Genomic DNA, 113,616 nt, shown 5'->3' on the forward strand with positions numbered 1-113,616 from the left:
GCCTGGTGGGCACGAGGTAGAACGTGGTGTGCCGAGGTAGTACGCACCGCGTCCTACCTCGCGCAGCACGTTCTACCCCGGCGGTGTCCGGCGGTGTCCGGTGGTGCCCGGTGGTGCCCGGTGTGGCCTCAGTGCCCCGACGCGTCCGGCGGGCCCAGGACCTCCAGCCGTCGGCTCTGGGGCCGCGACCTGCGCCCCTCGGGGACAGGGATGAGGGCCCGCACGACGAACCAGTCGGACTCGGTGCGCACCGTGAGCGACCCGCCGTACCCCTCGACGACCTGGCGCATGTTGCGCAGGCCGTACCCGTGGTTGAGCGTGTCGCGCTTGGTGGTCCGGGGGATGCCGTCGTCGAAGTCGAGGTCGCCCACGTGGTAGTTCTCGAAGCGGACCATGACGAGCGAGCTCTGCGTGTAGACCGCGACGCGCACGAGCCGGTTCTCTGGGTCCGGCAGGGCCGCGGTGCTCTCGATCGCGTTGTCGAGCGCGTTGCCGAAGAGCGCGCTCAGCCCCATGGCGTCCATGAACGACAGGGCTGCGCCGTCGACCACGCACGTCAGCGTGATCCCGAGCTCGGCGCACTGGGACGTCTTCGACGTCAGGATGGTGTCGAGCACGGGGTTGCCCGTCTCGACCTGGGCGCCGTAGCCCTGGATGCTCTCCTCGAGCTGATCGAGGTAGGACGCCTTGGCGGCGGGGTCGTTCTCCGTCCTGATCGCGGTGACGAAGTGCTTGAGGTCGTGATACTTGCGGTGGACGATGTCGATGTTCCGCTTGGACTGCAGGTACTGCTCGTGCTGCGAGCGCAGCATCCGGTTCATGGCCTCGACCTCGACCGCGCGCTGGAGCTCGAGGCGCTGTCCCTGCTGGGCGTAGAGAGCGACGTACCCGGCGAGGTCCACGAGCGTGCGGATGTAGAAGATCTCGGGACCGAACTGCGCGCTGAACGGCGTGTTGGAGCTCACGAAGCTCACGTTGCTCATGAGGAATGTGACGGCGGCGATCGAGGCCGCGCTGAGCAGGCCGCGCCGGTCGACCTCGAGCTGCTGGTCCGGCGGGAAGTGTCGTCTCTCGATGAAGTAGGCCGCGGTGAAGGCCGCGCCGTACACCAGGACCAGCAGCCCCGCCCGGACCGCCACGCCCGTGAACCCCTGGTCGACGGCATAGCTGTAGAGCTGCCAGTGGAGCGATGCGACGAGCTCGGCGAGCACGAAGGCGCGCGCCGTGAAGTACCCGGCCTCCCTCGTCGACACGTCGGCGCAGAGCATGACCACGCTGTACATCGCGGCGACAGCCATGGCCATGCCGAACGTCCACAGCGGGATCGGCAGCTCGCCAGCGAAGGACTGGACGGCCCACAGGAGGCCGAGCCCCAGCCCGAGCAGGAGGGCGAGGACGGGCGGCGTGAACCTCTTGCGCAGCAGCAGGATGTACACGAGGCACGCGGACCATTCCGCGAAGGCCGTGAATCCGCGGGGGATGTCGGTGGGGACCTCCGCGATGGCCGGCAGGACGTCCTGGATCACGCGACGCGTCCACCGACGTGGTCGGCGAGCGCGTCGAGGAAGGCGCGCTTGCGCGGTCGGCTGATCTGGAGCTCGTCGCCGCCGAGCATGACGCACGTGCTCTGGTCGACCGCCAGGACGTGGCGCATGTTCACCAGGTAGCAGCTGTTGCTGCGGAAGAAGCCCTTGTCGGCGAGGTCGGTCTCGAAGGCCTTGAGGGTGCCCGTGAACGCGTAGGTCCGGTCGACCGCGTGGACGACGACCCGGTGCTTGATGCTCTCGATGTAGACGACGTCGAGGAGGTCCACCCGGGCGAGGGCGCCGTTCACGGTCAGCATGAGCGAGTCCGTCCCGCTGCGTCGCACTCGGTCGATGCTCCGGCGCAGCTCCTGGGAGAACGCGAACCAGGGGACGGGCTTGAGGAGGTAGCTCAGCGCGTCGACCTCGTACCCGTGGATCGCGTACTGCGCCATGTTGGTCACGAACACGATGACGACCCGGGAGTCGAGCGTGCGGATCTGCCGGGCCGTGTCCAGGCCGTCGAGGTCGTCCATCTGGACGTCGAGGAAGAGGATGTCGAAGTCGGGTCGGTAGCCCGTGACGAGCTCGCGCCCGTCCGTGAAGGTGCGGACGTCGAACGTCACCCGGTTCTCGACCTGGAAGCGGTCGAGGTGACCGAGCACGACGTCTCTGCTGGCGGACTCGTCGTCGACTACGCCGATGCGGATCATGCTGGCGGACCTCTTTCACCTCGACCCCGGACGCCGCCCGGGTGCTCCCCCAAGATACCAAGCAAAGCCGGGCCGAGATCGGCGCGAAACGGGGGTTTCGGGCACCTCGTCGACGCGGGCTCCGGACCGGAGGACCAAGGTCACACCCGGTCGGCCACCAACGTCCTGCTCGGCTGCGGCAGCGGCTTGACCCAGCCCGCGAGCACGATGCTCAGGACGGTGGCGACCGTGATGGTGAGCAGCGCGTGCCGCCCGCCGATCGAGTCCGCGAGCAGGCCCAGGAGCGGCGGTGCCGTGAGCTGGCCGAACGAGATGAACGACGTCACGACCGAGACGCGCCCCGGGGCCCGCAGCGGGTCGTCCGACGCGGCAGCGATCGCGATCGGGTTGGCGAGCGCGGCCCCGCAGCCCCACAGCACGATGCCGAACCAGGCGAGGGGCAGCCCGGGCGCGAGGCCGAACAGGAGCAGCCCGACGAGGGCGGAGATCCCGGAGGCCCGCAGGATCGTGACGCGGCCGAACCGGTCGATGAGCCCCGTCCCGGCGAAGCGGAAGACCGTCATGGCGGCGACGAACGTGCCGTAGGCCATGGCCCCGACGGCCTCGCGCACCGCGAAGCCGTCGACCATCGAGATCGAGAGCCAGTTGCCGGCCGACCCCTCGGACAGGGACGCGGCGAGCAGGACGAGCCCGATGAGCAGGGTGCGCGGCTCGCGCCACGCGGACAGGGCGTTGCGCAGCCCGGCACCACGACGCCTGGTCGGGCGCGGGGTCGCCTCGTCCGTGACGCCGTGCGCCGCGGCGGGTTCCGCCGCGGATCCGGCCGGAGCGTCGGCCACCTCGGCGGCCACCTCGGCGGCCACCTCGTCCGTCGCGTCGCTCGTCCCGCGGGTCGACGGCGCTGCGACGGCCGAGCGCTCGTCCGCGCGCGTCGCGGCCTGGCGCTCGGGGGCGAACACGGTCGCCGGTCCGATGAGGAAGGCGCGGGCGATCGCGACGAGGGTCGTGATGATCACGAGCTGGACCGCGATGTGGATCTGCGCCGCGGAGAACGCGGCCCCGACGAGCGCGCCCGCGCCCGCGCCGATCGAGAAGGCCGCGTGGAAGTGGGGGAGGATCGCGCGGCCGACGCGCTGCTCGACCATGGCCCCGTTGAGGTTGATCGGCACGTTCATCAGGGCGCCGCTGATGCCGTTGGTGAACGCGCCGACCGCGAAGACGCCGACGCTCCCGGTCGCCGTGCCCCACGCGACGAGCAGCAGCGCGACGAGGTTGACGACGGTGGCCGCGACGAGGGTCCGGCGGCTCCCGAACCGGGCGACGACCGCACCCGTGGACATGACGGCGAACAGCGCACCGACCGCGCCGACGATGAGGATCAGGCCGAGCTGTGCCGAGGAGACCCCGAGCGCCTCGCGGATCGAGGGCAGCCGCGTCATCCAGCTCGTGCCGACGATGCCGAAGAGCGCGAAGAGCGCCATCAACGACCAGCGGGCGCGATCGACTGCAAGGTTTCCTGACATTCAGCGAACTCTATGCCGCGTGCGGCCGCGTTCTCACGGTGTTTCTGTGGGCGGGACGGGCCGGTCCGGCAGCGGTGCCTCGCCCGGCCCGTCCTGCGCGCGGGTCAGAGCAGCACCGTGCCGTCGATGCAGGTCACGGCGTCGCCGCCGACCCACACGGTGTCGACGTCTTGGCCGTCGTCACCGGAGCCCGCCTCGCGGCTCACGTGGACGCGCCCGGCCCGCCCGAGCGCAGTGCCCTGGCTCGCGACGTACTCGGCGGGCAGCAGGCCGTCGGGCTGGAGCCACTGCGCGACGACCGCGTTGAGGCTGCCCGTCACGGGGTCCTCGGGGATGCCCATGTCGAGCGCGTAGCCGCGCACCTCGACCGCGGCGCCGTCGGGGCCGTCGTAGCGCCCGTCCCCGAGGGCGGTGTACGGCCCGACGACGCCGATCGCCAGGTCACCCAGCCCCGTGAAGTCGGGGTCGAGGGCCAGGACCTTCTCGGCCGAGCCGAGCAGGAGCACGCGCCAGCCCGGCCCGTTGTCGAGGAACCGGTGGTCGACGACGTCGCGAGCCTCGAGCCCAAGCGCGCGCGTGATCGCGGTGAGGGTCGAGAGGTCGACGGGCTCGTCCGTGAGGAGGTCGGGAGCGGCGAAGGCGAGCCGACCGCCCGGGGAGGCTCCGCCGTCGGGCAGGTCGGTCAGGTCCGTCGAGGGGGAGCGGCGCAGGGGGACCAGGCCGATCCCGCACTCCTGGACCACGACGCCCGGCTCGCGCGGCGTGCCGCCCGCGGCGAGCCACGCGTGGCACGAGCCGAGCGTGGGGTGCCCGGCGAACGGCAGCTCGCCCGCGGGCGTGAAGATGCGCAGGCGGTAGTCGGCCCCCGCGGCCGCGCCCTCGGGGGAGGGCGGGAGGAGGAAAGTGGTCTCGGACAGGTTGGTCCAGCGGGCGAAGGCGGCCATCTGAGCGTCCTCCAGCCCGACGGCGTCGCGCACCACCGCGACCGGGTTGCCCCGGTAGGGGGTCGTCGTGAAGACGTCGACCTGTGAGAACGGGCGGAGGCGCGGCGGGGTGGTCACGCGTCCGACGCTACTGCCGTGCGCGCCCCTGCGCAGCGCACCGTGGGTCCGCCGCGGGTCGGTGCGCCCGGGGTCAGGCGCGCGGTGGCTGGATCAGGTCCCACGGCGTGCCGTACAGGTCCTCGAAGACCGCGACCGTCCCGTACGGCTCGTGGCGCGGCTCCTCCCGGAACGTCACCCCGTGCGCGAGCATGCGGGCGTGCTGGGCCGCGAAGTCGTCGGTCCGCAGGAAGAAGGCGACCTCGTCGCCCGTCGGCCGGCCCACGCGGGCGCGCGCGTCGTCGGACGTCGCGAGGGCCAGGACGAGCCCCGGGGCCTCGCCCGCGCCGGGGCTCACGACCACGCGCCGCCACCCACCCTCGAACGTCTCGTCCTGACGCAGCGTGAAGCCGAGCGCATCGGTGAAGAACTCGATGGCGTCGTCCAGGTCGTGCACGAGGTAGGTCGCGTTCTCGAGGCTCAGCATGACCTGGAGCGTAGCGGTGCCGGACGGCCCGGCACCGCTACGCAAGCGCGCCCGATCCGTGGGAGAGGTGGATCAGACCTCGCGCAGGACCTCGCGCGCGAACTTCGCGGACCGCTCGCGCAGACCCTCGATGCGGCGCTCGACCAGGCCCGCGGGGTCCTGGCCGGCCTCGACGACGGTCGGCTTGCGGCGGACGTTCTTCGAGCACTCGAACGTGGTGCAGATCAGGGTGCCGATCGTGTCGCCGTTGCGCCCGGCCGCACCGGCCCGGCGCACGACGTACAGGGACACGTCGTCGGTCGCGATGACGTCCTCGCACCACGCGCACACCGCGCGGCGACGCGACGCCGTGCCCTCGGGGGCGCGCAGCGCGAGGCCCACCAGGGTGTCGTCGACGGGCAGGACCACGTAGGCGCGCAGCGGCGCCTTGCGGTCGACCCAGCCCAGGTAGTCGAGACGGTCCCAGCGGAGGTCCGCGAGGTCGGACGGGAGGGTGAGCTGGGACGACTCGCGGCGTGAGGCGTTCACGAAGGACGCGCGGATCTGCTTCTCGGTCAGGGGGTTCATGGTTCTACGGCTCTCGTGCAGGAGGGGCCGTCTCGCCCGCGGTGCCCGGGCCGACAGGTCGGGCGGGAGCGGTGGACGGCAGGGTCGGGGTCCGCCGGCGGTCTCGAGGACTCACCGGCGAGGGCCCGCCGAGGTACGCCGATCGTCCCGGGGAACCGCGAAGGTTCGCCGGCGGGTGGCGCCGTAGGGCGTCAGGCGTGCTGGGCGGGCGTCCGGCCCGCGCCCGAGCAGGCCAGGACGGCCGCCCCGCTTCCTCGCTGCATGAGAGATGCGCTCCAAGATCGGTGGCCGGGGCTCGTCCCGCGGCTCAGCTCTCCGTCGATGGTACGCCCGGGCACCTGTTCCGCTCACGAGAATTCTGGGGAGGTGCTGCGGAGGCGGGTCGCCGCCCATGCACGTGACGACGACCCGCCCGCTGCGCACGGTCTATCGCTTGCGGACCTTCGCGGTGGTCTCGGCTGCCTTCTCGCGCTTCTGTGCGCGCTTGTCCTTCAGGGAAAGCGACGGCTGCTTCTTGTCGTTCTTGGCCATGTGGCTCACCTCCTTCCAGCCTGCAGGTGAACCGGCCACCATAGCCAAGACCCACAGGAAGTCCAGTCCGGCGTCGGGACGCGCCGAGGAACCGCGACCGGAGGTGACGAGAAGGGGTGGTGGACGCAGAGCTAGGCGTCCGCGAGGGCCACGCGTGCGCGGTCGAGCATGGTCAGCTGCTCCGCGTCCAGCCGGAGCGCCGCTGCAGCCAGGCACTCGTCGAGCTGCTCGATCCTGCTGACGCCCAGCACGGGGACCACCGGCTGTTCCCGCTCGAGCATCCACGCCAGCACCACCTGCACCGCCGACACCCCGTGCTCGGACGCCACCTGGTCCACCGCGCGCAGCCGTGCCTCGGAGTCGGCGCTCCGATAGGCGGCCGGCATCCGGTCCCGGCGGGCGTAGGCCCCGGACAGCAGGGGCGAGTAGCCCAGCGCGGTGCAGCCCGGCCGGTCTCCGAGATAGCCCAACAGCTCGGGGTCGGCGACCTGCTGCACCCCGAAGTCGGTGCCGGGAGCCGGCCGCAGGTAGGTGAAGCGCTGCTGCACCGCCGAGTAGCCCGGCACCCCGAGGTCGCCGGCGATCCGGTGCGCCGCGCTCAGGGTCTGCAGGTCGTGGTTGCTGCAGCCCAGTGCACCGACCCGACCCTCGTCCACCAGCTCGGCCAGGGCGGCGACCGTCTCGTCGAGAGGGGTCACGGGATCCATCACGTGCGCGTACAGGAGGTCAACCCGCTCCGCGCCGAGCCTGCGCAGGCTGCCCTCGATCGCGGTCCGGATCGCCGGGCGCGACAGCCCCTCCATGTCCGCGGGGAACCCGCCGTGGCGTGCAGGATCGCTGCGCGCACCGATCTTGGTCGCCACCACCATCTCGTCGCGAGCCCCGGGCCGGTCCCGGAACCACTCGGCCAGGAACGACTCGCTCTCGTCGCCCGTGGCCCCCTCCTCCCACTGGACGTAGTTGTTCGCCGTGTCCAGGTGCCGACCGCCGGCCTCCCTGAACCGGTCCAGCAGCGCGTACGAGGTCGCACGGTCCACCAGGGAGCCGAAAGGCAGTGCTCCGAGCACGAACGGGGCAGGGCTGTGCGGGTCGAACATCGCGTCACTTCCTCAGGAAAGGAGACATCGTCGGTGGGGGCCGCGCCGCACACCCTACTGGTCGGGCGGCGGCCAGGATCCTCCCACGGACGGGGCGCGCTTCCGGGCGCTCGCGGGCGAGTCCCGGCGTAGCGTGACGGCATGACGGACGGCCCCGCGGGCGGCGCGACCCCCGCTCACCTCCTGCGTCACGCGTGGACCGACCTGTGGCGCACGGTCCGGCGGGCGGACCTCGCGGTCGTCTACTGCTCCGTGGTGCTGCTCGTCGCCGTCGTCCTGTGGTTCCTGCCCGAGGGCACGCGGGACCAGGTCTACGAGGACACGAGCACCAACCTCGCGAACCTGCGCGACCGCCCGATCTCGGTGCTGCTCGCGAGCGCCTTCGTCATCTCCTCGCCGAGCGAGGTGCTCCTGGTGCTCCAGCTCCTCGTGGTCCTGGCCTACGCGCAGCGCTTTGTCGGGCGCCTCGCGTCGCTCGCGGTCGGGTTCATGGGTCACGTCGGCGCGACCGTGTTCACGGCCATGGTCCTGACGACCGGGATCTTCCACGGCTTCGTGAACCCGAGCGTGGCGACCGTCGACGACGTCGGGGTCAGCTACGTCATGGCGACCGTCATGGGGTTCCTGACCGTCGTCGTGCCCAGACGCTGGCGCTGGTGGTGGGTCGCGTTCGTCGTCGTCTACTGGGTGGGGCCGGGCTTCGTCGCACGGAACTTCACCGCGGTCGGGCACACGACCGCGCTCGTCGTCGGGCTCACGGTCGCGTTCGTCGCGGGCCGGACCCGGCAGGCGGCGGGCTGGTCCGGGGACGTCCCGGGACGGCGGTGACCGGGCTGCTCGACCGGTCGTGAGACCGGGGCGCGCACCCTGCACGGGTGTGGCCCGGGACGTCCCCGAGAGGGATCAGGCCCTGTGCCTGGCGGACGGTGCTCCGGGCGTGAGCCCGGCGACGAGGTTGAACGCCCCGGTGAGGACGTTGAGCGCGACGACGCCGACGACGTCGGCGATCTCGCGGTCGCTGAAGCCGTGGCGCCGGAGGCCGTCGACCTGCTCGTCGGTGATCGACGTCGGCTCGCGGTACACCTGGACACCGAAGGCGACGATCGAGGCCAGTGCGGGGTCGGCGGACCACCCGTCGTGGGCCAGCGCGATCTCGTCCTCGCCGGCCCCGAGGGCACGAGCAGCCCCGACGTGCGACGCGAGGCACAGGGCGCAGCCCTGCTGCGCCTGCACGGCGATCGAGACGAGCTCGCTGGTCCTGCGGTCGAGCTTGGCACGCCTCATGGCGCGGCTGAGCTGCAGGTATCCCCCGAGCACGGCGGGGGAGTGCGCCATCGTCGAGACCATGTCGCCCACGCTGCCGTGGCGGTCCACGAGCTCGGCGAGCAGGTCCTTCGAGGCGCCCACGGCGGTCTCCGGGGTCAGGCGGGAAAGTCGGGGCACAGCGTTCTCCTTGACGTAGGAACGGGGGCGGAGCCGGGCCGGGTCCGTCGGGCACTCCTGCCCGGCGGACCCGGCCCCGTCGCCGAGGAGCGCTCAGCCGGCGTCCGACGCGGCCCGGCCGTCCGACGGGACCCGGCTGCTGCGGCGAGCCAGCGCTACCGCGTCCGAGGGGATGACCAGCGTCGGGCGGGTGGCGTGGTGCAGGACGCTGGCCGAGGTGCTGCCGAGCAGGGTCGCCCTGAGGCCGCGCCGGCCGCGGGAGCCGAGCACGATCAGGTCGACGTCGAGCTCCTCGGCGGCCTCGACGATGGCCTCGGCAGCCGTGGCCATCGTCGAGGACACGTGGGGCTCGGCGACCAGCCCGAGGTCTCGGGCGACCTGTGCGCCGTCGGAGGCGATCCGCTCCGACACGTCGAGGGCTGCGGCGTCGAGACCTTGGAGCTGCTCGAGCGCCGGGTGGCCCTCGAGATGGGCCGCGAAGCCCTCCATGGGCTGGCGGGCGTAGAGCAGCACCGCGGTGGCGCCGGGGAAGAGCCCGGCGACGGTCTGCATCGCGCTGTGCGCGTTGGGCGACCCGTCGTAGGCGATGAGCAGGCGGGGGGTGGGCATGGTGTTCCCTTCGGGTGGTGGTGAGGGGGCTGGTCGGACCGGGTTGCGTGCGGCTAGCGGCCGATCGACGCGTCCGTCGCGGCGGCGGGGACCCGGGGCCTCGACATCGCGACGGCGGTCACGATCGCTCCGACCAGGGCGAGGATCCCCGCCCCGACGAACGCGGCCGAGTAGCCCTGCGTGAGCTCGACCCGCGAGGGGCCGGTGCCGGACACGACGTAGACGATGGCCGTGAGCGCCGCGAGCCCGAGCGCGGACCCGATCTGGTAGCTCGTGCTCACGAGCCCCGACGCGACGCCCGTCTCGGCCGCCGGTGCGGCGTTGATGGCCGTGCCGAGCGAGGGGACGAACGCGAGGGACATGCCGAGCGCGGCCAGGAGCGAGGCGGGCAGGACGTCGACGGCGTAGCTGCCGTCAGGGCGGACGAACGAGAGCCAGACGAGCCCGGCCGCGAGCAGCAGGAGGCCCGACACGATGAGGGACTTCGCACCGAACCTCTCCTGGAGCCGGGGAGCCAGGGCGAGCATGACGAGGACGACGAGCCCGGTCATCGGCAGGAGCGCGGCGCCGGCGGCGAAGGCGCTCGCCCCGAGGACCTGCTGCAGGTACAGGTTCAGGAAGAACCACATCGAGACCCACGCGGCACCGAGCAGGAGCTGGGCACCGTTCGCGGCGCCGAGCAGCGGCGCGCGCAGCAGACCGAAGCGGAGCAGAGGGTTGCGGCTGCGTGCCTGGATGACGAAGAAGATCACGAGCAGGACGACGCCGGCGGCCAGGGCGCCGAGGGTGGGCAGCGTGAGCCAACCGACCTCCGGGGCGTTGACGACCGCGTAGACGACGGCCGCGAGCCCGGCCGTCACGGTGAGTGCACCCGCGACGTCGATCGACCCCGACGCCTTCTTCTCGGTGCGCGGGAGCGTCGACGAGGTGAATGCGAGCACGAGGAGCGCGATCGGGACGGTGACGTAGAAGACCCAGGGCCAGCTCGCGTACTCGGTGAGGACTCCGCCGAGGAAGACTCCCGCGCTGCCTCCGACGGGTGCGGCCGCGCCGTAGACCGCGAAGGCCTTCGGCAGGTCGCGCGTGCCGCCGAAGAGCATCATCAGCAGGGTCAGTGCGGCGGGCGCGATCATCGCCGATCCGGCCCCTTGGATCGCACGGCCGGCGATCTCGAGCCCGATGGTGCTCGCGGCTCCCGCGAGGACCGACCCGACGATCAGCACGAGCCAGCCGAGCACGAAGATCTTGCGTGCGCCGAAGACGTCGGCGAGGCGTCCTCCCAGCAGGAGCAGGCCGCCGAAGGCGACCACGTAGGCGTTGAACACCCAGGACAGGGACTCGGGCGTGAAGCCGAGGTCGCGCTGGATGTCGGGCAGGGCGACGCCGATGATCGACGTGTCCATGATGACGACGAACTGCGCCGTGGCGATGAGCGCGAGGCCGAGCCACCGCTTCGCCGGCGACCGTGGTGGATGGGTAGACATGAGATCTCCTCCTGAGGGACGGCCGGCAGGCCCGGCGTCGGCAAAAGGTATACCCATGGGGGGTATGGGTGTCAACACTCCCCGAAGTCGTTGGCGCGCCGTGGGGCGCGCTGCGGACTAGTACCCCGTAGGGGTATTTGCCGTCACGCCCGGCCGACGCTCCGCGCGCTTCGCCCGACCCCTCGTCCCGACCGGGGACCCTTGCTTGCGTGATACCCCCTCGGGGTATATGTTCGAGAGAGAGATACCCGGTAGGGGTATCGGATCTCACGAGAGGAAGGCTCCGCCATGGCCACGAACGAGTACCAGGTGACGGGCATGACGTGCGGGCACTGCGAGCTGTCGATCCGCGAGGAGGTCGGACAGGTCGCCGGGGTCGAGGACATCCAGGTCAGCGCGCAGACGGGACGGCTCGTGGTGACGGGCCCCGTCGACGACGCGCAGGTCCTGGCCGCCGTCGAGGAGGCCGGCTACTCGGCGGTGCGGTCCGCATGAGGACGGGCGCACGACTGACCCTCTACGGCCTCGGGCTCGTGGTGGCCTTCGGGGGCGCGTACGGCGTCGCCGGGGCCGTCGTGCCCGAGAGCGCCGTCGTCGGCTGGACCGAAGGGAGCGAGATGAACGAGCACGGGGAAGAGCACGGTGCGGCGAGCACCGGAGCGGCGGGCGGTGCCGCGAGCGGGGTGAAGGGTCTCGCGCTCGACGTCGACGGATACGCGCTGTCGACCGTCGACGCGCCCGCCGGGGTCGGTGATCCCGGGGAGCTGAGCTTCCAGGTCCAGGACCACGCAGGCACCCCGGTGACGGAGTACACGACCGCGCACGAGAAGGACCTGCACCTGATCGTCGTCCGGACGGACGGCAGCCAGTTCCGGCACGTCCACCCCGTTCTGGACGAGGCATCGGGCACCTGGTCGACGCCGTGGGAGTGGGCGGCGGCTGGCAGCTATCGCGTCTTCGCCGACTTCACGCCGACGGGCGCGGACGAGTCCGCCCGCACGGTGACCCGCACGGTCCAGGTGGCCGGGGACCTCGTGCCCGTCGAGCAGCAGCCGACCCGGACCGCCCAGGTCGACGGCTACACCGTGACCGTCGACGGCGAGCTGGTGGCAGGCACCTCGAGCGACCTCACCTTCACGGTCACCCGCGACGGCGAGCCCGTCACGGTCCTGGAGCCGTACCTGGGAGCGTTCGGCCACCTCGTCGCCCTGCGAGACGGCGACCTCGCCTACCTGCACGTCCACGCCGAGGGCGCGGACCCGGAGGCCGGGCAGACGACCGGGCCGGACATCGCCTTCGCCGCCGAGGCCCCGACCGCGGGCCGCTACCTGCTGTACCTGGACTTCCAGGTCGACGGCCAGGTCCACACCGCCGAGCTCGTGCTCGACGCCGCTCCTGGCGCCGACCCCACGGACCCCGAGGGCGGATCGCACCCGGAGGGGCGCTGACCGAGAGGTCGGGCCCTTTCCCACCAGCCGAGAGAAGGAACTGCACATGAGCACATCAGCGCCCCCGGGCGTGATCACAGGCGTCGAGCTGGAGATCGGCGGCATGACCTGCGCCTCCTGCGCCATGCGGATCGAGAAGAAGCTGAACAAGCTCGACGGCGTGGTCGCGACCGTGAACTACGCGACCGAGAAGGCCAAGGTGACGGTCCCGGACGGGTACGACCCGGCGCTGCTGATCGCCGAGGTCGAGAAGACCGGGTACACCGCCGCGCTGCCCGTGCCCCGGGGCGCGAAGAAGGACGGTGCGTCCTCCGGCGGGGGAGAGGGCGAGGACCCCGAGCTGACCTCGCTGCGCAACCGGCTGGTCGGCGCGATCGTGCTGACCGTGCCGGTCATCGCGATGGCCATGGTCCCGGCGTGGCAGTTCACCTACTGGCAGTGGGCCTCGCTCGCGCTGGCCGCTCCCGTGATCGTGTGGGCGGCGTGGCCGTTCCACAAGGCGGCGTGGGCGAACCTCAAGCACGGCACCGCGACGATGGACACGCTCATCTCGATGGGCACGTCCGCGGCGTTCCTGTGGTCGTTGTACGCGCTGTTCCTCGGTACGGCGGGCACCCCGGGCATGACGCACCCGTTCGAGCTCGCGCTGGCGCCCTCCGACGGCGCGGCGAACATCTACCTCGAGGTGGGTGCCGGGGTCACGATGTTCATCCTTGCCGGCCGGTACTTCGAGAAGCGCTCCAAGAAGCAGGCCGGTGCGGCGCTGCGCGCGCTGCTCGAGCTCGGCGCGAAGGAGGTCTCTGTCCTGCGCGGAGCCGTCGAGACGAAGATCCCCGTCGAGGACCTGCAGGTCGGTGACGAGTTCGTCGTCCGCCCGGGCGAGAAGATCGCCACCGACGGCGTGGTGGTCACGGGCACGTCCGCCGTCGACGAGTCCATGCTCACGGGGGAGTCCGTGCCGGTCGAGGTCTCCGCGGGAGACACCGTCACCGGCGCCACGACGAACGCGGGCGGGCGGCTCGTGGTCCGTGCGACCCGGATCGGGTCGGACACGCAGCTCGCGCAGATGGCGAAGCTCGTCGAGGACGCCCAGACCGGCAAGGCCGAGGTCCAGCGCCTGGCCGACAGGATCTCGGGCGTGTTCGTGCCGATCGTGATCGTGATCGCGGCCGCCGCCCTCGGGGGCTGGCTGGGTGCAGGGTTCCCCGTGAGCGCGGCCTTCACCGCGGCGGTCGCGGTCCTCGTGATCGCCTGCCCCTGCGCGCTCGGGCTGGCTACCCCGACGGCGCTCCTGGTCGGCACCGGCCGCGGCGCGCAGATGGGCGTGCTCATCAAGGGCCCGGAGGTGCTCGAGTCCACCCGCAAGATCGACACCGTCGTGCTGGACAAGACCGGCACGGTCACGACCGGCAAGATGACGCTGGTCGACGTGGTCGTCGAGCCCGGCACGGACCGCACCGAGCTGCTCCGCCTGGCAGGCGCGCTCGAGGACGCCTCCGAGCACCCGATCGCGCAGGCGATCGCCAAGGGTGCGACGCAGGAGGTCGGCACGCTGCTCACGCCCGAGGACTTCGCGAACATCGAGGGCAAGGGCGTGCAGGGCGTCGTCGACGGCCACGCCGTCCTGGTGGGCCGCGAGTCGTTGCTCGCCGAGTGGTCCCAGGAGCTGAGCCCGGCGCTCGCGGCCACCAAGGCGCGCGCCGAGCGCGAGGGCAAGACGGTCGTCGCCGTGGGCTGGGACGGTCGGGCGCGAGGCGTCCTCGTCGTGGCCGACACGGTCAAGCCGACGAGCGCCGAGGCGATCGCCCAGCTCAAGGCGATCGGCCTGACCCCTGTGCTCCTCACCGGTGACAACGAGGCCGTGGCCCGGCAGATTGCCGCGGAGGTGGGCATCGACGAGGTCATCGCCGAGGTCCTCCCCCAGGACAAGGTCGACGTCGTCACCCGTCTGCAGGGCGAGGGAAAGGTCGTCGCGATGATCGGCGACGGCGTCAACGACGCCCCGGCCCTCGCCCAGGCGGACCTCGGTCTCGCCATGGGCACCGGTGCCGACGTCGCGATCGAGGCGTCCGACATCACCCTGGTGCGCGGTGACCTGCGCAGCGCGGTGGACGCCATCCGTCTGTCCCGCAAGACGCTCGGAACGATCAAGACCAACCTGTTCTGGGCCTTCGCCTACAACGTCGCGGCCATCCCCGTCGCGGCGCTCGGCATGCTCAACCCCATGCTCGCAGGGGCCGCGATGGCGCTGTCGAGCGTCTTCGTCGTGGGCAACAGCCTGCGCCTGCGCGGGTTCCGGAGCGTCGCCAGGTCGTGACCTCCCCGAACCCACACCACCACCCACAGGAAGCACGAAGGGAACCACTCACGATGGCGAACGAATCTCAGGCCGGCTGTTGCAGCACCGGTGCGTCCACCCCCGCGGGAGCGGGCGACGGCACCGAGAACCTGCTCGGGGCCGCGAGCGACGACATGACCACCTGCCCTGTCATGGTCGGCAGCCCCGTCAGCAAGAAGGCGGCCGAGGCGACCGGCCTGTACCGGGACCACGAGGGCGAGCGGTACTACTTCTGCTGCGCCGGATGCGGTCCGGCCTTCGACTCGGACCCCGCGAAGTACGCCGCGAACATGGCGTAGCGACGTGGACACGGGGTCCGCGGCCCGCCCTCAGGCGCCGCGGACCCCGCTCGTCGCGCTCGCCACCGGACCCTCGCACCTCGCCGCTCGTCCGACGACGCACGCCCCCGCAGGCGTGGAGCCCTCACCCGAACCTGGAGAACGCACCCCATGACCGCACCCCACGCCGTGATCCTCGGGGCAGGCTCGGCCGGTACGGCCGCTGCCCGAACCCTCGCCGGTCAGGGCGACGTCCGGACGACCGTCGTCGGACGGACCGACGAGATCCCGTACTCGCGGATGCTCGTCAAGAACGTCGCCTACGGCCAGGCCGCCCCCGAGCTGATCCGGTTGCCCACACCGCACGGCGAGCTCGTCACCGACACCGCCGAGCGTGTCGACCCCGCGACCCACGAGGTCCACCTGGCCTCGGGGACCACGATCACCTACGACGTGCTCCTCGTCGCGACCGGGAGCCGGCCGCGAGGCCTCGACCCCGACGTCGCGGGCGTGGAGCGCGCCGTCCGGGAGCGGCGCCTGCTCACCCTGCACTCGCTCGACGACGCCGTTCGTGTCCGGGAGGCGATCGCGGCGCACGGGGAGCCCGCGCGCGTCGCGATCTACGGCGGCGGGCTGAGCGCGTCCGAGACCGCCTCGACGCTCTGGTCGCAGGGGCACCGGGTCAGCCTCGTCGCCCGCAGCCGGGTCCCTGGGGTGGCCGCCTTCGGGCGGCAGGTCGCCGAGCGCGTCGCCGCCGACCACGCGTCCCGGGTGACCACGTACTTCGGTCGCACCGTTCGTCGCGTCCTCACGACGGCGAGGTCGACGGTCGTGACCCTCGACGACGGGACCGACCTCGAGGTCGACCTCCTCGTGGTCGCGCTCGGCACGACCCCCGTCGCACCCTCCCCGTGGCGTGACGGGGTCGCGGTCGACGACCGGCTTCGTGCGTCCGGTCCCGGGGCCGTGTACGCGGCCGGCGGTGTCGCCGTGCATCACGACGACCACCTCGGGACGTGGCGCATCGACCACTGGGAGGACAGCGCCGCGCAGGGGGTGCACGCCGTGCGGACCGCGCTGCACGACCTCGACCGTGGCGAGGACCCGGGACCGTACCGGCCCCGCAGCACGTACCTGGCCATGATCCACGGGCGGATGATCTCGGGGGTCGGCTACACGGGGCGTCCGGGGACGCCCGTCGCGCAGAGCGACGAGCTCGTGGTCCTGCACGACCAGGACGGCACGGTCGTCGGGGTCAGCGGAATCGAAGCCGTGGGCGAGATCTACGGGTGGGGCAGCCGCCTCCACGAGGCGCGCGCCTAGATGCAGTCCTTCACCACCGGGGCACGGCGCCGGGGCTCTCGTCTGGCGATCGTCGCGACGTTCCTGCTCATGGTCGCGGCGAGCGCGCCCTCTCCCTTCTACCCGGAGCTGACCGACCGGCTCGGGCTCGTCCCGGTCGCGACGACGTCGGTCTTCGCCGTCTACGCGTTCACGATGCTCGGTGCGCTGCTCGTCGCAGGTGGTGTCTCCGACGTGGTGGGACGCCGTCCCGTCGTCACCGCGGGCTCCCTGGTGCTCGTCGCCAGCCTCGTGCTGTTCCGGGAGGCGGACAGCCTGGCCGCGCTCCTCCTGGCCAGGTCGCTCCAGGGTGCCGCGGCCGGTCTGCTGCTCCCGGCGTTGTCCGCCATGGTGGTCGACCTCGTCTCTCCGCGGCGTCCGGGGGCAGCGGCGCTGTGGAACACGGTCGCGCCCATGACCGGGCTGGGGACGGGGGCGCTCGCGGGGGCGCTCGCGCTCGACCACGCGAGCGAGCCCGCCGACGTCGTGTTCGGCGCGCTCGCCGTGAGCTTCCTCGGTGTCGCCGTCCTCGTCTGGTCGACCCCGGACGTCGTGCGAGTCCCCGCCGGGCGAGCGCGGCGGGCCGTCCCACGGCTCGCCGTGCCCCCGCACGTGCGTCGGCGGCTGGCGGTGGCGACCCCCGCGATCATCGCGAGCTGGGCGACGAACGGGCTCTTCCTCGCGCTCGGGTCGTCGGTCGTCGCGAGCGAGCTCGGTGCGACGACGCACGTCCGGCAGAGCATCAGCATCTGCGTGTTCGCGCTCTCGGGGATCGTGGCGTCCGTCGTGCTCCGGCGACGGTCGGCCCGGGTCGTCAGCGTCTTCGGCACGTCGGCCCTCGGTGCGGGCACCGCGCTCAGCGCGTCGGCGCTCGCCGTGCATTCCTTTCCGGTCTACGTCGTCGGCGCCGTCATTCTCGGTGCGGGATTCGGCACGGCATTCATGGGAGTTCTGCGGACATTGATGCCCCGGGTCGCGCCGAGCGAGAGGGCGGCGGTCATGGCCGTCATGTACACCATCTCCTATCTTGCCTTCGGGGTGCCGTCGATCATTGCCGGGCTTCTTGTCCCGCTCGTCTCGCTCGCGGGGGCGATGACCGTGCTCGGCACCGCGATCGTCGGGTTGTGCCTGGTCGCGACAGTGGCGCGCCTGCGCGTCCGGGACGACCGGGACGACCGGGACGACGGCCGGATTCGGCTTCTCGGTCGGAGGCGCAGAAATGCGCCGGTCGTGCGCCCTGAGGAAAAGAGGTGATTGATGCCGGCTGATATTCTGTCAATGGCCCGAGCGTTGGTCGCCACCGATCTCGACATCCTCGCACCGCCGGAACGTAAGGAATGCACGATGGAAAACTCTCACGAGCCCTCGACGCAGCATCACGGGTACATGAGCGACAAGGAGAACTACCTCAAGCGCATGGGCCGTATCGAGGGCCAGGCCCGCGGAATCTCCAAGATGATCGACGACGAGAAGTACTGCATCGACATCCTGACGCAGATCAGCGCCCTCACGAGCGCCCTGGAGGTCGTCGCGCTGGCGCTGCTCGACGACCACCTCAAGCACTGCGTCGTCGACGCGGCCAAGATGGGCGAGGACGCCGGGGCGCTCAAGATCAAGGAAGCGAGCGACGCGATCGCCCGGCTGGTCCGCTCCTGACCGGTTCCCGACCTCCTGGCCACGCTCCGGCGTCGGGCGGGCCTGCGCTGCGGGGCGGCGCAACGAGGCGTCCGGAACGACGAAAGGCCCGCCTCCTCGTGACGAGGAGGCGGGCCTCCGCCCTGGTCACCGCGGCCGGACGGGGCGCGACGGGCGCGCGGTGACGGCCTGGGTGAGCTGTGCGATCAGGCGGTGCGACCGTTGCGGCCGCGGACCGCGCCGTAGATGCCCAGCACGATGACGGAGCCCACGATCGCGAGCAGCCACGTCTGGATCGAGAAGAACTCCTCGAGGGGAGCCGAGAACAGGACGCTCCCGAGCCAGCCACCGAGCAGCGCGCCGAGGATCCCGAGGAGGATCGTCATGAGGATCGACCCGGTCTGCTTGCCCGGGAGGATGGCGCGAGCGATGAGTCCGGCGAGCAGTCCCAGAACGATGAATGCGAGGAAACCCATGTCATTCTCCTTTTGTCCCGTATGTGCCTTATTGGCCGGTGAGCCCCTACCTTGACACCGGCTCCGGCCGCTCGCACGCCGAAAGGCCCCGAACGTCGGACACGTCACTTTTCGCGGCCCTCCGCTTGCGAGAGCCACCGCGCGGTGGCATCGCGCGCTCACGCGCCCGGCCGTACCGTGGAGGAATGGCTGAGGACCGAGGGATCCGGCAGTACATCGGCGACCTGGTGGCGGAGGAGCGCAGGCTGCGTGCCGAGCTCGCCGACGGGGAGATCACGGCGTCGGAGGAGCACACGCGCCTGCGCGCGATCGAGACCGAGCTCGACCAGTGCTGGGACCTGCTGCGCCAGCGCGATGCGGCCCGCGAGTTCGGCAGCGATCCGGATGCCGCGTCGATCCGGGATGCCGGTACGGTGGAGCACTACCTGGACTGACGGCCTGACGCCTCGCGTGTGTGCCGTCGTCGGGCAGACCTCTCCCGCGGCCCGCGGGAACCACGCGTGACCCCACGACACGACCAGTACGGAGCGAAGAGCATGAGCAGCCAGACGACGCAGCGCAACGAGGCCACCGAGCGAGCCGGGGCCGTCGCCCGCTTCCTCGTGGCGATGGTCCTGTTCGTGGGCGGGATGGTCGCCTTCGGGTGGGCCTTCACGGTCGAGTCGAACCACGCGCTGATCTTCTCCGCCGGTCTCCTCATGGTCACCCTCGGCTGCTTCATCCCGATGGCGGGCCGCGACCGCTGACGCCGCCCGGCCGCACGGCCGGCGCACGACGAGAGGGGCCCCGCACCGCACGGTGCGGGGCCCCTCTCGTCGTCGGTGGCTTGCGGTCGTCAGGCGATGCGGGGGAGCTGTGCGAGCGCCGCCACGACCTCGATCGCGTCGGCCTTGCCGAGCAGGACCTTCTGCGCCATGAACGCCTTCGTGGCCACGCTCTCCTCGGGCAGGCTCGAGCCCGCGAAGACCTCCATGAGGGCGCGCGCGTCGGCCTCGGGCAGGCGGAAGCTCACGACCTGCGTGAGGTTGCGCAGGATCGCGGTGCGGTCGCTCTCCGAGAACCCGAAGCGCAGCGTGAGGGAGCCCTGCTCGATCCGCGTGTACGCGTACGTGACGTCCGCGAAGGGGCGCGCCGGACCGTCGCCGATGCGCAGCGTCCGGGCCGCGAGGTCGACCGCGACGGGCTTGGCCTCGCGCACCCAGTAGACGAGGAACGGCAGGATGATCGCGAGCACCGCGACGAGCGCGATGACGAGGAACAGCACGAAGCTCTCCTCGTCGCCGAACCGCAGGAACGCGATGACCGTGAGCAGCACCGCGGCCAGGAACGGGGAGACGGCGGCGGTCAGGCGCATCTTCTTGCGCCCGTCCACCCAGAGCGACAGGTCGGTCGTGGTCGGAGCGGGTGCTGCGGCGTGCATGGTTCCCCCATCGGGACGGTTGTCTCGCCCCATGGTGGAGCGACGACGTGCGCGCCGATGCTACTGGTAGATCTTCGTCGGGGGAACGGGGAGAACTACCCCGGGGGGCGGCGGACCTGAGCCCACCGCCCCCGGGGTGTCTCGCGCATCAGCCGAGCTGGGCGCGCACCGCGTTCGTCGCGGCGACGAGGTTCTCGAGCGAGGCCACGGTCTCCTCGTAGCGACGCGTCTTGAGGCCGCAGTCAGGGTTGACCCACACCAGGCGCGAGTCGATCGACTTCACCGCGAGCTCGAGCAGGTCGGTGACCTCCTCGGTCGACGGGACGCGCGGCGAGTGGATGTCGTACACGCCCGGGCCGATCCCGCGCCCGTAGCCGGCCTCGGCGAGCTCGGGCACGATCTCCATGCGCGAGCGCGCGGCCTCGACCGAGGTCACATCGGCGTCGAGGCCGTCGATCGCGCCGATCACCTCGCCGAACTCCGAGTAGCACAGGTGCGTGTGGATCTGCGTCTCGGCCTCGACGCCCGCGGTCGCGAGGCGGAACGAGCTCACCGACCAGTCGAGGTACGCGGCCTGGTCGGCCTTGCGCAGCGGCAGGAGCTCGCGCAGCGCGGGCTCGTCGACCTGGATGATCCCGATCCCGGCCGCCTCGAGGTCCGCGATCTCGTCGCGCAGGGCCAGGCCCACCTGGTTCGCGGTGTCGCCGAGCGGCTGGTCGTCGCGCACGAACGACCACGCGAGGATCGTGACCGGACCGGTCAGCATGCCCTTGACCGGCTTCTCGGTGAGCGAGGCCGTGAACGTCGACCAGTCGACCGTGATCGGCGCCGGACGCGTGACGTCGCCCCACAGGACCGGCGGGCGCACGCAGCGCGACCCGTAGGACTGGACCCAGCCGTTCGCCGTGACCGCGAACCCGTCGAGGTTCTCGGCGAAGTACTGGACCATGTCGTTGCGCTCGGGCTCGCCGTGCACCAGGACGTCCAGGCCGATCTGCTCCTGGAGCTCGACGACGCGGCGGATCTCGTCCTGCATCGCGGTCGTGTAGTCCGCGTCGGACAGCTCGCCCTTGACGTTGAGCGCGCGCGCCCGGCGGATCTCCGGGGTCTGCGGGAACGACCCGATGGTCGTCGTCGGCAGCAGGGGGAGGTTCAGCTTGGCCTGCTGGGCGGCCGCGCGCTCGGCGTAGTCGCCGCGCGAGAAGTCGCCCTCGGTCAGGGCTGCGGCGCGCTCGCGCACCGCAGGCACGACGACGCCGCTCGCCACCGCGCGCGAGGCCACCGCGGCGCGGGCCGTCTCGATCTGCTCGGCGACCGCGTCACGACCCTCGGTCAGCGCTCGGGCGAGGATCGCGACCTCGCCGACCTTCTGGTCCGCGAACGCGAGCCAGTCACGCAGGCGGGCGTCGATCGAGCCGTTCGTCCAGTTCTCGTCCTCGACGTCGTGCGGGACGTGCAGGAGCGAGGTCGACGTGCCGACCGTGACGGCGCCGGCGCCCAGGCCGGACAGGTCGTCGACGAGCGCGAGCTTCGCCGCGAGGTCGGCGCGCCAGATGTTGTGGCCGTCGATCACGCCCGCGACGACGGTCTTGTCCGCGAGGCCCGCGACGGGGCCCGCCGGGACCGCTCCCTTGACGAGGTCGAGCGAGATCGCCTCGACGTCGGTCGCGGCCAGGAGCGCGAGGCCGTCGTGCTCACCCTGGAGCCCGCCGAACGGCGCGCCCACGAGGATCGCGGGGCGCTCGGTGCCCACCGCGAGCTCGGTCGCGAGCACGCGGTACGCCTCGGAGACCGCGGCGTGGACCTCGGCGGCCGGAACGTCGATCGAGTCGGACACGAGCGCCGGCTCGTCGAGCTGCACCCACGGTGCACCGGCCGCGGCCAGGGCGCGCAGCAGCTCGACGTACACGGGCAGGACGTCCGCGAGGCGCGAGAGCGGGCTGAAGCCGGGCGCGCTGTCGTCGGCGGCCTTGGACAGCGCGAGGAACGTCACGGGCCCGACGACGACGGGCCGGGTCACGACGCCCGCGTCCTTGGCCTCGACGAACTGGCGCACGACGCGGTCGTCCGCGAAGCGGAATGGCGTGGACTCGCTGACCTCGGGGACCAGGTAGTGGTAGTTCGTGTCGAACCACTTGGTCATCTCGAGCGGGGCGTCCTCGCCGGCGCCGCGCGCGACCGTGAAGTAGCCCGCGAGGTCCAGCGCGCCCTTCTCGTCGGTGAGCGACGCGAAGCGCGACGGGACCGCCCCGAGGAGAGCGACGACGTCGAGCACCTGGTCGTAGTAGGAGAACGAGCCGGGCACGGCGCCCGACGAGGCGTCGAGGCCCAGGTCGACGAGACGCTGGGCGGCCGCGACGCGCAGCGCCGAGGCCGTGGCCTCGAGCTCGTCGGCCGTTGTCCTGCCGGCCCAGAAGGACTCGACGGCCTTCTTGAGCTCGCGGCGCGGGCCGATGCGGGGGTAGCCGAGGACGGAACCGGAGGGGAACGTGGGTGCACTCATGGTGAATACCTCTGAACTGGTCAGACCGAGGAGCTGCCCAGGGCAGGCTCGGCGGAGGGAAGGGGAGTGCCGGAGACCCACGGCCCGCTGGCCAGGTCGGGGGTGCGGGACGAGACGCCGCTGGCGTCCCCCGCTGCCCCACCGCCGAGGTCGACTCCCTCGAGCAGGTCTAGAGCGGCTTGGTGCTTGTTGAAGGTGTAGATGTGGAGGCCGGGCGCGCCGGCCGCGAGGACCTGGCGCGCGAGCTCGACCGAGTGCCGGATGCCCAGCGCGTGGCGCGCGTCCGGGTCCGGCTCCGCCTCGAGGGCCTCGACGACGCGGCGCGGCGCGGGGACGCCCGTGAGCTCCTCGACACGCGCGAGGCGGGCCGGGTCCGTCATGGGCAGGAGGCCCGCGAGGATGGGGATGGTCACGCCCGCGGCGCGCGCCTCGGCCACGAAGTCGATGTAGGACGACGCCTCGTAGAAGAGCTGCGTGATCGCGAAGTCCGCTCCGGCCTGCTGCTTCTGCCAGAGGCGGCGCACCTCCTGGGTGCGGCTCGTGCCCGCGGCGAGGTTGCCGTCGGGGAACGTCGCGACCGCGATGGTCAGGGGGCGGGCCGCGCCGCGCAGCGCGACGCTCGGGCTCGCGGCGCAGCGTGCGGCCTCGACCTCGCGCAGCAGGGCCACGAGCTCGGTGCTCGACCGCACGCCGTCCTCGGCGGGGCGCCAGTCGGGCTGGTCGCGCGGAGGGTCCCCGCGCAGGGCGAGGAAGCTGCGCACGCCCGCGTCGAGGAAGTCCGTGATGACGTCCTCGACGTCCTCGCGCGAGGCGCCCACGCAGGTCAGGTGCGCGATGGGCAGCACGGGCGTGCCGTGCAGGAGCTGGCTGATGACGCGGCGCGAGGTCTCGCGGTCCGTGCCGGCCGCGCCGTAGGTGACCGACACGAAGTCGGGTGAGGTCGCGACGAGGCGGCGGGCCGTCTCCCAGAACTTGGGCGCGGCGTCGGGGCGGCGCGGGGGCATGAGCTCGAACGACACCGTGGGCCGCGGTGCCTCGTGCCCGAAGTGCCCCAGGTCGACGATGCTCATCGGGCGGCCGTCAGGAGGGTCGTGCTGGTGGTGGCCAGGGCGGCCGGACGGCTGGCGCGGGGGACCCCGGTGCGGTGCAGGGGTGCGCGGAAAGATGCCTCGGTCATGAATCGCTCCATCGAACCTGGCTGTAGCACCCGTACCCGCGAGAGGCTTCCGTTGGGGGGTTGCTGCGGTGTCAACGAGCCAGGACTCTCGACCGCTCTGGATGGTGTTGACGATCGTAGGGGGAATCCATGATCTGAGCCAATATCTGCTCGAAGCGTGAGACGGAGGGGTCCGGAGTGGTTCCTCGGCCCCGCTCCGGCGTCCGTCCACGCGGTCGCAGATCCCTTCGTCGGTCCCTGCGGTCGCCCTTCCAACGTACGCCTGTCGGCGCCCTCCCGGACCGCCGGGCGATCCTCCCCGACGTCGCCGCTATGCTCCGGGCGTGCCTCGCCGACGCAGCCAGCAGCAGGTCTCGTTCGTGCTCGACGACTCGTCCGAGGGTGTCGACCCGGGCTCGGGCGTCCCGGAGCCTGCTCGTCGGGAGCGGACGCGACGCCCCCTCACCCGTACGGCACGACGGCGTCGCGCCGCCCGTCTGGTCGGCCTCGCCGTCGGTCTCGGAACGCTCGGGGTGGCGGCCGCGGTCGTCGTGACGCGCGACGGGGCGGCCCAGGACGACGCGCTCGAGACGCTCCGCTCGTCCGAGGACAGGATCTTCGACCTCACCTACGCGCCGCGTGCCGAGTGGAGCGTCGACCGCGACGGGGGCCAGCCGCTCACCGTGGGGGACCTGCTGGTGGTCCCGGGGCGCTCCGGGACCGTCGGGTACGACCTCGGGTCGGGCGACGAGCGCTGGCGGCTGGACGACCTGACCCGGCAGGTCTGCGCCGCCGACCAGGTGCGCGCCGAGGGAACGGCGGAGGTGTCGGCCTTCGTGTGCCTGGGCCAGGGGGAGGAGGCCACCGCGGCCCGACTCGTGAGCGTCGACGGTGCGGTGGTGGCCGAGGTAGAGATGGACCCACGCTGGGGCGAGGCGGTCGCCGGTCCCGGCGGGACGGTGCTCCAGGCCGCCAGAGACGAGACGGGGGTCGTGGTCCGGTCCGTCGACGTCCGGACGGGCACGGTGGCGTGGGAGCGACGGCTGACCGTGAGGGAGGACGCGCAGGACCCCCTGTGCGCGACGGAAGGTGATGCCGTCCGTGCGGTCTACCGGTCGGGGACGGTGGCGGTCCACGGATGTGGCGTCCTGTCCTACCTGACGCCTGGGGGGCAGGTCGTCGACGAAACGTCGGCGATGGTGCAGGTCATCGCCCTGGGCAACGGGTCCTACCTCCGCTCGTCGGGGACGGCCGTCGCGGGACCTGTCGAAGCCGTCTCGGCCGACAGCACGGTGCTCTGGACGAACGAGGGGCTCGTGCTCGGGGAAGGTGCCCGCGACCTCCTGGCGCCTCACCTCGTCCTGCTCGACCAGGGGGAGGCGCTCCTCGCCGTCCACAGGGACGGCACGACCGCCTGGACCGCACCGGTCGCCGCGCGTCAGGTGCTCGTCCGCGGCGCGGACGTCGTGATGGTGCAGACGGTCGACCGGGAGACGGTCGCCCTGGACGCCACGACGGGTGAGGAACGGTGGCGGCGGGCGGCCGACCCCGCGTCCGGTGCGGTGTCGTACCGCGTGACCGGCACGTTCACCGACGGTTTCTCCGCGCTCCTCGTCGTCCCCACCGCGCCCGGCACGAGCTCGGTCACCGCCCTCGACCTGGCGACGGGCGACGTGCGATGGACCCAGGAGCACACCGGGGACCCGTACGAGCTGGCCGCTGGGGGAGGTCGGCTGCTGAGGATCGACGAAGCCCAGGTCACGGCTTTCGGCTGACGGCGTCAACAAGGCTCCGGTGCTCAGGTGCCGACGACGGACACGGGCCGTCACCTGTCGTCGTAGGAGCAGCACGTGCCTCGGGAGCAGTCACGCGGACGAGACAGGGCCCTACCCGTGACCACGGGTGGGGCCCTGCCTCTGGCGCGGCGTCGTCAGTCGCCCGGCCGGAGGGGCTACCTCGCGAACACCGGAGCCATGTCGTCCCAGGCCGCGGCGCGCACGTACACCGGGATGACGTCGCGCGGGACGTCCCGCGTCACGAGGACCCCGGAACCGTGGGCCTCGCCGGTGGCGGGCCGCCCCGTCCAGGCGTCGATCCACTCCCCGGCGGGGAGGTACGTGGTCCAGGTGGGCGCGCCCTCCTCGGTCACGGGGTGGACGAGCAGGTCGTCACCGAGCTGGAACTCGTCGGCGTGCTCCCACACGTTCTCGTCGTGCGGGTGGTCGACGAACAGCCCGCGCATGAGCGGGGCACCTGTCTCGATCGAGTGCCGCGCCTGCTCGGCGAGGTAGGGCACGAGGCGCTCGCGGAGCTGGGCGTAGGCGCGGAACACGTCGACGACCTCGGGGTCGTCGTTGGTCTCGGCCACGTACCAGGGGGTGCGGTCCCGCAGGGGGCGCTGGTGGTGGTTGAACTCCGAGTGGTACTGCATGACCGGGCTGAACGTCGCGGCCGCGACCCCGCGCAGGTAGAGCTCCGAGCCGGGCACGGGCCCGGAGAAGCCGGCGAGGTCCCAACCCCAGTAGACGATGCCGCACGCAGAGGCCGTGATGCCCGCGTTCATGGACCAGCGGAACGCCTCCCACGTGGAGTTCTCGTCCCCGGCCCAGTGCAGGCCGTGGGCCTGCGACCCGGTGAACCCGGCGCGGGAGAACGTCACGGGAGCCTTGCCGTTCGCGCGCAGCAGGTCGCCGAACGCGCGGGCGTAGTGCACGGGGTAGAGGTTGTTGCCCTCGTCGCCCTTGCGGCCGTCGCCGTACTGGAGGTCGTCGCCCCAGGCGTGCTCGCCGCCGTCGGTCTTGAAGCCGTCGACGTCGAGCTCGGCGACGAGGTACTGGCGGCGCGCGGTCCACCACTCGCGGCCCTCGGGGGTCGACAGGTCGGCCATGAGGGACTGCGGGAACCACCAGCCGCGGTTGTGATAGGCGCTGCCGTCGGCCTCGCGGACCGCGTGCCCGGCCGCGACCATGGCCCTGCCCTCGGCGAGGACCTGCGCCTCGTGGGGCACGTCGGGGCCGAGGTCGTGCTCGGTCTTGAGCAGGGGGATCTGCCACAGGACGACCTTGATGCCCCGGGAGTGCAGCTCGTCGATCATGCCCTTCGGGTCCGGCCAGGCGCCGTCGGCCGGGTACGTGAAGTCCGAGGCGGCGTGCGGGGCACCGTCGGCGTTGGTCTCGTAGCGGGCGTCGCGGAAGATCGTGATGCCCTCCTCGTCGCTCCACGCCTCGATCACGACGACGCTCACGGGGACGTCGAGGTCGCGGTGCGCGTCCATCTGGTCCATGACGAGCTGCTGGGTGTTCCACTCGTTGCCCGACGCCCACAGTCCGAGGACCCACGACGGGAGCTCCTCGGCGCGGCCGACCTCGTCGCCGAACGCCTTGAGGACCTCGGTGGGGCTGCCCTCGTAGACGCCGACGTCGAGCGCGGCGTCGTCGCCCAGCGCGGCCTCGACGACGAGCAGGTCGGGCGAGGACGCGGCGACGTCGTACCAGGTGCGCCGCGACGTGCGGACGTGGAAGCCCCAGCCGGAGCCGCCCACGACGTGCGCGAACGGCATCGGCATGTACGTGCGTCCCGTCGCGCCCTGCGACTTGTACTGCTCGAACACGACGGCGTCGAGGCTCCTGCCGCGCTGGTCGACGGTGTCGAACCGCTCGCCGAACCCGACCACGTGCTCGGACGCGTCGAGGCGGAACGCGAACCGCACGCGCCGGGCGCCGTCCTCGTCGGTCCACCACTCGACCGAGCCGGGGACGACGAGCGGGTGCTCGTCGGCGGGCACGCCGCCCACCGTCACCCCGCGGGCCCCGGCCGGGGCGGTCGAGGTCCACGTCCCCGCGCTGACGTCGAACCACTCGGTGGCGGCGTCGGCCGTCGTGAAGCGGTAGCGGTAGCGGCGGCCCGCCTCGAGGGTCGGGCTCGTGGCGTGCCAGGCGCCGTCGGCCGTGAGCTGGCCCGCCTGGGCCGCGGCGAGGTGCCCGTCGCCGCCCGCGAGCGCGGCCGCGTCCGCGGGGGACACGGACCCGGGCGCGGCGGCGAACGTCGTGACCTGCGAGCCGTCGTCCCACTCGCACGCGACGGCGACGTCGGCGGGGGCGTCCTCGACGACGACGCCGAGGCTCACGGAGGACCCGGCCCCGGGGTGCACGGGCAGGCGCTGGTCGGCCGACGCGGCGTAGGGGTGGCCGATGCCGGCCGGGCGGTGGATCAGGGTGGTCATGGGTGCGGCTCCGTGTTCGGGTCGGTCGTCAGGAGGCCGAGCTCGTCGGCCAGGATCAGGTACATGCCGTGGGACCACAGCAGGGGCCGGGCCACGGGACCCCAGCGCTCGATCCACTCGTCGCGGGAGCCGGGGTGCATCAGGTGGTCGGGGACCTGCTCGGGCATCTGCCCGTCGGGTCCGGCGTGCGAGGCGATCCACCGCAGGTGGCGCCACGCCTCGTCGGTCCGGCCCGCGCGGGCGTGGTTCCAGCCGAGGAGCGCGGACAGCAGCAGCCACTGGCCGCCGCCGTAGAAGACGTCCGCGCGGAAGCGGTGCACGCCGCCGTCGACGTCGAGGTCGCGCGCGACCGCGTCGAGCGTGGCCTCGGCCACCGGCGAACCGGGCTCCACGAGGCCGAACGGCACGACGCACGCGGCGAGCGACGCGTCGACCGCGCCCGAGCCGAACCACTTCGCGAGGTGCGGGGCGTCGGGGTCGCTCGCGCGGCCCGACGTTATGCCGTCCGCCCGGACGAGCGCGCTGATCGCGTCGGCGACCTCGCGGGTCCGGGCCGAGCGGGCGTCGTCGAGCAGCGGGGAGCCGTCGGCGCACCGGGCGCCCGCGACGGCCAGGAGGCCCGCGCGGACCGGGGCAAGCGTCGAGGGGTGGCGTTCCTCGACGTGCTCCTCCCACCAGTCGTAGCAGGGGAGCTCCCACGTCGCGTGCAGGTAGTCGACCGCGATGGCGACGGCCTCGCGGTACGGGTCGAGCGGGCGGTCGTGGCGCTCCGCGTGGGTCACGAGCTGCCACAGCCACATGCCGTAGCCGTCGGTCTGGAAGTCCCACCAGGGGTCCTGGCCGTCGGCGCCGTCGAGCAGGAAGCGCGTGGGGAGCATGTCGGTCAGGGGGAGCTGCTCGCCGCGGTCGGCCCGCGCGAGCAGGTCCGCGACGTGCTCGCCGCGCGAGGTCAGGACGCCCACGGCCCACCGGTGGAACCGGTCGACGGACTCGACGGCGCCGTAGCGGGACATCCCCTCGGCGACGAACGACCCGTCGCGGAACCAGGCGTAGCCCCGGTAGGCGCTGAACGTGGGCGAGGCCGGGTAGGCGCCGCCGCCGTCCTGGTGCTGTGCGATCACCTCCGCGGAGGTGCGCGCCAGGTCACGCAGGCGGTCGAGGTCTTGTGTCGTGGGGAGGGCGAGGCTCATGGAATTCGTCCTGGTGCTAGGGGTGGACGTCCGGCGTGGGGCGGGTCGTGGTGCGTAGTCGCGTGGTCGGGGACCACGCACCACGACCGGCCGGACGGGTGCGGTGCGAGCGGGATCAGCCGAGGAGCTGGTCGACGCGCGCGGCGGCGTCGGTCAGGGCCTGCTCGACGGTCTTGCGGCCTGCGGCCGCGTTGGACAGCTCCTCGTTGATCGCGTCCTGCATCTCCTGCTGCGCGGCGAGCACGGGCGGGAGGGCGACGGTGTCGAGCGCGTCGATCACGGCCTGACGGTTCGCGGGCGGCGTCTGCTCGAGGTACGGGGCGAGGGCCTCCTCGTCGGCGACGGGCGGAAGCTCCCACGAGCTCGCGAGCCGGGTGTCGACCGCGGTGGGCGAGACCGTGAGGAACTCTGCGAAGTCCTGAGCGGCCTCCTTCTCCTTCGAGGCGGCGGTCACGGCGACCCCGTTGGTGAACAGGGCCGAGGCCTTCGAGGCGTCACCCGGCTCGACGACGATGTCCCAGTCGAGGCCCTCGACCTGGGACAGGGCGTCGAACATCCAGATGCCCGAGTGCCACATGCCGAGCTTGCCGGCCGAGAAGAGGTCCTTGTCGAAGTCGGGGGTGCTCGACCCGTCGGCCTCGGTGGGCATGACCGTCCCGGGCTTCGTGACGAGCCAGGTGGCCGCCTTGACGCCCTCCGGGCTGTCGAACGCCGAGGCCGAGCCGTCCTCGGTGAAGAACTGGCCCCCCGCCTGGTCCAGCACCTTGTAGAACTCGTGGAACGTCACGGGCTGGAAGTCGCCGTACACGCCTGCGGCGGTGTCGGTCAGCGCGGTCGCCGCGGCCTGCTCCTCCGCCCACGTCCAGTCGGCCGTGGGGTGCTCGAGCCCGGCGGCGTCGAAGAGCGCCTTGTTGTAGTAGAGGACGACGTTGGAGTACGACGACGGGAGCCCGTACTGGGTGCCGTCGTGCGTGAAGGACTCCAGGAGCGTGTCCTTGTAGGTGGCGGCGTCCACGTCTTCGAGCGGGGCCAGGGCACCGGACTCGGCGTAGGACACGAAGTTCTCGTAGTTGAGGTCCACGACGTCCGCGACGGTCTTCCCGGCGAACGCGGTCTGCAGCTTGGTGAAGTAGTCCGCGTACGGGATCGTCTCGACCTGGACGTCGACGTCCGGGTTCTCCTTCTCGTAGGCCGCGACGATGGTGTCGAGGTCCTTCTCGTGCCCGTCGTTCGAGGTGAAGTTCATGTAGCGGACGACCGTCTTGCCGTCCGCGCCCGTGGTCGTGGTCGCCGAACCCTGGGCACAGCCCGCGAGCACGGTGACGCCGACGAGCGCGAGCGGGACGAGCGCAGCGGTGCGCCCGTTGAAGCGTGAGGTCATGAGACCTCTCCTTTCGGTGGGGGTGCGTACTCCTACTTGAGGCCGGTGTGGGACATGCCGGCGATGATGTGGCGCTGCGCGAACATGTAGACGATCGCGATCGGCAGGATCGACACGACCGAGCCCGCCATGACGACGTCCCACTGGGTCGTGAACTGGCCCTGGAGCGTGGACAGCCCCAGGGGGAGCGTCATGAGCTCGGGGGAGCGGATGACGACGAGGGGCCACAGGAAGCTGTTCCAGGAGCCCATGAAGGCGAAGACGGCGAGCGTCGCGAGGGCGGGCTTGACGAGGGGCAGGACGATGAGGCCGAAGATCCGCAGGTGACCGGCCCCGTCGAGCGTCGCGGCCTCGTCGAGCTCGCGGGGCACGCCGTCGACGGCCTGGCGCAGGAGGAAGATGCCGAAGGCCGACGCGATCGACGGCGCGAGCAGCGCGAAGTACGTGTCGTTGAGGTTGAGCCGCGTCATCTGGATGAACAGCGGCACGACGAGGACCTGGAGAGGGATCATGAGCGTCGCCAGGTAGGCCGCGAACACGACGTTCTTGCCCTTGAACCGCAGGCGGCTGAAGCCGTAGGCCGCCATGGAGCCCGTGATCATCTGCAGCAGGGTCGCGACGACCGCGACCCCGAACGAGTTCGCGATGATCCGCCAGACCGGCATGGACTCCATGAGGGTCCGGTAGGCGTCGAGCGTCGGGTCCTCGACGATCAGCGACGGGCCGCCCGAGAGCGAGCCGCTCGGCGTGATCGACGTGATGACCGTCCACAGGAACGGGAAGAGCATGATGACCGCGCCGACGACGACGGACGCGTATAGGGCGATGCGTCCGAGGATCTGACCGGCGGAGCGCCGGGGGCGCCGCAGGGAGGCGGGGGCCGTGGTCGGTGTGACGGGGGCGGTCGGGACGAGGGTCTCAGGCATGGTTCACCCACCTGCGCTGACCGCGCATCTGGAGCGCGGTGACGATGAGGATCAGGACGAAGAGGATCCAGGACAGGGCGGACGCGTCTCCGGCCCGGCCGTAGCGGAACGTGAGGTCGTAGATCTGACCGACCACGACCTGGCTCGCGCCGGACGGTCCGCCCCCCGTCATCACGTACACCTGGTCGAAGACCTGGAACCCGTTGATGAGCGAGATGACGAGCACGAAGAACGTGGAGGGGGACAACAGCGGGAACGTGATGTGCCAGAAGCGCTTCCACGCGCCCGCGCCGTCGACCCGGGCGGCTTCGAGCACGTCACCGGGGATCGCCTGGAGACCTGCGAGCAGGATGACCATCACGAAGCCGAGGTCCTTCCACGCCGAGGCGAGGATGACCGAGGGCATCGCCCACTGCGGGTCGGTCCACCACCCGGGGGCCGTCATGTCGGTCCCGAGGAGCCCGTTGAGCCCGTCGAGCACCGGCTGGACGAGCTGGTTGACGAGGCCGTTGGACGGGTTGAGGAGCCACTGCCACACGAGGGCCACGACGACCCAGCTCGTGATGACGGGCAGGAAGTAGGCCGCGCGGAAGAACGTGCGGCCCTTGAGCGCGCGGTTGAGCAGCATGGCCAGGCCCAGGCCGCCCACGTAGACGAGGGGCAGGTAGCCCAGGATGTAGAACATGGTGTTCCCGAGGACCCGCCAGGTGTCGCCCGAGGTCAGCAGGTCGGCGTAGTTGTCGAGGCCGACCCACTTCATGGGCGAGACGAGGTTCCAGTCGTGCAGGCTCACCCAGAGCGAGTTCACCATGGGGGCGAGTGTGAACACGACGAGCGGGACGGCGCTGGGGAGCAGGAAGAACAGGACCCACCCCCGGTTGCGCCACCGCGACCGTGAGGACGTGCTCTGTCGCTGCGGGGTCGGGCGCTTCGGCGCTGCCGCCCGTGGCGGCGCCGTGGCGGGGACGGACATCACTGTCTCCTCGTGGGGGTGAGGGCCGGCGAGCTGCCGGCGTCGGTCTGCATGCGGGCGACGACGAGCCGCCCCTGCTCGCCCGACGCGCCCGCGGCGTCGAACGGGGTGGCCAGGACGAGGGCGGCGGCGCCCAGGGCCCACTTGTCGTCGGCCCAGGGCTCGACGACGAACGGGATGGCCCGGCGGGAGGGCAGGAGGTGTGCCCGGAACGTCTTCTCGAAACCGCTCTGCCAGTGGGGCCAGGCGGCGATGCCCTCGCCGAGGAGGACGACGAGCTCGGGGTCGAGGATGTGGACGACGCCCGCGAGCGTGCGGCCGAGCAGGCGTCCTGCCTCGTGGTAGAGGTCCTGCGCGGCCTGGTCGCCCGCGTCGGCGCGGGCCACGAGGTCGGCGACCGTCCCGTCGGGCCCGATGATGCCCGCGGCGATCGCGCGGGTACGCAGGGCGTCGTCGCCGATGTACGCCTCGAGGCACCCGTGGTTGCCGCACTCGCACAGCGGTCCGTCCTCGGTCACGGGGAAGTGGCCGATCTCGCCGGCCCCGCCCGCGGCGCCGCGGCGGATGGTGCTGTCGACCACGAGTCCCGAGCCGATGCCGCGCCCGATCGTCAGGACGAGGAACGACGCGTGCTCGCGTCCGGTGCCGTACAGGTGCTCGGCGACGGCCAGGGTGTTGACGTCGTTCTCGACGAGGACGGGCACGCCCAGCGTGTGGCGCAGCGAGGCGCCGACGGGGACCGCGGTCCAGCCGAGCGTCGGGGCGGTCACGACCCCGGAGGCCTGGGCGTCGACCGAGCCGGGGATGCCGATCCCGACGCCGAGGACCGGGCCGTCCTCGGCCGCGAGGACGTCGCGCAGGAGATGTCCGAGGGCGTCGAGCGCGTCGGGGCGGCGGGGGTCGAACGGGTGCGACGACTGCGAGAGCGCCTCGCCGTCGAAACCGACCGACACGATCGCGACGTGGTCGGCCGTGACCTTGGCCCCGATCGCGCGGGGGGCGGGTGCGCTGCTCAGCCCGAGGAGGCGGGCGGGGCGCCCGCCCTGGCTCGGTACGGTCTCGAGCTCGACCAGGAGGCCTCGCTCGACGAGGTCCTTGGTGATCTGGGTGACCGTCGCGGGGCTGACACCGAGCTCGCGGGCGATGGCCGCACGGCTCCTGGGGCCTCGCGTTCCGAGGAGCGCGAGCGTCGCGGCGGCGCCGTGGTCGCTTCGAGCGGTGGTGGTCGGCACCGGAGAACTCCTTTGTTCGGGACTATCTTTAGCCACAAACTAAGTCCGCATGCCGAGACGTGTCAAACGTGCTGGTCGCCGCGGCGGATGGGCGTTCGGACCGTGCGGGCCATACCCTGGCGGACATGGACACCGAAGAACGTCTGGCCGTCTTCCTCGACTACGACAACCTCGCGCTGGGCGCGCGCGACCACCTGGGCGGGATGACCTTCGACTTCAAGCCGATCGCCGACGCGCTCGCCGCGCGTGGTCGCGTCGTCGTCCGCCGCGCCTACGCCGACTGGTCGTACTTCGACGAGGACCGCCGCTCCCTGACCCGCCACCAGGTCGAGCTCATCGAGATGCCCCAGCGCATGGGGGCCTCGCGCAAGAACGCGGCCGACATCAAGATGGTCGTCGACGCGATCGAGATGGCCTTCGAGCGTGAGTACATCTCGACCTTCGTGATGTGTACAGGGGACAGCGACTTCTCTCCCCTCGTGCACAAGCTGCGCGAGCTCAACAAGCGCGTGATCGGGATCGGCGTCGAGAACTCGACCTCCAAGCTGCTGCCCCCGGCGTGCGACGAGTTCCTCTTCTACGACCGCCTCGAGGGCGTCGAGATCCCCGACGAGCCCGTCGAGCGCAAGCGGTCCTCGAACAGCTCGAACCGCAGCACGGCCCGCAAGTCGTCGAGCCGCTCGTCGGGCTCCGGCTCGTCGAGCAAGGCCGCGGCCGCCCCCGCTCCCGAGGCCGCGACGGCGCCCGCCACCGACGTGGCGCCGGTCGCCGAAAGTGCTCCCGAGCCGACCCCCGTCCCGCTGGACGTCGAGGCCGAGCTCGAGTCCGCCGTCGGGCACGGGGCGTCCTCCGCCTCGGAGGACGAGGACCTCGCGGTCCTCGTCGCGCAGACCCTCGCGGACCTGTCGAGCTCGTCGAGCGGAGCCGTCGTCGCCTCGACGCTCAAGCGCACGCTGCTGCGCAAGGACCCCACGTTCAGCGAGGCCGACTACGGCTTCCGCAACTTCGGCGAGTTCCTTCGCTACCTCGAGGAGCGCGGCGTCGTGCAGCTCAGCGCGGGCCCCGCCACGGGCGACCCCGAGGTCTCGCTGCCCGAGCGCGGGCACGCGGGCGACGACTTCGCGCTGCTGCGCACCGTCGTGGGCGAGCAAGGCGACTCGGTGCCGCTGTCGGGCCTCAAGAACCAGCTCCGCAAGAAGCGCCCCGACTTCAGCGAGAAGGCGCTCGGCTACCGCAGCTTCCTCCAGTTCTGCAAGGCCGCGCAGACCGCGGGCGCGATCGACCTGCGCTGGGACGACGACGCCGACGACTACCTCGTGTCGGTCGCCACGCGCTGACCCTCCGCCCCGAAAGGGCACGCCCGGCCGCTAGGCTCCGGGCGTGCCCTTTCGACGACGAGAGCAACCCCGCCAGATCGCCTTCGAGGCGGTCGACGACCTGGACGACGGCGACGACCAGCTCGGACCGAGGCAGGGGACACCGCCCCTGCCCGGCCACGGTCCGGGAGACCACGGCACATCCCTGCCCGACGGCGTGGCGCGCCCGGGAGCGGACGCCGCCCCCGGCGCCTTGGACGAGAGAGGGGCAGCGGATCCGCTGCCAGACGAGCCGGGCCCCGCGGGCGGGCCCGCGGCGCCCTGGGTCCGGAAGCGGCGCCGCCTGCTCGTCGGGGGCGTCGCGGCCGGGCTGGTGCTCGTGCTCGGCGGCCTGACCCTCGTCGACGTCGTCCGCACCCGACAGGCAGAGGCGCTGTTGCGGACCGCTCCCGGCGGGGTCGTCGGGCTGACGAACACGCCGGACGAGGTCTGGAGCATCGACACCGGCGAGGCCTGGCCGAGGCTGGCCGGCGACCGCCTCCTGGTGGCGGGCGACGGAGAGCTGGTCGCCCACGACCTGACGTCGGGAGAGGAGGTCTGGCGGCGGGCGGACCTCGGGCGGAGCCGTTGCGGCGCCTTCGTCGCGCGCTCCGGCGAGGCCGCAGCCCTGTCGACCATCACGTGCCTCAGCGGCGGGAGCCTGGAAGAGCTCGTGCCGTCGCACCCCACCAGGCCGCCGACGACGGTCTCCGTGCTCGGGCTCGACGGCAGGACGCTCTCCGAGCGTGCGCTCGACGTCTCCCGCGGCCACGCGGAGGTGCTCGCGGACGGCGACCTCGTGAGGGCGATCCGGGAGGACCGAGGGCTCGTCGTCACCGTCGAGGACGCGCGCACCGGCGACGTGCGCTGGACGCACCTCGTCCCGGTCGAGGACACCGGGGACGACGGGACCTGCGAGATCTCCGTGGACGGCACGATGGTCGACGACCGGGAGTCCGTGTACTTCTACGACCTGGCGGGCCTCATCTCGGTCACGGGATGCCGGGTGGGCGCCACGTTCTCCCCGGGGGGAGACGTGCTGTCCTCCGGGGACGACGCTTTCGTCGAGGGTCTGGCCGACGGCCGGTTCGCCAGGACGGCGAGCGACGGGTCGGGGACGGACGTCCTGGACGCGGAGGGCGAGGTGCTCCTGCGAGGCGTGAGCGAAATCCTCGAGCCGCTCGCCACGGACGGCACCGCACCACCTCTGCTGTTCGTCCGGCCGGGCTCCGGGCTCGCAGCCCTCGCCGAGGACGGGCACGAGGTCTGGGCGTTTCGGCGGTACGCCACGCAGGTCCTGCTCGCGACCCGGGACGTGACCGTCGTCGCCACCTTCCCCGGGGCCGTGGCGATCGACAACGCCACGGGCGAGGAGCTGTGGACGTGGCGGGCCTCCGAGCGCGGCGGGTCGTCGAGCAGCGACGTGACCGGGGCCTTCGCGGGACACGGGTCGCTGACCGTCCTGCTGGGGACGCAGCCGGGGTCCGGGGCGCGATGGTCCTCGATCGACCTGGCCGACGGCACCACGCGATGGGAGGAGCCGCTCACCGTGGACCCGTACGGCTTCGTCGCGGTCGGCGGGGCGCTCCTCGCGGTCGACGGGCCGCGGATCCTGCGCCTCGAGTGACCCGGTCCCGTGGCAGGCGGGCCGGGCGATGGCCCGCACGGTCGCAGAGGCGGTGCGCAACGAACCACCACGCGTGAACATCCGTGCACGGTCCCAGGTTCTCCCCGGCGAACTGCGCTCTTCCGCAGGGTCCTGCGCGCAGACCGGGACCCCGCCGTCGGGCCTGGCTGCACGTCGGTGCACAATGTACGGATGACGTACCGGGTGCTGAAGCTGATCCTGTCGCTCCTGGCCTTCACGCTGCTGAGGCCACGGGTGACCGGCCTCAACAACATCCCGCGGCGCGGACCCGTCATCCTGGCGAGCAACCACCTGTCGTTCGTGGACTCGCTCCTCATCCCCATCGTCGCCCCGCGCCACGTCACGTTCCTCGCCAAGGCCGAGTACTTCACGGGCACCGGGCTCAAGGGACGCATCTCCCGCTGGTTCTTCACGACCCTCGGCCACATCCCCGTGCAGCGCGACGACCCGCGCGCCGGGCAGCGCTCGCTCGAGGACGCGCTCGAGGTGCTCAACCGTGGCGGCGCGTTCGGGATCTACCCCGAGGGCACGCGGTCGCGCGACGGCAAGCTGCACAAGGGGCACACCGGCGTCGCCTGGCTCGCGCTCGCAGGCCACGCGCCGATCGTGCCCGTCGCGATCCAGGGCACCGACAAGGTCCAGCCCGTCGGCTCGCGCCTCCCGCGCATCCACCGCGTGACCGTCCAGTTCGGGGCGCCCATCGAGCCCGCACGCCAGATCACGTCGGGCAAGCCCGCGCAGGCCCGCCGCGAGCTCACGGAGCAGGTCATGGACTCGATCCACGCGATGAGCGGCCAGCAGCGCGCGAGCTGATCCTCGCCTCTCGCCCGGCACCGGTCGCAGGTCGGCCGGGACACGCCCGTTCCTGAGAAGGACGTGCAAGACCCGTCCCGCCGTGATGTGCTCGGGGGAGGGCCACGTGTCCCAGGGATCGCGCCCGGCGGGTCCGCCCCGCCGCCGCCGCGCCCCGAGGGCGTCCGACTTGACCTCAACCACGGTTGAGGTCCTAGCGTGGCCGACACCGATAGAGAGGATTCACCATGGCTGTCTACACCCTTCCCGAGCTGTCGTACGACTACGGCGCACTCGAGCCCCACATCTCCGGCCGCATCATGGAGCTGCACCACTCCAAGCACCACCAGGCCTACGTGACCGGCGCCAACACGGCACTCGAGAAGCTCGCCGAGGCCCGCGACTCCGGCGACCTCGCCGCGGTCAACCTCCACGAGAAGAACCTCGCGTTCAACCTCGGCGGACACGTCAACCACTCCGCGTTCTGGACCAACCTCTCCCCCGAGGGCGGCGGCGAGCCCACCGGCGACATCGCCGCAGCCATCGCCGAGGACTTCGGCTCGTTCGAGAAGTTCAAGAAGCACTTCGCCGCGGTCGCCGCAGGCGTCCAGGGCTCGGGCTGGGCCATCCTCGCCTGGGACACCCTCGGCAAGAAGCTCATCATCGTCCAGCTCTACGACCAGCAGGGCAACATCGCCCTGGGCCTGGTCCCGATCGTCCTGCTCGACGTCTGGGAGCACGCCTACTACCTCGACTACCAGAACGTGCGCGCCGACTACGTCACCGCCTGGTGGAACCTCGTCAACTGGGCCGACGCCGACGCACGCCTCGCCCGCGCCCGCACCCAGGGCGAAGGCCTCATCATCCCCGCCTGACCCTCGTGACCGGTGCCGGGCGTCGAGCGCCCGGCACGACGAGACCCGCGTGAACGGGAAAGGCCCCGGCACTGCGGCGCGCACCACGCGCGACGCTGCCGGGGCCTTCCTGCGGGCAGCCAGAACCCTCCAGAAAGGTGGTCCGCCGTGACCTATGTGATCGCTCAGCCTTGTGTGGACGTGAAGGACAAGGCGTGCATCGAGGAGTGTCCGGTGGACTGCATCTACGAGGGCAAGCGGTCGTTGTACATCCATCCGGACGAGTGCGTGGACTGTGGTGCGTGCGAGCCGGTGTGTCCGGTGGAGGCGATCTACTACGAGGACGACGTGCCCTCGGAGTGGAGCGATTACTACCGGGCGAACGTGGAGTTCTTCGATGATCTGGGGTCGCCGGGGGGTGCGGCGAAGATGGGCATGATCGACAAGGACGACCCGATGATCGCGGCCCTGGCCCCGCAGGCCTGAGGAACGCGAGCCGCCCGTCCTCAGCCCTGCGGCTCGACCGGTCCGCCCGGGTCTGTGCCGCCCGTGACGAGGTCGCCACAGCTCGTCTCCTGCGCCGTGACGACGACGGGGTCGGTCGCCGCAGCCCCCTCGGCGACGGTCTCTGCCTGGCCGTTCGTCGCGGTCCGCGCCGCCGCGTCGAGGTCGATGAACGTGCGTTCCACGGTGTACGTCGAACCGTCGGACGAGGTCGCGTCCAGCCCGGCCAGGTGCAGCAGGCCGTCCACGGCCGTGCAGCCGACGCCGGTCCCGAAGCCGCTGAACCCCTTGTCGAACGTGTACGGCTGGCCCTGCGCGTTCTGCGTGACCGTCACGGCGCAGTCCGCCACCGAGAGCAGCAGCACCTCGCGACCCACGTCGACGAGCGCGATCGGCGCCTCGCCGTCGCCCGCCGCGACGAGGTTGACGATCGCGCTCGCCGGGACGGGGCTCGCGGACGTGACGGGGGCGGAGAACGTCGCCCCTGAGGCCGTCGTGATGCCGAACGTCCGGTCGGCGCCGCCGGTGAGCCAGGCGGTGTCGGGGCGGCCGTCGCCGTCGACGTCGACGATCTGGTGCGTGTCCGCGCCCGCGGGCACGCCGGTCCCGGTCGCGGCGCAGCCCGTGGTGGGCGAGGTCGTGGTGGTCGTGGTCTCCGGGGTCGGTTCGTCGGAGGGGGCCTGCGAGCCCGCGGTGGCCGACGGCGTCGGGGCGGGAGAGGCGTCGGCGTCGGCGTCCGCGTCGCCACGGGTCGCGAGCCAGATGCCGACCGCCACGATCGCGAGGAGCACGAGCCCGCCCAGAGCCCACCACCACGCGCGGTTGCCCGGCGGTTCGGCCGGTCCGCCGGGAGGCGGCTCGCCGGGTCCGCCGGGCGACGTCGAGGCTCCCGTGGCGGAGAACGGGTCCGGGGCGTTCGGGATGGGTTCGGCGGGTGGGACGCTGCCGCCGGTGATGCCGCCCGGCGCCGGGAAGGCGGGCCTGATCGGTTCGGTGGGGTCCTGGTCGCCTGCTGGGCCTGGTCGCTCCCTGTCGTCGGTCATGCCCCCAGCGAAACATCTCGTGACGCACGGGGCATCCGGGATGTCTCGCGCGTCGCGGGCACGGGCCGGGCTCAGCGCAGGGCGCGTCCGAGCGCCCGGGCGAGCGCTCCGCCGTCGGGCCCGCCAGCCGTGGGGACGCCGTGCGCCGGGCGCCGGGGGCGGCGCGATCCCGGCGCGGCGACCGTCCCGAGGAAGGCGCCGCCGCTGCGGCCCGACGACGGCGCGGGAGGCTCGTGGGCGAGGATCTTCTGCGCGGGGCTGAGCTGGCGGATGCCGATCGCGGCCACGTGCGTCGGGTGGCGCGTCGCGGCCGCGTCGTAGATCTCCGGGTCGTGCTGGCCGTCGTCGCCGAGCAGGAGCCAGCCGACGTCGGGCAGCTCGCGCACGAGCCGGTCGATCGCGTTGCCCTTGTGCTCCTGCCCGCTGCGGAACCACCCTGTCGCGGTGGGACCCCAGTCGGTCAGCAGGAGGGCCCCGGGCGGGAAGCCGTTGCGGTCGAGGAAGCGCTCCAGGTTCCCCGCGGAGTTCCACGCGCCGTTGGACAGGTACACGAAGGGGGCATCCGGGTGGACAGAGGCGATGCCCTGGTACAGGTCGGCCATGCCGGGCACCGGGCGCCGCTCGCTCGCGTGCAGACCGAACGTGTTCCACACCGCGCGCAGCAGGCTGGGGACCATGGTGATCATGACCGTGTCGTCGATGTCGCTGATGACGCCCAGTCGCCGCCCCGGCCCGACCACGAAGACCCGCGCCGTCGCGACGGCACCGCTCGCCGTGGCGAGCTGGACGTCGTGCCACCCCGGGGAGAGCGCGACGTCCAGCATCCCGTCCACGTACCCGTCGCGGTCGGCGGGCAGGTCCGTCACCAGTCGTTCCTCCTGGCCCGACCCGTCGGTCCGCGTGACCGACGCACGGACCACCTCGCCCGGCGCGGAGACCGTGAGGTAGTTGCGCCAGCCGCGCCGGTTCCACACCAGGTCCGTCCGGCGGTGCGGGCGGCTCAGCAGCACCCGCGCCAGCACGCGCACCGAGCCCTCGTTGCCGTAGCCGACGTACGCCTCGATGCGCGGGGTCCAGCCCCGGGCCCGCAGGAACTTGACCGCGGCCGCACGGATGCGGTCCTCGAGGCGTGCCGAGAGGTGCAGCCGCTCCACCGGGGGAGTCGGGGAGGGGAGGTGCGTCTGGTGCATGGGATCCGCTCGTCGAAGGTGCTGGTCTCCCACCTTGGCACAAGGACGCCGGCTTCATCGGCTGAACCGGGAAGAACCCGCTGGTCAGGAGGTGCGGCGGCCGCAGACGCGGCACGTGCCACGGCGCCGGGTCGCGTAGGCCCAGGTCGCGACCCCGAGGGCCACGCTCCACAGGGGCCAGAGCACGCCAGGACCGAATGCAGCCCAGTTCACCAGGACCTCTGACGGGGACATCTCCAGCAGACCCTTGATCATGGAGAGGCCGGCCGGAAGGATCGCGACCGTGACGACCGAGGCGGGAACGACCGCGAGCGCGACCGGGACCCGTCGTCCCGCGAGGCCCGGGATCCAGCGAGGGAAGACCTCACCCCACCGTTGCACGAGGCCGAGCGTCAGCACGGCACCCACCAGGGCGAAGAGCGAGAGCCCCACTGCGGGGGCGACCAGCTCGCCCGCGTCCTGCTCGTACATCTGGGGATCGAGCCCGAGCGGATATCCCAGGACCCAGATCAGCCGGGTGACGGCATACAGGGACGGGATGATCGCTGCGACGAACACGGCGGGCCGACCCCAGGCCACGATGCCCGACGCTCGTGCGGAGTCCTGACCGGCCGGTGCCGGTGCGTGGTGGTCAGCCGGAGGGTCCAGGCGTCCGCAGACCTCGCACGCCCCGCTGGTGCGCCGGACGAAGAGCGTAGTCGTGACCGCGAGGAGGACCAGGGCGACGAGCACGCCGAGCTGGAGCAGGAACGCCGGTGCGACGTACTGGTCGAAGGCCTGCGCGAGCTCCGGGTCGAACGGGGCCCGGACGAGGACGACGGGGAGGTACCCCATGCGGGCGAGAAGGCTGGTGTCGGCGAACAGGACGCCGGCGGATGCGGCGAGCACGGAGACCGAGACCGCCACGGCGCGCACCCGGCCGGTCGTCGGTCGGTCGGTCCGTGACGTCATCCAGGCGGCGTGCGCCGCCCCGACCAGTCCCAGGATCGCGAGTGCCGCGGTCAGGCTGCTGCTCGGGACGGACTCGACGATCGTCCCCGCCGCGTCCGGCGTCGACGCCCCGACGGGCAGGTTCCGCCCCGTGAGGACGGCGACGAGGGCGGTGAGGGCCCCGGCGAGCCACCACGCGACCGTCACGGGAGGGACCCAGCGCGGCCAGCGGGGGACCGTCGGCCGGCGCGTTCCCGGCAGGGGAGGTGCGGCCCCGGTGCCACCCGATCGAGGGTCGCCACGCAGATCCGTGCCGGGTCGGGCGGTGGTCGTCGCGATGTCGGTTGTGTCGATGTCTTCCACGGTCGCTCCTCGGGGAGTGTCGCCGGCTGTGCCCGGCGAGCTGTCCCTTCAGGCTCGTCGGTGACGGCCGGGCTCGGATCACCCGCGACGGGGAACGGGGTCCCCCGTGCGGGGGAACCCGCTCGCTAGAGGGCGGGGCGGACGAAGCCCGACTCGTAGGCCGCGACCACGGCTTGCGTGCGGTCGCGGACCCCGAGCTTGCCCAGCAGGTTCCCCACGTGGGTGCGGACCGTCTCCACCCCGAGGAACAGCTCGCTCGCGATCTCCTGGTTGGACCTTCCGGTGGCCATGAGGCGCAGGACCTCGCCCTCGCGCTCGGAGAGCCGGGCCGAGCGCAAGGCGTCCCCGCGAGCGGGATGAGCGGTCGCCAGCCGACGCACCGCGTCAGGGAAGAGCAGCGACTCCCCGAGCGCCACGACGCGCACCGCCTGGGCCAGGTCCTGCGGGCGCGCCCGTTTGAGCAGAAAGCCGTGAGCGCCGGCGCGCAGCGCGTCGAGGACGTGGTCGTCGTGCTCGAACGTCGTCATGACGAGCACCCGAGGAGCCGGGTCGCGGGCCACGATCGCGCGGGTCGCAGCGATCCCGTCGACCTGCGGCATGCGGACGTCGAGGAGGACGACGTCGGGTCGGGTCGCCGTGACGGCCCCCGGCACCTCGACACCGTCCGCGGCCTCCCCGACCACCTCGATGTCGGGCTCGGCGTCGAGGATCACGCGCAACCCGGCCCGCACGAGCGGCTCGTCGTCGACGACCAGGACACGCACCACGTCGAGCCCTCCGGCGGGGGGGTCGCCCTGCCTCACGAGGTCGCCACCCGGCTCTCCGGCTCGTCCTCCACGACGGGCCACGACGCGCGCACGACCCACGCTTCGCCGTCGGGCCCCGCGACGAGCGTGCCGCCGAGCGCCGTCACACGCTCGCGCATGCCCGCCAGGCCGTGGCCACGCCGTTCCTCATGTGCCCCCGTCCCGGGCGACCACGGGTTCCGGACCTCGATGCCGAGGTCGCTGGCGCGCACGACCCGGACCGCGACCGGCGCCCCCGGAGCGTGCCGCAGCGCGTTGGTGAGGGACTCCTGGGCGACCCGGTAGACCTCGCGGACCACCTCGTCCGGCGCCCGTGCCACGTCCCCCACGAGGACCAGCGTGACGTCCGCCCCCGCCTGGCGGGCGCGTTCGACGAGGGTCGTGAGGTCGTCGTGCTCGAGCGACCTCGCGCGCCCCGGCGCAGGGGCCGCCCCGGGGTTGCGCAAGCGCCGCAGCAGGTCGTCCAGCTCGGCCATGGCATGGCGTCCGGTCTCCTCGATGGCTGCCAGCGAACGGCGAGCCGCCGCAGGGTCGGACTCCAGGGTCCGCGCCGCAGCCGCGGCCTGCAGCACGGTGATCGTCAGGGCGTGACCGACGCCGTCGTGCACGTCCTGCGCGAGGCGGTTGCGCGCGACCAATCGTGCGGTCTGCGCCTCGAGCTCGGCGATCCGCTCGCTCTGGTCCGGGCCCAGCAGCACCGGCGCCGCCGACCGCAGCACCGCCCGTGCCCCGACCACGACGTAGGGCAGGGCGACGAGGACGAGGAGCGCGAGCAGGAGACGCAGGGGCGGGTGCGCCAGCCAGGCCGGCAGCCAACCAGGCTCAAGGAAGGGGCGCGTCCCGAACAGCGAGAGCAGAAGGTCGAGCACCAGCGGGACGACGACCAGCAGCGAGACGACCACGACCAGACCGAGCACGAGGTGGAGCAGGAACCACGCCGCGCCCCGCCACCGAGCGGTGGGGCTCGGCCGGTCCGACGGGGTCTGGACGTCGACGTCGAGCAGGGTGCGCGCCGCGAGCACCTCGACGGTCCGGACCGGGGCGAGGAAGGGTGGCGCCGCGGCGAGCGTCGTCGCCACGACGGCGAGCGCTGCGGTCGTAGGAGTCGCGGTCTGCGGGTCTGCGAACATCTGCACGAACCCCTCGATCAGCAGCCCGTACGCTCCGGCGACGAGCCCACCGACGACCAGGAACACTCCCGCCCTGACCGTGGCCCCCGACCTCAGGGGCGCGACGAGAGAGCGCAGCGACACACCTGGTCTCGATGCGCCACTCGCTGCCTCAGGGGACGAGCCGGACATCTCGACATCATGTCAGCCGTGGGTCCGCGCCGCTCCTGGGGACCAGGCCCGGTCGGCTGGGGCTGGTCGCGGTGGGACGGACCGCTTTCAGCACTCGATGACCCGGACCGCTTTCAGCACTCGATGACGTTGACCGCGAGGCCGCCCGTCGACGTCTCCTTGTACTTGGTCGACATGTCGAGGCCCGTCTGTCGCATGGTCTCGATCACGGCGTCGAGCGAGACGACGTGCGCGCCGTCGCCCTGCAGGGCGAGCTTGGCGGCCGAGACCGCTGTGCACGCTGCAATCGCGTTGCGCTCGATGCACGGGACCTGGACGAGCCCGCCCACCGGGTCGCACGTGAGGCCGAGGTTGTGCTCCATCGCGATCTCCGCAGCGTTCTCGACCTGCGCCGGGGTGCCGCCGAGCACCGCGCAGATGGCTCCCGCCGCCATGGAGCAGGCCGAGCCGACCTCGCCCTGGCACCCGGCCTCCGCACCGGAGATCGAGGCGTTGCGCTTGTAGAGGGCGCCGATCGCTCCAGCGGTGAGCAGGTAGGTGCGCATGGCCTGGCGCGTGGCCTCCTCGTCGGCCGCGAGGTCCGGGTGGATGCGCAGGAAGTGGCGTCCGACGGCCGGGATGATCCCGGCCGCGCCGTTGGTGGGCGCCGTGACGACGCGGCGCGCGTCGGCGTTCTCCTCGTTGACCGCCATGGCGTAGGCCTGGAGCCACTCGATCGACAGGTCGGAGGCGCCGTCGGCCTCCGCGGCCTCGAGCTTCTCGCGCTGCGCCCGCGCCCGACGGCGGACCTTGAGCCTCCCCGGAAGCATGCCGGTGCGGTCGAGCCCCGCGTCCACGCACTCGCTCATGGTGCGCCAGATCCGGTCGAGCCCCGCTCCGACCTCCGCGGCGGGGCGCAGCGACACCTCGTTCTCCCACGCGGTCTCGGCGATGCTGCGCCCTTCGAGCGTGCAGGACGCGAGGAGCTCGGCGGCGTTGGCGAACGGGTGCGGGACGTCCGAGGGCTCGGTCGCGGGGTCGATCGGTGCGCCTGCGAGCTCGGCCGCGTGCTGGGCCTCCTCGTTCGCCGCGGCGGCCTCGAGGTCCTGCTCGGTCAGCACGAAGCCCCCGCCGACCGAGTAGTACACCTGCTCGGCGAGCACGTCGCTGGCCGCGTCGAGGGCCGTGAAGCGCATCCCGTTGGGGTGGCCGGGCAACCGGGTGAGCGGTGCGAGGCGGACGTCCGTGGTCGCCATGGTCACGACCCGGCGGCCGAGCAGCCGGACCTCGTGCCCCTCGCCCAGGCGCTCCCAGCTCCCCGGGACGTCGTCGGGGTCGCACGTCTCCGGGTCGAGCCCGCGCAGGCCTGCGACGACCGCGTCCGGTGTCCCGTGGCCGATCCCCGTCGCGCCGAGCGAGCCGCACAGCACGACCTTGACCGCCGTGACCTGGTCGAGGGTCCCCTGCTCGTCGAGAGCGCGCGCGAAGGTGGTGCCTGCGCGCATGGGGCCGACGGTGTGAGAGCTCGAGGGTCCGATGCCGACCGAGAAGAGGTCGAGGACGCTGACGTACGAGGACATGGTCCTCATGATCGCATCCTGTCTCAGAAGATGGAACCGTTCTGCTATAGCAAAGGATTGCCGGTCACGACCGGGCACGTCGCCAGGTGGTCGTCCACGAGCCCGCACGCCTGCATCGCCGCGTAGGCCGTCGTCGGGCCGATGAAGCGGAAGCCCTCCTTCTTGAGCGCCTTGGCCAGGGCGACCGACTCGGGGGTGCTGGCCGCGAGGTCCGCAAAGGTCGCGGGACGCGGACGGTCGACGGGAGTGCCGCCGTCGGGCGCGCGCGAACCCCCCGGGGCGAACGACCAGACGAGCTCGTCGAGGGTCCGACCCTGCTCGTGCAGCGCGAGCAGGGCGCGCGCGTTGGAGATCGTGGCCTCGATCTTCATCCGGTTGCGGATGATCGAGGCGTCCTGGAGCAGGCGCTCGACGTCCTCCTCGGAGAACTGCGCGACGACCTCCGGGTCGAAGCCCGCGAACGCCTCGCGGAACGCGGGGCGCTTGCGCAGCACGGTGATCCACGCGAGGCCCGACTGGAAGGCCTCGAGCGCCAGCCGCTCGAACAGCGCCTCGTCCCCGTGGACGGGGACCCCCCACTCGGCGTCGTGGTACTCCTCGTAGAGCGCGTCGCCGTCGCCGAAGCATCGGGCGCCCGCGGGGGGAGAGACGGGCGAGTCGGCCGGTGCGGTGAGCGGTGCCGTGGGTTCGGGGACGTGCTGGCCGGTGGCCTCGGTCGTGGTCATGGCGCCCACTCTTCCGCACGGCACCCACGCGTGGTGTGCGGCGCAGTCGCCCTGTGGGGACCGCGCGCGTCCAGGCGTCTGTGGACGGCCTGCGTCCACAGGCCCTGTGGATCAGGCGTCGGTGACCCCCGGGAGCTGCTGCTCGGAGATCGCGCGCAACGCCTGGAGGTGCGCGGCGAGAGCGGCCCGCCCGGCAGGCGTGAGGGCGGCCCACGTCCGCGGGCGGCGGCCCACGCGGTCCTTGGTGATCTCGACGTAGCCCGCGTCCTCGAGCACCGTGAGCTGCTTGGAGAGCGCCGAGTCGGACACCTCGATCGCGTCGCGCAACGACCTGAAGTCGGCCTTCTCGACCCCGGCGAGCGCCGCGACGACCGAGAGCCGGACGGGGGAGTGGATGACGTCGTCGAGCTTGTGGCGGGGGTGCGTCTCGGTCATGCCGCCAGCTCCTCGCGGCGGGGCCACAGGGCGGCGACGAGCATCGGGAGGGCGGTGGCCAGTGCGGCGGGGAGCCAGTAGCCCAGGTTGCCGGCCTGCCCCGGCAGGCCGAGGGTGAGCGCCGTGCCGTAGAGGACGGCCCAGAGGAGGACGGCGAGCAGGTAGCGACCGTTCAGGCTGCGGGCCCGGATGCCCTGGCGGGCGGCCCAGATCGCGACCGTGCCGGCGAAGAGGGGGCCGATCAGGGAGCCGACGACGATGCCGGGAACGCCCGCGAGACCGACGAGCAGCACCACGGCGATCGTCATGGCGGCCCAGGCGAGGAGCAGGCTCTGGAGCCAGCGGTGCCCGATGCCCGCTGTCGCCGCGGCGCTCCGGTTCGCGAGGCCGAGCGCGGCGGCGGCGTCCTGGGGAGTCGGGGCGGTGGGGGAGAGTGCGTCGTTGCTCATCTGTCCATCGAAGCATCTACTTTCCTGCTTGGCAAGTAAGTGCCAGGCGGACATCCTTGCGGGGCCGAGTCCAGGACGCAGAGCGAGGGCGGCGGGAGCCACGTCCAGGTCGTGGACGCGGCCCCGCCACCCTCGAGAGGCGCGGCGTCACCGTCGACTGTGAGGCGCCGCGCGGGATCGCGCAGGTCAGCCGGTCAGATGGTGAGCCGGCGGCGCAACCCCAGTCCGATCCCGACGACACCGGCGAGCAGGCTCCCGCCCGCGATCGCCGACATGCCGAGCGAGAGCTTTCCGGCCGGGCTGTTCTCGACGTCCGACTTCATCTTGGTCGTGCCGTCCGAGATCTCGACCGTGCCGTCGGCGAGCGTGCCCGCACCGTCGGCCAGCGTCGAGCTGCCCTTCGCGAGCTCGCCCGCGCCGTCCGCGAGCGTCGTGGTGCCCGCGTGCAGGGCGCCCGCCCCCTCGGCGAGCGCGGTGTTGCCCGCCGCGAGCGTCGTCGCGCCGCTCGACAGGGCGTTGATGCCCGTGTGGAGGCTGGGCGACCCGTTCTCGAGCTTCGTGGTGCCCGCGAACAGGTCGCGCGCGCCCGTGGCGAGCTTCGCGTTGCCCGCGGCGAGGTCCTTGGCACCCGACTGCAGCTTGCCTGCGCCGGCGTCGAGCGCGGTCGCGCCCTCCGCGAGCCGGGTGGTGCCCTCCGCGAGCGCGAGCGCTCCACCGTTGGCCTTCGCCGCCCCTGCGGACAGCTGGGTCGCGCCGGTCGCGGCGCTCCGCGTCCCGGTGCTGAGCTCGCCGAGCTTCGTCTGGAGCTGGGCGGCCCCGGCCTGGACCTTCCCGATCTCGCCGTCGAGCGTCGTGACTCCGGCCGAGAGGGAGTCGACTCCCGCGCCCAGCTTGCCGATCCCGCCCTTGAGACCCTGTGCACCCGCGAGGAGCTGGGGCTCCTTCGTGGTCCCCATCCCCAGGGCGAACTGGAGTCCGGTGGCACCCGTCTCGAGCCTGGTCGCCCCCGTCGCCAGCGCGTCGAACGCTCCGGCCAGTCCCAGTACGCCGGGTTGCTCCGGGGTGCCGCCCTTGAGGGACGTGAGCTCGGTGGCCAGGTCCTGGAACGCCTTCTTGGCCACCGGGTCCGTCGTCGTGTCCGCGGAGGCCTGTGCCGACGCGGCGAGAGTGCCCAGCGTGGCGGCAGCCGTGCCCGCCTGCGCCTTGGAGGCTGTGGCCCCGTCGCGAAGTGTCGCGGCGTTGGCCGCCAGGGAACCTGCGCCGGCCCCCGCGTTCGACAGTCCCGTCGTGATGCGGTCTGCACCGGCATCGAGCTGGGCCACGCCGCCACGCAGACCCGTGACGGCGTCGCCGAGCTTCTGCTTGGCCCCCGCCCTGAGCTCACCCGACCCGGCGACCAGACCGCCCGACGCGGAGTGGATGGCCTCGGCGCCGGCGGCGGCCCGTGATGCGCCGTCGGCGAGGGAAGCCGCCCCGTTCTTGAGCTCGGCGGAGCCCGCCGCGAGCTGTGCGGAGCCTTCCGCCGCCGCGGCGGCCCCGGGCGCGAGCTCTGCGGTGCCGGCCCGCAGGTCGCTCGCGCCTGCGGCCAGCTTGTTCGCACCGGCCGAGGCGTCCGCAGCCCCCGGCGCGAGCTTGGCCGCTCCGGCGTTGAGCTCGTCGGCCCCGGCCGCGAGCTGTGCGGCACCGTCGAGCGCGGTCACGCTGCCGTCCGCGAGCTGGGTCGCCCCGCTGGAGGCCTGGGTGGCCCCGGTCGAGAGCTTCTTGGCCCCGTCCTCGAGGTCCTTCGAGCCGTCGGCGAGCTTGCCTGCGCCCTCCTCGGCGCGTTCGGCGCCGTCGGCGAGCTCGGCCGCGCCCGCTTCGAGGCGGGTGGCTCCGTCGTCGAGGCGCGTGGCGCCGTCGGCGACCTTGCCGTTGAAGATCAGCAGGTAGGCGACGAGCGCGACGACGGCGAGCGCCAGCACGACAAGGGCGCCGATGGTCAGGGCTGAGTGCGCGCGCGAAGGGCGCGGGAAGGCGTGGTTCGTCATGTGCGAGGGTCCTCTCGTGGCCGGCGTCGTTGCCGGTCTGACTCCGGAGTGCCCATCACCTTGATGCAACTCCGAGTATCAGATAAATCACCGTCGACGCTAGCAACGGCCACAAGAGGAAAGAAAGCAAGTATCTGATACTCCGAAAATCACAAGTTGGTAAAGGCCCGCCGCGGACGTCGCGACGGGCCTTTCACCAGCTGCACCAGCTGCAGCTGCTGCAGCAGCAGCCGCACCAGCGGTACCAGCCTCAGAACGCGCCTCGGCTCAGACCTCCAGGTTCGCGAACAGGACGCTCGCGAGCACGAGCCCCACGACGAGGTTGAACACCGCGGCCGACCCGAACACCACGACCGGCTTCCACCCGGCCTCCCGGACCGCCGTCACGTTGAACTCCAGCCCGATCGACACGAACGCGACGATGAAGAACACCGTGCTCAGAGACTTGAGGATCGCGATGTCGGGTGCGGCGGCATCCGCCCCGACGGAGCTGACGTAGACCGTCGCCACGACCGAGGCGAGCAGGAACCCGAGCACGAACTTCGGGAAGCGCGTCCACAGCTCGCTCCACCGGGGAGCGGCGGCCCCCGCGACCCGGTCGACCCGGAACGCGAAGTATGCCGTGAGGGCGATCGCGACGACCCCGATCAGGGCGTTCTGGGTGGTCTTGACGATCGCTGCGACCTGCAGGGCCTCGTCCCCGGCCAGCGCTCCCGCGGCCGTCACAGCGGCCGTGGTGTCGATGTTCCCGCCGATCCACGCCCCGGCGACGGCGGGCGACAGGCCCAGCGCCTCGGACAGCGCAGGCAGGATGAAGATCGACGGCAGGGCGAACAGGATGACGAGGCTCGCCGCGTACGCGAGCTGCTCCTTCTTCGCCTGCACGGCGCCCGCGGCGCTGATCGCGGCGCTGACCCCGCAGATCGACACCGCGCTCGCGAGCAGCGCCCGGAGCTTGTCGTCGATGCCGAGGCGCCCGCCGAGCCACCACGTGAACCCGAAGACGAGCGTGATGAGCAGCACGGCCTGCGCGATCGCCGGCCCGGCGGCCGAGACGACGAGCGACAGGTTGACCGTGGCCCCGAGCAGCACGAGCCCGGTCTTGATGAAGAACTCGGTCCGGAACGCCGCTGCCAGCCGGGAGCGCAGGCCCGTGGCCGACAGCACGGCGTTGCCGAGCAGCCCGAGCGCGATCGCGTACACCGGGTACTCCACGGACTTCGCGATGCCGCCGAGCGGCGTGTCGGCCAGCCACTCCGGGACGCTCTGCTCGAGGAAGCGGGCGGACCAGGCGAGGCCCAGGAGGACGACGAAGCCTGCCACCAGGTAGAGGGCGCCCGGTGAGCGCCCGTCCTGGACGACCGAGTCCTCGAGCGTCGCCCGGGGTGCCTCGCCGACGGTCGCCTCGGGGGAGCGGTCGCCATCCACGGCCGCCTCGCGGCGGGATGTCGTGCTGGTGCCCGTGTCAGGGGTCGTGGCGCTCATCAGGGCACCAGCCCTTCGGGGATCAGGCCCAGCAGGCCGACGGCGACGACCGCGAGGCCGACGACGGTCGCCAGCCAGTCCTCGGAGACGTGGACGCGTCGGACGGCGTCCACGGTCACGGGCCGGGGGGCGGGAGCCGTGGCGGGCTCGACGGGCGGTGAGGCGGTCGGGGCGTGTTCCGCCCTGGCGGGCGGGACAGGGTTCTCGCGTGCGGGCATGGCAGGTCCTTCGGGTTCCGGCGTCGGGAGTGGGTGCGGCGAGGGCGACGACCGGCGCAGGGCTGCGCGGCGTCGTCGCCCTACGGACACACCTGCGACGTACGGAAGATCTGCATGGCCGACAGGGTGGCGGTCACCGCCGACCGGGGCAAGAGGGTGTCCACCCTCCGGGAGAACGTGACGCCGTGTGAACGGTACGGACGCGTCAGTCCTAGGCGAGAGCCCTCTCGAACGCATCCAGCAGCCGTTCGCCGAACAGCACGAAGCGCACGTCCACCACGCCCCGGTCCCCGCCCGCACCCCACGCGCGGACCGCGGCCACCGCGACCCGCGCGACCTCGTCCCCGTCCCAGCCGTAGACGCCCGCGCTCACCGCGGGGAACGCGGCAGACGTCGCACCGAGGTCCGCGGCCACGTCGAGCGAGCGCGTGAAGCACGACGCGAGCAGCGCGGGGTCGGTCTGGCCCCGGTGCCGGTTCGGCCCGACCGTGTGGACGACCCACCGCGCCGGCAGGTCGAAGCCCGGCGTGGCGACCGCCTCGCCGACCGGGAGCCCCTCCGGCAGCGTCGTCCGTCGCAGCTCGCGGCACGCGTCGAGCAGCCGGGGACCGGCCGCGGCGTGGATCGCGCCGTCGACCCCGCCTCCCCCGAGCAGCGACGAGTTCGCGGCGTTGACGATCACGTCGACGTCGACGGTCGTGAGGTCTCCGAGCTCTGCGGACAGGTGCATCCGTCCATCCTCGCGCGGGTCGTGCTGCCTTGCGCGGACACGCAGAAGGCGGCCCGACGACGTCACGCGCGTGACGCCGTCGGGCCGCCTCCTCGAGGTGAGCCGGTCAGGTCACCAGACCTTGTCGCCCCGGATGACCACGTCCGAGCCGCCGTCGACGAAGACGACCTGACCGCACATGTGGCTGTTCTCCGGGGAGACGAGGAAGCGCAGGAGGTTCGCGGGAACCTCGGGGCCCATGATCCCGCCGAGCGGCATGGGGACGTGGGACTCGACGGCCTTGGTCGACTCCTCGGTCGCGAGCATCTCGGCGGTCATGCCGGTCTGGACGATGCCCGGGCCGATCGCGTTGAGGGGGATGCCGGCCCCGGCCCAGTCGGCGCTCGGCGCGACGCGGCGCAGCCAGTGCGCGACCGCGGCCTTGCTGCTGCCGTAGATGATGTCGCCCGTGCCGGCCGCGGTGAGCTCGGCCGCGCGGGCCAGGGCGGCGTCCTCGTCGCCCGCGAGCGTGAGGTCGACGAGCTGGTCGTCGACCGGCAGGAGGCTCGCCATCGAGCACGTGACCGCAGCCCGCGGCGCGTCCGACCCGGCGAGGAGCGGGCGCAGGCCCTCGAGCGTCGCGAGGGCGCCGAAGTAGTTGACCGCCAGGGTGGCCGGGCTGCCGTTCGACAGGCCTGCGTTGGCGACGATCGCGTCGATCGTGCCACCGCTGAGCGCGGTGACCTGCTCGACGAGCCCGGTGCGGCCGGCGTCGGTCGTGAGGTCGACCGCGACGTCGGCGTCGCGCAGGTCCACGCCGATGACGCGGTGGCCGTCTGCCTCCAGCATCCCCTTGAGGGCCTTGCCGATGCCCGAGGCGGTTCCGGTGACGACGACGGTGCGCATGATTCCCTCCAGAGCAGCTGGTGCGGCCAGAGATTCCTGGCCGTCCCCTTCAGGTTAGGCCGCAGAACCGGGGAAAACGGGCGCCCGGGACCTCCGACGCGGTGATCGTGACGAAGGTCCCACCGGTGGCCCTGCCGTCGGCCGACCGCCTACCACCCGCCCGGCGCGAGGACCTTCCGGATGCGCTTCTCGCTCACGGGCCCGTCGGTCCCGAGCTGCTGCGCGAACAGCGAGACCCGGAACTCCTCGATGAGCCAGCGCGCCTCGTCGAGCTCGGCGAGGCGCCCCGGGTCTGCGGGGCCGGCGGCGTAGGCGGCGCGCGCCTTGGCGTAGGCCTCCTCGACGTCGTGCACACGCCACGCGAGCTCGGCGTCGCGGTGCGGGTTGGTCGCGGCCTTCTCGATCCGGTACGACGCCGCCCGCAGGTAGCGGGTCAGGTGCGGCAGCCTGTGGGCCGGGGTACGGGACACGAAGCCCACGCCCACGAGCCCGGCGACCTGGTCACGCACGTCCTGGAGCGTGTTGAGCAGCGCGAGGCTGTTCGCCGAGCGGATCTGGCCGTCCAGGTCCCGCGCGGCCGTGAGCGCGGCGACGACGTGCCCGACGATCTGGTGCACCTCGTTCTCGAGGTGTCGCTTCACGAGGTCCCGCGCGGCGACGTACGACTCCGCGCTCCGGATCTGTACAGCGTCGGGCAGTGGCCCGTACTGCGAGGCCTTGGCGCCGGACGTGAGCGCGACGACGGCCGCGAGCTGCAGGTCGGCGACGAGCGCCTCGGTGTTCCGGTACGGGCTCGCGGCCATGGTCAGCGACTGCGTCCCGCTCCAGCGGCTCGTGACCCGCGCGGTCTGCAGGGCGGTCTCGCCGAGCAGCAGCCGCCGCACGCCGCGTGCGTGCTCGCGGTCCTGCGTCGAACGGTCGGCGAGGACGCGGAGCGCGACGGACGGCTTGCCCTTGGCGTCGACCTCCTCGACGAGCGCGGGGTACCCGCGCACGACCATGCCGCCTCCGGCGGGCGTCGACACGACCTCGGGCAGCACGCCGTCGGGAAGGCCCGTGGGCCACGTGGTGAGCCCGGTCGCCTCGGCGACGACCACGGAGGCCACGCCGCCGTCGGGCGCACTCGTCTCACCAGTACCCCCTGAGCCCTCACCAGGGCGACCGGCCGAAGGTGCGCCGGACGCGGACGCGGGGAGGGGGGCGGCGGCGCCGGAGGGCGTGGCGGGGCTGGCGGGAGCGTCGCGAGGAACGAGCGACGCGGATGGTAGCCCTCGAGCCGCCGCCCCCCTCCCCGCGGCCTCCGCCCCAGCCGCCTCACGCAACGCCGCTCCGACCGCCCCCTTGACCGCCGCCCGCACCGCCGCCTGCGCCTGGGGCGCGAGGCGCCGTTGGAGCGAGACGAGGTCCTTGGACTCGTCGAGCACGACCTCGCCGCCGCGGCGTTCCTCGATGACGCGGAACGTCATGCGCAGGTGGGCGGGGAGGCGTTCGGTGCGGGCCTCGTCCCAGGCGTCGTCGGGGATGACGACGTCGCGCAGCGCGCGGACGGCCCGGGTGAAGGCGACGTGGAAGGGCTCGGCCATGTCCCCGGCGCGGGTCACGTCCTCCCAGGCGGGGGTGTTGTCGCGGAGCCAGGCGACGACGTCGCGCGCGACGTCGGGGGCGGGGACGAGCTGGACGCGCACGGGCTTGGGCAGCGAGCGGATGGTCGCGGTCGCGAGCTCGTCGAGGAGGCCGGGGACCATCCAGTCGAACCCGTCGGGTACGACGCGGTTCAGCACGCTGATGGGGATGTGCACGGTCACGCCGTCCGCGTCCGTACCGGGCTGGAACTGGTAGGTCAGGGGGAGCGTGAGGTCGCCCTGGACCCAGGTCTCGGGGAACAGCGAGGTGTCGACGGACTCGGCGTCGGGTACGAGCTGTTCGAGCGTGAACGTGAGGAGGTCGGGGTCGCGGCGCTTGGCGGACTTCCACCAGGTGTCGAAGTGGCGGGCCGAGACGACGTCGTCGGGGATGCGCTCGTCGTAGAAGGCGAAGAGCACGTCGTCGTCGACGACGAGGCCGCGCTGGCGCGAGCGCGCCTCGAGCTCCTCGGCCTCCTCGAGCAGGCGGCGGTTCTCGTGGAAGAACTGGTGGTGCGTGGTCCACTCGCCCTGGACGAGGGCGTGGCGGATGAACATCTCGCGCGCGGCCTCGGGGTCGACCTTGCCGTAGAGCACGGTGCGGTCGGCGACGATGGGCACCCCGTAGAGCAGGACCTTCTCCTTGGCCTGCGCGGCGCCCTGCTTGGTGGACCAGTGCGGCTCGGAGTAGGTGCGCTTGACGAGGTGACCGGCGAGCTCCTCGGCCCACTCGGGCTGGATCTTCGCGACGTCGCGGCCCCACAGGCGGCTGGTCTCGACGAGCTCGCCCGCCATGACCCACACGGGGGGCTTCTTGGACAGGGGTGAGCCGGGGAAGATCGCGAAGCGGGCGCCGCGAGCGCCGAGGTACTCGTTGCGGGCCTGCTTCTTGGCCCGCTTCATGGCGAGCTCCTTCTGCGGGCCGCGCAGGTGCGCGACGGACGACGCCTTGACCTCGGTCGCCTCCTGCATGCCGATCTGCGAGAGCAGCCCGGCGAGGAGCGACTGGTGGATGGTGTCGTCGTCCCAGGTGAGGCGGCGCTCGACGGGCTGGTCGGTCGCCTCGGCGATCGTGGTGCCCGACGGCGTCGCTCCCTTTCCCGAGCCCGCGTCGCCCCGGGTGCGGGGCGTGTAGGACATGTCGATGCCGAGGGGCTTGCTCATCTCGCGGAGCTGCGCGACGACGTCCTGCCACTCCCGCACGCGCAGGAAGTTGATGTACTCGGCCTTGCACAGGCGCCGGAACGCCGAGGACGACAGCTCGTGCTGCTGCTCGCGCACGTACTCCCACAGGTTGAGGTACGTGAGGAAGTCGGAGCGGGGGTCGGCGAAGCGGGCGTGGAGCTGGTCCGCCTGCGCGCGGTACTCGGCGGGGCGTTCGCGCGGGTCCTGGATGGACATGACGGCCGCGATGATCGCGACCTCGCGCGCGACGCCGCGGCGCGAGCCCTCCCAGATCATGCGGGCCAGTCGCGGGTCCATGGGGAGCTGGGCGAGGACGCGGCCGATCTCGGTGAGGCGCGTGACGGCACGGCCGGGCTGGCCGTCGCGGCCGGCGTCCTCCGGCACGGTCTCGAGCGCCCCGAGCTCGGTCAGGAGCTGCACGCCGTCGCGGATCGAACGCGTGTCCGGGGGCTCGACGAACGGGAAGCGCGCGACGTCGTCGGGCGAGGAGACGACGCCCACCGAGATCATCTGCAGCAGGACCGACGCGAGCGAGGTGCGCAGGATCTCCGGCTCGGTGAACTTGGGGCGCGAGAGGAAGTCCTCCTCGGAGTACAGGCGGATCGCGATGCCGTCCGCGACACGGCCCGAGCGCCCGGAGCGCTGGTTGGCGCTCGCCTGCGCGATGGGCTCGATCGGCAGGCGCTGCACCTTGGTCGCCTTGGAGTAGCGCGAGATGCGGGCCGTGCCGGGGTCGACGACGTAGTGGATGCCCGGGACCGTCAGCGACGTCTCGGCGACGTTGGTCGCGAGCACGACGCGGCGCGAGGAGTGCGCCTGGAACACACGGTGCTGCTCGGCCGAGGACAGGCGCGCGTAGAGCGGCAGGATCTCGACGAAGTCGGGGCGCTTGGCGTCGCGCGTGCGCTCGCCCAGGCGCGACTCGAGGGCGTCGGCCGTGTCGTGGATCTCGCGCTCGCCCGACAGGAACACCAGGACGTCGCCCGGACCCTCGGCCATGAGCTCGGTGACCGCGTCGACGATGCCCGTGACGAGGTCCTTCTCCTGGGCGCCCTTCGCGGGGGAGCGCTTGGCCTTGCCCGACTCCGGGTCGACGTCGGGGGCGAGCGGCCGGTACCGGATCTCGACGGGGTACGTGCGGCCCGTGACCTCGATGACGGGAGCCGTCTCGGGAAGGTGCGCGGCGCCGTCGGGTCCCTCGTCCGTGCCCGTCAGCTCGGCCGCGGCCAGCTCGTCCGCGGTGAGCGGCGGCAGCGGGCCGCCCGGCGCGAAGTGCCGCGCGAACCGCTGCGAGTCGATCGTCGCCGACGTGATGATGACCTTGAGGTCCGGCCGCTGCGGCAGGAGCCGCGTGAGGTACCCGAGCAGGAAGTCGATGTTGAGCGAGCGCTCGTGCGCCTCGTCGATGATGAGCGTGTCGTACGCGAGGAGCTGCGGGTCGCGCTGGATCTGCGCGAGCAGGATGCCGTCCGTCATGACCTTGACGAGGGTCTGGTCGCTCGACTGGTCCGTGAACCGCACCTGGTAGCCGACGATCTCGCCGAGCGGCGTGCCGATCTCCTCGGCAATCCTCTCCGCGACCGTGCGCGCCGCGATCCGTCGGGGCTGCGTGTGGCCGATCTGGCCCTTCCGGCCTCGCCCGAGCTCGAGCGCGATCTTGGGGAGCTGCGTCGTCTTGCCCGAGCCCGTCTCTCCCGCGACGATCACGACCTGGTTCTCCGCGATCGCCTTCGCGATGTCCTCGCGCCGCGCCGAGACGGGCAGCTGTTCGGGGTAGGTGATGGGCGGCACGACGACCTGCGCGCGCCGCTCGGCGGCCCTGGCGAGCCGGGCCGGGTCGACCTGCTGCGGGCGTCCGCCGCGGCGGTCGCCACGCTTCGGGCGTCGCTCGCTGCCCGACGGCGGACGCTCGCCCCGGGCGTCCTGCTCGCCCTCGGGGGCCGGGTTCTGCGCGGTGGCCTGCGACTTCGCTCGCCCACGCCCCCCGCGCCGACGACGTTGGCCCGCGCCCTCGCGCTGCTGCCCGCCGGTCTCGCGACCAGGTGCGTCGGAGCCCGCGCTCGCAGGGGCGTCCGCGGTCCTGGCCTGGGACGGGTCCAGGGCGGGCCGGGTGGGGCCGTGCGGTTCGGTGCTCACGACCAACCATTCTCTCAAGCGGTCGCAACTTCAATTGCCTCCAGGCAGAGCGAGAGCCTTGCGGCCGCCCCGCGCCGGGCGCACCCTGAGGACATGGCCACGTCCTGGGTCGAACGCTGGCAGCTCGATCTCGATCGGCTGCGGTGGTACCCCGTGGCCCAGGAGATCCGAGCGGTGCGGCGGGAGGACCCCCAGGACGTCGTGCTCCGCTCGACGTCCACCCGTCTCGTCTGGGAGCCGTGGCGGCTGCTGCCGGTGTACGCGGTCCCCGCGACGGACGTGCGCGCGTCCCTCGTCGAGGGCGAGCATCGCGACGGGCAGGTGCGGCACGGCCTGATCCCGCACCCGCTGCACTTCGAACGACACACCTGCCCGGGGAGCGAGGTGTGGTTCGAGGGAGCGGACGGTGCGACCGCCCCGTTCTTCCGCCCTGACGACGCGGACCTTGCAGGTCACGTCCTGGTGGACTTCCAGGCGTTCGACTGGTTCGCCGAGGAGCAGCCCCTGGCCGCTCACCCGCGCGACCCCTTCAAGCGGGTCGACGTCGTGCCCAGCGCACGCCACGTCGTCGTCTCCCTGGGCGGCGTGGTGCTGGCCGACAGCGACCGGGCCATGGCGCTGACCGAGACCTACCTGCCGCTGCGCTGGTACGTCCCCCGTGAGGACGTGCGGTGGGAGGCCCTGACGCCGAGCCCGACGACGAGCGACTGCGCCTACAAGGGGCACGCCCGCTACTGGTCGCTCGCCTCGGGCGACCCCGACGGCGCCGACATCGGCTGGAGCTACGAGGACCCCCTGTCGGACGGCGAGAGGGTGCGCGGGTACGTCGCCTTCTGGTGCGAGCGCACCGACCTCACGCTCGACGGCGTCCAGGTGCCGCGCCCCGAGAGCCTGTTCTTTCCCCGCGGGCGCCGCTGACCGAGACCGTCCGACGGGCCCTCTGCCAGGGCCTCAGCCCACCCGGACGCTCAGGACGAGCTGCTCGCCGACGTCGAGCCGCACGTCCGAGAGCGTCACACCGGGCGGCAGGGACGACGCGAGGTCGATGCGCTTGCCGTCGACCTCCTCGAGCTTTCCGCGCACCGCCAGGAGGAGCGCGGCGACGACCGGGTTGCGGCTCGATGCGCCCACGTCGGTCAGCGTGAGGACCATGGCCTGGTCGATCGACGCGGTCGCCGTGATCTGGGCGCTCGCGGACAGGAAGCCCTTGCGGATCTTCGCCGACGCCACGATCGACGCGGCGCGCGGGCCGCGGGACGCGAGGTCGACGTCGAGGGACGTGAGCGTGAAGCCCTGGTCGGCGAGAGCCTTCGTCGCGAGCTCGCGGGCCGTGCTGACGAGCGCGTCGCGGCTCGCCGCAGCGCGGAGGTGACCGCTCACGGGGTGCCCGGTGCTCTGCGGGGCCTCCTCGATCGAGAGCGACCCGTCCGCCCCCTCGACCCAGGAGAAGCGCAGGTCGCGGATCTCGGCGTCGAGGTCGACGGCGACTCCGGCGAGCGTGACCGGGTGGCCCTGGGCGCGGATCACCCGGGCGACGGCCTGTTCGCGCGCGATCACGTGCTGGACATTCTCGGCCGGGTCGGGGGCGTCGGCGGCACCCATGGCGCGGACGACGAGCCCGGTCACGTCGACGTCGAGGTTCTGGACGTCGGGGCTGCCGGGGACGGTCGCGGCGTCGATGCGGACGCGGTCCAGGCCCGTGGCATGGTCGCCCAGGTTCTTGGTCATGACGTCGCGCAGCCGTTCGGCGAGCGCGGGGCCGGTGTCCGGGCGCGGGGCACGGCCGAACGGGAGGACGTCGTGGGCGGGGCTCTGGTCGTCGGACATGCGCCGAGCCTACGACGAGGGCGACGGACCGGACCGCCCAGGGTGACGGTGCGGTCACCGTCGGCATCCGACACGGTCACCCTCGGCGGGCGGGGACCTCCGCGAACGCCCGCACCGGGAACGTCCCGAACCCCTCGACCTTGGGCGGCACGGCCGTGAACCGGGCCCCGCGGGGCGGCACGTCGCCCAGGTTCGTCAGGTGCTCGACGACGTGGATCCCCGCCGCGAGCAGCAGCGAGTGGGCGGGGCGCGCCCCGCCGGACGTCACGGGGTCGGTGTCGTCGATGTTCAGCGAGTCGATCCCGACGAGCGTCACGCCCGCGTCGACGAGGTGCTGCGCGCCCGCCTCGGTGAGGAACGGCGCGGGCTCGCCGTAGGCCGGGGTGCCGAAGCGTCGGTCCCAGCCGGTCTGCAGCAGGACCGCGCTCCCGGCGAGATCGCGGTCGAAGAAGACCTCGGCGCCGATCCCGCGACGACCACCCCGCGAGGGGTCGACCGACTCGCTCAGCCGGAACACCTCGGCGGGCAGCCCGACGAGGGTCTCGAGCCCGAGCCCGGACAGGTCGGTCCCGTCGTCGTACCGGTGGAAGGGGCTGTCGAGGTAGGTGCCCGTGTTGCCGATCATCGTCAGCACGTCCATCGCGAACTGCGTGCCGGGCGCATACTTCGCGACGGAGTCGGCACGGTCAGGAAGGGCGTGATGGTCGGTGCGGGCAGCCCCGGGTAGGTCACGAGGCCTTCGCGCACGGTGTGGCTCAGGTCGACGAGCCGGGTCGTGCGCGGAGCAGCGGCGCCCGGGCCGTCACCCTCGGCGTCCTCACGGCCACCCTCGGTGGCGACACGGTCACCCCCGCTCACCCCACGGCTCCCCACGTGCGGTTCCTCGACGAACGTCAGTCCCGTGACCTCGACCGACCCGACCAGCGCGAGGCCCAGGTGCCGGACGAGGAGGCGAGCGACGTCGTCGGGCTGGAGGTCGCCCGCCGGGACGTCGAGACGGAACCCCTCGGTGCGGAGGCTGCCCCCGTTGGCGAAGGTCACGTGGGCGTCGAAGTGCGCGCGGTGCTCGGTCATCACCGGAGTGTCGCACCGGGGGGCGGACCCTCGGGAAGACGCAGCGAGGCCGCCGCCCCGGAAGGGACGGCGGCCTCGTGGGCGGACCCGCGTCAGTACGAGCTGACGCTGCCCGTGGAGACGGCCGCGACGGCCACGATGACGACGAACACGAAGTAGACGACGTAGATCGCCGTGAACACGATGCTGAGGATGAGGCCCCACTTGGCGAGCTGGTTGTCGAAGCCGGCCTCGCGGGACTTCTTCTTGCCGATCGCGCTCAGCACGATGCCGACGGGCGCGAAGAGGAAGGCCAGGATGAAGCCGACGATGCCGAGCGTCTTGCCCGGGTCCTCGACGGGGGCGCCGTAGTACTGCGGGGCGGGAGCGGACTGCGGGGCCTGCGGGGAACCGTAAGGGGTGGTCATGGGGGTTTCTCGTTTCTCTCGCGCACACGAGCCTCGTCGGGTGCGTGGGGGTCGTGGCGACGGGCGCCACGAAGTGCGGTGCTCATTGTGGTGGAGAAAGGCACCGCTGCACAGGGGGATTTCTCCCCATGCGGGTGAAAAACGAGAAGCAGGTCCGGAACGTGGGCCGGGTCAGGACGCTGCGCGGCTCGTCTCGCCCCGGAGGTGGTCGATCGTGTTCTGCACGTCGCGCAGCGTCGAGCCGACGTCGGCCCCCTGCGCCACGGTCTTGTCCGCGACGTAGCGGAGCTGGGCCGAGGCGGCGTCGAGCGCGACCTGGGCGTCGGTGAGGGCGAGGGCGGCGCGGCCGTCGCCGTACTCGTCGGAGGCCGCCTGGGCGAGCGCGGCGTTGGCCTCGTCGGTCGCGGCCTGGGCGTTCCCGACGGCGTCCTCGACCTCGCTGCGCAGGCCGGTCGGCAGGGACGAGAGCTGGGTCGCGGCCTTCTCGAGGTCCTCGCCGATCGAGTCGACCTGACACTGGGTGTCCTCGAGGAACTGGGTGACCTCGGCGGCCGATGCGGTCGCGCTCAGCGGCAGCATCATCGCGAGGGCGAGGAAGCTGGCGGCGGCGAGCCGGGCGGCTGGTCCTGATGTCTTCGGCGACGTCATGCCGAGAAGTCTGCACGGCGAACCTGGGAAAAGACAGGGAGGACATGGACAGTTGGTGGAGATTTCGCCCACAGTCGTGGGGGAGCCACGCGCGCGGCCGTCCCGGCCACGACGGCCCGTCCGCGCGGGTAGCGTTGCCGTCGTGCCCCACCCCGCAGCCCCCGCCCCCGAGGCGCCCCGATGATCCGCCGCGCCCTGGCGCGCGCCTACTGGGCCGTGAGCAGGTGGACGCTGCGCACCGAGCAGCCCCCGACCGACCGGCCCGGCATCCTCATCGGCGCCCCGCACACGTCCAACTGGGACTTCGTGCTCATGCTCGCGATCTCGACGAGCGTGGGCGTGAGGGTCCGCTGGCTCGGCAAGCACACCCTGTTCAAGGGTGTCATGGGGCCGTTCGCGCGAGCGCTCGGCGGGATCCCCGTGGACCGGACCGACCCGAGCCTCGTCGTCGACGACATCGTGTCGCGGGTCCGCAGGGGTGAGGTGTTCTCGCTCGTCATCACGCCCGAGGGGACGCGCAGCAAGGGCGAGTACTGGAAGTCGGGCTTCTACCGGATCGCGCGCGAGGCGGGCATGCCCGTGACGCTCGGGTACGTGGACCGCACGACCATGACCGCGGGCCTGGGCCCCACGCTCGAGCTCACGGGTGACGTGCGCGCCGACATGGACCTGGTCCGCGCCTTCTACGCGGACAAGGCCGGGTTCGACCCGTCGCGTCGCACCGAGCCGCGCCTGCGCGAGGAGGACCGTCCCGCGCCGGACGCGGCCACGGGAGAAGCCGGCTCGACCGCCTGAGGCGGTCGACGCCGTCGGGCACGCTGCTCGCCTGCCCGACGGCGCCGCGCACCCCGCGCGCACCCAGCGCGCCTCGCCGGGGCGCTCAGCCCGCAGCCGGGTCGGTCGGCGCGTAGATCCGCAGGCCGCCGGGGACCATGGTGAGCGTCGCGCCGGTGACCTGGTCACCGTCGAGCTCGAGCGTCTCGCCGTCGTGCGCGAGGATCACGGGGTCGTGCGGGGCGCCGTCACCGAACCGGAGCGACAGGTCGGGCGTGGTCCAGGCGTCGAGCGCGAGGTGGCGTTCGAGTCGACGGACCCGTCCGGCGAGCGAGGACGCTGCCCCGCCCGCGACCGTCTCCAGGAACAGGCGTGCGCGGCTGTAGCGCTGCTCGGCGCGCCCCGTGCGGACGTCGAGCACGCCGTCGTCGAGCCGGATGCGCTCGACGGGCGCGAGGTTCTGCGGGACGTACTTGTTGACCCCCGCGAAGAACGACCAGTAGCTCCCGACGACCCCGTCGACCGACACCCGGAGCGGGGTCGCGGAACGCAGCACGCGCGACGTCGCCCAGAGCGTCGCGGGCCACTTCCCCAGGCGCTTCTCGGCGCGTTCGCGCTGCGACACGAGCTCGGGGTAGATGCCGAGCGAGAACGTGTTGAGGACCGTCATCGGGTCCTGCCCGTCGACGCGGAGCTCGGCGACGTCGACGCTCACGCCCGACCCCGCCTGGACGGCCCGGACCGTCGCGGTCATCGACGTGAGGTCGGCGGCCTTGGCGAAGTGGTTGAGCGTGCCGCCGGGGAGGACGACGAGCGGGAGGTCGTGCTCGCGCGCTGCGGCGGCAGCGGTCGCGACGGTCCCGTCGCCACCGCTGATCCCGAGGGCTCGGGCGGGGCGGGCCTCGCTGTCGCCGTCGGACCCGCCGGTACCCTCGCCCTTCGCCGCCCGGTCGTAGATCTCGCGCAGGTCGTCGCCCTCGGCGAGCACGTGCACCCGCGCCTTCGGGAGGTCGCGGCGCAGGACCTCGAGCGGGTCCTCCTTGAGGATCCGCCCGGACCCTGCGGCCGTGTTGACGACGACGAACAGGCCCTCGCCGTCGGGGAGCGCGGGCACGTCCGTGGGCGGTCCGGCGGGTACGTCCGGCTCGGGCCCCGGTGGGGAGGGCACGAGCCACCGGCCGAGCACCGCGAGCCCGACCCCGAGCGCCGCGCCCCCGACGACGTCCGAGAACCAGTGCGCGCCCACGTGCAGCCGCGAGTACATGACGGCCCCCGCGACAGGAGCGACGACCAGCCCGGCGGCGGGCCACTCCAGGGCCACGCCCGCGGCGAACGCCCCCGCGGTGGCCGAGTGGCCCGACGGGAACGACGGCGTCGTCGGGTAGCGGCGCAGGCGCCGCACGAGGGGCAGCGGGTCGGCGGAAGGGCGGTCGCCGCCGAACAGCCCCTTGCCGAGCAGGTTCGCGGTCGCGCTCGCGGCGGCGACGCTCACGAGACCCCGCACCGCCGCCCGGCGGCCGCGCGCGCCGGTCGCGGCCAGCCCCGCGCCGAGCCCCATCCACAGGACGCTGTGGTTCGCGGCGGTCGTCAGGCGCACGAGGGCCGCGTCCGCCCGGGGCCCGAGCTGTCGCCGGTACGTCCGGTCGTTCATGCGGCGGTCGAGGCGGGCGACGGCGGGGAACGCCTCGTGGGGCTTGACGAGGCCCGTGAAGCGCGGCTTCCGTCGCGGGGTCTGGGGTGGCGGGACGGGAGCGGACGACATCCAGCCACGGTAGGACGCTCGCGCCCCGTCCGCCCACCCACGCCGCCCCGAGGGCGCCCGCGCACCCGGGGGAGCGGCGCCGTCGGGCCTCTTCGCGCGGCCCGGCACCCTCGTTCTGACACAACTCCGATAAGTTCTCCCTATGGGCACCACCCCCGACCCGATCCGGGTCTTCCTGCTCGACGACCACGAGGTCGTCCGCCGCGGCGTCGCCGCCCTCCTCGAGGCCGAGGACGACATCACGGTCGTCGGCGAGGCCGGCACCGCCGCCTCCGCGCTGACCCGCATCCGCGCCGTCCGACCCGACGTGGCCGTGCTCGACGTGCGCCTGCCCGACGGCTCGGGCGTCGAGGTCTGCCGCGACGTGCGTTCCGAGATGCCGGAGATCGGCTGCCTCATGCTCACGTCCTTCGCGGACGACGAGGCGCTGTTCCAGGCGGTCCTCGCCGGCGCCTCGGGCTACGTCCTCAAGCAGATCCACGGCTCGGACCTCGTGGGGGCCGTGCGGACCATCGCGGGCGGCGGCTCGCTGCTCGACCCGGTCAGCACGGCGCGCATCCTCGACCGGCTGCGCACGCCGCAGGCCCAGGAGGTCGACCGCCTCGAGGGGCTCTCGCCGCAGGAGCGTCAGATCGTCGACCTCATCGGCGAGGGCATGACGAACCGGCAGATCGGCGAGCGCCTGTTCCTCGCGGAGAAGACGGTCAAGAACTACGTGTCGCACATCCTCTCGACGCTCGGGCTGCAGCGCCGCACGCAGGTCGCGGTCCTCGCGACCGAGATGCGCACGGAGGACCGCCCGCGCGGCTGAGTGGTGCGCCGCGGCGGTCCCGCGGCGTCGAGCAGCACGGCGATGCCCGACGACGGAGCGCACGTGGGTGCGCGGGTCGCGCTGGGCGCGTCTCGCCCTCGGAGATGAACTCGTCGGTGGCGACCATCGTGCCCGCCTCGGCGACGTGGTCCGTCACCCTCGGTCGTGAGGGCCTCAGGCGTTCGGGATCCGCCACACGAGCGCGGTACCGCGGCCCGTGGGGACGACACCCGTCGACCCGTCCGCCGTCGACGCGGCCCCCGGCCCGCCGGCGGCGCCCGCGAGCTCGCGCGCCGCAGCCTCGGCCGGTCCGACGGACAGGGTCCCGCGCAGCGCCTCGGCGCGCGTCGCGAGGTTGTGCAGGCCGCCGCGGTGGTCGCCCGCGTCGACGCCCGCGCAGCCGATCCCGTCGTCGACCACGGACAGCGTGATGGCGTCGTCGGTCACGCGCAGCCGCACGTCGACGCGCGACGCGCGCGCGTGGCGGGCCACGTTGGTCAGGGCCTCGCCGACCACGACCACGAGCTGGTCCGCGACCTCGGCGGGCACGAGCGACGAGTCGTCGCTCTCGATGATGATCGAGGGCGCGAACCCGAGCGCGGACGTCACCGCACCGGCGGCCGCGGTCAGGCGTTCCTGGAGGCTCGCCTCGGGGGGAGTGGTGGCCTGGAGCGCGAAGATCGTCGAGCGGATCTCGCGGATCGTGTCGTCGAGGTCGTTGACGGCCTCCTCGACGCGCGAGCGCACGAGCTCGTTCTCGATGTGCTTGGTCGTGCTCATGAGCGTCATCGCGGACGCGAAGATGCGCTGGATGACGACGTCGTGCAGGTCGCGCGCGATGCGCTCGCGGTCCTCGAGCACCGCGACCCGTCGCCCGTCCTCGTAGAGGCGGGCGTTGTCGACGGCCACCCCTGCGGCGGCGGCCAGGGCGCGGACCGCGGCCTCGTCGTCGCGCGTGAAGGGCGACCCGTCGCGCTTGTCGGTCAGGTAGAGGTTGCCGTAGACGGAGTCGCGGACCTGGATGGGGACGCCGAGGAACGTGTGCATGGGAGGGTGCCCCGCGGGGTAGCCGGACGCGGCCGGGTAGCCCTCGATCTTGTCGACGCGCAGGGGGTGCGGGTTGCGGATGACCTCGCCCAGGAGGCCGTGCCCGTGGGGCCAGTGGTCGATCGCCTCGACCTCGGAGTCCTTCATGCCGACCGGCACGAACCGGCCGAGCCGGTCCCCGTCGCGCACGCCGAGCGCCCCGTACCGGGCGCCGGTGAGGTCCATCGCGGCCTCGACGATGCGGCGGAGCACGGTGTCGAGGTCGAGGTTGCTCGTGATGGCGACGACGGCGTCGAGCACGCGGTGCGCGACGGCAGAGGGAAGAGACTCGGTCACCCACGTGAGTCTGTCAGACGTTCGGACCGGAACCGGCCTCGGCAGGACCGGGACGTCGCTCTCTCGTGCGTGGTAGGTCTTCAGGTACTCCATGACTACCCCCTCGATCTTCGTGAGCTCCGGGTGTGTCCCCGGCCGGTCGGCGGGTGGCCGACCGGCCGGGGAAAGAGCGACGGCCCTCCGGGAGGTGACCGGGAGGGCCGTCGGGCGGGGCAGGGTCTCGCGTTCCCTGGTGTTCCCCGCGTCTTCCTGGGTGTATCGCCGTGGCGAGCGGATCGCGTCGCCGAACCGGGATCAGACCAACCAGGAGTTCTTGCGGACGAGCGGGAGGCTCTTCCACTGTCGGCCGAGGCCGAGGGTGTCACCGGCGCCGATCATGGCCAGCGAGATGATCGCGAGGGCCTCGACGACGTGGCTGTCGATGATCGGGTTGGTGGTCAGGGGCAGGGAGGCCAGGTACATGAAGCCGAGGAGGACGGTGCCGGCGATCGCCGCGATCCGCATCCCGATCCCGAGCATCAGGGCGAGCCCGATGCCGAGGAGGCCTGCCATGAAGAGCCAGTCGGCCCAGGCAGCACCGGCCATCCCGTTGAAGAAGCTCGCGAACGGACCCTGGACGCCGCCGAGGAAGCCGGCCGTGGGGCTGCCTCCGTTGATCCAGGCACGCTCCGAGGGGGTCGAGAACCCGAGCCCGAAGGTCTTGTCGAGGAACGCCCACACGAAGTAGAAGCCCATGACGATCCGGAAGACCCCGAGCACGATCTGCGTCGGGAGGGTTCCGCGGACTGCGAGGCTCGCGGTCGTGGTGGCCCCCGAGACCTCGTGAGGGACGGCACGTACTGCTCGGGCCGAGCGGGCCGAGCTGGCCGGACGTTCGATCGTTGCACTCATGTCGTCTGTCTTCCTCTCCAGGACCGGATCCCCATCCGGTGCGTTGACTCCATTCCACCGGAGCGGGAGGGCCCGGACCTGGGGCGAAGGTCGAGGAACGCGGGGGACCTAGGTCCCCTCGTGCCGGGACCAGCGGGACAGCGTCTGCGGGTGCGTCACGTGAACGCGGGATACCCGCCCGACGGCGTGGGTCCCCACTCGCGCTCGGCCCACGCGACGGCGTCGGACAGGACGGTCGCGATGCTCGGGGTGACGTCTCGCAGGTGCTCGGCTCCCCACCGCCAGCGGGACATCACGAGCTGCCGGTACGACGGTGACTTCCCCTCGGGTCCCACGTGGGGGCGGTCCGCGACCGCGCCGTCGACGAGCCAGCCCGTCATGGCGAGGATCCAGCCCGCGCACGCGAGCAGGACGTCGCGGGTCCAGGCAGGCTCGACGACGGCGTCGGGCAGGTGCTTGCCCAGGCCCGCGGTGAACGCGGCGAGGAGCCCGTCGGTCAGGCCCGGCGGCGGGTCGAACACGCACCAGCACGTCGAGAACGGCATGAGCGTGTACGCGGCGTCGAGCGCGGGGTGGTGGACGTTGGTGTCCTCCAGGTCGAGGAACACCCAGCCCGCCCCGGTGCGCACGGCGTTGTCGGGGCACGTGTCGCCGGGGGAGACGACGGCGCAGCTCCCGGGCGCGCGCAGGCTCGCGACCGCCTCGAGGTCGTCGTGCACGAACGCGAGCATCGCGTCGAGCGGTTCGCGTGCGAGGTCCGTCGGGGTGGGCAGGGCCTCGACGAGCCGGTGCACCCCGGCGCGGGCGTCGGCGTCGAGGTCCCACCCCTTGACGACGCCGCGGGCCGCGAGCTCGCCCGAGAAGCGTTCGACGTGCCGCCCTGACGCCCCGGCGAGCGCACCGAGCGCGGTCGCCCAGTCGTGCGCGCCCTGCCAGGCGGCGTCGCGGTCGGTGCCGAGCAGGAGGTCGGCGAGCGTGGGGCCGTCGCCGACGTCGCTCATGACGACCAGGCGGTGCGCCTCGTCGACGGCCAGCAGGGTGGGGGTGTGGTCGAGGGTCAGGAGCCCTGCGACCTCGTGCTCGAACGGCAGGCCGTGCACGCCGGGACCGTCCAGGAAGCGCTTGACCACGACCGTGCTGCCCGTTGCGTGCGCCGCGGCGCGGGTCGTGTCGAGGCGGTCGTCCGCGAGCCCCGCGACGACGCGGGCACGGACGACCAGGGACCGCTCCGACCCGCCGAGGGCCTCGGGTTCGGCGAGCGCGGCGCCCAGCGCGATGCCGGCGAGCGCCAGGGTCTCGTCGAGGTCGGGGAGGGAGGTCCTGGCGGGCTCCGGCGTCGGGGAGGCAGAAGGCATGGCCCAGTGTCCCCGGGCCCCGAGGTGGGGTCAACGGGAACCGTGACGGACTGTCAGGAGGTCGCGCCCTCGACGTCCTGCGAGAACTTCTCGACCTCGCCGCGCAGGTCGTCGAGAGAGCTGCTCACGGCCTCGTCGGCCGACTTCACGGCCTCGGACGCCGACTGGAGCCGGGCCGAGGCCTCGTCGAGCCGCGCGCGGGCGTCAGCGACGCGCTGCTCGGCCTGCGCCTTGGTCTCCTCCGTCGCGGTGGCCGCCTCGTCGAGGGCGGTCTGGAGGTCCTCCGTCGCGGTCTTGGCCGAGGTCACGGCCTCCTCGACCTGTGCGCGCTGGTCGGCAGGGAGCGAACCGAGCGAGTCGACGAGCGACTGGACGTCCCCGCCGATGGTCTCGGCCTGCGCCTTGGCGTCGTCGAGGAGCTGGTCGAGCTGGTCGCTCGAGATGGAGATCTCGGGGATCGTGATGCTCCCGTCGTCGCCGCACGCGCCCAGCACGGACGTGGACAGGACGAGCGCGAGCCCGACGGCGGCGCTCCGGCGGATGCGTCGGACGCTGGCGGTGTGCGTGGCGTGTGTGTCCATCTCCCCATTGTGCCGACGTCGGATGAGAAGTCACCCATGAACGTCCCGGACCAGGGTGGCGCACACGCCGAAACTCCCTCAGGCTGGAGTCTGGCCGTGTTCGCAGATACCCTCGCACGGTCGAACGTCGCAGAACGGACATGGGAGTCTCGTGGTGACCTTGCCGACGCACCGGGTGCGTTCCAGCGGCCCAGGGGGCAGGCACGGCGCGCACCGCGCCGCGCCCGCCGCCACTGGCGCGCCCGCTGTCGTCGACGCCCCTGCTGTGCTCGACCAGGCCGACAGGCCGAACGAGCCCGCCCGTCCTCCGGCGGAGCCCCACGACCACGTCGATGCCCGTCATGCGCGACGCCCGGCGCGGGCGGTCCCGCTGATCCTCTCGTCGACCCTGGTCCTCGGGTCGGCCATGACGGTCGGGTTCGTCGGGTCCTCGATCACGCACCGCGAGGCGTGGTCGGTGCAGTACGCGGCGGACGAGCCCGTGGCCGGCGCCGCGTTCGGCGTGCAGCCCCCCGCCTACGAGCCACCCAGCGAGGACGTCCAGCTCGACCGCGTGGTCAAGATGCTCGACCGGTCTGACGAGGTACTCGGCACCGATGCCGCGGTCTCGGAGCCCGTGCTGCAGGCGCGCTCGGAGCTCGGCATGCTGCTCGCGACCTACCAGGCCCAGCAGGCCGCGGCCGGCGGAGGCGCCCGGGGGTCGGTCGACGCTCCTGGGCCCGTCTCGCCCGGCGCCCTGCCCGGCGAGGACCTCGCGACGCCGCCCGCCGCACCGACCCCTCTCGCCCCGACGCCCCCCGAGACCCCGGGCGAGCCCGGGGCGCCGGGAGCGGGCACCGGGCAGGCGTCGACCGTGCCGCCGTCGACGGGCACACCGTCGACGCTCGTACCGGCCGGCCCGGGGGTCCAGCCCGCCGCGAACCCGGTGGTCCCACCCCCCACGACGGCCGACGAGGGGTACGGGGCCGCGGACGTCCTGGCGACCGATCCCGACCCGTACGCACCCGGGGCGGCGGGGGCCGTCACGCCGGGACTTCCCGTCCCGCTCACGACAGCCACGACGCCCACGCCCCCCGCCGACGGCGCGGCGGACGGGTTCGACCCCGAGACAGGCCTGCCAGCAGCGCCTGCCCCCGACCCCGCCGACCCGACCGACGACGAGGCCCCGTCGCACGAGGGCCTGGTGACGATCGACGACGTCGTCGCTGCCGCGACCCGGCTCTCCGAGCTCATGGGGCCCGCGTACGCGCTCGCGGCCGTGGGTGTCGTCCCGGCTGACGGTCAGATCCCTGCCGACATGACTCTGGCCGACCAGCTCGCCGCCGCGGTCGCGAAGTACGCGGATAGCACCTCCCAGTACGCCAACGGACAGCTCCCCGACGCGGTGCTGTGCACGCTCGCCTTCGCCCCCAGGCACAGCCTGCGGTGCGACGCCGCCGAGCAGCTCGAGGCGCTCGCGGCCGAGTACCAGAAGGCGTTCGGCAAGCCGCTGCGCATCACCGACTCCTACCGCAGCTACGACGACCAGGTGGCCGTCAAGGCCGCGAAGCCGTTCCTGGCCGCCGTCCCCGGGACGTCCCAGCACGGGTGGGGTCTCGCGATCGACGTCGGCTCCCCGGTCTCGACCGGGACGAGCGCCGAGTACCAGTGGATGCGTCTGCACGCCCCGGACTACGGCTGGGACAACCCCACCTGGGCGCGTCCTGACGGGCGCAAGCCCGAGCCGTGGCACTTCGAGTTCTACGCGGCCGGGGCCATGCCGGACCGGTACGAGCCAGGGGCGGAGACGACGCCGACGGCACCTCCCGTGCCGACGGCCCCCGCCTCGCCGTCGACTCCTCCGCCCGCGCCGTCACCGACGAACCCCGTGCCGACGCCGACCCCGACGACCCCGGTCCCGACGGACCCGCCGCCGACCCCGACGCCGACGCCGACCCCGACGCCGACCCCGACGACGCCCGAACCCACCCCGACGACCCCCGCCCCGACGACGGACCCGACGGACCCGCCGACGACACCGGCACCGTCGCCGACCGAGTCCTCCGTGGCTCCCTCGACCTCCCCGACGAACATCCCCGCGCCGACCGCGACGTCCGGAGCCCAGTGACCGCCGCGGCCCCCGACTCTCCGGACGCGCGCGACCACGAGTTCCTCCGGGTGTGCGTCGACCTCGCCCGGGAGGCGCTCGACGCGGGCGACGAGCCGTTCGGGTCGCTGCTCGTCGACGCCGAGGGGACGATCCTGCGCTCGGACCGCAACCGGGTCCGCGGCGGGGACGCGACCCAGCACCCGGAGCTCGCTCTCGCCAGATGGGCTGCCGAGCACCTGGACGCCGAGCAGCGGCGGACGAGCGTGGTCTACACGTCGGGCGAGCACTGCCCCATGTGCAGCGCGGCTCACGCGTGGGTCGGCCTGGGACGGATCGTGTACGCCGCGAGCAGCGCCCAGCTCGTCGGGTGGCGTGCGGGATGGGGCGTGCCCCCCGGACCTGTCGCGCCGCTGCCGATCGCCACGGTCGCCCCCGGGACTCCGGTGTCGGGCCCCGACCCGGCGCTCGTGGACGAGGTCCGGGCGCTCCACGCTCGCCTGCTGGGCGTGGACGACCACTAGGGCGGCCTTCCGTACGGCACGGCAGGCGCGACGGTCGAGCCACGACGTCGGGGTAATCCGGTCGCGGCCCGCCTGCCCGACCCCGTAGGGTTGCCCTCATGTGGATCTGAGCCTGCTCGCGAGACCCCCTTCCTCTCGCGCCCCGACGTCGCCCCGCGACACGCCCCCGTCGTGTCCTGGCCGTGCCCGACGTCGGTCGGCAGCCTCTCGTGCCGCCGTGGCGCCCTCTTCGTCAGGTGATTCCGTGCCCCAGCCCTCATCCGCCCTCCTCGCAGCCTTCGACCTCACCAAGTCCTACGGTGACCGCACCGTCCTCGCGGGGGTGAGCCTCGCCGTCGACCCCGGCCACCGGACCGGGCTGGTGGGTGAGAACGGCGTCGGCAAGTCGACGTTGCTGCGCCTGCTCGCCGGGGTCGAGGACCCCGACTCGGGGACGGTCACGCGGCCCCCGGACCTCGGCTACCTGCACCAGGAGTTCCCGTACGGCCCGACGACGACCGTCGGCCAGGTCGTCGAGGACGCCCTCGCGGGGGTCCGGGAGATCGAGCGCGAGCTCGAGGCGGCCGGGGCTGCCCTCGCGTCGCTGTCCGAGCCGGACCAGGACGTCGCCCGGTCCGCTCCCGACGACCGGCGCGCTGACGTCGACGCCCTCACCGCGGCCTACGACCTGGCCCTCGCGCGCGCCGAGCAGTCGGACGTGTGGGGGGCGGACGCTCGCGCGTCCCGGGCTCTCGCAGGCCTGGGCCTCGACGTGATCCACCGCGACCGCATGGTCTCGCGGCTCTCGGGAGGGCAGCGCACCCGTCTGGGCCTCGCGGCTCTCCTCATCCGTCAGCCCGGCGCGCTCCTGCTCGACGAGCCGACCAACCACCTGGACGACGAGGCCGCCGAGTTCCTCGCGTCGGCCCTGCGCGCGCTGCCCGGCGCGGTGCTGCTCGCGAGCCACGACCGCGTGTTCCTCGACGAGGTCTGCACCGAGATCCTGGACCTCGACCCTTCGCAGGAGGCCAGCTCGGCGGGTCGCACGGGCGGCACCCTGTACGCGGGCAGCTATCGCGAGTACCTGCGGGCCAAGCGCGTCGAGCGCGCACGGTGGGAGCAGCAGTTCGCGGCCGAGCAGGACGAGCTCAAGGCGCTGCGCCGGTCGGTCGCCACCACGGCCCGCAACGTCTCGCACAACCGTGAGCGCGGCAACCAGTCGAAGCTGCTCTACGACGCCAAGGGGGAGCGCGTGCAGTCGCAGGTGTCGCGGCGCGTGCGCAACGCCCAGCAGCGTCTCGACACGCTCCAGGCCGAGCAGGTGCGCAAGCCTCCGGCGCCGTTGCGGTTCGCGCCGCCGCACCTCGTGCGCGAGCGTACGGCGAGCTCGTCCCCGGGACGCTCGGGCGGTCGGCGCGGCTCCCAGGGAGCGTCGAACGGGACCGACGGCCTGGCGCTGTGGGCGCGTGACGTCGTCGTGCAGGGAGGAGCGACCGAGCCGGGCTCCGCCTCGGACGGTCGTCCGCGCCTCGACCTGCGGGCGGCCGGCGTGCCGTCGATCGACCTCGCCCCGGGCGCCAAGCTGCTCGTCACCGGGGCCAACGGGTCCGGGAAGTCCACGCTGCTGCACGTGCTGGCGGGCGACCTCGCGCCGTCGTCGGGCACGGTGGGCCGCGCGCGGGGCGTCGAGGTCGCCCTGCTGGAGCAGGACGTCCGCCTGCACGACGACGCGCGCACCCCGCGCGACCTGCTCGCCCTCGTCACGGGGCAGGACCCCGCGGACCGCCCGCACGTCGACGCGCACGGCCTCGTCGCGCCCCGCGACCTGGACCGACCGCTGGCGTCGCTGAGCGTGGGACAGCGACGGCGGGTGGTCCTCGCGATGCTCGTGACGCAGGCGCCCGACGTGCTGCTGCTCGACGAACCGACCAACCACGTGTCGCTCACGCTCGCGGAGGAGCTCATGGCCGCGGTCGAGACGTGGCCAGGTGCCGTGGTCGTCGCGTCGCACGACCGGTGGCTGCGGCGGACCTGGAAGGGCGACGTGGTGGACCTCGGCTCAGGGAGCTGACCGCGCCGGCGACGGCGACGCCTGGACCGGCACGAGGAGCTGCGCGCGGATCTCCCGCACGACCTCCTTCTGGACCTCGACGGGCGGTGACCCGTCGGGATGCAGGCCCAGCAGCGTCGCGAGCCGGAGCTGCGCCTCCTGGAGGTCGGCCAGCCGACGGCTCTCGGCCCGCCCGCCTGCGCGCCGGGCCGCCTTGCGCGCCGCGCGGCGTCCGTGGACGGAGCGCAGGGCCTCCCTCTCGTCGGGCGTCACGACGTCGTCGGGCTGGCCGGCGAGTGCCGCCTCGAACCAGCGGTGGTCGATGTGCCGCGCGTAGCGGACGACGAGCACGAACGCGAGGATCAGGACGACGTACTTGACGACGACCGACGCGAACGCGCCGGCCTCCGACGACGGGAAGAAGATCTCGGGGGCGTTCCACGCGAAGTGCAGCACCCAGGCGAGCGCAGAGGCCGCGACCGCGACGGTGACGCGCCGCGCCGTGGAGACCTGGAACGCCACCAGGGCGTAGGCGATGCCGAAGCCCGCGATCGCGCTGAACATCGCGTGGCCGCCCAGGCCGACGAGCACGCGGCTCAGGCCGACCTGGAGAGCGCCTACGGCGTCGGCGTTCGGGTCCATGATCGCGCCCTGCACGATGTAGCTGATGTTCTCGCTGACCTCGAAGCCCAGACCGACCATCGCCCCGTAGACCAGGCCGTTGAGCGGGCGGGTCACGTGCGCGCGGCCCGCGTACAGGACCAGGACCACCCCGAGGAGCTTGACGAGCTCCTCGTCGGTCGGCCCGACGAGGGCTGCCGACCAGGAGGCCAGCCCGACGCGCTCGAGCGCGGAGATCAGGTGGTCGTTCGCGACCACGACGATCGTCGGGGCGGCCACGAATCCCCACGCGTAGGCCGCGAGGAGCATGCCGACGGGCTCGTCCTCGAACAGGTCGAGCCGCCGGACGACCGCCGTGAGGAGCAGCGTGACGAGGACCGCGAGCAGTACCCCGATCGCGAGCCCCTCGGGTGTGAGGAACGCGTCCTGGCGGGCGACCCGGAGCATCCCGACGCCGGTCACGACCAGGCAGACCCAGTAGAGCCAGGTCGCCCACTGGTAGTGGGGGAAGAGGGCGCGCCGTCGTCGCCCGGGCGCGCTCGTCGGAAGGACGACCGGGACGTTGCGCGGGGCGTGGTCGGTCATGAGATCGTCACGGCCTTCACCAGGTCCGCCACGGCCTCGGCCTGCGCCTGGAGGTCGGACGCCGTCCCGTACGCGAGGATCGACACCCCGCCCTGTGCGTGCTGCGCCGTGACCTTGACCGTGAGCGAGGCCGCCTCGGGACCGCTCGACCGGAAGACCCCTGAGACCTCGGCGGGGTCCCCGTCGGACACGATCTGCGCGTCGTACAGGCTCGTACCCGTCGAGAGCTCGGCGAGCCGGGCTCGCCGAGTGAAGAAGACGTTCGGGTTCTCGACGCCCGAGACGACCTCGATCTGGACCTCGACGCCTCGGCGGTCGACCGTGAGGCTGGCACCCTCGAACGTCGACTCGCTCGCGTCCCCCGACGCGATGTCGGCCGTGGTGGACCACCCTGCCGGGAACCGGACCGTCGCGGTCGAGGCGCCGTCGGAGACGGTCACGACCCGCCCTGCGGCGATCTCGGTCTCGGTGGGCGGGGTGCCCTCGTCGACAGCTGTCGGGACGAGCCACAGGGCCACGAGGGCCAGCAGCACGACGGCCGTCGCGACCGAGCCCACACGGTCCATGCCGAAGCGTCCGCGACGCTCGGGCCGCAGCAGCGGGGGCGGTTCGGGTCGCATGGCTCTCCTCGGGCTCGTCCGGGTCGGGCGTCCCTCGATGCAAGCACCGGGGCGCGAGGTCCGCGACCCGGGACGGCGCGGACACCACGGGGAGGTGACGTGGACGACACGTGCTGATCGGCCCTTCGCGTGGTGAGTGTGGGCGGCGATGCCTAGGGTCGAGGGCATGAGCGAAGAGCGGGCACGCGCCGCACTGGAAGCGTCCGGGATCGACTTCACGATCACCCGGCACGGACCCGTCGGCTCCCTCGAGGAAGCCGCCGAGGCGCGTGGGATCGACCCGGCCAACATCGTCAAGACGCTCGTGGTGCGCCGCGGCGACGAGGACTACCTGTTCGTCCTCGTCCCGGGCGACCGGACCATCTCGTGGCCCAGGCTGCGGACCCTCCTGGGCGTCTCGCGCCTGTCCATGCCGGACAAGGAGGTCGCGCGCGAGGTCACGGGGTACGAGCGAGGGACGATCACCCCGTTCGGCGCGACGACCGCCTGGCCCGTGGTCGCCGACTCCCGGGTCGTGGAACGCGACGGGGCGTCCCCGCTCGTGTCGATCGGCGCAGGCGCCTTCGGGGTCGCGGCGAGCGTCGACGGCGCGAGTCTGGCGAAGGCGTTGGGCGCGCAGGTCGCGGACGTGACCGAGCCGGTCTAACCTCTCAGAGTTTGACCTCCACGGATCCCGACAACGGGAACACCGTTCATTGCCCGATCGTTGACCAGGAGGACGGTCCGCGAGGCCACCCTCACCGACTGACGGAGCACGAGAAGAGCATGACCATCCCCAGCACGTACGACTCAGGCATCAGCTACGAGGCGACCCCCGAGGGGTCGCTCATCACCCTGTGGGGAGAGATCGACGCAGCGTTGAGGGACCGCGCGAGCGACGCCATGGCACAGGTGCTCACGCATCCCGGACCGGTGACGATCGACGTCGGACGCGTGACGTTCATCGACTCGTCCGGCATCGCGTTCATCCTCCAGGTCTACATGCTGGGCTCCGAGGACGGGCGCGCCGTGGTCCTGCAGGACCCGACGACCTCGCTCGAGGACCTGCTCGAGATGATCGGCATGGCCGGGACCATCCCCGTCGTGCGGACCGCGACCGCAGGGTCGTAGCCCGTAGGGTCCTCGCGGCTCGACCGGGGTGACGACGAGGTCGACCCGGGGCCGAGGGGCTGGTGCACAGGGCTGTGGGTGGCGCCCGCTACCGTTCGGGGCATGCGCATCCTGCACACCTCGGACTGGCACCTCGGTCGCACGCTGCACGGCGTCGACCTGCTGGACCATCAGGCTGCGCACCTGGACCACCTCGTGGACGTCGTCCGCGCGGAGGGGGTGGGGGCGGTCCTCGTCGCGGGCGACGTGTACGACCGCGCGATCCCACCCGTGGACGCCGTGAACCTCCTCTCGGACACGGTCGCACGGCTCGCCGAGCATGCGGACGTCGTGCTCACGCCGGGCAACCACGACTCGGCGATCCGGCTGGGCTTCGGGGCGTCGCTCATGCGTGCGGGCGTCCACTTCCGCACGCGCGTGCCCGACGTCGGCACGCCCGTCGTCCTGGACCCCGCCTCGCGCGGTGGCTCGGGCGGCCGCGTCGCGGTGTACGCGATGCCCTACCTCGACCCGGACGCCGTGCGGTGGGAGCTCGCGGACGGCTGCGGATGCGGTGGCGACGCGCGGGACCTGTCCGGGAGAGAGCACGAGCGCGCCCCGCTGCCGCGGTCGCACGAGGCCGTGACCGCAGCTGCCGTGCGGCGGGTCGCGGCGGACGTCGCGCGCCGTCGTGAGGGTGGCGGCGACCGGCTGCGGAACGTGGTCGTGGCTCACGCGTTCGTCGTCGGCGGGCAGGCCTCGGAGTCCGAGCGGGACATCCGGGTGGGCGGCGTGGACTCGGTGCCCGCCGGGGTGTTCGGGGGAATGGGCGTGGACTACGTGGCCCTGGGTCACCTGCACGGCCCGCAGACCGTCACGGTGCCCGGTGTTTCACGTGAAACCACAGGTCAGGGCGACGAGGTCGCGACCGTGGCCCGCTACTCGGGCTCGCCCCTCGCGTACTCGTTCTCGGAGATGCACCAGCAGAAGTCGACCGTCCTGCTGGACCTCGACGCGACCGGGGACGCCCGGACGCAGCTGCTCCCGGCACCGGTCCCGCGGCGTCTCGCGGAGGTCACCGGGACGCTCGACGACCTCCTCGGCGCGGCCGGCGACCCGCACACCGACGACTGGCTGCGCGTGTTCGTCACCGATCCCGCCCGGCCCACCGAGATGTACGCGCGCGTCCGCGCCCGGTTCCCGCACGCGCTCCAGGTCCAGCACCGCCCACCGGTGACCGCGGAGCGCGAGGTGATCTCCGTCGTCGGGCAGGGGAGCGACCCGCTCGAGGTGACCCACGAGTTCGTCCAACACGTCACGGGGACGGGACCCGACCAGGCCGAGGGGGCCGCGCTGCGCACCGCGCTCGAACGCGCCCTCGCGAGCGAGCGGAGCGCCTGATGCACCTGCACTCCCTGACCCTCCAGGCGATCGGGCCGTTCGCCGGACGGCACGTCGTCGACTTCGCCCAGCTCGCGACCTCGGGCATCTTCCTGCTCGAAGGCCCCACGGGCGCGGGGAAGTCGACCATCATCGACGCCGTCGTCTTCGCGCTGTACGGCAAGGTCGCGTCCGAGGCCGCGAGCGAGGACCGGCTCCGCTCGGCGTACGCCGCCCCCGACGTCGAGTCGTTCGTGGACCTCGTCTTCGAGACCGGGTCCGGGGTCTACCGCGTGCGACGCACCCCCGAGTTCCAGCGCGCCAAGAAGCGCGGCACAGGCACCACGACCCAGCAGGCCGGGGTGAAGCTCTGGCGGCTCGCCGGGGCGGACCAGGCCGCGGCGGTGCCGGGGGCCGACGCCGACGACGACGTACCCGGCGAGCTGCTCTCGACGCGGCTCGACGAGGCCGGGCTGGAGATCCAGCGGGCCGTCGGGCTCGACCGCCGACAGTTCGTCCAGACCATCGTCCTGCCGCAGGGGGAGTTCGCGAACTTCCTCCGGGCGGACCCCGAGCACCGGCGCAGCCTGCTCCAGAAGGTCTTCGGCACCGAGATCTACGACCGCGTGCAGACCGAGCTCGCGGCCCTGAACCGCGAGGCGCAGGGCGCGGTGTCGGCCGCCAAGGGCATCGCGACGGGGGCCGTCGAGAACTTCGTCGGTGCCGCCGGGCTGACGAGCGAGGCCACGGCCACCCTGCGAGAGGCCGTGCGCGACGACGTCCGGCTCGCGGGGCCGCTCGACGCGGCCAAGGAGTCGGCGGGCGACGTCGACGGTGACCGTGACAGCGACGTCGACGGTGGCGAGGCCGCGGCCTTGCCGTCGGTCCGGACCCTCGTCCACCGGCACGTCGCCGCGATGCAGCGGACCGCCGACGAGCTCGGCGCGAGCGAGATCTCGGCCAACAGCGTGCTCGTCGCGGCCCGTGACGCCTTCGAGGCGGCGCGCTCGCTCAGCGCAGCCGTCGTGCGCCGCGACGCGCTGCTCGCCGAGCAGGCGGCGCTCGACGCCGCTGCGGACCAGGTGGCCGCCGACCGTGAGACTCTCGCCGCCGCGCAACGGGCGGCCGTGGTGGAGCCCGTCCTCGCGGGTGCCCGCCACGCCGCGACGGAGCACGCTGCCGCGCTCGAGCGGCTCCTGCTCGCCCGCACCGGGGTGCCCGAGTCGCTGGCGTCGGCCGACGTCACGGCCCTCGACGTCCTGCGGTCGAGCCTCGCGGCCGCGAGCACGCGCCTCGTCCGGCTCCTGCCCGTGGGGGAGTCGCTGCCGCTCCGGGAGCGGGACCTGGTCGACGGCCGCAAGGAGATCGAGCGCGACCGCGAGGAGCGTGCACGGGTCCTCGCGGAGCTCGAGGCGCGCCCGGCCGAACGGGCCGAACGGGAGGCGCGGCGCGACGAGCTCGCCGACGTCGCCGGACGCCTCGGCGAGCGGCAGGAGAAGGTGCTCGCGGCCGAGTCCGTGCTGCGGGCCGCGCGCCAGGCCGTCGAGACCGGCGCCGCCCTCGACGCCGCCCGAGCCGGTCAGGAGCAGGCGGTCGCCGCCGCACGGGCCGCGTCCGACGCCGAGCACGCACTGCGCACGGCCTGGCTCGGGGGCATCGCGGGCGAGCTCGCGGCAGGGCTGGAGCCCGGGGACGCGTGCCCTGTCTGCGGCGCGCACGAGCACCCCGCGCCCGCCCGGACGGGTGACGAGCACGTGGGCCGGGACGGTGTGGAGGCCGCCGAGGCCGCCCGTCGGGCCGCCGAGGAGATCGTCGCGGCGGCGTCCGCCGAGGTCGCGACCCTCGCCGAACGCCTCGACGGGTTCCTGCGGGCGGCCGGAGGCGTCGAGGTCGATCAGGCGCGGGCGGCGCTCGCCGCGGCCAAGGAGCTCGTGTCGGCGTCCTCTGCGGCCGCCACCGAACGGTCCGAGGTGTCCGCAGCCCTCTCGGCCTTCGACGCCGAGACCGGCGACCTGATCACCCTGGCCTCGACGCTCGCCGAGCGGATCGCGGGCGAGAGCGCGCGCCTCGACGCACTGGCCGCCGGGATCGAGCAGGACCGCCGCGAGATCGCCGACGAGCTCGACGCGACCGGGCCGCTCCTCGCGGGCGCCGGCCTCCCGGACCCCTTGGCCGACGAGGGCGCGCCCGCCAACCCTGTCGCGGTGCTCGCGGCAGCCCTGCGGGACCGCGATCTCGCCGTGAGCGCCCTGCTCGACGCCGAGGCCGCGGTCGCCCGCACGTCGGCCACGGTCGAGGCCCGGGCGGCCGAGGTGGCGGCAGTCGTCGCCGAGGCCGGGTTCGACGACGAGCAGCAAGCCGTGGACGCGCTCCTGTCAGCCGAGAGCCGTCAGGAGCTCGACCGCAGGCTCCGCGCGGTCGACGCGGACACCGAGCGCGTCCGGAGAGGGCTCTCCGAGGAGGTCGTCGCGTCCCTGCCCGCGGACGTGGACGTCGATCTCGACGGCGCGCGTGACGCCGTCGGGCAGGCCGAGGCCGCCGAGCGCATGGCCGCCCTCCAGGCGAACGGTGCGTCCCGGCGCGCGACGGCGGCCGCGACCGCAGCAGCCGAGATCGGGTCGACCGTGTCGGCCTGGGTGCGCGCCCGCGAGGACGCCGCGCCCGTCGCACGCATGGCCGCGCTCGCCGCGGGGTCCGGCAGCGACAACGCCAAGGCACTGTCCCTCGCGACGTTCGTGCTGGTCAGGCGGTTCGAGGACGTCGTCGCGGCCGCCAACGAGCGGCTCCGCGAGATGTCGGACGGGCGCTACGAGCTCGAACGGTCCGACGAGAAGGAGGACGTCCGCACCCGCCGGACCGGGCTCGCGATGAAGGTCCTCGACCACCGCACCGAGCAGGCGCGCGACCCCCGCACGCTCTCGGGCGGCGAGACCTTCTACGTGTCGCTGTGCCTCGCGCTCGGCATGGCCGACGTCGTGACCGCCGAGGCCGGAGGCGTCGACCTCGGGACGCTGTTCGTCGACGAGGGCTTCGGGACGCTCGACCCCGAGACCCTCGAAGCGGTGCTCGGTGAGCTCGGCAAGCTCCGTGCCGGTGGTCGCGTCGTCGGCGTCGTGTCGCACGTCGACGCGCTCAAGCAGGCCATCGCGGAACGTATCGAGGTGCGGCGGCTCGCGAACGGGTCGAGCACGCTCACCGTGCGGGCGTAGGTCAGTCGGCGAGGTCCCGCGCTCGCAGCAGCACCGCGTCGAGCATCTCGGGCGTCAGCCGACCCGTGAACGTGTTCTGCTGGCTCACGTGGAAGCACCCGAGCAGGGTCAGCGTGCGACCGTCGGGATGCGTGAGACGCACCTCGGCCCCGTGACCGAACCGCGGCCGCGGGCGCGGGACCGACCACCCCTGGTCGTCGAGCGTCGCGAGCAGCGCCTGCCACCCGAACGCGCCGAGCACCACCGCGACCCGCGGCCCGACGAGCTCGAGCTCGCGCCCCAGGTACGGCGCGCACGTCCGACGTTCGAGCGGGGTCGGCTTGTTCGCGGGCGGGGCGCAGCGGACCGGAGCCGTGACGCGGATCCCGGTCAGCACGAGCCCGTCGTCCGCGCTCACCGACGTGGGCTGGTTCGCGAACCCCGTGCGGAACATCGACGCGAACAGGAAGTCTCCCGAACGGTCGCCCGTGAACATGCGTCCCGTGCGGTTCGCGCCGTGCGCGGCAGGCGCCAGCCCGACCACGAGGACCGCAGCCCGCTCGTCGCCGAACCCGGGCACGGGCCGCGCCCAGTACGTCTCGTCACGGAACGAGGCCCGCTTCTCCGCCGCCACCCGTTCGCGCCACGCGACCAGTCGCGGGCAGGCCCTGCACTCGACGAGCACCTCGTCGAGCGCCCCGACGCTCCGGGCGGAACGGGCCTGGAGGGGGTACGTGGCGTCGTCGGGCCCGACGACGGCGCTCACCTCGCGCGGCACGTCACCTCCCGCGAACGTCGCCCCACCGCTGCTGTCACCCCTGCCGGACGAGCTGCTGCAACGCCCAGGTGTTGCCGTCCGGGTCTGCGAAGTACGTGAACCGGCCCCACGGCAGGTCCTCGACAGGAGGGGCGTCGACGCCGTGGTCGAGGAGGTGCTGACGGGCCTCGTCGGCGTCCGGTACGACGACCTGCAGACCGCGCTGCGCACCCGACGGCATGTCGGTCATGTTGACGTCGAGCACGATCGAGCAGGCGGAACCCGGTGGGGTGAGCTGCACGAACCGCAGGTCGTCGTTGACGGGGATGTCGTGGTCGGCGTGGAACCCGACCTGGTCGACGTAGAACGCCTTGGCCCGGTCGATGTCCGACACGGGCACGGGGATGAGCTCGAGCTTCCAGTCCATGGTTCTCGCTCCTGCTGATCGGCTGGTGATCTGCACGGCCCGCCGGAGGCGGACACCTCTCCACCGTACGAAGAGAAGCGGCCACCCGCTGGCCGGGACTGTCCCGCGTCGCCACCCCCTGGGTGCCACCTCCTCGGTGCCGAGCATGCGGTTGGCGTCGCGATCCGGGGGAGTTCGGACGCCCACCGCATGCTCGGCGGACGCCCACCGCATGTTCGACGGCGTCGACCGGGCGCGGGGCGGCAGACGTGGTCCAGGCCGGCGTGGTCCGAGCAGGCGCGGCTCAGGCGCGGCGGGGTGCCGGGGTTGCGGTCGCCGACGCCTCGGCGGCCTCGACCACGGCCTCGGCCGCCGCGACGACCCCGAGCTCGGACGCGTCGGAGACGAGCACCGGCTCGTCGGCCGTCCCCTCGACCGGTGCCCGCAGCGACCTCGTCAGACTCAGCAGCAGCAGCCCCGCGACCGAGATGACGCCGAACATGACCGCGGCCATGGTGATCGTGACGTCCCCGCCGATGAGGCCCGTGAGGGGCGCGATGCCTGCGCCGACGCCGAACTGCATGGCCCCGAGCAGGGCCGCGGCGCTGCCGGCCCGGTGCGCGTTGCGCTCGAGGGCGACCGCAGGGACCGACGGCATGACGAACCCGGCGGTGCCGAGCGTCAGGACGATCAGGGCGACGATCACGGGCAGTCCCGCCCCGCTCAGGGTTGCGGCGAGCAACCCCGCAGAGAGGACCATCCCGACCGGCACGATCACGCGCAGGATCTGCTCGGGCGTCACGCGCCCGACGAGCGCGCCGTTGACCTGGCTGCCGATCGTCACCGACACCGCGCCCGCGCCGAAGATGATCGCGTACTGCTGGGCGCTCAGGCCGAACTGCTCCTGGAACACGAACGTCGACGCCGAGATGTAGGTGAACATGGCGGCCATGTAGAACCCGCCGAGCAGCGCGAGGCCGAAGAACGACCAGTCGCGCACGAGCGACCCGTACGAGCGCAGCGCCGCCGACGTGCCACCCGTCCGCCGCATCGCCGGGGGCAGCGACTCCTTGAGGCGCAGCGCGGCGAGGACGAGCAGCAGCACGCCGAAGACCGCGAGGGCCACGAACATCAGGCGCCACGAGCCCATCCGCAGGAACTGGGCGCCGATCGTCGGGGCCAGGATCGGCGCGACGCCCACGACCAGCATGAGGCGCGCGATGACCTTGCCGACCAGGAAACCCTCGAAGTTGTCGCGCACGATCGCCATCGACAGGACCATGCCGGCTGCGGCCGTGAGGCCCTGGACGAACCGCAGCACGGTCAGCATCTCGATCGACTGGACGAACACGATCCCGACCGAGGCCAGCACGTAGATCGAGAGCGCGGACAGCAGCGGCAGGCGCCGCCCGACCGCGTCGGAGAGCGAGCCGATGAGGAGCTGGCCCAGCGCGAGGCCCGCGAGGGTCGCGGTGAGCGTGAGCTGGATGCGGGACTCGGTCGTGCCGAGCTCCGTGACGATCTGCGGGAAGGCCGAGAGGTACAGGTCGATCGTGAGCGGGCCGATCGCCGTGAGCGCCGACAGGAGCAGCACGAAGCCGACGGTGATCCGGGTGGCGCGCGTGGGCGCGGACGCTGACGACGCTGGTGGTGGGGTGGCCATGACTGCGCCAACCCCGACCACCAGACCGTTGTTCCCGGACGCCGTACGGCATCCGAGGGGTGAGACGGGTCAGCCCTGGGCGCGCTCGTCGCGCCAGGCGACCCACTGCTTCACGAGCGACAGGTCGTAGTCGGGTCCGCTGACACCGACGGTCAGGAGGGTCGCGCCGAGGCCCACGAGCTCCTCGCCCACCTCGGCAGGGGGTCGGTTGACCGCGACCGACCGCTCGACGAGCGAGGCCGTGTCCCTCCCGACGGCGACGCCGTGCTCGTCGAGGATCGCGCTCTTGCGGGCGAGCGTCGCGGCGTCGCCGAACGAGTGCCAGGCCGTCGCGTGCTCGGCCACGATGCGCAGCGTCTTGCGCTCGCCACCTCCCCCGACGAGGATCGGGATCTCGCGGGTAGGAGCCGGGTTGGACGCGGCCCACCGGGCCTTGATGCGGGGGAGGGCGTCCGCGAGGTCGGCGATGCGTGAGCCCGCGGTGCCGAACTCGTAGCCGAACTGGTCGTAGTCCTTCTCGAACCAGCCCGCGCCGATCCCGAGGATCAGGCGGCCACCGGAGATGTGGTCGACCGTGCGGGCCATGTCTGCGAGGAGCTCGGGGTTGCGGTAGCTGTTGCACGTGACGAGCGCCCCGATCTCGACGCGGCTCGTCTGCTCGGCCCACGCGCCGAGCATGGTCCAGCACTCGAAGTGCTTACCGTCGGGGTCGCCCGTCAGCGGGAAGAAGTGGTCCCAGTTGAAGATCACGTCGACCCCGGCGTCCTCGGCGCGGGCGACCGCGTCGCGGATCTGGGGGTAGTCGGCATGCTGTGGCTGGAGCTGGACACCGATGCGTACGGGACGAGTCATGGGCCTCAGCCTAGACACGCCTGGTGCCGAGACGGCGAGGTCTTTCCTCGCATCGTGGCCAACTCCGCAGGTCACAGATGCGCAACGGCCGGGCGATGTCCAGAATCGGCACCTACTGTGGGCGGATGAAGCGATGGTGGTGGGTGGTCGGCGGGCTCGTCGTCCTGGTGCTCGTGCTCGTGGTGGTCGACCGTGTCACGGTGCGTATCGCCGAGGGGACCGCGGTGCGGTCCATGGAGCAGGGTGACGTCGAGCTCACCGATGCGAACCTCGACATCCTGGGCTTCCCGTTCCTGACCCAGGTCGCCGGCGGCGAGCTGGACCACGTGACGGGGTCGGCGGCCACGGCCACGTTCGGCGGGTACACCGTGACCGACCTGGACCTCGACGCGCGCGGTGTCTCGACGAGCGACCCCTACGTCGTCCGGTCGGGGACCGCGACGGGGCTCCTCGCGCCGTCGTCGCTCGACGCGGTCGTGAGCGAGGCGGTCGGCGAGCCGGTCACGTTCAGCACCGAGGGGGACCTGCTCGTCGCGAGCATGGACGTCCTGGGGGTGCCGCTGTCGGCGCGGCTCACGCCGCGCGTCGACGGCAACACGATCGCGGTCGACGTCTCCGCGCTGACCCTGGGCCCCGCGACCATCACGATCTCGGACCTCCCGGCACCGATCGCGAAGCTCGTGACGAACCTGACGGTCCCGCTCGACCTTCCGCAGGGCGTCAGCCTCACGTCGGTCGGGGTGAGCGACGGGGCGATCCGGGTCGAGCTGTCCGGGAAGGACGTCGCGCTCGCGGACCTCGCGGTGTCGTGAGGTGAGCGGCTCGGGGGCGCTCGGGTCGCCTGACGCGGAGGCGGTCGTCGCGACGCGCCTCGTCGCGCACTCCCTGCGGGGCGACGGGCTCGCGAGCGTGCGCGCCGTCGTCGGGCACCTGGGGGCCGTCCAGTCGCAGGAGTTCAACCCGTCCCTGTGGGGGCTCGCGCAGCGCACCGCGGGGGCGCCCTCGGTGGCTTCCGTGCGCGACGACTTCTCCGCGGGCGCGTTCCTGCGCACGCACGTCCTGCGCCCCACGTGGCACCACGTCCTGCCCGACGACGCCCGCTGGCTCCTGCGGCTCACCGCGCCCCGGGTGCATCGTCTCAACCGGCCGTACTACCCGGACCTGGGCGGCCCGGCGCACGACGCGGCCGCGACCGACGTGCTCGCCGAGGCCGTCGCGGGAGGGAACCACCGGACGCGGGCCGAGCTCGCGGCGCTCCTCGCGGACCGTGGCCTGCCGTCGAACGGGCTCGCGTTCACGTACATCGTGATGCGGGCCGAGCTCGACGGGGTCCTCGTCAGCGGCGCGCTTCGCGGCAAGCAGCAGACGTACGCGGCGTTCGACGAGCGCGTGCCCGCGGGCTACGGGCCCCTCGGCGCGACGTACGACGACGACGCCGCGCTCGTCGAGCTGCTGCGGCGGTACCTGCGCAGCCGGGGGCTCGCGACCGTCAAGGACTTCGCGGGCTGGTCGGGCCTCACGCTGACGCGGGCGCGCGAGGGGCTGGCGCTGCTGGGTGCGGACGTCGAGCAGGTCGCAGGCGTGGGCGATGCCGAGGGCCTGTCGTTCTGGCGGCTCGTCGACGGCCCGCGACCCGCCGAGCACGGCACCACCGAGCGCACTGTACAGGTGGACCTGCTCCAGGGGTACGACGAGTACTTCGTGTCGTACAAGGACAGCCGCGACCTGGCCCGCGACCCGCTCTCGGCCGAGGCCCCGGCCGTGCTCCCGCTGCGCCTTCCCGGCACGGAGGTGTCGCCGTTCCTGCACGTGATCGCCGTGGACGGCCGCGTGGTCGGGCGGTGGCGGCACGCCCTGACCGCGAAGACCCTGCGCCTCGACACCCAGCTCTTCCGGCCGCTGACCCGGGCCGAGCAGCAGGGCTTCGACGCCCAGGCGGAGCGGCTCGCAGCCCACTGGGGCGTGGCGTACGAGGCGTCCTGACACGGCGCCGGACCCGGCACCGGACCCGAGGTGGGCCAGGCGGCTCGACCGAGCCACCCGACCCACCCCACCCACCTCGCGTGCGACCCCTACGCGTACGCGCCCGCCTGGAGGCCGAACAGCTCCGCGTACAGGTCGCCGCGCGCCATGAGGGCCGCGTGGTCGCCGTGCTCGCGGACCTTGCCGGCGTCGAGCACCACGATCTGGTCCGCGTCCCGCACGGTCGAGAACCGGTGCGACACGAAGCACGTGATCGCGCCCCCGGCCCGTCCGGCCTCGTCGGCCGTCGCGACGAACCGCTCGAACAGCGCGTGCTCGGCCGCGGCGTCGAGCGCAGCGGCGGGCTCGTCGAGGACGAGCAGCAGCGGCTCACGGCGCAGGAGCGTGCGCCCGAGACCGAGCGTCTGCCACTGACCGCCCGAGAGCCCGACACCGTTCCCGTACCCGTGCCCCAGGAGCTGGTCGAGCCCGGCCGCCTGCTTCTCGACGATGCCGCGACCGCGCGCCCGGTCGAGCGCGGCCCACAGGTCCTCGTCGACGTCGAGCGACGCGAGCCGCCCCACGCCCACGTTCTCGCGGATCGTGAGCTCGAACCGCGCGAAGTCCTGGAACAGGGTCGCGGTGCGCGCCTGCCACTCGGCGTCGTCGAGGTCGCGCAGGTCGACGCCATCGACGAGGATCCGCCCCGACGTCGGCCGGTACAGCCCGCACAGCAGCTTGACGAGAGTGCTCTTGCCCGCGCCGTTGTCGCCCACGACCGCGAGGGTCGACCCCGCGGGCACGTCGAGGCTCACGCCGTCGAGGATGACGCGGTCCGTGTCGGGGTAGGTGAAGGTCACGTCCTCGAAGCGCACGCCGCGCGTGAGCCGCGTGGGCACGCCCCGCGGGTCCGCGGGCTCACCCGCGGGCGCGGTGACGGTGCCCGACGACGCGGTCGCCACGTCCTCGCCGACCGGGGTGCCGGACGCACCCGGGTGCGCGGCGCCGTCGGGCACCGGTTGGCCGGGTGCCGCCGGAGAGGCGGGACGCGCGACCGACGCCCGCAGCTCCTCGACGTGCGACACGGTGCGCCCGACGCCCTGCAACGTGCCGAGCAGCGCGAGCGCGCCCGAGACCTGGACGCTCACCTGGACCGCGAGCGTGATGACCAGGACGACCTGGCCCACGTTCGCCGATCCCGTGACGGCCTGGCGCACGACCAGGAACACCGCGACGCCGTACGCGCACGCGAACCACGCCTGCCCGGCCGCGCGCAGCAAGGCGCTGCGGCGGTGCGCCGACCACACACGGGCCGTCGTCGCCGACCACGCCGCACGCTGGCGCGCGACGACCGGGGCCTGTGCGCCGAACAGGCGCACCTCCTTGGCCGAGCTGCCCGTGGTCGCGAGCGAGACGAGGTGCGTCGAGAGCTGGACCTCGTGCGCGGACGCGTCGCGGGCGGAGTCGAGCACCTTCTGTGCCCGGTTGTTGAGGAGCACGGGCGGCAGCGCGGCGAGCGGCAGCAGCAGCAGCCACGGCTCGACCAACGCCAGGATGACGGTCGTGATCGTGACCTGGAGCAGCAGCCCGCTGAGCTGGAGCGTCGCCTCGAGCGCGGACCGCACGCGCTGCAGCCCCTCGGTGACCAGGGTCAGGAGCTCGGCGAACCGCGGCCGGTCGAACTGGTCGATCCGCGGGTTGCCGTGCGCGAGCCTCGCGACCTCGTCGGTCAGCTCGAGCTGCTGCAGGTCCGCGAGCTCGAAGTAGTACAGGTGCGCGAAGTGGCCCATCATGAGCTCGAAGATCAGCAGGACCGCGACGCACACGCCCAGGCTGATCGCGAGGCCCGTCTGCTGGTCGAGGGCGGCGTTCGTCAGGGCGCCGAGCGCGACGCCGACGAGCGGCCCGGCGAGGTAGCCGATCGTCATGAGGATCGCCGCCGTGAGCAGGCGGCGCCTGTCCGTGCGGTAGCCCAGGACGAGGAAGAAGCGTGCGGCTCTGAGCATGGTCCTCACGATGCGGTCTCCGTCTCTGCGATGGGGCTGGTGGGGTCGTCGGCCTCGGCCGACGCGGTCGCGCCCACGGACGCGGTGTCGCGGAAGCGTTGTGCCTGGAGCTCGAACAGGTCGGCGTAGCGGCCGCCGAGCGCGACGAGCTCGACGTGGTCGCCGCACTCGACGACGCGGCCGTGCTCGATCACGGCGATCCGGTCCGCGTGGCGGACGGTCGAGAAGCGGTGCGAGATGACGACGCTCGTGATGTTCTCCGTGGTCGCGAGGAAGCGGTCGAAGAACTCCGCCTCGGCACGCACGTCGAGCTGCGCCGTCGGCTCGTCGAGGACCAGGACGGACGAGCCGCCCTGGATCGCGAGGAGCGCCCGGGCGAGCGCGACCCGCTGCCACTGCCCGCCCGACAGGTCGCGCCCGCCGGGGTAGCGGCGCGAGAGCGTGGTGTCGAGCCCCTCGGGCAGTCCGCTCAGGGCGTCGAGCGCCCCGGCCCTGCTGGCCGCGGCCGTGATGGCGTCACGGTCGTCGAGCAGCGCGGGCGCACCCAGGCCGATGTTCTCCGCGGCCGTGAGCTCGTAGCGCACGTAGTCCTGGAAGATCAGCGCGAGCTGCCGCTGCCAGTCCTGCGTGTCGAGGTCACGCAGGTCGACGCCGTCGACCAGGATCCGGCCCTCGACCGGCTCGTAGAGCCCGGCGAGGAGCTTGACGAGCGTCGTCTTGCCCGCGCCGTTGAGCCCCACGATCGCCGTGGACCGCCCGGCGCCGAGCTCGAGGTCGAGGCCGTCGAGCACCCACGGGGTGTCGTCGGTGTAGCGGAAGCGCACGCCCTCGAAGCGGATGCCCCGCTCGGGGCGCCGCGCCGCGACGCGAGCCGTCGGACGCGCCGGACGGGCCGAGGCGATCTGCTGCTCGAACGTCCGCAGCGCGTGGAACGAGTGCAGGCCGAACTGGGTCTGCACGTCGGCCTCGGGGAAGTACACCCCGAACCGCATGGGGATCAGCACGGCCTGGAGCGCGACGCCGAGCTGGAACAGGTTCAGCCTGCCGGACGCGGCGGCGTCGGCCAGGAGCGCGAGGACGACCGCGCCACCCACGAGGCCCACGCACGATAGCCCGATGATGGGCCAGAACTGGAGCTTGCGGCTCCCCGCCCAGGCGGGTTCGTACGCGGCCATGGTGTCCGCGCGCAGGCGAGCCCGCACCCAGGGGAGCAGACCCAGCAGACGGATCTCCTTGGCCGCCCGGGCGCCCGTCGCGAGGTCCCGCAGGTAGAAGACCTTGCGACGAGAGCCCGACAGCGCGTCCCACATGTCGGCGAACTTGCCGAGGGTCCCGCGCACCCCGAACCGCATCGAGAGCCCGGTCGCCAGGATCACGACCCCCGCGAGGGGGGAGATGACGACGCCCACCAGCACGATCGCGCCGAGCAGCTGGACGTAGCGCGACAGGAGCGACAGCAGCGCGGCGGCCGCGTCCCCCGGTGGGCGCGCCTCGCGGGCGAAGGCCGCGCGGGCGTCGGCCAGCAGGTCGAGGGCCTCGGGGCTCTCGAGCGCGTTCAGCGGCGCGTCGTGCAGCGCGGCGCTCATGAGCCGGTCGATGCAGTGCTCGTCGACGCGGCGCGCGATGACCTCGGTGACGCCTGCCTGGAAGGGCGCGAGGACCTGCTGGACCACGAACACGCCGACCGCGAGGGCGAGCGTCGTCCAGAGCTCGGACCAGCCGGGGGTGCCGGGCGGGTGGCCCGTCCCGGACGTGCTCTCGGCGACGAGCGGCACGAGGTACAGGACGTAGCCGATGAGGACGATGAACGCGAGCGGCAGCAGCCCCAGGAGCACGTTGAGCAGCGCGGCCGCGGCGACGAGCGGCTTGCCGGCCTGGGGCAGGAGCTGCGCGAGGTCGGTCCAGCGCGAGGCGCGGGCGGCGAGCGTGGCCTTGAGCGAGCTCGTGCGGGGCAGGCGCGCCGCGCCGTCGGGGGCGTGCGCGGGTGGGTCGTCGGTCATCGGTACCTCCGGTGGGTGGGACGGGTCGGTCTGCGGGTGCGCCTGCCTGCGAGGCCGCGCGGCCCGACGGCGTCGCTCACGTCCGGGGACGGGTACGCCGACGGGCGGGTCGGGTGCTGGTGGGGGTGTGCTGCCGCGGCAGGGCGGGTCGCGCGGCTGCGCGGGTCCCAGGGACTCGGCACGGCGGTGGGCGTGCGGAGGCTGCGGGGGCGGACGGTGCGGGCCCGGGACGGCGCTGGTCGGCTCCGAGGAGCCTGCCGAGCGAACGTCCCGCGCCGCGTCATCCGGTGGTGACCTGGCGGGGTGTGCAGGGGGAGGGGCGCCAGCGCGGGCACGTGGGTGTGCGTGTCATGGGCGGCTCCCCTCCGGTCGCGTGCGGCTGCCGTCGGTGGCGGCCGTCTGTCGGTGCGCGCCGACAGTAGCGCAGGTGGTTGGTGAGGGTCGCTTCCTTTTCGCAGGGTGGTCGGCGACCGGGCGAGCAAGGTGCCGAACCGAAACCCGTCCGTGACGCGAGCGAGACGTATCACCCCTAGAGTGACGCGCCACGACGTACCCACCGATCGGAGCTCTCATGCGCAAGATGCCACTCCTCGTCGCGGTCACGGCCGCGGCGACCCTGGCCCTCACGGCCTGCACGGACGCCTCGCAGCCTGCCGACTCCTCGTCCGCCGGGGCCTCGGGGGAGACGGCCACGGTGGCCCCCTTCGACCTCACGTCGGTGGAGAAGGACGACGCCGCGGCGGCGCTGCTGCCGGCCGAGATCGCGAGCGCCGGCAAGCTCGTGGTCGCGTCGAACACCGAGTACGCGCCCGCGGAGTTCATCGCGGCGGACGGGTCGACGCCCGTCGGGTACGACATCGACATCATCTCGGCCGTGGGCGCGGTCCTGGGGCTCGAGGTCGTCGTCGAGTCGGCGGACTTCCCGGGCATCATCCCGGCGCTGGGCACCAAGTACGACGTCGGGATCTCGTCGTTCACGATCACGGCCGAGCGCATGGCCGAGGCCAACATGATCAGCTACTTCAACGCGGGCGAGGCGTTCTCGGTGCAGAAGGGCAACCCGAAGAAGGTCGACCCGTCGAACATCTGCGGGCTGACGGTCGCGGTCCAGACGGGCACGGTCGAGGACGAGGGGGCCGACGAGATCAGCACGACCTGCGAGGAGGACGGTGAGCAGCCGCTCCAGATCCTGCGCTACGACAACCAGGCCGACGCGACGGTCAACCTCGTCGGCGGCAAGGCCGACATCATGTACGCGGATTCGCCGATCGTGTCGTACGCGGTCGAGCAGACCAAGGGGGAGATCGAGCAGATCGGGGAGGTCTTCGACTCGGCGCCCCAGGGCATCGTGACCGCGAAGGCGGACACCGCGCTCGCGGCCGCGATCCAGGCGGCGCTCACGGTCCTCATGGAGGACGGCACGTTCAGCGACATCCTGGCCTCGTGGGGCAACGAGGACGGGGCTCTCGACGAGGCCGTGGTCAACCCGCCGGTCTCCTGACGCTGCCGGTGGTGCCGGGCCCGACCTCGGGTCCGGCACCACGAGGCGCCCCCGTTTTGCCAGTCCGGGCGCCCGCGCGGGAAACTGGGAGGGCAACGGTGCGGCGCCGCTCCGTGCTGCCCGCGTTGCGCGGCGTGTGACCCACCCCCCTGAGGTCGGCGCCGGAGATCACCACCACGAAACGAGAGACCCCCATGCGCAGGCTGCCCGTCCTCACCGCCCTCACCGCCATCGCCGCGACGCTCGCGCTCACGGCGTGCACCGACGCCTCCTCGGGCTCCGGTTCCTCGCCCACCGAGGGCGGCTCGTCCGCCGAGGCGTTCGACCCGTCGACCATCGCCAAGGACGACGCGATCGCGGCGATGCTCCCGGCCGACGTCGCCGAGGCAGGCACCCTGACGGTCGGCACCAACGCGACCTACGCCCCGGCCGAGTTCATCGGCGACGACGGCAAGACCATCGTCGGGTACGACGTCGACCTCGCCAAGGCGATCGGCGCCGTGCTGGGCCTCGACGTCGAGGTCACCAACGCCGACTTCTCCTCGATCATCCCGGCGATCGGCTCCAAGTACGACATCGGCGTCTCGGGCTTCACGATCACCCCGGAGCGCACTGCCGAGGTCAACATGGTCAGCTACTTCCGTGCGGGCGAGGCGTTCGCCGTGGCCAAGGGCAACCCGAAGGACGTCGACCCGTCCGACGTGTGCGGCCTGAGCATCGCGGTCCAGACGGGCACGGTCGAGGACGACGCGCTCGACGGGCTGATGGCGGACTGCGAGGCCGCGGGCAAGGCGGACATCACGCCGCTGCGCTACGCGAGCCAGGCCGACGTCACGACGAACCTGGTCGGTGGCAAGGCCGACGTCATGTACGCGGACTCGCAGGTCGTCGCGTACGCCGTGACGCAGACCGGTGGCCAGATCGAGCAGCTCGGCGACATCTTCGCCGACTCGCTGCACGGCATCGCGATCGCCAAGGACGACACCGCGCTCGCGCAGGCCGTCCAGGCCGCGGTGCAGAAGCTCATGGACGACAGCGACTACACGACCATCCTCGACACCTGGGGCAACACCTCCGGTGCGGTGACCACGGCCGAGCTCAACCCCGTGGTCTCCTGAGCCGATCCCCTGACAGAACAGAGGTAGCCATGGCCCAGCCGCCCAGCACCCCGACGCCCGACGGTCCCCCGAGCGGTGGTTCCGCGAGCCGCGGCACGGCGACCGCGCCTGTCGACCGGATACCGGACCGCATCCGTGCGGTCCCGGTGCCCCGGCCGGGGCGCTGGGCGGCGGCCGTGGTCCTCCTGGTCCTCGCGGCCATGGCCGTGCACGGCCTGGTCACGAACGAGAAGTTCCGGTGGGACGTCGTCTGGCTCTACCTGCGTGACGTGCAGATCATGCGCGGCGTCGGGTGGACGCTGATCCTGACGTTCTCCTCGATGGCCATCGCGGTCGTCCTCGCGGTGATCCTCGCGGTCATGCGGCGTTCGGACAACCCGGTCATGCGCGCGACGAGCTGGTTCTACATCTGGTTCTTCCGCGGCACCCCGATCTACACGCAGCTCGTGTTCTGGGGCCTCATCTCGGTGCTCTACCCCAAGCTGAGCCTGGGGGTCCCGTTCGGGCCCGAGTGGTTCGTCTTCGACACGGCGGACCTCTTCACCGCGGCCCGCGCCGCGATCCTGGGCCTGGCGCTCAACGAGGCCGCGTACCTCGCGGAGATCGTGCGCGCCGGTCTCGGGTCGGTGGACCCGGGGCAGGCCGAGGCCGCGAAGGCCCTCGGCATGAAGGACGGCAAGATCCTGCGGCGCATCATCCTGCCGCAGGCCATGCGCGTGATCGTCCCGCCGACGGGCAACGAGACGATCTCGATGCTCAAGACCACGTCGCTGGTCCTCGCGGTGCCGTTCAGCCTGGACCTGACGTTCGCGTCCAACGCGATCGCGAACCGCATCTTCCTCCCGATCCCGCTGCTCATGGTCGCGGCGATCTGGTACCTGCTGATCACGAGCATCCTCATGGTCGGCCAGCACTTCATCGAGCAGTACTACGGGCGCGGGTTCGGCACGTCGACGGGCACGAGCCGTCGTCGCAAGCCGGGCAGGGGCCCGAAGAAGCCGAGCAAGCAGGAGGCGATAGCGGCGTCGGGCACGACCGCGAACGCCGACCCCTTCCTGGAGGTGACCCCGTGACCGCGGACGCACTCGACAGCACGTCCGGCGCTGCGGCCGCGGCGACGGGCCCGACGGCGTCGCCCGCCGACGCGTCCGTCGCGCCCATGGTGGAGATCGTCGGGGTCCACAAGGCCTTCGGCGACGTCCACGTCCTCAAGGGCGTGGACCTCGAGGTGCCGCGCGGCTCGGTGTGCGTCGTGCTGGGCCCGTCGGGCTCGGGCAAGTCCACGCTGCTGCGCTGCATCAACGAGCTCGAGGACCTCACGGCGGGACGCATCTACGTCGACGGCGACCTGATCGGCTACCGCGAGGTCGAGAACAACGGCAAGAAGCGGCTGCACCGCCTGCACCCCAAGGTCATCGCCGAGCAGCGCTCGCGCATCGGCATGGTGTTCCAGCGCTTCAACCTGTTCCCGCACATGACGGCGCTCCAGAACGTCATGGAGGCGCCGGTCCAGGTCCGCGGGCTGTCGCGGGCGCAGGCCCGCGCGCGGGCCGTGGAGCTGCTCGAGCGGGTCGGCCTCGCGGACCGCATGGACCACTACCCGGCCCAGCTCTCTGGCGGCCAGCAGCAGCGCGTCGCGATCGCGCGGGCGCTCGCGATGGACCCCGAGCTCATGCTGTTCGACGAGCCGACGTCGGCGCTCGACCCCGAGCTCGTGGGCGAGGTGCTCGCGGTCATGCGCGACCTCGCCGAGAGCGGCATGACGATGATCGTCGTGACCCACGAGATCGGCTTCGCGCGCGAGGTCGGCGACCACGTGGTGTTCATGGACGACGGCGTGATCGTCGAGCAGGGCGACCCCCGCGAGGTGCTCACGAACCCGCGCGAGGAGCGGACCCGGGAGTTCCTGGCGCACGTGCTGTAGAGATCTGCCCGCACGACTCGCGGCCCCTGGATCGAGAGATCCGGGGGCCATCGCCGTCGCGGCGCGCGCCCGCCCCGGGCGGCTGCTCCCCTCGGTGTCAGCGCTCGCAGGCGACCCCGTTGCCGTCCCAGTCGAGCGCCGGGTTGAAGCCGTCGTCGCCCTGCTTGAGCGGGGCCTTGCCGTCACGCTTCACGGCGTCGCACGTCAGGTAGATGCCGTTGACCTTCCCGCTCTGCCAGCCGCCGTCGTCGTTCCCCGCGTCGGCCTCCTTCTCCGCGATCGTGGCCTCGCGCTCGTCGAGCGCGATCTTGCGCGCCTCGAGCTCGGTCTCGAGGGCCGAGACCGCGGCCTCCCGGGCGGCGACCGCCTCGGTCGAGGCCGTGATGCCCGCGAGCTGGGTGTCCAGGTCGGCGCGCTCGGTGTCGAGCTTGGCCCGTTCGGCCGCCATCTGCTCGGTCGTCTGCGCTGCGGCGGCGGTGGCGTCGCCAGCCTCCGACTGCGCCTTGAGCGTCACGCCCAGCCCGAGGATGAGCCCGACTGCGACCCCTCCGACACCGACGCCCAGGGGCAGGAGCCAGCGCATGTACGAGCGCTCCTCCCGGGGCTCGTCGTCACCCGAGAAGATCGCGAGCGGCCCGTGCGCGGACGCGGTCGGCTCGGCCGGGGCGGCGGGGAGGGGGACGGCAGGACCCGCGCCGTGCCCGGCGTGACCAGCCGCCGCGGCACCGCCGACGACCGGCAGGATCATGGTCGAGGACGGCGACTCGGCCGGGGCTCCTCTCGCGCCGCCGACGTCGCGCAGCGAGCGACGCGTCGGCGCGGACGGCGGGCTGGTCGGTGACGGTGCGGAGGGGGACGCAGCCCCGTGCGCCGACGTCACGGGGACGGTCGCGGTCGGGAAGTGGAGCGGGATCCCGCCGCCCGGGGTCTGTCGCGACCACGCCTCGGCACCGGCCGCGGGCGGGGCGGGCGGGGGAGTCGGTGCGGCCTCGACCCAGAAGACCCAGCCTGCGGGAGCGGCCGGCCAGGCGGGATCCGGGTGCCACTCCGACGAAGGGGAGAAACCGGGAGGTACCAACCAGCCGGGCGGCGGGTTGAAATGTACGGCCATGGGAGCTCTCCTTCGACGGTTCCTGCGCGCTCACTATGCTGCAGGACGGCCCGTCGATGCCAATTCCGGGGTGTCCAGGGTGCCTCGTGGGACCCGCTGCGGCCCGCGGCGGGTAGGGAGGTGCCCCGTGGTCGTCGGCGGAGACCAGGATGTGGGCGGCGCCCGGTAGAAAGGAACCGGGCCGGGGCGCCGCCGCGTCCTCGATCGACAGCCCGTCGTGACCGGCCCAGTGACCGCGAGGAGTCGCCGTGTTCCTGATGGACCAGCAGGACCCGACCGTCGAGCCCCTGCTCGTCTTCTCGGCCAGCGACCTCGTCGCGGCGAGCGAGTGCGAGTACCGCCTGCTGCGCACCCTCGACGAGAAGGTGGGGCGCGCCGCGCACCCCGCTGTCGAGGTCGACGACATGCTCGAGCGGACCGCGACCCTCGGCGACGTGCACGAGCAGCAGGTGCTCGCGGGCTTCGTCGACCTCGTGGGGGCCGACGCGATCCGCGAGGTGCCGGTGCCGCGCACCGTGCGGCGCGGGGACCTGGAGGCCGCGCACGCCGCGACGCTCGACGCCCTGAGCGACGGCGTCGACGTCGTCTACCAGGGCTCCTTCTTCGACGGACGCTTCCACGGGCGCGCGGACTTCCTGATCCGCACCGACAGCCGGGCGGCGCACGCGTGGCCCCATGCAACCGGCCCGACGACGTCGGGCGGCCTGGGGGCTCCGGGAAGCGCCGGCCCGGTGTACGCCGTGTACGACGCCAAGCTCGCGCGCCGCGCGAAGGTCCCCGCGCTGCTCCAGCTCGCGGCCTACGCCGACCAGCTCCTCGCGGCCGGGGTCGAGACCTCCCCGGCCCTGCACCTGATCCTCGGGACGCGCGCCGTGACCGACCACCGGCTCGCGGACGTCCTGCCCGTCTTCCGCGAGCGGCGCACCGAGCTGCTGCGCCTCCTGGACGCGCACCGGGCGAGCGGCGAGCCCGTGGCCTGGGACGCGCCCGGCCTGCGTCAGTGCGGCACGTGCGTGTACTGCGCGCAGCAGGTCACCGCGCACGACGACGTGCTGCGCGTCGCGGGCCTGCGCAGCACCCAGCGCGTCCGGCTCCGCGCCGCCGGCATCACGACCATGACCCAGCTCGCGGCCGCGACCGAGCCGCCCCAGGGCCTGGCGGCGCGCACGTTCGAGACCCTGCGCGTCCAGGCGCGGCTCCAGGCCGGCCTGGTCGACGTGCCGGTCGACGGGGGAAGGGTGCCAGACGTCGGGCCGGGCCCCAGCGGGTCGGTCACGTGGAGCACGCCCGCCGCCGGGGGCAGCGGGGAGGGAGCCGGTCCCGAGGGCGCCGCCGAGCCCGAGCAGCACACCCTGTCCTACGTCGTCGTCGACCCCGCCCCGCTGCGCGACCTGCCGCGCCCCGACCCGGGCGACGTGTTCTTCGACTTCGAGGGCGACCCGCTGTGGTCCGCGCCCGACGCCTCGCCCGAGGGCATCGTCTGGAACATCGACTACCTGTTCGGGCTCGTCGAGCGACCGGCCAGCCCCGGCGAGAAGCCGCCCTTCACCGCGTTCTGGGCCCACGACCTCGACCAGGAGAAGCAGGCGCTCGTCGACTTCGTCGACTACCTCGCCAAGCGCCGCGCCCAGTACCCGGGGCTGCACGTCTACCACTACGCGTCGTACGAGAAGACGCACCTGCTCTCGATCGCGGCCCGGCACGGCGTGTACGAGCAGGAGGTCGACGACCTCCTGCGCGAGGGCGTCCTCGTGGACCTCTACTCGACCGTGCGCCACTCGCTCAAGGTGTCGGCGCCGTCGTACTCGATCAAGAAGCTCGAACCCCTCTACATGGGCGACCAGCTCCGGGGCGGGGACGTCACGGACGCCGCGGCGTCGGTCGTGGCGTACGCGACGTACTGCGCGGCGCGCGACGCGGGCCGCACCGAGGAGGCCGAGCGCCTGCTGCACGGCATCGCCGACTACAACGAGTACGACTGCCTCTCGACCCTGCGCCTGCACGAGTTCCTCCTGGGGCTCGCGGGGCGCGCCGCTCCCGCGACCTCCGCCCCGGGCCCGCTCGCCGTCCCCCTCGGCGACGGCTGGGAGGACGACCGGCCGCCCGCGCTCGAGCTGACCGACGCGGAGGTCGCGCGCCGCGCCAAGCGCGCCGAGGCCGAGCAGGTCGAGCTCGACGTCTGCGCGCTCGCGGGCGGCGTGGACGGTCGCGCGGGGGACGGACGGACCGACGACGAGGAGGCCGTCGCGCTCCTGGGCGCGGGCGTCGGGTACTACTGGCGCGAGGCCAAGCCGTTCTGGCAGGAGTTCTTCGCACGCCTCAAGGAGCCGGTCGACCAGTGGCAGACGCCGCGTGCGTACTTCCTCGTGGAACGGGCCGAGGTGATCGAGGACTGGGCGAAGGCCACGCCGCGCAGCAACCCGTCGCGTCGCCTGCGCCTGTTCGGCGAGCTGCCGGACGGGTCGGAGCTCAAGGCCGGGTACGACGGCGCCACCGCGCTCTTCGAGGGGTCGGCACCCGAGGGGATCGAACCCGCGCACGGCGCGGTGCGGTGGTCGACGGGGAGCGTGCGCGTCCACGGCGTCGAGCGCGGACGGCTCGGGAACGGCCGCGAGGTCGACGTCCTCGACGTGCGCCTGCCCGTGCCCAAGGGGGTCGCTCCGCACGACGCGCTGCCCATGGCGCTCGCGGTCGGGCAGGTGCTGCCGACGCCGCAGCAGGAGGCGTCGATCCGGGCGCTGGCCACGACCGTGCAGGCGCAGAACCCCGCCGGCGTCGCTGCGCCCCTGGTGCTCCCGGACCACCCGGCGCTCGACCTGCTCCGCCGTCGCCCGCCGCGCACGGTGTCCGGCGACCCGCTGCCCGTCCTGGGCGACGGCCCCGAGCGGTACGTCGACGCCGTGACCGACGCGGTCAGGGACCTCGACGGCTCCTACCTGGGTGTCCAGGGCCCGCCCGGCACGGGCAAGACCCACCTCGCGTCCAAGGTCGTCGGCCGCCTCGTCGCCGAGGGGTGGCGCGTGGGCGTCGTGGCGCAGTCGCACGACGTCGTCGAGAACGTCCTCGCGGGCGTGATCACCAAGGGCGGCGTGCCCGCGGACCGCGTGGGCAAGAAGGCCTCGGGTCCCAAGGGGCGCGACGTGTCGGCCGTCGGCCGTGAGGTGGGCGCAGGCCTGCCCGACGAAGTCGCGGCGGCCGCCCTACCCGAAGGGTCGCGGCTCGTGCCCTGGCGCCTCGTCGACTCCCCGCAGACCGCGGCCTTCGTCGCCGAGGGGCCCTGCGTCGTCGGCGGGACGGCCTGGGACTTCGCGCACGCCGAACGCTTCGGCGACGGCGAGCTAGACCTGCTCGTGATCGACGAGGCCGGGCAGTTCTCGCTCGCCAACACGATCGCGGTCTCCCGGGCCGCGCAGAGGCTCCTGCTGCTCGGCGACCCGCAGCAGCTCCCGCAGGTCTCGCAGGGTCAGCACCCCGAGCCCGTCGACCAGTCGGCGCTCGGGTGGCTGACCCGTGCGGGTGGCGGGCACGACGTGCTGCCACCCGAGTTCGGCTACTTCCTGGCCCGCTCGTGGCGCATGCACCCCGCGCTGTGCGACGCCGTCTCGGAGCTCGCGTACGAAGGGCTCCTGCACGCGGAGGCCGCCGCGGGCGAGCGGGTCCTCGTGGGCGTCGAGCCCGGCGTGCACGTCGTCGAGGTCGAGCACGCGGGCAACGCGGTGTCCTCGGTCGAGGAGGCGCAGGAGATCGTGCGGCAGGTCAAGGACCTGCTCGGGACGACGTGGTACCCCGGGGGGCCCGGTGGGTCGGACGGCGCCGCACCGGCCTCGCGAGTACTCACGGAGGACGACTTCGTCGTCGTGGCCCCCTACAACGCGCAGGTGTGGACCGTGCGCCACGCGCTCGCGGCCGCGGGGCTGGGCGACGTGCGTGTCGGCACGGTCGACAAGTTCCAGGGCAAGGAGGCGCCCGTCGCGATCGTCTCGATGACGGCCTCGGCGCGCGAGGACGTGCCGCGCGGCATGGAGTTCCTCCTCTCGCGCAACCGCGTCAACGTCGCGGTCTCGCGGGGTCAGTGGTGCGCGGTCGTGGTCCGCTCGCCCCGGCTCACCGACTACCTGCCAAACCACCCCGAGGAGCTCGCCGAGCTGGGCGCGTTCATCGGTCTGTGCAGCTCGGGCAGCCGCTCGCCGCTCCGCTGAGTGCGGGGTAGCTGTCGTCGTGTCGGGCTCCCGACGACGACTACCCCGCACTCAGGCCGTCGGCGGCCTCAAGCTGTCGGCAGCGTCGAGGTGCCGGTCGGTGAGGTCGAGGTGCCGGTCGGTGAGGTCGGTCCATCTGCTGGGTCCCGTGAGGGAGAGGGTGCGCACCCGTGGCCCAGGATGCAGGCGGTCGTCGGCGGCATAGCGTTCGGTGAGCTCGTCCTCCGCCTCCTGGTCGCCCTGGTCGGCACGGACGAGCAGTTTCGCGATCTCGTCGACCAGCGTGAGGTCGGCGCCCTCGAGGTTGTCGTCCGTGCTCATCGCCCCCCACGTGTCCCACAGCAGCAGCTCGTCCCCCTGACGGTGGGCCAGCTCGAACACGACGTAGTCGTGGACGAACCAGTCGCCGCGGAACGGCAGCCCCGGGTCCACCCCGAACAGGTCCGCGTCCGCCAGCCCGGCACGGAGCGCGAGCCAGGCCGTGGCTGCGGGGACGAACGGTAGAGCCAGGTCCTCGGCCACGTCCCCCGTGCCCCGTGGAAGATCCAGGGGGTCGAACGGGAACGCCGGGTCTCCCGCGGTGAGCTCTGGGTCCCAGCGCACCCAGCGGCCGTCCGCCCAGTGCTCGACGACGACGTGATCGTGGTGGAAGCCGGGCGTGAAGTACGAGACGAACCCCACGCGGGTCCTGGCGGGGATGCCGTGCTCGCGCAGCACTCCGACCGTCAGCAGGGCGTGGTCCCGGCAGCAGCCTCCCACCCGGTCGCAGACCTCTCGGGGCTCGGTGAGCGCGGTCCCGTGCCGGGAGTGGTCGAGGTCGAGGATCGTCGCGAGCCACCGGCTGTCGACGTCCGTGGCACGCTCGGCCGGCATGACCGCAGCCTCGGCGCGATAGTGCGCGATCACGTTGCGCGCGACCTGCCCCAGGGCGTCCGGTGCGGTGGGCGCTGCCCGCAGGAGGTGGGCGTGCTCCCCGGGCGAGGAGTACGGCGAGTGGGCCACCCAGCGGGCGACCGCGGGATGGACGGCGGTCGCGCCGACCTGCTCGAGGCGGTTGGACGGGTCGTTCATCGGATCCTCCGAGGTCGCGGGTCACGAGCGGCGTGATGCCGGGCACCAGTGTCGACCGCGTCGCGCGACAGGGCAATGCCTCGGCCCGGCGGCCCGTCGGCTCCGTCCGAGCGACGGCCGAGCGACGGCCGGGCGGACGAGGTCCTCAGAAGTCTCCGAACCCGCCGAAGTCCCCACCGCCGAAGTCCCCACCGCCGAAGTCGCCGAAGCCCCCACCTAGGTCGCCCCCGCCTCCGGCCTCGGTGAAGTCGCCGCCGCCGGCGTCGCCGGCTCCGGGGTCGCCGGCTCCGGGGTCGCCCTCGGTCGCGCCCGGGTCGCCTGCGCCCGAGGTGCCGCCGTCGCCCGCGAAGTCGGCCGTGGGGTCGCCGAACATCGGGCCGAACATCATGTTGGCGACCGCGGAGCCGATCACGACGCCCGCGATGGTGCCGAGCATGCTCGAGCCGATCATCGAGCCCATGCCCGGCCCGCCCGGCCCGCCCTGCCTGCCGCCGAACGACCGTTCGAGCGTGCCGGGGTTGCGCATCTCGGCGCGGGTCGCCATGCGGGCGAGCGACTGCGGGTCGTCGGAGGTAGCGCGCTCGGCGGGCGGCACGTTCTCACCCAGCTCGGTCAGCACGCGTCGACGCTGCTCGGGCGTCAGCCGCTCGAACGCCTCGGCGTGCGCCTGCTCGACGGCCTCCGGGGGAGCCGTGCGCAGCAGGTAGCGGTAGCGGTCGATCGCGACGTCGTCCTCGCTGCGCGCGGGGCCGGTCCGGGCAGGGGGTGGCGTGCCGTAGGCGGGCGCACCGGGACGGTCTGCCGAGCCGTGGGGCCCGTCGTCCTGCGGGGCGCGGCCGAGGAGGCGGTCGAGGAATCCCATGAGCGTGTCCTTCTGGTCGAACCGTCGAGGGCGGGTGCCCTCACCGGTTCAACGCGGCGCCCGGCCCGCCCGTTCCGCCGAGTGCATGATCCGGCTGTGAGACGCCCGGCGAGTCGCAGCCGGATCACGCACTTAGCGGCGAGCGTGGGGCGGCTCCGGCGCCGGACCCACCCCGCCGACCAGCCGCACGTTGAGCGCCCGTCCCGCGAGCTCGAGCGCGTGGTACTGCTCGTGCACCCGCACGGTCGCCCCGGGGTCGAGGGCGAGGCTCGTGTGGTGCCACACCCGGCACGCTCCCTCGCCCGTCGCGTACTCGACGACGACCTCGGTGCCGCCGCTGGTCGTGCGCACCGCGAGCACGACGCCCTCGCGCCATCCCCAGGGCCGGTTGCGGAGCATGCGCTCGTGGACGGGGTGCAGCAGGTGCCCGGCGTCGAACCGGTCGCACACGGTGGGCGGGGGACAGGCGACGACCGTCGCCCGGCGTTCCATGACGCGCTCGGCCATGGTGCTCCTTCTCTCCGTGCCCGACGACGGGGCTCACCCGCGTGCGCACGCCCACCCGGGAGGCTCCCCGGATGAGGGGCACGAGGAGGCGCCCTACGACGTCGGGCCTCGCTCTTCCCCCACGGTCGTGGGGGCGGGTCTTCCTCCGGGAGCACCGTGCGCGTCGCGCGGTTGCCGGACCAGCACGCCGGAGGGCGGTTCGCTGGTCCTCTGGACCGTTCTCAGTTCTACCACGGCGTCACCGACCGAGCACAGGGAGCACCTGGTCCTGGACGCACGAGTGCCCCCGACCGAGACGGTCGGGGGCACTCGTTCAATGATCAGCTACGCCCGGAGGCGAGTGAGATCAGAGCGGGCGGATGTTCTCCGCCTGCGGGCCCTTGGGGCCCTGCGTCACGTCGAACTCGACGCGCTGGTTCTCCTCGAGCGAGCGGAAGCCCTGCGTCTGGATGGCGGAGTAGTGCGCGAACACGTCGGCGCTGCCGTCCTCAGGTGCGATGAAGCCGTAGCCCTTTTCGCCGTTGAACCACTTCACGGTTCCCAATGCCATGGGGATCTCCTTCTAGAGTTTCAAACAGCTCCATGATCTGGAGCCGAACATCACGGTGTTCGTCGTCAACTCTTGGGTAACAAGGTTCGCGGTGGCATGGGGCCGTTGCGCAAGGACAAGCGAGGCACTGCAATCTCACCGGCTACGGTACAGGGGTTACTCCGACTGTGCTAGCCCTGATGCTAACGATTGAAGTACGCCTGCCCGCCAACCAGGTCAGGGCCGAGCAAATCGGGCACCGTCACGAGCGTGTAGCCGGCAGCCCGCAGACCGTCCACGATGCCCGGGACGGCGTCGACGGTCGAGGCGTGGATGTCGTGCATCAGGAGGATCGCCCCAGGTCGGACGCCTGCGAGCGCCCGCTCGGTCGTCATGGCCGTGTCCTTGTTCTTCCAGTCCTCGGTGTCGACGTCCCACAGGATCGCCGGCTCGTTCCGCTCGGAGAGGACGCTCGTCACAGTGTCGCTCCTCGCGCCGTACGGAGGGCGTACGAGGGTCGGTCGGACGCCTGACGCGGCCTCGACCGCGTCCGCCGTCGACGTCAGCTCGTCCGTGATCTGGTCCGAGCCGAGCTTGGACAAGTCCGGGTGGGACCAGGTGTGGTTACCGATGGCGTGCCCTTCGGCGACCTCGCGGCGGACCAGGTCGGGGTGCGACGTGACGGACCGGCCGACGAGGAAGAACGTCGCCTTGGCCTGCTTCTCGGCGAGGGTGTCGAGCAGGCGCGACGTGTGCTTGCCGGGTCCGTCGTCGAACGTCAGGGCCACGCACCTGAGCACCGAGCAGTCCGGGGCTCCCGGGGACGCGGGCGGCACGGGCGGGGTCGTCACGGGGGGTTCGACGGGCGGCGGCGTGATCCCCATGAACGGGGTGCCGCTCGACGCGGTGTCCGCGAGCTGCTTCCCGACCGCGGACAGGACCGTCCGCGTCGCGTCGGGCTCGAAGCGCACGGCCAGCTCTCCGTCCGAGCGGGCAGAGACCAGGCCGGGGGAGAAGACCAGGGTCGCGGCGCCGTCGGGCCCCAGGCGAACGTCCCGGAAGGTGTCCTCCGACGCGGGCACCGGCTCCTCGAACCCGAGCCCGGCCTGGTCGAGCGCCGCGTCGACCCACTGCGCGGCCTGCTTGCGGCCGTCGGCCGTGAAGAGGTCCGAGGACCACGTCGTGGTCGCGCGCGGGAGGTCGGTGTAGAACGTCTGGGCGCCGGTCGTGCCGTTCGCCCCGCCCGTGAAGGAGTACGTCGTGGCACGCACGCCCAGCACGTCTCCCTGCGCGAGCACCAGGTCCCATCCGACGTTGAGCTCGTTGCCCACCCCGGCCGGGTCGACCGCGGCGTCGTACGCCTTCTCGGTCTCGTCGACGAACGTGCCGAAGGCGTGCGAGAGGGAGCGCTCGCCCGGGACGGAGACCGTCGAGATCGAGCGGGCGTCGCCCGTGCTCGCGGTCGACTCCTGGTGGATCTCGAGGTTCTCGACCGACGCCGGGTCCAGGACCGGCGGCGGGTCGACCCGTTCGGCGGGGGCCGGAGGGGCCGTGGGCGACGGGGTGCCCGTGGGAGACGCCTCTCCGGAGGGGTCGGCCGCGGCACGCGTCAGGTAGAACGTGACTCCCGCGGCGACGACCAGGAGCGGTACGAGCACGGCGAGGACCCAGAGGGCTCGGTTCCGCGGGCGCGCGGGAGCGGAACCGCCCGGCGTCTGGCCGCGGGACGGAGGCAGGGACTGGGACATCAGTCCACCGTGCCACCCGCGCAGGGTGCGCGTCGCGACCGGCACGGCGGATGAGAGCAGCGCCACAGTCGTCTGCGACACCCTCTCGCACGGTCCTCGCAACGGCTCCACGGCCTTCACCGACCGGTCACCTGCCGGCTCTCCGCCTGTGGTCCGCCTGCGCCCCGACCGCGACCCGTCCGCGACCCGTCCGCGACCCGTCCGCGACCCGTCCGCCGCCGCCGGGACGGGTGGTGCGGGCCACGGGCGTCGGGGTAGAAAGGGGTGATGGTCTCCCCCACGCAGGTCCCCGACGTCGTCCTCAACAACGGTGTCGCCGTCCCGCAGGTCGGGCTCGGCGTCTTCAAGGTGCCCGACGACGCGACGCAGAAGAACGTCGAGCAGGCGCTCGAGGCCGGGTACCGGCACATCGACACCGCGGCCGGCTACTACAACGAGGCCGGTGTCGGTGCGGCGCTGCGGGCCAGCGGCCTGCGACGTGACGAGATCTTCGTGACGACCAAGCTCCGCAACGGCGACCAGGGGTACGAGTCGGCGCTCCAGGCGTTCGAGGACTCGCGCGAGGAGCTCGACGTCGAGGTCGTCGACCTCTACCTCGTCCACTGGCCCGTCCCCAGCAAGGACCTCTACGTCGAGACCTGGCGAGCCTTCGAGAAGCTCTACGCCGACGGCGCGGCCCGCGCGATCGGCGTCTCGAACTTCCTGCCCGAGCACCTCGCGCGCCTGCTCGCCGAGACCGACGTGGTCCCGGCCGTCAACCAGATCGAGGTCCACCCGACCTACCAGCAGCGCGCGACCCAGGAGGCCACCCGGGCGGCGGGCATCGCCGTGGAGGCGTACTCGCCGCTCGGCCGCGGCGCCGACCTCGACCACCCCGCGGTCGCCGCGGTCGCCGACGCCCACGGCGTCACGCCCGCCCAGGCGATCCTGCGCTGGCACGTCCAGAGCGACCGGATCGTCATCCCCAAGTCCGTGGACCCCGAGCGCCTCGCGACCAACATCGACCTGTTCGGCTTCGAGCTCTCGCCCGACGAGATCGCGGCGATCGACGCGCTCGACTCGGACGCCCGGCTCGGCTCCGACCCCGCGACCGCCGCGTTCTCGCAGTACCCGTCCTGACCCCCGGACCGGATCGAGACGTTCCTGTGACGGCCCCGTAACGCGGGACGGAGTCTCGCGTAACCGCGCCCACGTACGTTCCAGGCACTCAGGTCGCCGGACCCGGGGCCCGGGACCTCGGGCGCCTTGTCCGGTTCGCCGCGTGTGAGTCCCTGGTTGCAATTGTGCATCTGGGGTTTCGCGCTGGTCCGACCTGTGCCATCGTCAGCACGTTATTCAGTGCTGAATATCAGGTGATCCACCGCGGGTGCGAGGTCTCCGAGCACCCGGGTGCGATCTGGCGCACGGAGGTTCGGAATGCAACGCACAGCACGTCGAACGACGGGTGGGCTGGCTCTCGTGCTGGCAGCCGCCCTCGCCATCACCGCTTGCGGTACCCAGTCTCAGGGGGACGACGGAGGTTCGACGGAGTCGTCGAGCGCGTCAGGGTCGGCCGATCTCAAGATCGTGCCGTCCGTCCAGATCGACATCGACGGGGCCGAGGTCCCGGTCGAGACCTCGGGCGACCCCGTCGACCCGGCCGGAGACGGCACGGCCGAGTGTGCCGAGGGCACCTCGATCGCCATGGCCGGTGCTCTGACCGGCCCCAACGCCGCACTCGGGCAGAACATCCTCTACGGCGCCAAGGTCGCGGTGGACGCGTTCAACGCAGCGAACGCGGGCTGCCAGGTCACGATCAAGGAGTTCGACACCGAGGGCGACCCGCAGAAGGCGACCCAGGTCGCCCCGCAGATCGTCGGCGACGCGAGCATCATCGCGCTCCTCGGCCCGGCGTTCTCCGGGGAGACCTCCGCGACCGGCGACGTCTTCAGCCAGGCGGGCCTCCCGTCGCTGTCGGCGTCGGCCACCAACCCCGACATCACGAAGAACGGCTGGAAGACGTTCTTCCGCGGTCTCGCGAACGACGCGGTCCAGGGTCCGGCGGTCGCCAAGTACATGGTGGACACGCTCGGGTACGAGAAGGTCTGCGTGGTCCAGGACAACTCGGACTACGGCGTGGGGCTCGCCAAGGAGATCACCGCGGGCCTCGGCGACGCGGCCGACGACTCGTGCTCCGCCGAGGTCAAGGTCGGCGACAAGGACTTCGCTGCCGCGACGCAGCTGATCTCGAGCTCCGACGCGGACGCCGTCTTCTACGCCGGCTACTACGCGGAGGCCGCACCGTTCGCGCAGCAGCTGCGTGACGCGGGCGTCGACATCCCGTTCGTGTCCGCGGACGGCACCAACGACCCGCAGTTCGTCACCCAGGCGGGCGCGGCGTCCAAGGGCGCGATCCTGTCCTGCCCCTGCGGCCCGGCTCCCGACGACTTCGCGGCCGCGTACGAGGCGCTCAACGGTCAGGCCCCGGGCGTCTACTCGGTCGAGGGCTACGACCTCGCGACGATCATGCTCACGGGCATCGCGTCGGGCGTCACGGACCGGGCCGGGATGCTCGACTTCGTGACGAGCTACGACGGTGAGGGCCTGGCCCGCACCTACAAGTGGGACGACACGGGCGAGCTCTCGTCCGCGCTGATCTGGATCTACGAGGTCCAGTAGCCGGTCGGCGCCTGCCGGTCCGGAGCGCCGCCCCTTCCCGGCCACGCACGGCCGGGCCGGGGCGGTGCGCCTGACGGCAGCCGCCGAGCGGACCACGGTGCGCCCGCCCCCTCGCGAGGCGGGCGCACGGTGGTCGGCCGACCGCCCTCCCACCGGCTTCAAGGAGCAGCATGTCGATGCTCGTCCACGGCGTCCTCGCCGCCGACCCACTCATCGGATTCGACCTCGCGGCCCTCGGCCGCAACTTCTGGGCCCTCACCGTCGACGGCCTGACCTACGGCGCCGTCTACGCGCTCGTCGCGGTGGGCTACACGCTCGTCTACGGCGTGCTGCGCCTCATCAACTTCGCCCACTCCGAGATCTTCATGCTCGGCATGTTCGGGCAGTACGCCACGCTCCTCGCCCTGGGCTTCTACCCGAGCGGCGACGCGTTCGACAAGGGCATCCTGCTCACGGTCCTCTATCTGGGGATCGCGATGATCGGCGGCATGGTGGTCGCGGGAGGGGCCGCCGTCGGGCTCGAACGCGTGGCCTACAGACCCCTGCGCAAACGCGGGGCCCCGTCGCTCGTCTTCCTCATCACCGCGATCGGCGCGTCGTTCGTGATCCAGGAGTTCGTGCACTTCGTGCTCCCGGCCCTGACGGGCGGTGAGCTCGGCGGCGTGAACGCGGAGCAGCCCATCCGGCTCGTCGAGCCCGAGGTCCAGTTCACGCTCTTCGGCGCCAACGTCACCAACGTCACTCTCATCATCGTGCTCTCGGCACTGATCCTGGCGCTCGCGACCGACATGTTCATCAACCGGACCAAGTTCGGGCGCGGTATCCGGGCGGTCGCGCAGGACCCCGTGACGGCGACCCTCATGGGGGTCTCGCGCGAGCGCATCATCATGCTGACGTTCCTCATCGGCGGCGTCCTCGCCGGGGCCGCGGCCCTGCTGTACACGCTGCGCGTCCCCAACGGGATCATCTACTCGGGCGGCTTCATCCTGGGGATCAAGGCGTTCTCCGCGGCGGTCCTCGGCGGGATCGGCAACCTGCGCGGCGCGCTGCTCGGTGGCCTGCTGCTGGGCGTCATGGAGAACTACGGGCAGGTCGTGTTCGGCACGGAGTGGCGCGACGTGGTCGCGTTCGTCCTGCTGATCGTGGTCCTGATGTTCCGCCCGACCGGCATCCTCGGCGAGTCCTTGGGGAGGGCACGAGCATGAGCACCAGCACTCCTGCGGGGAACGACGGGGTCCCCGGCGGCACGGCCGCGACGAACGGCGCCACCCCGCCCGCACGTCCTCGCCCCGAGCTCCCGCCTGCGGGTCAGACGCCCGTGGCCCAGCGCCCGCACGGCGGCGTGGGGGACCGGTTCCGGCTGTGGTGGGACGCGCTCGCGCGGCCCGCGCAGTGGGGGGTCGGCGTCCCGTTCATCCTGTTCATCGCGCTCCTGCCGATCCTCAACATCCCGGTCCTGACGACGGTCGGTACCAACTTCGGCGCCGTGATGGCGCAGTTCGGGATGTACGCGCTCATCGCGATCGGCCTGAACGTCGTGGTGGGGCAGGCGGGCCTGCTCGACCTCGGCTACGTGGGCTTCTACGCGATCGGCGCGTACACGCTCGCGATCATGACGAGCCCCGACAGCCCGTGGAACGTGACGCAGCCCGAGGGCTGGCTGTCGGACGACTGGGCGTGGCTCGCGATCCTGCCCGTCGCGGTCGCGATCACGGCCATGTCGGGTCTGGTCCTGGGGTCACCGACGCTGCGCCTGCGCGGCGACTACCTCGCGATCGTGACGCTCGGCTTCGGTGAGATCGTGCGCCTGCTCGCGGACAACCTCGACGAGATCACGGGCGGTGGCCAGGGCCTCAAGTCGGTCGCCTACCCGCGGCTCGGCGTGACCGAGGAGCTGCCGAACGGCGTGTTCTCGGCGGGCAACGTCGGGACGACGCTCAACTCGGGCGTGTGGTGGTTCTGGCTGTCCCTGGTGTTCATCATCATCTCGCTCATGCTCGTGGGGAACCTCGAGCGTTCGCGCGTGGGCCGGGCGTGGGTCGCGATCCGCGAGGACGAGGACGCGGCCGAGATCATGGGCGTGCCCACGTTCCGCTTCAAGCTGTGGGCGTTCGTCATCGGGGCGTCGATCGGCGGCGTCTCGGGCGCGATCTACGCGGGCCAGGTGCAGTTCGTCATCCCGACGAACTTCAACATCATCAACTCGGTCCTGTTCCTGTGCGCGGTCGTCCTGGGTGGCCAGGGCAACAAGCTCGGCGTGATCCTGGGGGCGTTCATCATCGTGTACCTGCCGAACTTCTTCCTGGGGCGCACGTCCCTGTTCGGCATCCCGATCGACGGCAACGAGATCGCGAACTACAAGTACCTGTTCTTCGGGGTCGCGCTCATGGTGCTCATGATCTTCCGGCCGCAGGGCCTCATACCCGTCCGGCAGAAGCTCCTCACGTACGGGCGCGAGCTGTACGTCGCGGCGCGCCGCACGCTCGCCAAGATGCCCGACGGCGGCCCGCAGGCCGCGTACGCGACGTCCGCTCCGGCGTCGGGCACGGGGAGCGGGACGGGGCGCGACGCCACCGGGAGCGGCCCCGCCGGGACCGGTGCCGGCGAGCACGACGAGACCACCGACGGGGGGAACCGATGAGCAACGATCCTGGCGGCATGGGGGCCGGCGGCGACGTCGGCGACGCGCACCTGTCGCTGTCCGCGGACGCGGGCGAGCCCATGGCCGAGAAGTACCTGCCGGGTGCCGGGCTCGCCGAGCCGGTGATGGTCGACGTGACCGAGGTGCGGCCCGAGCTCGCGGACTCCGCGCTAGTCGACGCGATCGTCGCGGCCGACCGCACGGTCCGCACCGAGGTGGGCGAGCCGCTGCTGCGCATGGAGGACGTGTCGGTCGTGTTCGGCGGTCTGACCGCGCTCGACTCCGTCTCGTTCGACATCCGGCGCGGGGAGATCCTGGGGCTGATCGGGCCCAACGGGGCCGGCAAGACGACGGCCTTCAACGCCATGACGGGCGTCTACCGTCCCACCAAGGGCCTCGTGCGGTTCGACGGGCAGGTCCTGGGCAAGGCCAAGCGCAACCAGATCACGCGCCTCGGCATCGCCCGGACCTTCCAGAACATCCGTCTCTTCAACGAGATGACGGCCCTGGAGAACGTCGTCGTGGGGACGGACGCGCGGCACCGGACCTCGGTGCCGGGCGCGCTGCTGCGCACCAGGCGGCACCGGCAGGAGGAGCGCGACGCGATCGACCGGTCCATGGCGATCCTCGAGTTCGTCGGGGTGGGGGCGCGCGCCACGGAGAAGGCGCGCAACCTGTCCTACGGCGAGCAGCGGCGCCTGGAGATCGCGCGGGCGCTCGCGACCGAGCCCAAGCTGCTGTGCCTCGACGAGCCCGCGGCCGGCTTCAACCCGGCGGAGAAGGAGGCCCTCATGGACCTCATCCGCCACATCCGCGACGACGGGTACACGGTCCTGCTCATCGAGCACGACATGCGTCTCGTGCGGGGCGTGACGGACCGCATCGTGGTGCTCGAGTTCGGCAAGGTCATCGCCGAGGGCACCCCGGAGGACGTCACGGCCGACCCCAAGGTCATCGCCGCCTACCTGGGCGTGCCCGACGAAGAGCTGCCCGAGGGAGACACCGATGCCCCTGCTTGAGATCACCGACATGACGGTCGCGTACGGGCGGATCGAGGCCGTGCGCGGCGTGTCGATCACGGTCGAGGAGGGCGAGCTCGTGACCCTCATCGGGGCCAACGGTGCCGGGAAGACGACGACCATGCGCGCGGTCTCGGGCATCCGTCCGCTGTCGCGCGGGAAGATCCTGTTCGACGGCAAGGACATCACGCGCATGAAGCCGCACCTGCGGGTGCTCGAGGGCATCGTGCAGGCACCCGAGGGGCGCGGGATCTTCCCCGGCATGACGGTCCTGGAGAACCTCGAGATGGGGGCCTACGGGCGCACGTTCGAGAACAAGGCCGTGCACGACGAGACCCTGGCCCGGGTCTTCGAGCTGTTCCCGCGCCTCGAGGACCGCACGTCGCAGGTCGGCGGGACCATGTCCGGGGGCGAGCAGCAGATGCTCGCGATCGGGCGCGCGCTCATGGCCCGGCCGCGGCTCATGCTGCTCGACGAGCCGTCGATGGGCCTGGCACCCATGGTGATCCAGCAGATCTTCCGGATCGTCTCGGAGATCAACGCGCAGGGCACCACGGTGCTGCTCGTGGAGCAGAACGCGCGGCAGGCGCTGTCGCGCTCGCACCGGGCGTACGTGCTCGAGACGGGGGAGGTCGTGCGCTCCGGGGGCGGCCGGGAGCTGCTCGCGGACCCGAGCATCAAGGAGGCGTACCTCGGGGTCGCGTGAGCGGTGGTGCGCTCCTCGTGCACACTGTCCCCAGGCCTGTGGATAACTTTGTGGACAGGCATGGGGACAACGTGTGGAACACGGTGTGGACGGGTGTGGGCACGGGGGGACAGGAGCGGCCGACGGGCCTCTCAGGCCCCCCGGCGCTCCTTGGCCGCCAGCACGCGCAGCACCGAGGCGTCGACCTTGGCGGCGAAGGCGGGGTCGGACTGCGCACGCTCGACGAGCGCGGTCGCCATCTCGGGGATCACGGTCGGGTCGGCCGACGCGAGCACCATGTCGCCCCCGGCGGCGATCGTCAGGACCGCCCGCTCGCCGGGCGACCACGCCTGCACCTGCTCGGCCTTCGACACGTCGTCGGTGATGACGACGCCACCGAAGCCGAGGTCGCCGCGCAGCAGCCCGTCCACGACCACGGGTGAGAACGCTGCGGGGAGACCGGCGTCGATCTGGTCGTAGATCGCCGTCGACGTCATGACGAACGCCGCGCCCGCCGCGATGCCGGACCGGAAGGCGTCGACCGACGGGTCGTCCCGCGTCGTCACGTCGTCCCGCACGTCCGCCGTCGTGTCGGTGTTGTCCCCGACGCGACCCAGCCCAGGGAAGTGCTTGATCGCGACGTCGACGTCGTTCGCCTCCATGCCCGCGCTGAACGCGTTCGCGTGCGACGTCACGGTCTCGACCCCGAACCCGTAGTTCCGCTCGAAGTACCCGATCGGTGCGTTGGTCGCCGCCGCCTCGGGGCTCGTCACGACGTCCATGACGGGTGCGAGGTTGAGGTCGATGCCCACGTCCGCGAGCTCCTTGCCCCACGTGGTGGCCTGGCTCCGGAGCTCCGCAGGGGCCAGCGTGGACTGCTCCATGGCGCTCGGCAGGTCGGAGAAGCCCGGCCCGCGGAGCACCTGGACCCTGCCGCCCTCCTGGTCGGTCGAGACGAACATCGGCGTCCCGTGGGTCGTCTCG

The 113,616-nt window shown here is 72.8% G+C and carries 99 protein-coding genes and 2 riboswitches (1 of these 101 only partly in view); of the genes, 39 read left to right on the forward strand and 60 right to left on the reverse strand.

Annotated elements, in window-relative coordinates; translation table 11 throughout:
• Positions 1–128: 128 nt before the first annotated feature.
• The 7 genes from ACZDYF_RS08605 to ACZDYF_RS08635 all read right to left on the reverse strand — a co-directional run bounded on the left by ACZDYF_RS08605 (position 129) and on the right by ACZDYF_RS08635 (position 7,481).
• Entirely contained in the window at positions 129–1,526 is a 1,398-nt protein-coding gene (locus tag ACZDYF_RS08605) for a sensor histidine kinase (protein ID WP_475055534.1), read from the reverse strand.
• Positions 1,523–2,236 (reverse strand): LytR/AlgR family response regulator transcription factor, encoded by a 714-nt coding sequence (locus ACZDYF_RS08610; RefSeq protein WP_191790753.1) that lies wholly within the window; start codon positions 2,234–2,236, stop codon positions 1,523–1,525. Before ACZDYF_RS08610 ends, ACZDYF_RS08605 begins: the two co-directional genes overlap by 4 nt.
• 140 nt (positions 2,237–2,376) lie before the next feature.
• Positions 2,377–3,759, reverse strand: a complete 1,383-nt coding sequence (locus ACZDYF_RS08615) for an MFS transporter (protein ID WP_475055538.1) — start codon at positions 3,757–3,759, stop codon at positions 2,377–2,379.
• 104 nt (positions 3,760–3,863) lie between these two features.
• Positions 3,864–4,820, reverse strand: a complete 957-nt coding sequence (locus tag ACZDYF_RS08620; RefSeq protein WP_191790755.1) for a PhzF family phenazine biosynthesis protein — start codon at positions 4,818–4,820, stop codon at positions 3,864–3,866.
• A 73-nt stretch (positions 4,821–4,893) separates the two neighbouring features.
• On the reverse strand, positions 4,894–5,286 hold the full coding sequence (locus ACZDYF_RS08625) for a VOC family protein (protein WP_475055540.1): 393 nt from the start codon (positions 5,284–5,286) through the stop codon (positions 4,894–4,896).
• A gap of 72 nt (positions 5,287–5,358) precedes the next feature.
• The gene (locus ACZDYF_RS08630; RefSeq protein ID WP_191790757.1) at positions 5,359–5,853 is read right to left on the reverse strand and encodes an FBP domain-containing protein; all 495 of its coding nucleotides are present in this window, start codon (positions 5,851–5,853) and stop codon (positions 5,359–5,361) included.
• Positions 5,854–6,515: 662 nt separating this feature from the next.
• Positions 6,516–7,481: an aldo/keto reductase gene (locus tag ACZDYF_RS08635; protein ID WP_475055543.1), complete on the reverse strand. Its 966-nt coding sequence runs from the start codon at positions 7,479–7,481 to the stop codon at positions 6,516–6,518.
• Positions 7,482–7,622: 141 nt separating this feature from the next.
• Between ACZDYF_RS08635 and ACZDYF_RS08640 the strand changes: the two genes are divergently transcribed.
• Positions 7,623–8,309: a rhomboid-like protein gene (locus ACZDYF_RS08640; protein WP_191790759.1), complete on the forward strand. Its 687-nt coding sequence runs from the start codon at positions 7,623–7,625 to the stop codon at positions 8,307–8,309.
• 75 nt (positions 8,310–8,384) lie between these two features.
• On the opposite strand, the gene ACZDYF_RS08645 is transcribed toward ACZDYF_RS08640, so the two are convergent.
• The 3 genes from ACZDYF_RS08645 to ACZDYF_RS08655 all read right to left on the reverse strand — a co-directional run bounded on the left by ACZDYF_RS08645 (position 8,385) and on the right by ACZDYF_RS08655 (position 11,017).
• Positions 8,385–8,924: a carboxymuconolactone decarboxylase family protein gene (locus ACZDYF_RS08645; RefSeq protein ID WP_475055546.1), complete on the reverse strand. Its 540-nt coding sequence runs from the start codon at positions 8,922–8,924 to the stop codon at positions 8,385–8,387.
• 93 nt (positions 8,925–9,017) lie between these two features.
• The gene (locus ACZDYF_RS08650; RefSeq protein ID WP_364078436.1) at positions 9,018–9,533 is read right to left on the reverse strand and encodes a universal stress protein; all 516 of its coding nucleotides are present in this window, start codon (positions 9,531–9,533) and stop codon (positions 9,018–9,020) included.
• Positions 9,534–9,586: 53 nt separating this feature from the next.
• Complete coding sequence (locus ACZDYF_RS08655) at positions 9,587–11,017, reverse strand: MFS transporter (protein WP_475055549.1); 1,431 nt, start codon at positions 11,015–11,017, stop codon at positions 9,587–9,589.
• Positions 11,018–11,305: 288 nt separating this feature from the next.
• Between ACZDYF_RS08655 and ACZDYF_RS08660 the strand changes: the two genes are divergently transcribed.
• From ACZDYF_RS08660 to ACZDYF_RS08690, 7 genes are all read left to right on the forward strand, one after another.
• The gene (locus ACZDYF_RS08660) at positions 11,306–11,512 is read left to right on the forward strand and encodes a heavy-metal-associated domain-containing protein (RefSeq protein WP_030153329.1); all 207 of its coding nucleotides are present in this window, start codon (positions 11,306–11,308) and stop codon (positions 11,510–11,512) included.
• The gene (locus ACZDYF_RS08665) at positions 11,509–12,465 is read left to right on the forward strand and encodes a heavy-metal-associated domain-containing protein (RefSeq protein WP_475055553.1); all 957 of its coding nucleotides are present in this window, start codon (positions 11,509–11,511) and stop codon (positions 12,463–12,465) included. Before ACZDYF_RS08660 ends, ACZDYF_RS08665 begins: the two co-directional genes overlap by 4 nt.
• 46 nt (positions 12,466–12,511) lie before the next feature.
• Complete coding sequence (locus ACZDYF_RS08670; RefSeq protein ID WP_475055557.1) at positions 12,512–14,782, forward strand: heavy metal translocating P-type ATPase; 2,271 nt, start codon at positions 12,512–12,514, stop codon at positions 14,780–14,782.
• A 53-nt stretch (positions 14,783–14,835) separates the two neighbouring features.
• Positions 14,836–15,102, forward strand: a complete 267-nt coding sequence (locus ACZDYF_RS08675) for a YHS domain-containing protein (protein ID WP_204806834.1) — start codon at positions 14,836–14,838, stop codon at positions 15,100–15,102.
• Between the two features lie 150 nt (positions 15,103–15,252).
• On the forward strand, positions 15,253–16,404 hold the full coding sequence (locus ACZDYF_RS08680; RefSeq protein WP_475055559.1) for an FAD-dependent oxidoreductase: 1,152 nt from the start codon (positions 15,253–15,255) through the stop codon (positions 16,402–16,404).
• Positions 16,405–17,676: an MFS transporter gene (locus tag ACZDYF_RS08685; protein WP_475055562.1), complete on the forward strand. Its 1,272-nt coding sequence runs from the start codon at positions 16,405–16,407 to the stop codon at positions 17,674–17,676.
• A gap of 90 nt (positions 17,677–17,766) precedes the next feature.
• A complete protein-coding gene (locus ACZDYF_RS08690; RefSeq protein ID WP_275581428.1) occupies positions 17,767–18,078 on the forward strand; it encodes a metal-sensitive transcriptional regulator in 312 nt (103 codons plus the stop codon).
• Positions 18,079–18,263: 185 nt separating this feature from the next.
• On the opposite strand, the gene ACZDYF_RS08695 is transcribed toward ACZDYF_RS08690, so the two are convergent.
• On the reverse strand, positions 18,264–18,533 hold the full coding sequence (locus ACZDYF_RS08695; RefSeq protein WP_191792283.1) for a GlsB/YeaQ/YmgE family stress response membrane protein: 270 nt from the start codon (positions 18,531–18,533) through the stop codon (positions 18,264–18,266).
• Positions 18,534–18,718: 185 nt separating this feature from the next.
• Here ACZDYF_RS08695 and ACZDYF_RS08700 point away from each other — a divergent pair, with 185 nt between their 5' ends.
• Positions 18,719–18,967 (forward strand): DUF2630 family protein, encoded by a 249-nt coding sequence (locus ACZDYF_RS08700; RefSeq protein WP_191792284.1) that lies wholly within the window; start codon positions 18,719–18,721, stop codon positions 18,965–18,967.
• 102 nt (positions 18,968–19,069) lie between these two features.
• Entirely contained in the window at positions 19,070–19,279 is a 210-nt protein-coding gene (locus tag ACZDYF_RS08705; protein WP_191792285.1) for a hypothetical protein, read from the forward strand.
• An 89-nt stretch (positions 19,280–19,368) separates the two neighbouring features.
• Here the strand turns inward: ACZDYF_RS08705 and ACZDYF_RS08710 are convergent, their stop codons facing one another.
• From ACZDYF_RS08710 to ACZDYF_RS08720, 3 genes are all read right to left on the reverse strand, one after another.
• Positions 19,369–19,953, reverse strand: a complete 585-nt coding sequence (locus tag ACZDYF_RS08710; RefSeq protein ID WP_475055567.1) for a hypothetical protein — start codon at positions 19,951–19,953, stop codon at positions 19,369–19,371.
• A gap of 148 nt (positions 19,954–20,101) precedes the next feature.
• Positions 20,102–22,456, reverse strand: a complete 2,355-nt coding sequence (gene metE / locus ACZDYF_RS08715; RefSeq protein WP_475055570.1) for a 5-methyltetrahydropteroyltriglutamate--homocysteine S-methyltransferase — start codon at positions 22,454–22,456, stop codon at positions 20,102–20,104.
• A gap of 20 nt (positions 22,457–22,476) precedes the next feature.
• Positions 22,477–23,526, reverse strand: coding sequence for a methylenetetrahydrofolate reductase (locus ACZDYF_RS08720; RefSeq protein ID WP_191792288.1), 1,050 nt, complete (start codon positions 23,524–23,526; stop codon positions 22,477–22,479).
• A 112-nt stretch (positions 23,527–23,638) separates the two neighbouring features.
• Positions 23,639–23,741: riboswitch (SAM riboswitch) on the reverse strand.
• Positions 23,742–23,956: 215 nt separating this feature from the next.
• Between ACZDYF_RS08720 and ACZDYF_RS08725 the strand changes: the two genes are divergently transcribed.
• Positions 23,957–25,387 carry an outer membrane protein assembly factor BamB family protein gene (locus tag ACZDYF_RS08725; protein WP_475055574.1) on the forward strand — a complete coding sequence of 477 codons (1,431 nt, stop codon included), beginning with the start codon at positions 23,957–23,959 and terminating at the stop codon, positions 25,385–25,387.
• A 176-nt stretch (positions 25,388–25,563) separates the two neighbouring features.
• Here ACZDYF_RS08725 and ACZDYF_RS08730 read toward each other — a convergent pair whose 3' ends face one another.
• From ACZDYF_RS08730 to ACZDYF_RS08755, 6 genes are all read right to left on the reverse strand, one after another.
• Positions 25,564–27,834: a glycoside hydrolase family 31 protein gene (locus tag ACZDYF_RS08730; RefSeq protein ID WP_475055576.1), complete on the reverse strand. Its 2,271-nt coding sequence runs from the start codon at positions 27,832–27,834 to the stop codon at positions 25,564–25,566.
• Positions 27,831–29,024, reverse strand: coding sequence for a glycoside hydrolase family 15 protein (locus ACZDYF_RS08735; RefSeq protein ID WP_475055578.1), 1,194 nt, complete (start codon positions 29,022–29,024; stop codon positions 27,831–27,833). Before ACZDYF_RS08735 ends, ACZDYF_RS08730 begins: the two co-directional genes overlap by 4 nt.
• A gap of 115 nt (positions 29,025–29,139) precedes the next feature.
• Positions 29,140–30,405 carry an ABC transporter substrate-binding protein gene (locus tag ACZDYF_RS08740; RefSeq protein WP_475055580.1) on the reverse strand — a complete coding sequence of 422 codons (1,266 nt, stop codon included), beginning with the start codon at positions 30,403–30,405 and terminating at the stop codon, positions 29,140–29,142.
• 32 nt (positions 30,406–30,437) lie between these two features.
• Positions 30,438–31,331 carry a carbohydrate ABC transporter permease gene (locus tag ACZDYF_RS08745; protein WP_204806856.1) on the reverse strand — a complete coding sequence of 298 codons (894 nt, stop codon included), beginning with the start codon at positions 31,329–31,331 and terminating at the stop codon, positions 30,438–30,440.
• Positions 31,324–32,304, reverse strand: a complete 981-nt coding sequence (locus ACZDYF_RS08750) for a carbohydrate ABC transporter permease (RefSeq protein ID WP_475055583.1) — start codon at positions 32,302–32,304, stop codon at positions 31,324–31,326. Before ACZDYF_RS08750 ends, ACZDYF_RS08745 begins: the two co-directional genes overlap by 8 nt.
• On the reverse strand, positions 32,304–33,536 hold the full coding sequence (locus tag ACZDYF_RS08755; RefSeq protein WP_191792297.1) for an ROK family transcriptional regulator: 1,233 nt from the start codon (positions 33,534–33,536) through the stop codon (positions 32,304–32,306). Before ACZDYF_RS08755 ends, ACZDYF_RS08750 begins: the two co-directional genes overlap by 1 nt.
• Before the next feature lie 125 nt (positions 33,537–33,661).
• Here ACZDYF_RS08755 and ACZDYF_RS08760 point away from each other — a divergent pair, with 125 nt between their 5' ends.
• The 5 genes from ACZDYF_RS08760 to fdxA all read left to right on the forward strand — a co-directional run bounded on the left by ACZDYF_RS08760 (position 33,662) and on the right by fdxA (position 38,671).
• Positions 33,662–34,873: an NYN domain-containing protein gene (locus tag ACZDYF_RS08760; protein ID WP_475055585.1), complete on the forward strand. Its 1,212-nt coding sequence runs from the start codon at positions 33,662–33,664 to the stop codon at positions 34,871–34,873.
• 43 nt (positions 34,874–34,916) lie between these two features.
• Entirely contained in the window at positions 34,917–36,518 is a 1,602-nt protein-coding gene (locus ACZDYF_RS08765) for an outer membrane protein assembly factor BamB family protein (protein WP_475055588.1), read from the forward strand.
• Between the two features lie 192 nt (positions 36,519–36,710).
• Entirely contained in the window at positions 36,711–37,352 is a 642-nt protein-coding gene (locus ACZDYF_RS08770) for a lysophospholipid acyltransferase family protein (protein WP_400274091.1), read from the forward strand.
• A gap of 227 nt (positions 37,353–37,579) precedes the next feature.
• The gene (locus ACZDYF_RS08775) at positions 37,580–38,206 is read left to right on the forward strand and encodes a superoxide dismutase (protein ID WP_129429624.1); all 627 of its coding nucleotides are present in this window, start codon (positions 37,580–37,582) and stop codon (positions 38,204–38,206) included.
• 147 nt (positions 38,207–38,353) lie between these two features.
• Positions 38,354–38,671: a ferredoxin gene (gene fdxA / locus ACZDYF_RS08780; protein WP_129429411.1), complete on the forward strand. Its 318-nt coding sequence runs from the start codon at positions 38,354–38,356 to the stop codon at positions 38,669–38,671.
• 20 nt (positions 38,672–38,691) lie between these two features.
• Here the strand turns inward: fdxA and ACZDYF_RS08785 are convergent, their stop codons facing one another.
• The 15 genes from ACZDYF_RS08785 to hrpA form a co-directional block, all read right to left on the reverse strand.
• Complete coding sequence (locus ACZDYF_RS08785; RefSeq protein WP_475055591.1) at positions 38,692–39,732, reverse strand: hypothetical protein; 1,041 nt, start codon at positions 39,730–39,732, stop codon at positions 38,692–38,694.
• Between the two features lie 71 nt (positions 39,733–39,803).
• The gene (locus ACZDYF_RS08790) at positions 39,804–40,922 is read right to left on the reverse strand and encodes an App1 family protein (protein ID WP_191790027.1); all 1,119 of its coding nucleotides are present in this window, start codon (positions 40,920–40,922) and stop codon (positions 39,804–39,806) included.
• An 84-nt stretch (positions 40,923–41,006) separates the two neighbouring features.
• On the reverse strand, positions 41,007–42,215 hold the full coding sequence (locus ACZDYF_RS08795; RefSeq protein WP_475055594.1) for a hypothetical protein: 1,209 nt from the start codon (positions 42,213–42,215) through the stop codon (positions 41,007–41,009).
• Positions 42,216–42,340: 125 nt separating this feature from the next.
• Positions 42,341–43,018 (reverse strand): response regulator, encoded by a 678-nt coding sequence (locus tag ACZDYF_RS08800; protein WP_400274096.1) that lies wholly within the window; start codon positions 43,016–43,018, stop codon positions 42,341–42,343.
• A complete protein-coding gene (locus ACZDYF_RS08805) occupies positions 43,015–44,274 on the reverse strand; it encodes a sensor histidine kinase (RefSeq protein WP_475055597.1) in 1,260 nt (419 codons plus the stop codon). The genes ACZDYF_RS08800 and ACZDYF_RS08805 overlap by 4 nt, the downstream gene beginning before the upstream one ends.
• Before the next feature lie 161 nt (positions 44,275–44,435).
• Positions 44,436–45,881, reverse strand: coding sequence for an L-serine ammonia-lyase (locus ACZDYF_RS08810; RefSeq protein WP_475056559.1), 1,446 nt, complete (start codon positions 45,879–45,881; stop codon positions 44,436–44,438).
• A 44-nt stretch (positions 45,882–45,925) separates the two neighbouring features.
• A complete protein-coding gene (locus tag ACZDYF_RS08815; protein ID WP_475055601.1) occupies positions 45,926–46,606 on the reverse strand; it encodes a DNA-3-methyladenine glycosylase I in 681 nt (226 codons plus the stop codon).
• A 111-nt stretch (positions 46,607–46,717) separates the two neighbouring features.
• Positions 46,718–47,041, reverse strand: a complete 324-nt coding sequence (locus ACZDYF_RS08820) for a winged helix-turn-helix domain-containing protein (protein ID WP_475055604.1) — start codon at positions 47,039–47,041, stop codon at positions 46,718–46,720.
• Positions 47,038–47,490 (reverse strand): hypothetical protein, encoded by a 453-nt coding sequence (locus ACZDYF_RS08825; RefSeq protein WP_475055606.1) that lies wholly within the window; start codon positions 47,488–47,490, stop codon positions 47,038–47,040. The genes ACZDYF_RS08820 and ACZDYF_RS08825 overlap by 4 nt, the downstream gene beginning before the upstream one ends.
• Before the next feature lie 194 nt (positions 47,491–47,684).
• A complete protein-coding gene (locus ACZDYF_RS08830; protein ID WP_475055608.1) occupies positions 47,685–49,517 on the reverse strand; it encodes a hypothetical protein in 1,833 nt (610 codons plus the stop codon).
• A gap of 267 nt (positions 49,518–49,784) precedes the next feature.
• Positions 49,785–51,002, reverse strand: coding sequence for a YeiH family protein (locus tag ACZDYF_RS08835; RefSeq protein ID WP_475055612.1), 1,218 nt, complete (start codon positions 51,000–51,002; stop codon positions 49,785–49,787).
• On the reverse strand, positions 51,002–51,220 hold the full coding sequence (locus ACZDYF_RS08840; protein WP_475055614.1) for a hypothetical protein: 219 nt from the start codon (positions 51,218–51,220) through the stop codon (positions 51,002–51,004). Before ACZDYF_RS08840 ends, ACZDYF_RS08835 begins: the two co-directional genes overlap by 1 nt.
• A 211-nt stretch (positions 51,221–51,431) precedes the next feature.
• A complete protein-coding gene (locus tag ACZDYF_RS08845) occupies positions 51,432–51,950 on the reverse strand; it encodes an O-acetyl-ADP-ribose deacetylase (RefSeq protein WP_475055617.1) in 519 nt (172 codons plus the stop codon).
• A gap of 111 nt (positions 51,951–52,061) precedes the next feature.
• Complete coding sequence (locus ACZDYF_RS08850; protein WP_475055619.1) at positions 52,062–52,835, reverse strand: SDR family oxidoreductase; 774 nt, start codon at positions 52,833–52,835, stop codon at positions 52,062–52,064.
• Between the two features lie 149 nt (positions 52,836–52,984).
• The gene (hrpA, locus tag ACZDYF_RS08855; protein ID WP_475055621.1) at positions 52,985–57,778 is read right to left on the reverse strand and encodes an ATP-dependent RNA helicase HrpA; all 4,794 of its coding nucleotides are present in this window, start codon (positions 57,776–57,778) and stop codon (positions 52,985–52,987) included.
• Positions 57,779–57,871: 93 nt separating this feature from the next.
• Between hrpA and ACZDYF_RS08860 the strand changes: the two genes are divergently transcribed.
• Positions 57,872–58,696, forward strand: a complete 825-nt coding sequence (locus tag ACZDYF_RS08860) for a DUF427 domain-containing protein (RefSeq protein ID WP_475055622.1) — start codon at positions 57,872–57,874, stop codon at positions 58,694–58,696.
• A 33-nt stretch (positions 58,697–58,729) separates the two neighbouring features.
• On the opposite strand, the gene ACZDYF_RS08865 is transcribed toward ACZDYF_RS08860, so the two are convergent.
• The 5 genes from ACZDYF_RS08865 to ACZDYF_RS08885 all read right to left on the reverse strand — a co-directional run bounded on the left by ACZDYF_RS08865 (position 58,730) and on the right by ACZDYF_RS08885 (position 61,734).
• Positions 58,730–59,605 (reverse strand): hypothetical protein, encoded by an 876-nt coding sequence (locus ACZDYF_RS08865; RefSeq protein ID WP_475055623.1) that lies wholly within the window; start codon positions 59,603–59,605, stop codon positions 58,730–58,732.
• A gap of 76 nt (positions 59,606–59,681) precedes the next feature.
• On the reverse strand, positions 59,682–60,245 hold the full coding sequence (locus tag ACZDYF_RS08870) for a cyclase family protein (RefSeq protein WP_475055624.1): 564 nt from the start codon (positions 60,243–60,245) through the stop codon (positions 59,682–59,684).
• A complete protein-coding gene (locus tag ACZDYF_RS08875; protein ID WP_475055625.1) occupies positions 60,233–60,679 on the reverse strand; it encodes a hypothetical protein in 447 nt (148 codons plus the stop codon). Before ACZDYF_RS08875 ends, ACZDYF_RS08870 begins: the two co-directional genes overlap by 13 nt.
• Positions 60,680–60,771: 92 nt before the next feature.
• Complete coding sequence (locus ACZDYF_RS08880) at positions 60,772–61,086, reverse strand: DUF4190 domain-containing protein (protein ID WP_191790010.1); 315 nt, start codon at positions 61,084–61,086, stop codon at positions 60,772–60,774.
• Positions 61,087–61,257: 171 nt separating this feature from the next.
• Positions 61,258–61,734: a hypothetical protein gene (locus tag ACZDYF_RS08885; protein WP_475055628.1), complete on the reverse strand. Its 477-nt coding sequence runs from the start codon at positions 61,732–61,734 to the stop codon at positions 61,258–61,260.
• 180 nt (positions 61,735–61,914) lie between these two features.
• On the opposite strand from ACZDYF_RS08885, the gene ACZDYF_RS08890 reads away from it, so the two are divergent.
• Complete coding sequence (locus ACZDYF_RS08890; RefSeq protein ID WP_191790008.1) at positions 61,915–62,529, forward strand: 1-acyl-sn-glycerol-3-phosphate acyltransferase; 615 nt, start codon at positions 61,915–61,917, stop codon at positions 62,527–62,529.
• An 85-nt stretch (positions 62,530–62,614) separates the two neighbouring features.
• Here ACZDYF_RS08890 and ACZDYF_RS08895 read toward each other — a convergent pair whose 3' ends face one another.
• Complete coding sequence (locus ACZDYF_RS08895; protein ID WP_475055631.1) at positions 62,615–64,270, reverse strand: phosphatase PAP2 family protein; 1,656 nt, start codon at positions 64,268–64,270, stop codon at positions 62,615–62,617.
• 142 nt (positions 64,271–64,412) lie between these two features.
• On the opposite strand from ACZDYF_RS08895, the gene ACZDYF_RS08900 reads away from it, so the two are divergent.
• A complete protein-coding gene (locus ACZDYF_RS08900) occupies positions 64,413–65,081 on the forward strand; it encodes a response regulator (protein ID WP_191790006.1) in 669 nt (222 codons plus the stop codon).
• A 174-nt stretch (positions 65,082–65,255) separates the two neighbouring features.
• On the opposite strand, the gene ACZDYF_RS08905 is transcribed toward ACZDYF_RS08900, so the two are convergent.
• From ACZDYF_RS08905 to ACZDYF_RS08920, 4 genes are all read right to left on the reverse strand, one after another.
• On the reverse strand, positions 65,256–66,464 hold the full coding sequence (locus tag ACZDYF_RS08905) for a GAF domain-containing sensor histidine kinase (protein WP_400274113.1): 1,209 nt from the start codon (positions 66,462–66,464) through the stop codon (positions 65,256–65,258).
• Positions 66,465–66,758: 294 nt separating this feature from the next.
• Positions 66,759–67,355 carry a hypothetical protein gene (locus ACZDYF_RS08910; protein ID WP_191790003.1) on the reverse strand — a complete coding sequence of 199 codons (597 nt, stop codon included), beginning with the start codon at positions 67,353–67,355 and terminating at the stop codon, positions 66,759–66,761.
• 155 nt (positions 67,356–67,510) lie between these two features.
• Positions 67,511–68,710, reverse strand: coding sequence for a hypothetical protein (locus ACZDYF_RS08915; protein ID WP_475055635.1), 1,200 nt, complete (start codon positions 68,708–68,710; stop codon positions 67,511–67,513).
• 53 nt (positions 68,711–68,763) lie between these two features.
• Complete coding sequence (locus tag ACZDYF_RS08920) at positions 68,764–69,291, reverse strand: hypothetical protein (RefSeq protein WP_475055637.1); 528 nt, start codon at positions 69,289–69,291, stop codon at positions 68,764–68,766.
• Between the two features lie 154 nt (positions 69,292–69,445).
• Between ACZDYF_RS08920 and ACZDYF_RS08925 the strand changes: the two genes are divergently transcribed.
• The 3 genes from ACZDYF_RS08925 to ACZDYF_RS08935 all read left to right on the forward strand — a co-directional run bounded on the left by ACZDYF_RS08925 (position 69,446) and on the right by ACZDYF_RS08935 (position 73,951).
• Positions 69,446–71,398: a M15 family metallopeptidase gene (locus ACZDYF_RS08925; protein ID WP_475055639.1), complete on the forward strand. Its 1,953-nt coding sequence runs from the start codon at positions 69,446–69,448 to the stop codon at positions 71,396–71,398.
• Positions 71,395–71,901, forward strand: a complete 507-nt coding sequence (locus ACZDYF_RS08930; RefSeq protein ID WP_475055641.1) for a nucleoside deaminase — start codon at positions 71,395–71,397, stop codon at positions 71,899–71,901. Before ACZDYF_RS08925 ends, ACZDYF_RS08930 begins: the two co-directional genes overlap by 4 nt.
• A 244-nt stretch (positions 71,902–72,145) precedes the next feature.
• The gene (locus ACZDYF_RS08935; protein WP_475055643.1) at positions 72,146–73,951 is read left to right on the forward strand and encodes an ABC-F family ATP-binding cassette domain-containing protein; all 1,806 of its coding nucleotides are present in this window, start codon (positions 72,146–72,148) and stop codon (positions 73,949–73,951) included.
• Here the strand turns inward: ACZDYF_RS08935 and ACZDYF_RS08940 are convergent.
• Both ACZDYF_RS08940 and ACZDYF_RS08945 read right to left on the reverse strand, forming a co-directional pair.
• On the reverse strand, positions 73,940–75,136 hold the full coding sequence (locus ACZDYF_RS08940; protein WP_475055645.1) for a PrsW family intramembrane metalloprotease: 1,197 nt from the start codon (positions 75,134–75,136) through the stop codon (positions 73,940–73,942). The two genes, ACZDYF_RS08935 and ACZDYF_RS08940, sit on opposite strands and share 12 nt — an antisense overlap.
• On the reverse strand, positions 75,133–75,756 hold the full coding sequence (locus ACZDYF_RS08945) for a hypothetical protein (protein ID WP_475055647.1): 624 nt from the start codon (positions 75,754–75,756) through the stop codon (positions 75,133–75,135). Before ACZDYF_RS08945 ends, ACZDYF_RS08940 begins: the two co-directional genes overlap by 4 nt.
• 166 nt (positions 75,757–75,922) lie before the next feature.
• Here ACZDYF_RS08945 and ACZDYF_RS08950 point away from each other — a divergent pair, with 166 nt between their 5' ends.
• From ACZDYF_RS08950 to ACZDYF_RS08965, 4 genes are all read left to right on the forward strand, one after another.
• Positions 75,923–76,402 (forward strand): aminoacyl-tRNA deacylase, encoded by a 480-nt coding sequence (locus tag ACZDYF_RS08950; RefSeq protein ID WP_475055649.1) that lies wholly within the window; start codon positions 75,923–75,925, stop codon positions 76,400–76,402.
• Positions 76,403–76,521: 119 nt separating this feature from the next.
• Positions 76,522–76,866 (forward strand): STAS domain-containing protein, encoded by a 345-nt coding sequence (locus ACZDYF_RS08955; RefSeq protein WP_191789994.1) that lies wholly within the window; start codon positions 76,522–76,524, stop codon positions 76,864–76,866.
• A 102-nt stretch (positions 76,867–76,968) separates the two neighbouring features.
• On the forward strand, positions 76,969–78,246 hold the full coding sequence (locus tag ACZDYF_RS08960; RefSeq protein WP_475055652.1) for an exonuclease SbcCD subunit D: 1,278 nt from the start codon (positions 76,969–76,971) through the stop codon (positions 78,244–78,246).
• Positions 78,246–81,434, forward strand: coding sequence for an AAA family ATPase (locus ACZDYF_RS08965; protein WP_475055654.1), 3,189 nt, complete (start codon positions 78,246–78,248; stop codon positions 81,432–81,434). Before ACZDYF_RS08960 ends, ACZDYF_RS08965 begins: the two co-directional genes overlap by 1 nt.
• A gap of 1 nt (position 81,435) precedes the next feature.
• Here ACZDYF_RS08965 and ACZDYF_RS08970 read toward each other — a convergent pair whose 3' ends face one another.
• The 4 genes from ACZDYF_RS08970 to ACZDYF_RS08985 all read right to left on the reverse strand — a co-directional run bounded on the left by ACZDYF_RS08970 (position 81,436) and on the right by ACZDYF_RS08985 (position 85,091).
• Positions 81,436–82,191, reverse strand: coding sequence for a uracil-DNA glycosylase (locus ACZDYF_RS08970; RefSeq protein ID WP_204806905.1), 756 nt, complete (start codon positions 82,189–82,191; stop codon positions 81,436–81,438).
• A gap of 34 nt (positions 82,192–82,225) precedes the next feature.
• Complete coding sequence (locus ACZDYF_RS08975; RefSeq protein WP_475055656.1) at positions 82,226–82,597, reverse strand: VOC family protein; 372 nt, start codon at positions 82,595–82,597, stop codon at positions 82,226–82,228.
• Positions 82,598–82,880: 283 nt separating this feature from the next.
• Positions 82,881–84,170: a multidrug effflux MFS transporter gene (locus ACZDYF_RS08980; RefSeq protein WP_475055658.1), complete on the reverse strand. Its 1,290-nt coding sequence runs from the start codon at positions 84,168–84,170 to the stop codon at positions 82,881–82,883.
• Positions 84,171–84,308: 138 nt separating this feature from the next.
• Complete coding sequence (locus tag ACZDYF_RS08985; protein WP_204806908.1) at positions 84,309–85,091, reverse strand: LLM class F420-dependent oxidoreductase; 783 nt, start codon at positions 85,089–85,091, stop codon at positions 84,309–84,311.
• Positions 85,092–85,216: 125 nt separating this feature from the next.
• On the opposite strand from ACZDYF_RS08985, the gene ACZDYF_RS08990 reads away from it, so the two are divergent.
• A complete protein-coding gene (locus tag ACZDYF_RS08990; RefSeq protein ID WP_191789988.1) occupies positions 85,217–85,903 on the forward strand; it encodes an LmeA family phospholipid-binding protein in 687 nt (228 codons plus the stop codon).
• A gap of 1 nt (position 85,904) precedes the next feature.
• Entirely contained in the window at positions 85,905–87,074 is a 1,170-nt protein-coding gene (locus ACZDYF_RS08995) for a winged helix DNA-binding domain-containing protein (RefSeq protein WP_475055663.1), read from the forward strand.
• Between the two features lie 89 nt (positions 87,075–87,163).
• Here the strand turns inward: ACZDYF_RS08995 and ACZDYF_RS09000 are convergent, their stop codons facing one another.
• Complete coding sequence (locus tag ACZDYF_RS09000; RefSeq protein ID WP_475055666.1) at positions 87,164–89,059, reverse strand: ATP-binding cassette domain-containing protein; 1,896 nt, start codon at positions 89,057–89,059, stop codon at positions 87,164–87,166.
• A gap of 5 nt (positions 89,060–89,064) precedes the next feature.
• Positions 89,065–91,059, reverse strand: coding sequence for an ABC transporter ATP-binding protein (locus tag ACZDYF_RS09005; RefSeq protein WP_475055668.1), 1,995 nt, complete (start codon positions 91,057–91,059; stop codon positions 89,065–89,067).
• A 571-nt stretch (positions 91,060–91,630) separates the two neighbouring features.
• Here ACZDYF_RS09005 and ACZDYF_RS09010 point away from each other — a divergent pair.
• The 4 genes from ACZDYF_RS09010 to ACZDYF_RS09025 all read left to right on the forward strand — a co-directional run bounded on the left by ACZDYF_RS09010 (position 91,631) and on the right by ACZDYF_RS09025 (position 95,602).
• A complete protein-coding gene (locus tag ACZDYF_RS09010; protein WP_475055670.1) occupies positions 91,631–92,560 on the forward strand; it encodes an ABC transporter substrate-binding protein in 930 nt (309 codons plus the stop codon).
• A gap of 194 nt (positions 92,561–92,754) precedes the next feature.
• Positions 92,755–93,678: an ABC transporter substrate-binding protein gene (locus ACZDYF_RS09015; protein ID WP_191789983.1), complete on the forward strand. Its 924-nt coding sequence runs from the start codon at positions 92,755–92,757 to the stop codon at positions 93,676–93,678.
• 29 nt (positions 93,679–93,707) lie between these two features.
• Positions 93,708–94,751 carry an amino acid ABC transporter permease gene (locus ACZDYF_RS09020; protein WP_191789982.1) on the forward strand — a complete coding sequence of 348 codons (1,044 nt, stop codon included), beginning with the start codon at positions 93,708–93,710 and terminating at the stop codon, positions 94,749–94,751.
• A gap of 86 nt (positions 94,752–94,837) precedes the next feature.
• Positions 94,838–95,602 (forward strand): amino acid ABC transporter ATP-binding protein, encoded by a 765-nt coding sequence (locus ACZDYF_RS09025; RefSeq protein WP_191790054.1) that lies wholly within the window; start codon positions 94,838–94,840, stop codon positions 95,600–95,602.
• A gap of 97 nt (positions 95,603–95,699) precedes the next feature.
• Here the strand turns inward: ACZDYF_RS09025 and ACZDYF_RS09030 are convergent, their stop codons facing one another.
• Positions 95,700–96,713: an excalibur calcium-binding domain-containing protein gene (locus ACZDYF_RS09030; protein ID WP_475055675.1), complete on the reverse strand. Its 1,014-nt coding sequence runs from the start codon at positions 96,711–96,713 to the stop codon at positions 95,700–95,702.
• A 257-nt stretch (positions 96,714–96,970) separates the two neighbouring features.
• Here ACZDYF_RS09030 and ACZDYF_RS09035 point away from each other — a divergent pair, with 257 nt between their 5' ends.
• The gene (locus ACZDYF_RS09035) at positions 96,971–100,912 is read left to right on the forward strand and encodes a TM0106 family RecB-like putative nuclease (RefSeq protein ID WP_475056563.1); all 3,942 of its coding nucleotides are present in this window, start codon (positions 96,971–96,973) and stop codon (positions 100,910–100,912) included.
• A 51-nt stretch (positions 100,913–100,963) separates the two neighbouring features.
• Here ACZDYF_RS09035 and ACZDYF_RS09040 read toward each other — a convergent pair whose 3' ends face one another.
• From ACZDYF_RS09040 to ACZDYF_RS09060, 5 genes are all read right to left on the reverse strand, one after another.
• A complete protein-coding gene (locus tag ACZDYF_RS09040; protein ID WP_475055677.1) occupies positions 100,964–101,983 on the reverse strand; it encodes a transglutaminase-like domain-containing protein in 1,020 nt (339 codons plus the stop codon).
• A gap of 145 nt (positions 101,984–102,128) precedes the next feature.
• Complete coding sequence (locus ACZDYF_RS09045) at positions 102,129–102,845, reverse strand: hypothetical protein (RefSeq protein ID WP_475055679.1); 717 nt, start codon at positions 102,843–102,845, stop codon at positions 102,129–102,131.
• Positions 102,846–102,977: 132 nt separating this feature from the next.
• Complete coding sequence (locus ACZDYF_RS09050) at positions 102,978–103,352, reverse strand: hypothetical protein (RefSeq protein WP_475055681.1); 375 nt, start codon at positions 103,350–103,352, stop codon at positions 102,978–102,980.
• 105 nt (positions 103,353–103,457) lie between these two features.
• Positions 103,458–103,569: riboswitch (SAM riboswitch) on the reverse strand.
• A 129-nt stretch (positions 103,570–103,698) separates the two neighbouring features.
• Entirely contained in the window at positions 103,699–103,902 is a 204-nt protein-coding gene (locus ACZDYF_RS09055; RefSeq protein ID WP_030152390.1) for a cold-shock protein, read from the reverse strand.
• A 182-nt stretch (positions 103,903–104,084) separates the two neighbouring features.
• On the reverse strand, positions 104,085–105,629 hold the full coding sequence (locus ACZDYF_RS09060; protein ID WP_475055684.1) for a polysaccharide deacetylase family protein: 1,545 nt from the start codon (positions 105,627–105,629) through the stop codon (positions 104,085–104,087).
• Positions 105,630–105,896: 267 nt separating this feature from the next.
• On the opposite strand from ACZDYF_RS09060, the gene ACZDYF_RS09065 reads away from it, so the two are divergent.
• From ACZDYF_RS09065 to ACZDYF_RS09090, 6 genes are all read left to right on the forward strand, one after another.
• Positions 105,897–106,748 (forward strand): aldo/keto reductase, encoded by an 852-nt coding sequence (locus ACZDYF_RS09065; RefSeq protein WP_475055686.1) that lies wholly within the window; start codon positions 105,897–105,899, stop codon positions 106,746–106,748.
• Between the two features lie 447 nt (positions 106,749–107,195).
• Positions 107,196–108,287, forward strand: coding sequence for a branched-chain amino acid ABC transporter substrate-binding protein (locus tag ACZDYF_RS09070; RefSeq protein ID WP_307823913.1), 1,092 nt, complete (start codon positions 107,196–107,198; stop codon positions 108,285–108,287).
• Between the two features lie 170 nt (positions 108,288–108,457).
• Positions 108,458–109,492 carry a branched-chain amino acid ABC transporter permease gene (locus tag ACZDYF_RS09075; RefSeq protein WP_475055692.1) on the forward strand — a complete coding sequence of 345 codons (1,035 nt, stop codon included), beginning with the start codon at positions 108,458–108,460 and terminating at the stop codon, positions 109,490–109,492.
• Positions 109,489–110,928 (forward strand): branched-chain amino acid ABC transporter permease, encoded by a 1,440-nt coding sequence (locus ACZDYF_RS09080; protein ID WP_191789973.1) that lies wholly within the window; start codon positions 109,489–109,491, stop codon positions 110,926–110,928. The genes ACZDYF_RS09075 and ACZDYF_RS09080 overlap by 4 nt, the downstream gene beginning before the upstream one ends.
• A gap of 125 nt (positions 110,929–111,053) precedes the next feature.
• Entirely contained in the window at positions 111,054–111,947 is an 894-nt protein-coding gene (locus ACZDYF_RS09085; RefSeq protein WP_225226852.1) for an ABC transporter ATP-binding protein, read from the forward strand.
• Positions 111,934–112,653 carry an ABC transporter ATP-binding protein gene (locus tag ACZDYF_RS09090; RefSeq protein WP_191789971.1) on the forward strand — a complete coding sequence of 240 codons (720 nt, stop codon included), beginning with the start codon at positions 111,934–111,936 and terminating at the stop codon, positions 112,651–112,653. The genes ACZDYF_RS09085 and ACZDYF_RS09090 overlap by 14 nt, the downstream gene beginning before the upstream one ends.
• A 131-nt stretch (positions 112,654–112,784) precedes the next feature.
• Here the strand turns inward: ACZDYF_RS09090 and ACZDYF_RS09095 are convergent, their stop codons facing one another.
• Positions 112,785–113,616, reverse strand: partial view of a glycoside hydrolase family 3 N-terminal domain-containing protein gene (locus tag ACZDYF_RS09095; RefSeq protein ID WP_475055698.1) — the 3' portion only. The gene runs 386 nt beyond the window's last position; the window shows 832 of its 1,218 coding nt (coding positions 387–1,218); its start codon lies beyond the right edge, outside the window; the stop codon is at positions 112,785–112,787.

The organism is Oerskovia sp. PE-21s, from assembly GCF_056158145.1.

Bases quoted from the DNA above. Each gene is read 5' to 3' on its own strand.
- ACZDYF_RS08900 (WP_191790006.1), top strand. From the start codon at position 64,413: ATGGGCACCACCCCCGACCCGATCCGGGTCTTCCTGCTCGACGACCAC.
- ACZDYF_RS09030 (WP_475055675.1), bottom strand. From the start codon at position 96,713: ATGGCCGTACATTTCAACCCGCCGCCCGGCTGGTTGGTACCTCCCGGT.
- ACZDYF_RS09045 (WP_475055679.1), bottom strand. From the start codon at position 102,845: ATGGGATTCCTCGACCGCCTCCTCGGCCGCGCCCCGCAGGACGACGGG.
- ACZDYF_RS08675 (WP_204806834.1), top strand. From the start codon at position 14,836: ATGGCGAACGAATCTCAGGCCGGCTGTTGCAGCACCGGTGCGTCCACC.
- ACZDYF_RS08785 (WP_475055591.1), bottom strand. From the start codon at position 39,732: ATGACCGACGACAGGGAGCGACCAGGCCCAGCAGGCGACCAGGACCCC.
- ACZDYF_RS09060 (WP_475055684.1), bottom strand. From the start codon at position 105,629: ATGTCCCAGTCCCTGCCTCCGTCCCGCGGCCAGACGCCGGGCGGTTCC.
- ACZDYF_RS09075 (WP_475055692.1), top strand. From the start codon at position 108,458: ATGTCGATGCTCGTCCACGGCGTCCTCGCCGCCGACCCACTCATCGGA.
- ACZDYF_RS08945 (WP_475055647.1), bottom strand. From the start codon at position 75,756: ATGCGACCCGAACCGCCCCCGCTGCTGCGGCCCGAGCGTCGCGGACGC.
- ACZDYF_RS08685 (WP_475055562.1), top strand. From the start codon at position 16,405: ATGCAGTCCTTCACCACCGGGGCACGGCGCCGGGGCTCTCGTCTGGCG.
- ACZDYF_RS08635 (WP_475055543.1), bottom strand. From the start codon at position 7,481: ATGTTCGACCCGCACAGCCCTGCCCCGTTCGTGCTCGGAGCACTGCCT.
- ACZDYF_RS08670 (WP_475055557.1), top strand. From the start codon at position 12,512: ATGAGCACATCAGCGCCCCCGGGCGTGATCACAGGCGTCGAGCTGGAG.
- ACZDYF_RS08690 (WP_275581428.1), top strand. From the start codon at position 17,767: ATGGAAAACTCTCACGAGCCCTCGACGCAGCATCACGGGTACATGAGC.
- ACZDYF_RS08720 (WP_191792288.1), bottom strand. From the start codon at position 23,526: ATGAGCATCGTCGACCTGGGGCACTTCGGGCACGAGGCACCGCGGCCC.
- ACZDYF_RS09020 (WP_191789982.1), top strand. From the start codon at position 93,708: ATGGCCCAGCCGCCCAGCACCCCGACGCCCGACGGTCCCCCGAGCGGT.
- ACZDYF_RS08835 (WP_475055612.1), bottom strand. From the start codon at position 51,002: ATGAGCGCCACGACCCCTGACACGGGCACCAGCACGACATCCCGCCGC.
- ACZDYF_RS08660 (WP_030153329.1), top strand. From the start codon at position 11,306: ATGGCCACGAACGAGTACCAGGTGACGGGCATGACGTGCGGGCACTGC.
- ACZDYF_RS08860 (WP_475055622.1), top strand. From the start codon at position 57,872: ATGGCCACGTCCTGGGTCGAACGCTGGCAGCTCGATCTCGATCGGCTG.
- ACZDYF_RS09090 (WP_191789971.1), top strand. From the start codon at position 111,934: ATGCCCCTGCTTGAGATCACCGACATGACGGTCGCGTACGGGCGGATC.
- ACZDYF_RS09010 (WP_475055670.1), top strand. From the start codon at position 91,631: ATGCGCAAGATGCCACTCCTCGTCGCGGTCACGGCCGCGGCGACCCTG.
- ACZDYF_RS08875 (WP_475055625.1), bottom strand. From the start codon at position 60,679: ATGACCGAGCACCGCGCGCACTTCGACGCCCACGTGACCTTCGCCAAC.
- ACZDYF_RS08710 (WP_475055567.1), bottom strand. From the start codon at position 19,953: ATGCACGCCGCAGCACCCGCTCCGACCACGACCGACCTGTCGCTCTGG.
- ACZDYF_RS08955 (WP_191789994.1), top strand. From the start codon at position 76,522: ATGACCATCCCCAGCACGTACGACTCAGGCATCAGCTACGAGGCGACC.
- ACZDYF_RS08625 (WP_475055540.1), bottom strand. From the start codon at position 5,286: ATGCTGAGCCTCGAGAACGCGACCTACCTCGTGCACGACCTGGACGAC.
- ACZDYF_RS08705 (WP_191792285.1), top strand. From the start codon at position 19,070: ATGAGCAGCCAGACGACGCAGCGCAACGAGGCCACCGAGCGAGCCGGG.
- ACZDYF_RS08790 (WP_191790027.1), bottom strand. From the start codon at position 40,922: ATGCACCAGACGCACCTCCCCTCCCCGACTCCCCCGGTGGAGCGGCTG.
- ACZDYF_RS09000 (WP_475055666.1), bottom strand. From the start codon at position 89,059: ATGCTCAGAGCCGCACGCTTCTTCCTCGTCCTGGGCTACCGCACGGAC.
- ACZDYF_RS08820 (WP_475055604.1), bottom strand. From the start codon at position 47,041: ATGACCGAGACGCACCCCCGCCACAAGCTCGACGACGTCATCCACTCC.
- ACZDYF_RS08610 (WP_191790753.1), bottom strand. From the start codon at position 2,236: ATGATCCGCATCGGCGTAGTCGACGACGAGTCCGCCAGCAGAGACGTC.
- ACZDYF_RS08775 (WP_129429624.1), top strand. From the start codon at position 37,580: ATGGCTGTCTACACCCTTCCCGAGCTGTCGTACGACTACGGCGCACTC.
- ACZDYF_RS08760 (WP_475055585.1), top strand. From the start codon at position 33,662: ATGGACACCGAAGAACGTCTGGCCGTCTTCCTCGACTACGACAACCTC.
- ACZDYF_RS08965 (WP_475055654.1), top strand. From the start codon at position 78,246: ATGCACCTGCACTCCCTGACCCTCCAGGCGATCGGGCCGTTCGCCGGA.
- ACZDYF_RS08740 (WP_475055580.1), bottom strand. From the start codon at position 30,405: ATGACCTCACGCTTCAACGGGCGCACCGCTGCGCTCGTCCCGCTCGCG.
- ACZDYF_RS09035 (WP_475056563.1), top strand. From the start codon at position 96,971: ATGGACCAGCAGGACCCGACCGTCGAGCCCCTGCTCGTCTTCTCGGCC.
- ACZDYF_RS08910 (WP_191790003.1), bottom strand. From the start codon at position 67,355: ATGAGTGCAACGATCGAACGTCCGGCCAGCTCGGCCCGCTCGGCCCGA.
- ACZDYF_RS08810 (WP_475056559.1), bottom strand. From the start codon at position 45,881: ATGTCCTCGTACGTCAGCGTCCTCGACCTCTTCTCGGTCGGCATCGGA.
- ACZDYF_RS08960 (WP_475055652.1), top strand. From the start codon at position 76,969: ATGCGCATCCTGCACACCTCGGACTGGCACCTCGGTCGCACGCTGCAC.
- ACZDYF_RS08700 (WP_191792284.1), top strand. From the start codon at position 18,719: ATGGCTGAGGACCGAGGGATCCGGCAGTACATCGGCGACCTGGTGGCG.
- ACZDYF_RS08915 (WP_475055635.1), bottom strand. From the start codon at position 68,710: ATGCCTTCTGCCTCCCCGACGCCGGAGCCCGCCAGGACCTCCCTCCCC.
- ACZDYF_RS08735 (WP_475055578.1), bottom strand. From the start codon at position 29,024: ATGAGCCTCGCCCTCCCCACGACACAAGACCTCGACCGCCTGCGTGAC.
- ACZDYF_RS08885 (WP_475055628.1), bottom strand. From the start codon at position 61,734: ATGACGTCGCCGAAGACATCAGGACCAGCCGCCCGGCTCGCCGCCGCC.
- ACZDYF_RS08985 (WP_204806908.1), bottom strand. From the start codon at position 85,091: ATGACTCGTCCCGTACGCATCGGTGTCCAGCTCCAGCCACAGCATGCC.
- ACZDYF_RS09080 (WP_191789973.1), top strand. From the start codon at position 109,489: ATGAGCACCAGCACTCCTGCGGGGAACGACGGGGTCCCCGGCGGCACG.
- ACZDYF_RS08920 (WP_475055637.1), bottom strand. From the start codon at position 69,291: ATGGACACACACGCCACGCACACCGCCAGCGTCCGACGCATCCGCCGG.
- ACZDYF_RS08940 (WP_475055645.1), bottom strand. From the start codon at position 75,136: ATGACCGACCACGCCCCGCGCAACGTCCCGGTCGTCCTTCCGACGAGC.
- ACZDYF_RS08680 (WP_475055559.1), top strand. From the start codon at position 15,253: ATGACCGCACCCCACGCCGTGATCCTCGGGGCAGGCTCGGCCGGTACG.
- ACZDYF_RS09005 (WP_475055668.1), bottom strand. From the start codon at position 91,059: ATGACCGACGACCCACCCGCGCACGCCCCCGACGGCGCGGCGCGCCTG.
- ACZDYF_RS09085 (WP_225226852.1), top strand. From the start codon at position 111,054: ATGGTCGACGTGACCGAGGTGCGGCCCGAGCTCGCGGACTCCGCGCTA.
- ACZDYF_RS08890 (WP_191790008.1), top strand. From the start codon at position 61,915: ATGATCCGCCGCGCCCTGGCGCGCGCCTACTGGGCCGTGAGCAGGTGG.
- metE (WP_475055570.1), bottom strand. From the start codon at position 22,456: ATGAGTGCACCCACGTTCCCCTCCGGTTCCGTCCTCGGCTACCCCCGC.
- ACZDYF_RS08815 (WP_475055601.1), bottom strand. From the start codon at position 46,606: ATGACCACGACCGAGGCCACCGGCCAGCACGTCCCCGAACCCACGGCA.
- ACZDYF_RS08745 (WP_204806856.1), bottom strand. From the start codon at position 31,331: ATGCCTGAGACCCTCGTCCCGACCGCCCCCGTCACACCGACCACGGCC.
- ACZDYF_RS08895 (WP_475055631.1), bottom strand. From the start codon at position 64,270: ATGTCGTCCGCTCCCGTCCCGCCACCCCAGACCCCGCGACGGAAGCCG.
- ACZDYF_RS08650 (WP_364078436.1), bottom strand. From the start codon at position 9,533: ATGCCCACCCCCCGCCTGCTCATCGCCTACGACGGGTCGCCCAACGCG.
- ACZDYF_RS08880 (WP_191790010.1), bottom strand. From the start codon at position 61,086: ATGACCACCCCTTACGGTTCCCCGCAGGCCCCGCAGTCCGCTCCCGCC.
- ACZDYF_RS08825 (WP_475055606.1), bottom strand. From the start codon at position 47,490: ATGAGCAACGACGCACTCTCCCCCACCGCCCCGACTCCCCAGGACGCC.
- ACZDYF_RS08655 (WP_475055549.1), bottom strand. From the start codon at position 11,017: ATGTCTACCCATCCACCACGGTCGCCGGCGAAGCGGTGGCTCGGCCTC.
- ACZDYF_RS09015 (WP_191789983.1), top strand. From the start codon at position 92,755: ATGCGCAGGCTGCCCGTCCTCACCGCCCTCACCGCCATCGCCGCGACG.
- ACZDYF_RS08615 (WP_475055538.1), bottom strand. From the start codon at position 3,759: ATGTCAGGAAACCTTGCAGTCGATCGCGCCCGCTGGTCGTTGATGGCG.
- ACZDYF_RS08950 (WP_475055649.1), top strand. From the start codon at position 75,923: ATGAGCGAAGAGCGGGCACGCGCCGCACTGGAAGCGTCCGGGATCGAC.
- ACZDYF_RS09055 (WP_030152390.1), bottom strand. From the start codon at position 103,902: ATGGCATTGGGAACCGTGAAGTGGTTCAACGGCGAAAAGGGCTACGGC.
- ACZDYF_RS08770 (WP_400274091.1), top strand. From the start codon at position 36,711: ATGACGTACCGGGTGCTGAAGCTGATCCTGTCGCTCCTGGCCTTCACG.
- ACZDYF_RS08840 (WP_475055614.1), bottom strand. From the start codon at position 51,220: ATGCCCGCACGCGAGAACCCTGTCCCGCCCGCCAGGGCGGAACACGCC.
- ACZDYF_RS08845 (WP_475055617.1), bottom strand. From the start codon at position 51,950: ATGCACCTGTCCGCAGAGCTCGGAGACCTCACGACCGTCGACGTCGAC.
- ACZDYF_RS08665 (WP_475055553.1), top strand. From the start codon at position 11,509: ATGAGGACGGGCGCACGACTGACCCTCTACGGCCTCGGGCTCGTGGTG.
- ACZDYF_RS08850 (WP_475055619.1), bottom strand. From the start codon at position 52,835: ATGCGCACCGTCGTCGTCACCGGAACCGCCTCGGGCATCGGCAAGGCC.
- ACZDYF_RS08870 (WP_475055624.1), bottom strand. From the start codon at position 60,245: ATGGACGTGCTGACGATGATCGGCAACACGGGCACCTACCTCGACAGC.
- ACZDYF_RS09025 (WP_191790054.1), top strand. From the start codon at position 94,838: ATGGTGGAGATCGTCGGGGTCCACAAGGCCTTCGGCGACGTCCACGTC.
- ACZDYF_RS09040 (WP_475055677.1), bottom strand. From the start codon at position 101,983: ATGAACGACCCGTCCAACCGCCTCGAGCAGGTCGGCGCGACCGCCGTC.
- ACZDYF_RS08730 (WP_475055576.1), bottom strand. From the start codon at position 27,834: ATGACCACCCTGATCCACCGCCCGGCCGGCATCGGCCACCCCTACGCC.
- ACZDYF_RS08695 (WP_191792283.1), bottom strand. From the start codon at position 18,533: ATGGGTTTCCTCGCATTCATCGTTCTGGGACTGCTCGCCGGACTCATC.
- ACZDYF_RS09050 (WP_475055681.1), bottom strand. From the start codon at position 103,352: ATGGCCGAGCGCGTCATGGAACGCCGGGCGACGGTCGTCGCCTGTCCC.
- ACZDYF_RS08865 (WP_475055623.1), bottom strand. From the start codon at position 59,605: ATGTCCGACGACCAGAGCCCCGCCCACGACGTCCTCCCGTTCGGCCGT.
- ACZDYF_RS08830 (WP_475055608.1), bottom strand. From the start codon at position 49,517: ATGACGAACCACGCCTTCCCGCGCCCTTCGCGCGCGCACTCAGCCCTG.
- ACZDYF_RS08750 (WP_475055583.1), bottom strand. From the start codon at position 32,304: ATGTCCGTCCCCGCCACGGCGCCGCCACGGGCGGCAGCGCCGAAGCGC.
- ACZDYF_RS09065 (WP_475055686.1), top strand. From the start codon at position 105,897: ATGGTCTCCCCCACGCAGGTCCCCGACGTCGTCCTCAACAACGGTGTC.
- ACZDYF_RS08630 (WP_191790757.1), bottom strand. From the start codon at position 5,853: ATGAACCCCCTGACCGAGAAGCAGATCCGCGCGTCCTTCGTGAACGCC.
- ACZDYF_RS08640 (WP_191790759.1), top strand. From the start codon at position 7,623: ATGACGGACGGCCCCGCGGGCGGCGCGACCCCCGCTCACCTCCTGCGT.
- ACZDYF_RS08975 (WP_475055656.1), bottom strand. From the start codon at position 82,597: ATGGACTGGAAGCTCGAGCTCATCCCCGTGCCCGTGTCGGACATCGAC.
- ACZDYF_RS08990 (WP_191789988.1), top strand. From the start codon at position 85,217: ATGAAGCGATGGTGGTGGGTGGTCGGCGGGCTCGTCGTCCTGGTGCTC.